Source organism: Anaerocolumna chitinilytica, assembly GCF_014218355.1.
Classification (GTDB): domain Bacteria; phylum Bacillota; class Clostridia; order Lachnospirales; family Lachnospiraceae; genus Anaerocolumna; species Anaerocolumna chitinilytica.
The window spans coordinates 2633848-2749190 of the sequence record NZ_AP023368.1 but is presented as its reverse complement, the minus strand read 5'-3'; the positions used below and the strand labels follow the sequence as shown (position 1 = coordinate 2749190).

Genomic DNA, 115343 nt, shown 5'->3' with positions numbered 1-115343 from the left:
CGCCGATTAACTGCATTTTATACACCGAAAGATACACTTCTATATTCGCAGGCAATTAAAAGCCAAGAGTATTCTTACTGAATACTTTAATGGAACTGAATGGATTTGTCAAGCAGATAGTAGTCCTTATCGTGGCATCCTGCGAATACCTGAAAAGCTCCATAACGCACAATCTGTTCAATGGCACAAAAAGAATTAAGTGTTTCACCTGCTAAATTTTTGCCATCAGGCGGAAACTTTCCAAAATTATCAACACTATTATAAATGCAGATTTCTTCCCCTACTGATTTATATGGTTTTAACTGAAAGCACTGTGCAAATAACTCCTGTACCGGTCCAAGGCGTTTAAGAAGAGTCATTTCCTGCATTGTTAAGGGCAAATGACATACGATATCTAAAAACGCTTCATATCGGTAATTGGTTAATGTCCTATAAGTATCAGCAAACTTCTCATCACCGGCCCTTGGAGCACCAAAAGTATAGAGAGTAATCTTATCCTTGTATTTTCTGTCATGGATTTCTGACAGCATCGCACCCATAATTGTAGCAACTGCGCCGCCTTTACTATGTCCGGTAAGGATTATTTCCGGTGCTTCATATTGATTTGCTAGTTGATTATACAATTCCTCTGCTTTCGGTATCATTTCTCCCTTAAGACTTTCAGCCGCCAGGTAAAAGCCTTCGTGTACATTCCCCTGTCCATAAGAAAAAGGTATTTGCACAGCCAAGAAATTATTCAGCCAATCAAGGATACTTCCTGTTAATGTATCATCACCATCAGTACCCCTTAGAGCAATAATAAGTTTATTCTTAGATATACCCATAAGGCCTGCATGAATATTGTTAATACCGGCAGTAAAGGTATAGACTTCTTTCGTAAAACCTGCCGTGCGATACCAGTTATAAGGTACTCCTCCAATCCATTCATCAATCCTGAACCGACAGGTGGCTGGCAATTTCCCATTCTTAATATGATATGCCAGTTTGGAGGCAGCTAACATAGGCATTACATCTTTGCTATCCTGCATAAAATTAACCATGCCTTTCTATAACCTGCAAGCTTTGAACTGCAGATATTAAATTGATGTGAAAAGATTATACGACCTGATTACTGTTCCTGCATATTCCTGTCAGTGTGATATCAATTCTGGTATCAACTCCATCTAAATTCGAGACTGTGCCTACCAGAACCAGAGACACCTGATTCTTTATCGGTATTAATAAATGCTTCTCTTCCCCGGTGTTCAGATATATGTCATCAATTATGCTCATTTCCTTCATTTCCCCGCCAATTATTAAGGTTAAGGTACACTTAATTATACTTCCTGTATACCTCTTTAGAAGGATTTCACATTCTTCCCAGTAGCAGTCGTTCGTAAGAGAAAGGTTATCAATACTTCCAATGGAGTTAAAATTCCCCATCCAGACTACAGAACTTTTTCTGATTTTCCCTTCTGTCTTTCCTATCATCACATCTTTTATTGGATTACCTTTGACTGCTTGGCTTTTAAAGGGTTCCTCTTTGTTATGTAAAAAATCATGATAATTGGATTCAATCTCCAGTCTGTGTAGTTCGCCTTCCTCTGGTTCTGAAAGGATAAGCCTCATTGTTCCTCCATTCACCCAGCCTAAAGAAATAGTTTCCTTATCATTCAATCCCCTGGCAGATAAATTTTTAAAATATACTTTTATATCTTTATCCAAGCCCGTTTCATATGCCATAAGCATAAAAGAACTCTCAGTTCCTGACAGTTCATAGCATATGGCTGCTGCCAGCCTTTCTTCACAGTAATCTATCGTATCCTCCCATTCTATATAAGCGACAGCTTCAGAGTATTTTCCAATACATTCAGGGAAACAAAATTGTTTCATGCGATACCTGAGGTTACGGGTCATAATCCAGTCATAATCTGTATCATTTATAAGAATAATGTACCCTTCCTGCTTCATACATTCTGCTCACCTTTATTCTTTTCTATAATTTATGAGAGAATGAACCTTTACATAACTTGATTTCAACAATTGTTATTGTTAAGGCACAGATTTCCAAATGCACTTAGACCCTGTTCGAAATTAACACCATATCTGGTGTCTGTTTTATCATTGTAAGTTCTAAGTATTGCATCTGTAGTAAAATCAACTGCCAGTTTCATGGACTGCTCTAATGATTGATTACATAGTAAACCGGAGAGCAATACACTTGAAAATACATCACCGGTGCCATGGTACATACCCGGAATCTTTTCTCTAAAATAATAGTTAACACTTTTGGTAATACAATCATAAGCTGCCGCACCCATTTGACCTTCTTCCAGATAAACTCCGGTCAGCACAATTTTCTTAACTCCTGTGGAAGATAGCCTGCTTAACAAACCTTCTATATATTCTCTAGTATATGGTCCTTCCTTATAATCTTCTCCCAGTAAAAGAGCAGCTTCTGTAATATTAGGTACAATAACATCCGCTTTTGCACATAGCTCAAACATTCCTTTAGGAAAGCTTTCATCAAAAGCCGTATAAAGTTTCCCGTTATCACCCATTACCGGATCGACTAAGATTAAGGTATCTGCTTCACGAAACATATCAAATATTTCTGAAACCATTGTAAGTTGCGCATAGGAACCCAAATAACCGGTATAAATTGCTTCAAACCGCAGGTCAAGAGATTTCCAATGCTTTGCCACCGGTATAATATCTTCGGTTAAATCTCTAAAAGTATAACCTTCAAATCCTCCTGTATGAGTAGATAAAACAGCTGTTGGGATAATACTGGTCGCAATCCCTGCCGCTGAAAGTATTGGCAGTGCAACGGTAAGTGAACACCTTCCAAAACAAGATATATCATGAATTGCTGCTACTCTTTTCTGCATTTTATATTCCTCCGATTGTATATTTTCATTAGGACTATCTTAAAGGAAAACTGGTATGATATCAATCTCCAGTTTTTCTTTTTTTAGCCTATCCAGTTCAAAGAAAAATGTCGATATTTATATTATATTGTAATTTTAAAGAAAAAGAGTTACAATATCTTATCAGTTCTAAAGCTATCTATTTTACTTTACCGGGAGGGTTTACATATGAAACTTAGAAACTTAAAAGTGAAAACACAAATAGCAATACTTTCAGCAGTTTTAGTAATTGCTACCATCTTAATCGGTGCAATATCACTGATTAACCAGCAGCAGACTTTAGAAAACGATCTAAAAGTACAAGAAACAGGTATACGTGCTGACTATGATAACAATATTAAAGAACAGGTACAAAGCGCAATCTCTATGCTAAATCATGTTTATGCTAAATATCAGAAAGGTGAATATACCCTGGATGAAGCAAAAAACATAAGTGCTGATTTGCTTCGAAATATGTCCTATGGAGATAATAATTACTTCTGGGCCGATACCTACGATGGAACGAATGTCGTACTCCTTGGCAGTAAAACAGAAGGTACCAATCGGTTAAACAATGTAGATAAAAAAGGATTTGAATTTATGAAAGCAATTATTCAGACAGGGATAGACGGCGGCGGCTTCACAAATTACTGGTTTCCAAAGCCTAATGAAACAGAACCCCTGCCTAAACGAAGCTATAGCCAGGCATTCGAACCGTTTTCCTGGGTTATCGGTACCGGTAATTACACTGATTATATCGATAAAACTATAAAAGAACTATCTCTTCAACAGGAAAAGAAAGTTAAACAGACGATGTTTAACGATGTTATTATCATAAGTATTACTGTCCTTTTTTCACTTTTTTGCTGCTTCGATATCATTAAGCGAATCAATAAAAACTTTCGTTCAATCAGTATATACTTAGGACAACTTGCAAAAGGTGATTTTCGTGCAAATCTGCCGGATGGTCTTAAGAACAGAAAAGATGATTTTGGCTTATTGGCTATAGATCTGGAATCTATGAAACATTCGGTTAGCGCACTTCTTTTGAATACCAAAAAGGAAGCCGATGATATTATACTTTCCGTGGCTAAAGCAAACGAGAATATGAAAGCTCTGAATAGCAATTTACTTGAAATATCTGCAACCACACAAGAACTGGCCGCCGGTATGGAAGAAACAGCAGCCTCTACCGAAGAACTTAATTCAACCTCTATTGAAATTGAAGCAGCTGCAAGAAATATAGCTGAGAAGTCTCAAGAAGGCAGCATGAAGGTTCTAGAGATTAATAAGCGTGCAGCCAATACAAAAGAAACTGCAAGCAATTCCCAGCAGATGATATCACAGATATCTCATGAAATCAGCAGCAGTTTAGAAGCAGCTGTAGAACGCGCTAAAATTGTTGAGCAGATTGATATCCTATCCCACTCAATCATGAACATTACATCTCAAACCAACCTATTAGCTCTAAACGCTGCCATTGAAGCCGCCAGAGCTGGTGAAGCCGGAAAAGGGTTTTCTGTAGTAGCAGATGAGATCAGGCATTTAGCAGAACAGTCAAAATCTATGGTTGAGCAGATACAGTTGGTAACCTCAAAAGTTACAGAAGCTGTCAATGATCTTTCCGGCAGCGCAAACAGTCTCCTCACCTTTGTATCTGGAGACATCAAGAATAGCATGAACAATTTCCTTTTGATCGCCAATGACTATAATGATGATTCTATCTATATGGACAATATGATAACAGATTTCAGCGCTACCGCAGAGCAGTTATTAGCTTCTATTCATAATGTTTTATTAGCTGTTAACCAGATATCTCTTGCTGCTTCTGAAGGGGCTTCCGGAACGAGTGATATAGCAGCAAAGGTTACTGATGTTAATAATAAATCCTTTGACGTTGTAAATCTTATATCCTCTGCCGACACCAGTGGTTTGACCCTTAAGAAAGAAATCAGTAATTTTAATATCTAGAATCATTACTCCACTTTAGTCATCTTTAATCATTCCGCCTGACAGAATATAATAACAGTCAGGCGGATATTTTATTTAAAATTCATTTTTTAGATCTCTTTCAAACAATTGTTCCAGAATGGTATGAATATCCTTCTTCTGATAAAGGATGTCGTATACCGCTTTGCATATAGGCAGCTCAACCTGATAACGTTCTCCAAGTTCTATCAGTGCTTTTACCGTATAATAACCTTCTGCTAACTCAATATATCTTTCACCCCTGGCTAAACATTCTCCATATTTGCGGTTATGACTAAATTCTGAGAATACGGTTGCCTGGTAATCCCCCAAATGGCATAACCCATATGCGGATAATTCACTTCCCCCCATTGCTTTGATGAGTCTGGCAATCTCTCTCGTTCCTCTTGACATTAAAGCACCCTTTAAGGTGGTCAGCTTCAACCCATCTAACATTCCGGCAGCAATTCCTATTACATTTTTAGCTGCTGCTCCAACCTCATTCCCGGTTAGGTCACAGCCATAATAAAATCGAATCAGCTCACTTGAAAATTCTTTTACAAGCTTTTCTTTTACAGAATCGCTTTCACTGTCAATGACCATACAATTCGGGATATTATTTAAGTATTCCTGTACATGACCCGGACCAAGCCATACAGCCACGTGATTCGAGGCATCCAAGGTTTCCTCTGCAATCTCTGAAAGCCGCTTTCCGCTTCCAATCTCAATACCTTTCATGCATAAAACTATGATCTTATTCTTAAGAGAATATTCTTTTAATTCCTCCATCAAATCCCTTAATCCCTGGGCATTTATTGATATAACAATAACTTGAGCTAGTTTTACTGAATCCAGTTTACTGATCAGACAAACACTGTCCTTCAAGGTCAGAAGGCCATTACTTCTGGTATTATAAAAATCTTGCATATGTTTTGACGAACTCCTGCCATATAATGTTACTGTTTGGCCTATTTTATCTAAATACCAGGCAATAAAAGAGCCCCATCTGCCACAACCTATTACTGTAATATTCATTTTAGTATCCTATACCTTTCTTTTGAATTTTTGAATTTTGGTTAATTTCTATATATAGAACAATAAAAAGAGCCGATTAACCTCTAAACAATTGTTTTGAGAATCGGCTCTGGGGATGCTTTAATAACTATTGTTATAGTAACATAAAACCGTGTAGAAATCAAGTGTTTTTTTGTAAATAATGTTAAATTCTTTTGTTAATATGTCAGTCCATAGCCTAAAGGAAATAATAAACTTGATTTTTTACTTCCAATATCCTTTGTATGCTTATAATAAGGCATTGCAAGCTTCCCGGTAAAAGAAGTTTCTCCTGTTAAGACGGAGGCTACTCCATCCCCCTCTGTACCTGGCAGATAACACATCACAATACTATCCCAATCTTTCATATAATTAGTAATCAATACATTTCTTCCGGCTACAATAAGAGCAACTGTAGGTTTTCCAAGACTCTTAGCATATTCGATGGCATCCTTGTTACCCTCCAACCCTTTCTTTCCGGTTATGGATAAATCGGTAGTATCACCTTCATACTCTGCATAAGGCATTTCACCCACTGCAAGTATAACAGCATCTGCCTGTGATGCTTTATCTTTATCTGTAATAATGGTAAGATCATACTGCTTTGCATATTCTTCTAAACCTTCTAAAATAGTCAAGCCTTCTGCCGCTCTCTTACCATCACTATCCGCAAAGCCTTGCCATGTTGTCATCCAGCCGCCGCATTGTACACCCATATCATCTGCTGCGGGGCCAATGACTAAGATAGTGGAGCCTTTTTTTAAGGGCAGTGTCTTTTTTTCGTTCTTTAAAAGTACAAGGGATTTTTCAACCAATTGTTTTGCAAGACTCTTGTATTCATCACTGCCAAGTTTTTTTACATCATGGTTAAGCTTTTCCATATAAGGATCTTCGAATAATCCCATCTCGAGTTTTACTTTCAGTATTCTCCTTACCGCATCATCAATTCTTGCCATTGCAATCGTGCCTTTATTAACGTTTGCTATGATATCTTTTATAGCTTCATCATAGTTGAAAGGTTCCATAAGCATATCCACTCCGGCGTTAACAGCAAATGCAATATTTGCTTCAAAGGATTCACCTTCCAGATCCTTTACTGCTTCCCAATCAGATACTACAAAGCCTTTAAAGCCTAATTCGTTCTTTAGAACATCTGTCAGAAGGTATTTATTTTCGTGCATTTTAGTCCCTTTATAGGAACTAAAAGATGCCATAACTATTTTTGCCCCGTCTTTTATCAGTTCTTTGTAGGGAGCCAGATGAATCTTACGAAGTTCTTTCTCTGAAACTACCACATCACCACGGTCCAAGATGCCATTTATAATTCCACTTCCGTAACTGGTTCCGCCATCTCCTACATAGTGTTTGGCTGTACCGACTACACCATGGGTTTGCAAACCTTTTAAATAAGCAGAAGATAAAGTTGTTACAATTTTAGGATCAGATGAAAAACTCTCATAGGTCCTTCCCCATCTGGGATCCTGGCCGACTGCAACACATGGTGCAAAATTCCATAAAGTCCCTGTCAGCTTCATTTCCTCTGCAACAGCCGCACCCATCTGATACATAAGATCAGCATCATTTGCCGCTCCTAACCCGACATTATGAGGATAAACGACTGCTCCCTTTAACAGATTCTGTCCATGTACAGCATCAATACCATATAAAAGCGGTATACCAAGTCTTGACTTCATTGCAGCTTCCTGTAGATTATGTATCATATTGTTCCAGTCAGATATAGAGTTGTTTCCAGGATAAGAACCTCCTCCGCTAAGAACAGACCCTAAAGCCAGTTTCGTTACTTCACTTTCCTTTACGGTATTTCTCTCTGCTTGAAGCATCTGACCTGCTTTTTCCTCCAGTGTCATTTGATTCAATAATATTTCTGCTCTCTCATCTATTGATTTTGTTGTGTCCAAATATCCTTTATTTATGGAATCCACTGCCGTAGGCTCTGCTGTCGTACTTGCTGAGGGCCCTTCCTCTGTTATGACATTGGTATCCGGAATTGTCATTTCCTTATTTTGTCCGCTGCTACAGCCTGCTAATAGGCCTATAAGAGCAACACACAAAAATGCTGCCACACTTGTTTTTATCTTCCCCATTCTCTTCTCCTATACTAATAATTTACAACTATTATAGTAAAAAGTGGGTGTCTTTTCAAGTAGGCAGCATAATTAATACAAAAACATTGCTCCTTTTATATAAAATATTCAATTGACTTCTCAGGGGTCTTCCTTAACTTACTGTTATATAAAAGCATTGCTTCTCTGTTTTCAACCTTACCAAAGGCATAAGTTTTCGTACTTTCCTCATTAAAAATATCCATTTTTACTTTACGGTTCATCTTCTTTGGCTGGTCATCGACTTTTATAACATTAATCCCATCTATTGGCTTCTCATAATCATAAGGATCAAATAAACAGATATACTCCTCTTCAATACCTGTTAGCAGAATGTAATGCTGATAGCCGTCCAGCCAGCATCTGATGATTGCTACCCCTTCCTGTTGAAGGCAGCCTGCTATTCCACTATTTTGTTTAATCCATACCTGGTCATCCAGAAGCATCTCTGTATAGATGGGAAAACGCTTCGTTTCTCCAAACTGGTTAAACCATTTTGACAAATACATCATTGCCATGCGGGAAGTACCACTTTTACCGGATTCTCCTTCACTGTTATATTCATCCAAGGTATATAAAGAGATAGCTTTTAAAATATCCGGTACAATTTCTTCCCTTTCAAACAGATACCGCATAGCATTTAAAAGGGTCGTTGGCCCGCAGTCATATTCTGAGGTCTGATAACTTAATCTATTTTTCATATTATTCTCCATGTGATGTGCTTTAGCGTATAATTATTTGCCGGATGGATCAAAGGCATCTCTTAATGCATCTCCTACAAAGTTAATGCTAATAACCAGAAGTATAATTACAATCCCCGGCGGCAGCCACAGCCAAGGCTTTGAGGTAAGTATGGAAAGGGACTGAGCTCCGTTTAACATATTGCCGAGGCTTGCAGTTGGAGGTTGAATTCCCATTCCCAAAAAGCTCAGAGCTGCCTCATCCAGCATGGAGATTGCGATAACTGAGGTTGCATAAACTAATATTGGAGCTATTGTATTGGGAAGTATCTCCGAAAATAGTATATACCGTTTTGGCATTCCTGCTACTATATCTGCCTGGATATAGGGCTTCTCCCTTATCGAGAGTACATTTCCGCGAACAAGCCTTGCTACTCCCGGCCAATCAACAAACCCCAGGATTAAGACAATGGTAGTAAGTCCCGGTTTAAAGATTGCCGCAGCTACAAGTACTAAGAGTATGTAAGGAAAGGACATAACCATATCAGTAAAACGCATTATTATGTTGTCCAGAGCCCCGCCAAAATACCCTGATAAAAGTCCTAACACGACACCGATTACCGTTGAAAGCAAGGTTGCCGTTATACCAACAAAAAGAGAAATTCTCATACCATATAACAATCTGCTAAAAACATCCCTGCCGACCTGGTCTGTTCCAAGAAGAAAGGACTTTGTAGGTGGTGCTCCGAAATCACCTACCACCTTATTAGGATTAAATGGAGCTATAAGGGGTGCAAATACAGCAAAAAGAACGGCAGTAACAATAAATACTAAGCCTATTGCCGCAAGCTTATGCCTGAAAAAACGCTTTAGGACCCTTCCACGAATTGCTTTCTTTCCACTGTTATCAGTTTTCTTTCTCTTCATCCTGTTCCTCTTTCATCCAGAGATTAATATGTGTATATACAAATCTAAAACTATATATGGAATTATGAATGGCTATAAATAAGACTTTCTGCTATTTATACTGAATTGTCGGGTCAGCAAGAGCATAAAGAATATCGGTCAGCAGATTGGCTGCCAGAACAACAAGTGCCGAGATGAGACATACCCCCATAATTACCGGATAATCTCTATTTATTATGGCACTCATAGTCATCAATCCAAGCCCCGGCCAGCTAAATACCTGTTCAATAATAATTGCTCCTCCGAACAATACCGGGATTTCCATACCTAAGACCGTAATAACAGGAAGAAGGGCATTACGCAAACCATGTTTGTTGATTACCTTAAATCTTCCGATTCCCTTAGCCTTTGCTGTTCTTAGATATTCTTTGTCCAAAATTTCTAACATAGAGCTTCTGATATAACGAATATTATTACCTGCCATGGAAGCAGCAAGTACAATTACTGGCATAATCATATGCTTTATTACATCCCAGGCACTGCTCTCACTTCCCAAAGTGGTCATACCGCTGGATGGCAGTACCTTAAGCTTAATGGTAAATACATAAATTAAAATTAATGCCAGAAAAAATCCCGGAACACTGGTTCCAAGAAAGGAAAGGGTTACTACAGTATAATCTCCTGCAGAATATTGCTTTACAGCGCTGTAGATTCCTGCCGGTATTGCAATAATCATACTTACTAATAAAGATGTACCCATCAGTAAAAGAGTTGGTCCTATATAAGTCTTTATCATGCCGGCAACCGGTTGATAATTTTTCATAGATTCTCCCAAATTTCCATGAAGCAATTGCTTCAACCACATAAAGTACTGAATATAAACAGGTTGATTAAGTCCAAGGGCAATCCTTTTAATCTCAACGGCTTCTTGTGATACCCTGGCACCCTGCAACATCTGCAGAGGATTTCCCGCCAGACTCATCAGGAAGAAATCAATTATCGTAATACCCAATAGAACCGGAATAGCAATCAGAAGCCTTTTGATAATATATTTAAGCATCCTTAGCCTCCTCTCCATTCATCAGAACAGGACATGCCACATGATGGCCATTCTGATTCGGAACTGCAAGCAGTGCCGGATCTGTTACTCTGCATTCTTCTCTGGCAAAAGGGCATCTTGGATGAAAATGGCAGCCGGAAGGGACATGATTTAAAGAAGGAATTTCCCCTTTTAAAACCAAACGTTCTCTGTCTCTTACATCCGGATCAGGTACCGGAGCAGCACTCACCAAGGCTTTTGTATAAGGATGAATGGGATTGGTAAACAGTTCTTTTGCATCTGCGATTTCAACAATTCTTCCCAAATACATCACTGCAATCCGATTGCTTACATATTTTACTGCTTCAAGTCCATGACCGATAAAGAGATACGTAAGCTTGAGTTCTTTTTGCAGATCTACTAAGAGATTAAGTACCTGTGCCTGTATGGATACATCCAAAGCACTTACCGGTTCATCACAAATAATCAGTCTGGGATTCAGTGACAATGCCCTAGCAATACCAATTCGCTGCCTCTGTCCTCCCGAGAATTCCAAAGGATATTTGTATCTTGCATTAGCCGGTAATCCGACCATATCTAAAAGCTTGCATATCTTATTCTCAAGTTCTGCCCTTGTGGCCAGTTTATGATATAACATAGGTGCTGATAAAATATCTCCGATGCTTTTTCTTGGATTCAAGGAAGAATACGGGTCCTGAAAGACCATCTGAACCTCTCTGCGAAGTTCTTTCGGCAAGGCAGGTTTATCGGATGTTATATCTATTTCTTTATAAAATACTTTCCCATCTGTAGGCTTCTCGAGAACAGCGAGCTGCTTACCGATAGTGGATTTACCGCAACCGGATTCTCCTACCAGACCGAGAGTTTCTCCTTCATATATTGTAAAATCAACCCCATCCACAGCCTTAAGTGAACCAATCGTATGAGGGATAATTCCTCCTCTGACAGGATAATACTTTTTGAGGCCGGAAACCTTTATTAGGGGTCGTTCCATTAATCCCATCTGCGTCTTCCTTCCGTTTAACTGATATGTTTCTATTGTAGACCATTTATGTTTAGAATTTAATTAAATTATATATTTTCATATCGGCAGCACCGGATATAATGCTCCTCATCAGTTGCTTTTCTAAGTCTTTGGGGTACCTTACATTCCTTGACAGCAAAAGCACAACGGTTTGCAAATCGGCATCCTTCAATCTTATCATAGTCCTCAGGCACCGCACCTTCTATAGGAATAAGTTTCTCTCCTTCACTCCCGGTTCCCGGAATAGAACGAAGAAGAGCTTTGGTATAAGGATGGCCCGGATTATGAAAAAGGAGATTTACAGGTGCTTCTTCAACAACCTCTCCTGCGTACATCACCATAACCCTGTCAGCCATTTCCGCTACAACCCCCATATCATGGGTAATGAGAATTACGGACATAGAGAGTTCTCTGTTAAGCTTTCTTAGGAGCTCCATTATTTGGGCCTGAATAGTAACATCAAGTGCAGTGGTAGGTTCATCGGCTATTAATAGTTTGGGTTCTCCGGCAAGGGCCATAGCAATCATGACCCTTTGCCGCATACCACCGGATAATGTATGAGGATATTTTTTGAGGAGAGCTTTTGCATCCGACAAACCGACTTTATTAAGAAGGTATTCTGATTTTTCTTCCGCTTCCTTTTTAGAAACTATAGAATGACTTCTGATAGCTTCTATCATCTGGTTGCCGATTGTAAATACAGGATTCAAGCTGGTAAGTGCATCCTGAAATATCATAGCGATTTTTTTACCTCTTATTGTATCAAGGTCCTTTTCACTCTTACCAAAAAGTTCCTCCCCTTCAAATAAGATACTGCCTTTATCGGCAGCTCCATTTTTCCCGAGAAGCCCCATAAGAGATAGTGTAGTTATGCTCTTGCCTGATCCTGATTCTCCTACAATACATAGGATTTCACCTTCAGCAACCTGAAAGCTTACATCGGATACTCCTGTAAATATATTCTTCCCCTCGCGAAAGTTTACTTCAAGATTCTTTACTTCAAGTAAAGGTTTCATTTTGTCACATCCCATTCATTTACATTAATAAAGGACCCGTACACATCAGGGGTGGCACCTGTTAATCTCTTATTTACGGCACCCATGGCACTGATCACATAAGCTGAAATCATAGGCACATCCTGCTGCATAAGATTGTCGATGGTTAAATATTGTTTCTTAATCTCATTCACATCACTTGTCTTTTGGGTAGCAGCCAATGCATCCGTTATCTCAGGGTTAGCATAACCGGTCCACCCATCTGCTGAAAGCAGCCAGTTAACATCCGGATAGGGATCAACAGGCGCATAAGTATATTGAACCGCCATAAGATCAAATTCCTTACTTCCGGCCTTTGACATCAAGGTAGCAAGGTCAACCGTGTTAACCTGTAATTTAATACCGATATCTGCAAGACTTGCCGTAATATAGTCTGCTGCCTGGGTAAAGGTAGTATCACCACTGTTCACATAAAATTGAAGAACTTTAGATGAATCCCAGCCATCATTTTCAGCCTCTTTTACTAACTCTTTGGCTTTATCGGGATTGTACTCCGTCGGCACCACGGAAGCATCATAGAAAGGACTGGCACTGGAAAGGAAACCATCTACTACTTCACCCTTGCCATTCATAAAACCACTAACTAATTTATTACGGTCGATACTATAAAGAATAGCCTGACGGATGCGGGAATCAGTAACGGATGTGGTATTAAAGAAAATAGACTGGTTCGTTACCGGAGCACCATAATTCACGGTAACATTTGATAAGCCTTCTACACTCTTATAATCCTCTTGAAGGATACCGCCTGTGGTCTGCTGTACAAAATCAATCTCTCCGGACTGCAATCCTGTAAGGAGCTGGGCAGCTGTAACAATCTTAATATTTAATTTCTGAATCTTCGGTGCACCTTTAAAGTACTTATCATTGGCTTCATAAGATGCGTAATGCTGTAAATCTACTGCTGAGAGCTTATATGGACCGTCTACAACTGTTGGTGCATTAAACCAGCTATATGAAGCTAACTGATCTTCCGGTACATCCTTTAATATGTGTTTTGGTATTGTCAGAATATATCTTCCATAAGTATTTTCAAAGGTGGTAAGTGCCATATCATATTTTGTAGTAAATTGAACCGTCTTATCATCAACTGCTTTTACACCTTTAATCTCTGTAGCACCTTCGGTTACAAAGCCATCATCTCCTACCCCTTCAAAAGCATATAATGCCATACTGGCATTAGCAAGCTTAGGACTGGCAAGCTTTAATACGGTAAATACCACATCGTCAGCTGTAACAGGAGTACCGTCGGACCATACCGCATTCTTATCAATGTTTACAACAAAATTCCTGTTATCCTCTGTAGTAATAGAGGAAGCCAACATTCCCTGGAATTCCAATTTGCTGTTAAGTTCTACCAATGGTAGAAATTCAAAAGCCAGAGAATATTTTAAAATCTCTGTTGCATCCATTAAAAGCGGATTTACACTTGTCAGTGTGTCTGTCATACCGATATTAACAATTTTCTCTTTTCCGGAAGTTTGCTGGGTATCTTTAGCATCTCCGGTCTTTGTATTGTTTCCGTTACTGCCGCAGGCAGTCAGTGTTAGAAGCAGCATGCTTAACAGCAATGCTGTCATTCTTTTTACTGCTTTTCTTGGAATAAAATTTCTTTTCATAAGTCATCCTCCTGATTAGTATAGAATATTGTATTCTCTAATTCATATATGTTTACTATAAATTAATTGTATTTGATTTTACTACCAAGGGAAGTTTTTGTCAATGGATAGACGAAACGGCACAGTTTTATTATAAACAACTGCGCCGTTTTTTCAATTAAATAATTATAATTAGCAAAAATATTAATCAAAAAGATCATTGAGTACTTTTCTGCTTGTTTCGTCCGTTAAAAGCAGAATTTCATCCTCAGCCTGAATTAAGGTATCACCTTTTGGTATAATAGTCTTATCATCCCTTTTAATAGCTATAAGAACAGCTTTTTTGGGTATGGATAGATCTTTCACATGTTTCTCTGCTGCTTTCGCTTCAGCCGATACTTTTATCTGAACAATGGAATAGTCTCCCCTGTTTAATTTAAATAAGGTAAACATACTTTTTAAATCCATTTCATCTACTACGAAATGCGCCATAATATCCGCCTGATTAATTCCTACATCCACACCCATTGTAGCATTATAGAGCCAAGCATTCTTAGGATTATTCACACGGGCTACCACACGAGGTATACCAAATTCCATCTTCGCAAGGGTTGAAACTACCAGATTTACTTCATCTGCTCCGGTAACTGCAGCTACGACCTCAGCATCAAAGATTCCGGCTTTTTCTAAGATTACGGGATCAGAACCGTTCCCGAAAACTAATGCATCACTGGGAAGTTCCTTTTCTAGTTTAGCATATACACCTTCTCTGTGCTCTATCACCTTTACCTCATGACCATTGGACAATAAAAGATTAGCAAGATAAGAACCTACCTGTCCTCCGCCTATTACTACTATCTTCATCTTTCCTCACTCCTTTCAGCCAAGACCAAGCATTGATTTCAGTTTACTGGTTGCATTGCCCATGACAGAAAGATATAATATATCTTCTGCCTCCAGAACAGTCCCTAAAGTCGGCATAAAAGTCTTGCTGCCACGACTGATGGAAACCACCTGAATTTCACCGATTGCACTGATTTCCTTTACCTGATGCCCAACTAAAAGAGCTGGAACTTCAATACGCAGCATATTTACACTGCCGTTACCCATCTCGTATACGCTATCAAGATGATTATGAGTGATGAATTCCGTTGCTCTCTCAATCCCCCAGGTTGTGGTGGAGATAGTCTGTATTCCGATTCTGTGATATATTTCTGCTTTTCTTGCATCGTAAAGTCTTGCTATAACTCTAGGAACGTGATAGATATTTCTTGCAATTCTGGCAATAACAGCATTGGCTTCATCGCTGGCAGTACAGGACACTACAGCATCAACCTTGTCTATTTTTGCCTTACTGAGCACATCTTTGTCAAACCCGATACCTACAACTTTTGCTCCATTGAAATTCTTCCCCAAGCCTTCAAATGCTTCCGGATTCGAATCAATTACGGTAACTGTATGGCCTTTTTTCACCAGGTTTAAGGTCAGTCCCGTACCCATTCGTCCAAGTCCCACTACAATAACTTTCATGTCCTTCACCTCTCTATTTAAAATTTTATTTTCTACGCAGAAATGCTTTTCTTATCTCTTCTACCAACAGAACAATAGGTGGCCATATGCAAAGAATCAGCCAATCTGCAATGCCCAAAGGAGCTGTATGGAATACTTTCTGTAACGGCGGCAGGTATACCAGTAAAACAATCAATATAATTTCTACAACAATACCGAGATTAACACGCTTATTTGAGAAAAGACCGATTTTAAATACCGATTGCTTTTCAGTCCTGCAGTTAAAAACCGCGCCAATCTGACAAAAAACAATGGCAGCAAGACTCATTGTTGTTGCCTTGATATAAATAGGGTCATTGCCCCCTGCCAGAGGAACATTAGGCCATCCATTCTGTATATTTACAAACAGATAGGACAGTACAGAGAAAAGAGAGCCTAATAAGCCATACCATAAAAAGGCTTTTATTACAAGCTTTTTGTTTAATAAAGGCTCCTTTAAGTTTCTTGGCGGTTTATCCATAATTCCCGGTTCCGGGTGTTCTGTTCCAAGTCCCAGAGCTGGAAGCATATCAGTTCCCAGGTCAATCGTAAGTATCTGCATAACCGTTAAGGGCAGTGGTATAGCACCTCTTGAAAACAAGAACAGTGCTGATGGTACAGCTTCCGGCATATTTGAGTTTAAAATATACAGCAGGAACTTTCTGATATTGCTGTATACAGCTCTTCCTTCTTCAATGGCATGAACTATGGATGCAAAGTTATCATCTGTTAGAATCATATCCGCTGCTTCTTTTGCCACGTCAGTTCCGGCAATACCCATGGCAACACCGATATCTGCTTTTTTAAGGGCTGGAGAATCATTTACTCCGTCTCCGGTTACAGCTACAATTTCACCCATTTCTTGAAGATTGGTTACTACTCTTAATTTCTGCTCCGGTGCAACACGTGCAAAAATAACTTCGTCTTTTAAGTATTGTTTTAAGGTGTCATCAGAGAGCTGCTCCAATTCAAGTCCTGAAATTACCCTTGGATTTGTTCCTTTTACTATACCGATTCGCTTGGCTATACTTTCTGCTGTCAGACCATAATCTCCGGTTATCATAATAATACGGATTCCGGCCCTCCGGCACTCTTCAACAGCAGCCGCAACTTCAGGACGCGGCGGGTCAGCCATAACTACAAGTCCGACAAATACCAAATCCTGCTCAATAATATCGGGAGTATAAGCACTCATTGCTTTCGGCAGATTATCTTCTTTGTGAAGCAGTCTGTAGGCAACTGCAAGTACACGTAATCCTTCTCTCGCATATCTGTCATTTGCTTCCATAATGTGGCTGCGCATGTCTTCAGTCATAGGCTTAGCCTCACCGTTTATGCGTATCCACTGGCTTAATTTCATGACTTCTTTTGGTGCCCCTTTTGTATAAGCAATGCGAGAAGTACCATCCATCGGCTTTTCTAATTGATGAATGGTTGTCATCCTCTTACGTCTGGATTCAAAAGGAAGCTCTCTAAGTCTGGGTGATAATGTACTTAAGTTTGCTACATCAATGCCTGCTTTTTTAGCAACTACACCAAGACAAGCCTCTGTCGGGTCACCAAGCACTGTATAACGTGGATTTTCTTCATTGGGAGGAAGCAGTCTTGCATTACTGCAAAGAGCAGATGCAGAAAGAAGTAACTTCACATCTGCATTTTTATCTGCAGTTATCTTCTTACCATCCTCCAGTACATCGCCCTTAGGCTCATATCCAACCCCGGTAACCTGGAATTCCTTCTCAGCCAGCCATAAATGGCTTACAGTCATCTCATTCTGAGTTAATGTACCGGTCTTATCCGTACAGATTACAGAAGTGCTTCCTAAAGTTTCAACGGAAGAAAGCTTCTTAACCAATGCATTTCTTTTGGACATACGCTGTACCGCCATAGCTAGTGCCAAGGTAACAGTGGGAAGAAGTCCTTCCGGAATAAAAGCTACAATCATACCAAGTGCAAATATAAACGATGCTGCCACTTTTTCTTTTACGAAAAAGATTGAAGCAACAAAGAAGAAAATTCCGAAGCTGATAGCGATGACTGATATCTGTTTCGTCAGTCGGTCGAGTTCTTTCTGAAGCGGACTCTCGTCTGCCTCCATGCTCTGCGTAAGGTTTGCTATCTTTCCAAATTCTGTTTTCATTCCTATTTCTGTAACAATTGCCTTACCGTTACCTTCTGATACATTAGTTCCGGCAAAGATAAGGTTTGGTGTTTCTGCTCTTGTCAAATCCTCTCGGAAGATGGGTTCACTTAACTTTCTGACAGGATTAGACTCCCCGGTTAAAGTTGACTGGTTCACCTGTAAATCACTGCATTCAATAAGTCTAGCATCAGCTGAGATCTTATCGCCTTCTTCTAAAAGAATAATATCTCCTATAACCAGGTCTTCTGACAGAATTTTCTGTTCTTCTCCATCTCTTATAACTCTTGCATAGGAAGGAAGCATGTTCTTTAAAGCTTCCGTAGCCTTCCCGGCACGATGTTCCTGCATAAAGCTGAATACACCGTTGATAACATTAACAAGCCAGATTGCTATTGCTAACTCTGCCATACCTGCAAAAAAGGCAACAGCACCGCCTATCCACAGTAATATAGCCATTAAATGTGTAAAATTCCCCAGGAATATCAGAATTACTGATTTCTTCCTTTTTTCTTCAATCAGGTTCTTGCCCTGCTTCTTTTGGTAATCTATCGCTTGTGCGCTTGTAAGTCCGGCAGAGGAGGAACCAAGAAGCTTATACACTTCTTCCGCCGTCAGTTTTGATACATTACCCTTGTTTTCTGGTGAGTTCGTTGTTTCACTCAATGTAAAAATCCCTCTTTTCATAATAGTCATATCATCTCAGTTCTCTGATACTGACAGCTACATTATATGTCTTCTCATTTAAAAATACAATCATAACCTTAATAGGTTTATTTTTCTAAGTATTGCTCTACTTTGTTACATTCATACATAATTTTATGCAATAAAATGACTGTCAGACAAAGTGGGCAGTGCAAGAGCATTATTGGAAGTTCTTTGTACTGTATTCTCTTGTTTTTAAGATAGCTAAGTACTATAATTGTATTAAAATGCTAAAAAGGATGGATTCCCATGGCTGCTCATGTAAAGAAGAAGCAGGCTCTGCTGCCTGCTATTGTGATTTTATTCTGGTTTGCCCAATATGTTTATATTCCCTATCAAACTCCTTATCTTCTGTCTGTACAAGTTTCAGAGGTATTTCTTGGCAGTATTCTGGGTGCCTACGGTATCACTCAAATGCTCTTAAGGATTCCTGTCGGGGTTATGGCTGATTCCGTTGGAAAGCATAAATACTTTATCCTTTCAGGAACTCTCGCCGCAAGTATAGCCTCTCTCATTCGTTTTTTAATTCCGAACGGTTATGGATTCCTAGCTGCTAATCTCTTATCAGGCATGGCATCTTCTATGTGGATTTCCTTTATGGTTATGTATACCGGCTTCTTTCCTGAAGAGGATCAGCAAAAAGCGACCGGAAGAATAATATTGTGTAATAATCTTGGTATCCTGTCAGGTTTTCTACTTAGCTCGCTGCTCTATAAATATTTCGGTATGAGTATTTTATGTTTGTTAAGCATCTCAGCCGGAGCTGTCGGGACGATTCTTACTTTCTTACTGAAAGAAGAAAAAGGAAAAGGGACATTCTCACTTTCTTCCTTTGCATCACTGAAAATATGCTTACATAAACGGCTTATTCTTTTTAGTTTACTTGCTTTGATACAGCAGGGTGTACAAATGTCGACTGCTATGTCCTTTACAGCACAGATTCTAAAAATGAGGGGAGGCTCTTCCTTTATAATTGGACTTTCTTCTATTATATATATGATTTCTGCCGTTGCTACATCTGCTGTTTCATCCTCGAAACGAGCTGTAAGATTAGGAGCAAGGGTTCTAGTCCCGATTGTATTCCTGGCATTGGCTGCCTATTGTATTCTAGTTCCGATTACACCTTTTATACCTTTGTTACTTGCCCTGCAGCTACTTCCCGGTATGGCAACGGGAATTCTCTTCTCAAACCTGACTTCTGAGGCAATGAAGGGGATACCTCTTAAGGTTAAGTCTACCGCCATGGGATTTTATCAGGCCGTATACGCCCTTGGTATGACCCTCTTTCCGATGTTTACAGGAAAGTTTATAGCAGAATTTTCTTATTTGACAGCTTATTTTTTACTGGCACTTTCAGCTCTAATAGGAACAGCTGCCTCCTTTTGCTATTATTACTTTCAAAAGAATATGTCAAAATGATTCTTTTTATTAATCGGAAAGGACTACCTTATGAAATATAAATTTAACACTAAAACCTTCATAAAAACAATACAATTAACACTGAAGAAATTATTCCTCCGGGTAACAGGAGGCATAAAAGAATGGGGTCTTCGTAATTACAAAGGCACAGAAAAACCGCTAGCCCTGCCTACTGATATTATAACGGGTTCTTTGATTGCACTTATTTTCCTGGATGCCGGATTACCTAAACTTCTAGGGTTCTTCCTTAGTTTTATAGTTATTCTGATACTTTTGACGCTTCTGCGTTTGATTGTAATACCCATTGCAAAGGTGGCTTGGAAGATATCTCCCAGAAGTATTTATCTTATTATCGAGCTCTATTGGGTGTTTACTTATCTGTGGAATATGTCCTTAGGCAGCGGTGGGGATTCTACTTATACACCTTCGCAGGTCTTTGCTGTTATCTTAATACTTGCTTTACTGCTGCTATTGCGCAGTTTTTATGCAGTATTTCGTCTGCACCGAAAGACCCCCTCTCTTTTTGTCCTTCTGTTTCTATCTTTTCTGATAACAGGGACTGGAACTTGGTTTATAGTAAGTAACGGATTTTCCTACCAGTATGTAAAAGAGTACATTTCCATTCAAAAAGACAGGCAAGTATTTTCTGCTAACACAGATTTACCCCTGGGTCCTTTAAAAATTGATTCTATTGAGTATAGTCCTAAGGGAGACCGCCTTTCCACCTCGACGGTTGATCTTTCCAACTATGTTACTTATGAAGGATTTACAAAAAAAATTCGTGATTTTTATTGGGGATACAGTATTGACAAGGTTCCTGTAAAGGGAAAGGTATGGTATCCCTCAGAGGGTAATAATTATCCGGTTATGTTTATCGTTCATGGAAATCATATGATGACTGCTGATTCGTATCTTGGTTACTCCTATCTGGGTGAATATCTGGCAAGCTTCGGCTATGTTGTAGTATCGGTAGATGAAAGCTTCTTAAATGGTTATATTGATGAAGGCTTATCCGGAGAAAACGATGCCAGAGCAATCCTTCTCCTAGAGAATATGGAAGATATCGAAAAAGCCAACAAATCTGTGAAAAGCCCTTTATATCAAAAGATGGATTTTGATAATCTGACTTTAGCAGGCCATTCCAGAGGAGGGGAAGCAATAACCATCGCTGCTCTCTATAATACCTTAAGTGTTCTTCCTGACAACGGCAATATCCATCTTTATTATAAGTTCAATATTAAATCTTTAATTGCTATTGCTCCTTGTGCGGACCAGTACCGCCCTTCCGGCAGGGATGTTGAACTGAAGGATATTAATTATCTGTTGGTGCATGGCTCCAACGATCAGGATGTATCCTATATGATGGGTGAAAAGCAATATCATAACATTACTTTTACTGGAGCAAAGGATAATTTTAAAGCTTTCCTCTATATTGCAGATGCCAACCATGGACAGTTCAACACAAAATGGGGTAGATTCGACTTAATGACACCTTTTAACATGATGTTAAATACTAAAAATCTTCTTCCAGTGAAAACTCAGCAAAATACCTTAAAAACTACCATCAAAAAATTCCTGGATGCTACTGCCAGGAAGGATTCAAAAGCAAAAGCATTCTTTACTGATTATAATACAATGCGGCAGGAATTGCCTGAGAATCTATATCTGAATGGTTATGAAGACAGTACTGTGCAAACCATCTGTGATTTTGAAGAAGATACGGATCTGACAACAGCTTCTATTGACAACGTCAAACTCTCTTCAATGGGTTCTTCTTATTGGTATGAAACCAAACTATATTATGAATTAAATGGACCGGATAGAGATGATTTTGCTCTTTCCTATGCCTGGAAGGATTCTTTAAGCTCATATTATGAGATGCAGTTTACTTCGCCTTACCAAAATTCTAAAAACTATTTCGAATTTGATGTTATGGATGACAGAGAGTTTAAGAAAGGTGAGAAAGATATCACCCCTATGGATTTTACTGTTAAGATAGCAGATGAGAAAGGAGAAAGTGCTTATGCAGCGTTATCAGATTATGCAAAGGTCTATCCTTCACTGCCGGTAATGACAACCAAGCTTCAATTTATAACTAATAGCCCAGTTTATAAGCATTATTTTCAAACTGTTCGTATTCCGATAGAAGCTTTTATACATAAGAACAAAAAACTGGACATCAGCTCGATTAAGGAAATCAGCTTTTACTTTAATAAAGTAAACGACGGAAAAATCAAACTGGATAATATAGGATTTTCAGATTAATCTATTTTCTGATTTGGGTACAATAGAAACTTCACATATTCCGCCTGTTAATACATACAATGTATTAGCAAAGTATGATTAAAGCAAAGAAGGTTTTAGGGAATCTGCTTAGATCTTTCATAGGAGGGAACTATGTTAAAGCCACATATTCAAGGTGTTTTCATCAGCATTGGAATAGCATTGCTGACGGGATTGTTATCCAGCCTCCTCTCAGGCGGTCAGAGCGAAGTATACCAAACTCTAAATCAACCTCCTTTTGCTCCCCCGGCCTGGCTGTTTGGAGTTGTATGGACTGTACTCTATATCTTAATGGGTGTTGCAGCCTACCTGATATACATATCTGATACCAAGCCGATCAGCAAAACGATAGCTCTTTGTCTGTATGCTGCACAGCTCTTTCTGAATTTTAGCTGGAGTATCGTATTTTTCCGCTTTCAGGAATATGGTTGGTCAGTATTGGTATTAGCACTGCTGATTTTCTTAGTTGCATTGACCATGATGACATTCTTTAAGATAAGCCGGCTTGCAGCCCTTTTACTCATTCCATATTTTTTATGGCTTTTAATAGCATATTACTTAAATATAGGTGTGTTCTTGTTAAACAAATAAAAATATATTACCTACGAATCCGAATAATTTCATAAGAAAAAAACATATAAAAGAACCATACATAGAGGAAGGTAGATTAATTCTCCTGTCATACATGTATGGTTCTTTCTATATTTAAACCATATTATATATTTTACTTAAAGCAGATGAAAAGTAACTACAACTTTAAATAAATCTCCATCGGTTATTACCTGGAAGGTCCCTCCCTGAAGCTCGGTAAAGCTCTTTGCAATGGCAAGACCAAGGCCGGATCCTTCAGAATTTCTAGCTTTGTCACCTCTTACAAATCTCTCAACAATCTCATCCCCTGTAAAATCCAGTTCCTCTTGAGATATATTACGAACAGTAATATTTACTTCATTCCCCTTAACTTCCATATCAAGATAGGCTCTGGAACCTTGAAGAGCATACTTACACATGTTTATAAGAAGATTTTCAAATATGCGATAAGTTTTATCACTATCCAACCAGGCGATTACCTTATCATCAGGTATTCTTACACGAAAGTCAAGACCTGCTCCTGCAACCCGATCACTTAGCTCAAACTGCAGCTGCTTTAGCAATGCAGCTATATCTAATTCCACCGGATTCATAGAAATGGTATTGCTGGCTGCTTTACTCATCTCAAATAAATCCTCAATTAATATTTTAAGGCGAAGTGCCTTTCTGTCCAGTGTTTCCACATAAGAAGCCCTTTGCTCTTCTGAGAGATTCTCATTCTTTAATAAATCTACGTAAGTAATTATCGCAGTTAGCGGTGTCTTCAGATCATGGGATACATTTGTTATCAACTCTGCTTTCATCTTCTGGCTCTTTGTTTCCTCTAAGACTGCTTTTCGAAACCCTTGCTGTACCCTCATTAACTGTTCTTTCAGCGGATTAAAGATACCTGCATTCCCTATTGTAACCTCCAGGTTTCCTTCGGATAATTTCCCGGCAGCTTCCGTGATGGTATTATAACCTGAGGTAATCTTATTCTTATACTTATTAACGAAGTAAAAAAGAATTCCTGTATAGATGATAGCGCCTATAACCCCGGCTTCCCACATGGAACAAAGGATAATCATAACAATCATATTACCGCCAAGCAGCAGAAGAATCTTTTTATTGTCTTTTTTACTCATATCAAAAGAACTGACATAAAACCATCCCTTCTTTAAACTTCTTCCTATCCAGAACAAAAACCGAATGCTGATGGTATTCTCTTTCAGATACTTCGCCGGCTTTTTTATGAATAATTCACGGATTGAAAGTGCTGCTGCGAACCAACACAAGAATATTAAAAACCATATAAAAACATTAAAAATATTTACGACTACTCTTGACATTCCTTCTGTAAAAATGTGGTTTCCATTTAAAGTAAATAAATCTCCCTTTACCGTTTCTCTAATAAGGTCCAGTAATACTTCATCATAAAATGAAACGGTTAATGCAGCTCCTATAGCCCATATCTCTAAAGGAATTTTTGCTTCGATCCCTTTTCCAACACCTAAAGGTTTTATAGCCGGGAGGATAAATCCAAGTAGAAGAACCAGTATAATACTAATTACATAAAGATAACCGGCACCTGCTCTGCTATAGGCATCATTAATCATTTGACTGCTTAAGTACCCCATCTGCTGCTGATAATCATTTTGCAGAAAAGATTCAGACTTTACCGCGTATACAACCGTCATATCAGAGAGCTTTTTAACCCTGCTGGCATACCAGGCTGCATTATTCCAGCTTCTATTCACCATTTCTTCCGTTAAGTTAAGGCTAAGGAATGTATCTTTACTACTTTTTGATACCCCATGAAAATAAGGTATATTCAAATTACCGTCCTTATCAAACTGTAATACCGCATAAAAGTAATATTGCTTCTTCATATTTTCTGCTTTTTCACCTTCGGAGAGAAAGGCAGATAGATCAGATCCGGTGTTGGTTAAATGTGTATCTGTTGTATTATCTTTTATATAATATTCAAGCTGAAATTTTGACAGAGTACCATAGTAAAATTGATAATACCAGTCATCCATTAAGGATGCAAAATCATTCTTAAAATTATCATAGTCATCATCTGTATTTTCATCATTTTCATCATTTAGATTTGCTATACTATCAATATTATTTAAGTAGACATCACTTGATCCAAACTTTTTATTACTTTTCTGCCGTTCCAAATCCCATTTTAAAATGTAATTTCCTTGGAATAAGCATTCTAAAAAATTACTTTCTTCTGATTCTTTAAGGTTTTCCATATCTTTCTCTCTGTTCGTCTGAGAAATTTCTAAAAAGCCTTTTGCATTCTGTACAATTGGTTTATAAAAGAATAAAACTGCTGTTGCCAAAAGTGCAAGCAGTAACACACTGACAAATAAACCAAGCCCTTTTCTATCGCTGTTGTTTTTCAATCTTGTATCCAACACCCCACACCACCTTTAAATATTTTGGTTCCTTCGGGTTATATTCTATCTTCTCCCGAAGGTTACGGATATGTACCATAATGGTATCTGTATTTACCGCACGTTCATTCCACACTTTTTCATATATCTCATCTGAGGAGAATACCCTTCCGGGATTTTTCATCAGCAGAGCCATTATCTTAAATTCCAGAGGTGTTACCTTCACCCCATTGCCATCAACACTTAAGGTAACTGTATTCTCATTTAGTTCCAGCCCCCCCACTACGTAGACATTCTCATCTTCTTTTTCCATATGGTTTAAAACATCCAGATACTTTTTGTACCTACGCAACTGTGAATTCACTCTGGCTAAAAGCTCCAGAGGAGCAAAGGGTTTCGTTACATAATCATCCGCCCCACATTGAAAACCTGTTAATTTATCAATCTCTTCAGACTTCGCTGTCAGCATGATTATGGGAAAATCATGACTTTCTCTTATTTTCATAGTCATGGTTATCCCATCCATTCCTGGCATCATAATATCAACAATTGCCAGATGTATCGTTTCCTTCTCTGCTATGGAAAGGCCTTCTCTTCCGTTTTCTGCCTTAAAGACCACATATCCCTGGTTCTTTAAATATATACTGATTCCTTCCAAAATCTCTCTGTCATCTTCCACCACTAAAATACGATAAGCCTCCATAGTTCCTCCCAGACAATTTCATTTTTTTCATTAGGCTTATTATACAACATTTCAGAAAGAAAGGAAAAGTCTTACCATGTCTTTTCAGCATTCTCTTCTTGTAACATCTTATCGGCACTCTGTTTTCTTTCATTTCATACCTCCGTCTGTTTCTATCAATTTAACAGATAAAAATAAAAGAACGCGTCATATAAAACGAAAGATTTTCTAAAGATTATGTTTATAAGCACTAAAGCTGCAAATTTTCTAAATCCAACTAAAAAATGCCGCAAATAGCTTAAAACTATCTGCGGCAGCATTCTATGATTAATTCAATCTATTATCCAGCTATTTTGGCTTTTTCTTTTATTGTCAGTACTTTATCAATCTTAACTTTTAATTCCTCTGAGATTTCTGTAAGCGGAAGCCTCAGTTCCGGCGAATCAATAAGTCCTAAAGTGTTCAGACAATACTTAATTGGTGCCGGATTCGGCTCTTCGAATAATAGCGGAATCAACGGATAGAGTTCCTTCCAGGTTTCAAGAGCTTCGTTCACATGATTTTCCTTAATATCTTTATAAATCTTAACAAACTTCTCCGTATTAATATGAGCGGATGCCATAATACCTCCTGCTCCTCCCAGGGTAAGGGTCAGATAAAATAATAGGTCCTCCCCTGTAAGCACAGAAAAATTCTTAGGTGTATTTAACAGCAAATTCATCGTCTGTTTAATGTCTCCACAGGAATCCTTCAGACCGACAATATTCTTAAATTCTGCCAGTTTGTGTATTGTATCATTCGTAATGTTAACACCAGTACGGTATGGAATGTTATAAATAATAATATCAAGTGCTGTTTCCTCAGCAATATTTTTAAAATGACTATAGATTCCATTCTGATTCGGCTTATTGTAATATGGACAGACAGAGAGAATCCCTTCTATCTTATATTTCTCAGCCAGTTTAGCCCTCTTAACTACATTAGCTGTACAGTTTCCTCCTACTCCTGCAAAAATCGGAAGACGACCTCTATTGAATTCTATGGTTTTATCCATCATCTCCTCAAACTCATATTCCGTTAAAGTTGGAATTTCTCCCGTGGTTCCAAATGGGATAAGGCCTGATATTCCGGTATCCGCATAATGATTTATCATTTTTTCATAGGATTTATAATCAATTTCCCCTTCTTTAAAGGGTGTGATAATTGGCAGCCATACACCGTTAAGTGACATAATATTACCTCCTGAATTCCGATGGTGTTAATTTTTATATTATTTTCACATGAATATTCTATCGTTAATGATAGGATATGTTCCTATAAAATATCCTTTGTTAACCTTTTTCTCTATTATATAAAACATTATTTTAGAAAAATATTATTATAATGCTTCCAATATTGCATATTGTGCTGTATACTAATTTTAATTTATGTTGTTTAGTAGAATCGCTGTTGATTTCAAATATCACAGGGTAAACGACATCACAGGTGATAAAGAACATCACAGGTGATAAACGACGTCCTTGGTGATATCAGGTAATTTAAAGGAGAGTAAGAATGGGGAATTTTGAGAAGCTTGGATACCTAAAAGATGACTTTCGGATATTCCATCTGGTTGACAGTGAGAAAAAAGAATTCAATTTCCATTATCATGACTTTAATAAAATAATGATCTTTTTATCCGGCAACCTAAATTATACGGTAGAAGGCAGGAATTACAGTTTAAAGCCTTATGACATTCTTCTCGTAAATGCCGGTGAAGTTCACCGACCGGTATGCCTTGATAATTCAGCATATGAAAGAATCATCGTATATGTGTCAACTGATTTTCTAGCTGCTTATAAAGCTGAGGATTATGATCTAAGTTATTGTTTCGAAAAAGCCCGAACCGAGCATTCCAATGTACTTCGTATTCCTTCTATGGATAAATCCAAGCTCTTTCATGTATGCCGTGAGTTGGAGCTTTCCTTTAAAGATAATGATTTTGCCAGAGAACTCTACCAAAAGATATTATTTCTGGAATTCATGATTCAGCTTAACCGTACGGTTATCGCTAATCACGTAAACTATTTGAACAGTGATATGACAAATGATAAACTTCTGGCTATTATTGATTATATCAATGCTCATCTGACTGAAGATATCACAATTGATACTTTGGCTAATACTTTCTATTTAAACCGCTATTATCTAATGCACTTTTTCAAGGAACATACCGGATATACCGTAGGTAATTATATAACGGAGAAGCGGCTTCTTCTTGCAAGACATTATGTTCAAGCAGGTTATACCTCGACCGAGGCCTGCTACCAGAGTGGTTTTAAGAATTACTCAACCTTTTCACGGGCCTTTAAAAAAGCCTTTAAAACCATGCCAAAGAATGCTCTGTTTATTGATTAGCATTTTTCCCTTTCGGAGGTGCCTTTTGAAATACGATTGCCTAATAGTAGATGATGAAATACCCTTATCACAAAGTACCTGCGAGTACTTTACCATGTTTGACGTAAAAACCACCTGGGTAGCGGATGCTGACTCCTGTCTTGCTTTTTTTTCCGATAATCAGACAGATGTTATACTACTTGATATCAATCTTGGCAATGATTCTGGCTTTGCTTTGTGTAAAAAGCTACGCCAAATTACTGACGTCCCTATTCTCTTTATCAGTGCCAGGACCAGTGATGATGATGTTCTTCTTGCCCTTGGCATAGGCGGTGACGATTATATCAGCAAACCTTACTCCTTAAATATTCTGCTGGCCAAGGTTAAAGCAATTCTTAAGCGCTATCAGAATATATCCTCTGACGAATTGACCTTCGGTGATTTTACTGTTAATCTTCATCTGGAACGGGTATTTTGTAAAAGGGAGGATTTAGGACTTAAGACGATGGAGTACAAGTTACTCTCCTATCTTGTTAAAAACAAAGGTCGCATTATCTCCAAGGAAGAGCTCTTTAGTAATGTATGGGGTGATTCCATCACCGGTGACGGTACCTTAAATGTACATATACGTCGCATTCGTGAAAAGATTGAAACTGCCCCTAATAACCCCCGTTATATACGAACAATCTGGGGAACCGGTTATATCTTTGAAGACTAATTAAAGCAAATTAAACAGAAAATGCATGCTTTGATACACGAAAGGAGTTACAATGAAGCTTAAAACCTATGCAATAACATTGCTGTTATTATTCTTTTCGGGAATTGCCTGCGCCATTTATCTAACCTCTCGGCCTGTGGACAATCGCATGGATAATATCGCTGTTAATGATATTGTATCTGATATCAGAGCTGATTGGAGTTTTTTACAATATCCCAACTACATTTTACCGGGACTCTCCTATGGCATGGATTATACAGTTATTGACAATAACGGAGTCCTTCTTGCAACCACCAGACAAGGTCTTTCTGAAAATGAGAATTCTGCCATACTACATAGGGATACCATTATAACGATTACAGATACAAAAGATGTCGTACTTGGCAAAATCATTTTCTATAATAATTCTCAAAAGCAATTGAAAGAGTTTAAAGAGAACCTTCTCTTTCTGTTTTTGGTTTTAATCTTAATTGTGTTTCTATCTGTCTCCTTAATTCTTTATTCCATACATAGAAGGATTTTAAATCCTTTTCGTTCCTTAAAAAGCTTTGCTGAAAACATTGCTGACGGTAATCTGGATATTCCCCTTACCATGGATAAAGGCAATACTTTTGGTGCCTTTACAGAAAGCTTTGACCTGATGAGAACCCAGCTTGCTACAGCTAGAGAAAATGAAAGGCTGGCAACCATCAGTAAGAAAGAACTGGTGGCTTCTTTAAGCCATGATATCAAGACTCCCATAGCCTCCATAAAAGCAATTGCCGAGCTTATGAGTGTCACTGCCCTTGATAATAAAACCCGCCAGTATCTTGACACAATCAATGCAAAAGCCGACCAGATTAATCTCTTAATCAATAATATGTTCCATGCAACTCTGGAAGAATTAAACGAATTAAAGGTCACAACTGTTGAGATTCCCAGCCACGCAGTCTATGATATGATACAAGATGCAGACTATAGGCATTTGACCGTAACGACACCAATTCCCGACTGTTTGATTATTGCCGATCCGCTTCGCTTGACACAGGTACTTGACAACATTATAAGTAACTCCTATAAATATTCAGGTACCGGTATTCATGTTCAGTTTGAACTTACTGACTCTTTAATTATTAGTATAGCTGATAGCGGACCAGGTGTTCTGCCAGAAGAACTTCCCCTTTTAAAGCAAAAATACTATCGGGGTAAAAATGCCTTAAAACAGCAAGGTTCCGGTATTGGGTTATATATTTCCGATTATTTTATGGACAAGATGCAAGGCACTCTTCAATGTAAAAATAAGAAAGATGGCTTTATTGTAGAACTTAGCCTCTCCCTAGCTTAAAGATTTAAGGATTGGTTAAGAATCAGATAAAGACTGGTTAAAAATATGAATGATATGATAAGACTGTAACCCGATATTGCTTTTAAATGATGTATAGATGGAGGATTTTATGCAAAAAGCAGTCTTAACAACAAATAAACTCAGTAAAACTTTCTCTAATAAGGGTCTTCAGCAGCATGTGCTCAAAAATCTGGATTTAATGATTTATGAAGGGGATTTTACTGTAATCATGGGCTCTTCCGGTGCCGGTAAATCAACACTTTTATATGCCCTGTCCGGTATGGATAAGCCAACCCTTGGAGAAATCCGCTTTCATGACCAGGAGATATCCCGGTTAAGCAATGATAATCTGGCAGTCTTTCGTCGTAAGAATTGCGGCTTTGTGTTTCAGCAGATATACCTTTTAGACAATATGAGCCTTCTTGATAACGTCCTTGCCAGCGGCTTGTTATTGACAAATAATAAAAAAGAGCTTGCAGAAAGAACAAAAAAATTATTTCTCGCTGTAGGTTTGACTGAAAGCTTATGGAATAAGTTTCCTTCTCAATTATCCGGAGGGGAAGCACAACGTGCCGGGATTGTCCGGGCACTTGTTAATAACCCCGCTGTTCTCTTTGCCGATGAACCTACAGGTGCCTTAAACTCCACCTCCGGTATCGCCGTATTGAATGTTCTGACAGACGTGAATAAAAAGGGCCAAAGTATTGTTATGGTAACACATGATCTGAAATCAGCGCTTCGGGGCAACCGAATTATTTATCTCAAAGACGGAGCTATCTGCGGTGAATGTATACTTGGCAGCTATCTGGAAGAAGATACAAAGAGGGCTGAAATACTTCACTCCTTCTTAAACGAAATGGGGTGGTAAGTCTATGAAAAAAATCCTTATGCTTTCCTTTTCCAATATAAGAAAAAACAAAGGTCAGTCAATCAATCTTCTGGCAGTAATCTTAATAACAGGATTTCTTTTAAATCTAGGCCTTTTACTATTGATAAACTTCACTAAATTTTATGATAGCCTCAGCGAGGAAGTCAACTCACCTCATGCTGCCTTCCTAGTAAATCGATCTGCTTATAGCACAGCTCAGAGTGACTATCTAAAGTCCTATCCCGGTGTAACAGAAACAGAAGAACAGGAGGTCTTATCAGATTCCGCCGGTATTAAATACAATGGGGATAAGATTCCGGGTATGTTTATAATGGTAAAGGCAAGTGAGAAGCAGGATATGAATCCGCTTAAATTGATTGGGCCTTCCAACCCCTTAGATGAGAACTCTATCTACCTTCCTTACCTTATGAAATCCGGTGGTAAAATGAATCTTGGAGAAGATTTTTTCATATCCATAGAAGGAAAAGAATATCATTTTACCATCGCCGGTTTTACCGAAGAAGTATATTTTGGCTCGAACACCATACAGTGCTATCGCTTTTACCTATCTGATGAGGGATATGAGAAGTTACATAAGAGTATTCCTACATCCTCCAGTATTCTTCAAACTGTCCGTCTGGAAAAAGCCGCCTTAAGCAACGAACTGATGAAAGATTTCTCTAATAAATTTTATTATCAGGCTTCAGCAGGTAATACTTCTACTTACTTTAGCAGTTCCTACACCGAGGTCAAAACCAGCAGAACCTTTTTGTCAGGTATTACTTCTATGATATTGGTGGCTTTAGCTGCTGTTATTCTCCTTGTAAGTCTTGTTGTTATCCGTTTCAGGATTCACAATACTATAGACGAAAGTATGGTAAATATCGGTGTGTTAAAAGCCATAGGGTATCAAAGCCGGCAAATTATAGCTTCCTTGGTATTGCAATTTACAGGTATAGCCACTGTCGCAACCTTACTAGGAACTGCCCTATCCTATGCTGTTCTGCCAATAATATCAGATATTCTTAAGATTCAGACTGCCCTTATCTGGAAACAGGAATTTGACCCTATGATAAGCAGTATAACATTGCTTATTATTGTCCTCTTTGTATTTGCAGACACGGTCCTTACTGCCTTACGAATTCGAAAAATGCACCCTTTGACAGCCCTAAGAAGCGGAATTTCTACCCATAATTTCAGGCACAATCCCTTTGCCCTGGAAACCACCCCCGGAGGATTAATTTTGCTGCTTGCAGTCAAGAATGTATACCAGAATCTTAAGCAAAATATCATGATTTTTGCAGTTCTTGCTGCAATTACCTTCGCCTCAGCTTCTGTTTTATCCATCTACTCTAATGTTGGTCTACATCCTGACAGTTTTGCAGAGCTGGTTGCAGGAGAAGTTCCGGATTTAGTCATACTGATAAAAGACCCGCTAAATTCAGCAAAAGTTATGAATGATGTCAAAAGTTCATCCAAGGTAAGAAAAGTTATATATTATGTTTCCCGCTCGGTTTTGGTGGATGGTAACGAAGCCCAAAGCTATATAACAGATGACTACTCATTAACAGAGGGAAAGATGCTGTATAAAGGCCGTTATCCAAAACATGATAATGAAATAGCCCTAAGTGGTCCTCTATCACAGCATACCGGTAAGAAGATCGGAGATATCATAAATGTTACTTATAATAATAAATCTTATGATTACCTCATAACAGGATTAATTCAGTCTATGAATAATAATGGAAAAGGGTTGTCTATAACCACAGAAGGTATGAAACGACTCTACCCGGATTTTCTTCCTGAACAGATATATGCTTATATGAATAATACCTCTGATACAGAAAAGCTCATAAATAACCTTACGGCAAAGGATGAGCACCTTTTTATTAATATCTTGAATATGAAAAAATTAGCAGATGTCCAATTAAGTGTTTATGGCTCTGTTTTTGCCATTATCACTGCTACAATTACTATAATTACCTGCTTTGTAGTAATTCTTGTATTGTATCTGGTTCTTAAAACCTCTATATTAAGAAACCGACGTGAAATAGGAATTCAAAAGGCCTTAGGATTTACAACTTATCAATTGATGAATCAGTTATCTATAAGCTACTCTCCTGCTGTCATCACTGGTACAGCAGTCGGATGTTTACTCGGTATTTATTGTTTTAATCCTTTATTTGTAGCCCTTGTTCAAAGCCTTGGAATTATGACCGCTTCAATGCCTGCTTCCCATTCCCTTACTGCTTTACTGGGAATTGGCATAGTAATTCTGTCTTACCTGATATCGCTGGTTATTACCTTACGAATAAGAAAAATCACTCCATACATGCTGGTAAGTGAATAAATAATCGTTAAATAAAGTTAAGTTGAGCAGAACTTGCAGCAGACAGGTTTTGTTCAACTTAAGTTTACCAAGCTTATGTATCAACTCCGTAGGGTACTTGCTCCAACTTTTTGATATATAAGGCTGATATGCTTATTCATTGTGCTCTGATGAATCTTATTATTTCCCCTTAGAATTCCGCTTTCAACATATCACTGTTTATTTCTATTATAGAAGTATTCTTTGCTTGAAATTTTCTCAATTCACTAAAAGGCGTATTAGTTAGATAGCATTGCATCCCCATGATAACCGCACCATGTGTTACCACCGCAACAGCTTCTTTGTTGATAGCAGTTATTTTGCTAAGGGCTACCAGAACACGTTCCACCATTTCCTGATAGGACTCTCCTTCCGGCGCTCTTTCATACCTCCTGTCCAGACACCATTTATCAAATTCATCGGGATATCTTTTCTTTACTTCATCCCATGTCAGTCCTTCCCATAAACCAAGATTGATTTCTTCCAGACCTGCAACTCTTTCTAATGGCTTACCAGTTATGTTACTTATAATTTCAGCAGTCTTATAAGCTCTTTTTTGCTTACTGGAATAGATTCTTGAAAAGTTAACTTGTGATTCCAGCAGTCTTGCCCCAAGCTCCTTTGCCTGTCTTATTCCATTCTCATTTAATTCACTGTCATAACTTCCTTGAATTCTGCCTTCTGTATTCCAGTCTGTCTGTCCATGTCTGATTAGATATATCTTCATGTTACATCCTTTCATATCTGCAATATCACTTGCAGTCTCTTCCTATCTATGCAAAAGAGAATTCACAATCAGGCTGCCCCGCTTCATACTTGCATTCAATAATCTCACCATTCTTTATAGGCCCTGCATATACCAGCGTTCTTATAACCATTCCGTGACAGACCACAATAACACGATCATAGTGAGCATACTTATCCGCTGCCTTTTTCACTCTCTGGCGTAAAGCAGTAAGACTCTCCCATCTCTTTTGTTCTTCTCCACCGGGTATTCCCACTGGATAGATACCTTTAAATGTATTAAAATCCTCATTTAATTTAACCACTTCTTCAAACGTCTTAAATTGAAAGGTAATATCAGGCATCCATTCATGAAAGTCCATTTCAACAGTAAGTTTTATCCCTGTTTGCCTGGAAATAATAGCTGCTGTCTGTAAAGCTCTGGTATATGGAGAAGCTACAATGATATCCGCTCCCATAAGTCGTATATCCTTTGCCGTTTCTTCAGCCTCTCTTACGCCCTGTTCAGATAAAGGGGCAAGGTCTTTTCCGTGTCCGATATACCCTCTCTCCTCACATGGTGTATAATCCGCCTGTCCATGTCTGACTAAATAAAACAGTGCCATATTGTCTCCTCTCCTTTTTCAGGATTAAAAATCTTTTAATTCAACAAAATCTACTCCGTCATCAGTTGCAGTTCCTGCATATATCATTTCTGTATCATTACCATTATTCAGATAATGTTTCAAACACTCCTTCGCTGTAAAAGGCATGTCCTTTTCTAAGATTTGATCTCTATCCACCCATTCCAGAACCCCTTCCTTGCATTCACTAATGTCAATGCTATCATTGATTAATTCAGTGAAGTAGTAGTAATTCTGACGAATTTCATTGTTCTTAAGCCTGAGTGTTATATATCTTAACTCCACTTTTCCAAGATCTTTTTCACATATACCTGTTTCTTCGAATAACTCTCTTAATACACATGCTTTGGGGTTATTTAACTCTCCTTCTTCAAAATGACCTCCGATACCGCACCAGGAAGGTTCAACTACTCTTGATCCTATACGGTAGAGAAGCAGCATTTTATTATTATGGCTAATATATATTGTTGTCATGTTTCTAAGTATGATTGTTGTCATATTACTAAATATATTTCCTTTCGTACTAATTCATAAGTTTATTATAACTCATATCACTTGACTACGGTTTTGTTTTATCCAGAAAATAAATCAGCGTTACTGCCGCCACCACTACTCCAATAATTCCTACCGTGTAATCCAGAATTGCATGTATAAGTACAGGAATCCATATAGTCTTACTTCTCTCCTGTAACACGATAAAATACCATCCGATTAAAACTCCACCGCCTACTTCACTTACCATCGCTAAAAGCAACTGAAAAACATCAGCGTTTGTCATTACAGAAGGCAATACTGCATGCCCGATGCCAAAAAAGAATCCACTGATTATTATTGCAGTTAATAATTATAATGAAAGCTAAAAGAGTTATTGTAAAAAAATCAAAGAGAACTCTATTAACTAACGTATCTTTTGTAATATTGCCAATGCTTACCAAGAAATTGCTTTTCACTGCTATGTAACAGGTGATATAAAACCATAGAATTATACCTATTCCCAAAACACAGGATGATACATAATTATTATTAATTGCTTTCGTGTTAAACCAATGTTTCATAGTATCCTTATATCCTTATCCAAGTATATTTATCATGCTAAAACATATTTCATTATTGATAATCTCTTAAATTATCAATAATTATTATACATTACTCAGCATACATATTCTACCATTAATTGTAGGACGTTATAATCTTTCTTTTTCTATACACTATAGCAAAATTAGAAATTTTATTGTATAATAATACCATTGGTTGATTTTAAATTTAAGAAGGGGGTACTTAGAACATTAAAAGATGGTATAAATATCTAATCTATTTGTTGTTAATCCTTACAGTGGTCTTCCTAAACACAAGTAAATTCTTCTCTTTCTTTCACAAAGCAAGTTTTACAATTAGTCACTTTCATATTATTTTAAATGTAATTACAGGAGTACTTGCTGGTGTTTTACTTGGATGCGAACATTTATATCTTGAAAATAAAAAAGAGGGGCTTTGGAAAATCAATCTGCCAAAAATAATTATACTTGGTTTACCCTCACTTTACTTTACTCTTACCTATATTCTGCTCTATACCAACATACCTATAATATCAAAACTTGTAATTAATACAACATCTTATCTTTTAAACGTTTTTTCGGATAAGTATATATCCTTTTTTCAACTAATACTGGGTTATGTTCTAATCACTAGCTTTTACAAAGCAAAAGATTAAAAGAAAATAAAAATTAGTAAAAAACAGGCACTTGTCATATGATAAGTACCTGCTTTTCATTTTATATTGATTCCATTTTCATTTCTATAATACCGCTTGATTTAAGGAGGCTTTTAAATCATCTTCCGGTGTACTGATTGCCCTGATATTAAAGGTATCTACCAGATATTGAAAGACATTTGGTGACAGAAAAGCAGGTAAACTTGGCCCCAGATACATCCCTTTTATACCAAGTGACAATAATGCTAATAAATCTGCAACTGCCTTTTGTTCATACCAGGATAATACAATGGAAAGTGGCAGAGAATTTACATCCGTGTCAAAGGCGTCAGCCAGTGCTGTAGCAATACGGATTGCAGAATAAGCATCATTACATTGACCCACATCTAACAGTCTTGGAAGACCTGCTACCGTTCCAAAATCCAACTTATTAAAACGATACTTACCACAGGCAAGAGTCAAGATAACACAATCCTTCGGTACTAACTGTGCATAATCCGTGTAATAGCTTCTACCTGGTCTTGCGCCGTCACAGCCACCGATTAAGAAGAAATGCCTGATTGTACCATCTTTAACAGCTTTGACGATTTCACCTGCATGAGACAGCGTTTCATGATGCCCAAATCCCACTAAGATTTCTTCCTTATCCTCATCCTTATCAAAACCGCCAAGTTCCAAAGCTTTTTTTATTATTTCCGAAAAATCCTTTGTGCCATCTTCTTTTACATCAATATGTTTGATGCCATCCCAACCAACTACGCTTGTAGAGTAAATTCTGTCCTTATACGAATCTCTTGGCTTCATAAGGCAGTTAGTTGTCATTAAAATACAGCCAGGTATTTCATCGAATTCTTTCTGCTGATTCTGCCAGGCCGATCCAAAATTCCCAACCAGATGCTTGTATTTTTTAAGTTCAGGATAGCCGTGGGAAGGTAACATCTCCCCATGGGTATAAATATTGATACCTTTTCCTTTTGTCTGTTCCAGCAACATTTCCAGATCATGAAGATCATGGCCTGATACTATAATAAAGGGTCCCTTTTTTACTTTAACATTTACCTTATGAGCAGTGGGATTCTGAAATCTGCTTGTATTTGCATCGTCTAACAGTTTAATTACCTGAACACTGCTTTCACCAACCCGCATAGTCATACGAATCATCTCTTCCAGTGTTAATTTATCATTCGTTGTTGCTTCTAACCCTAGGAAATACATATGATCAATTTGGTCATCTTGAAATCCGATAAATCTCGCCTGATGGCCATAAGCACTGATTCCCTTCAAGCCATATAGAATCGTTGAGCGCAGGGAACGAATATCCTCGTCTAAATCCTTATTATACATAATACCGGCTTTATCGGAATCTTTTAACATATCTTCCTTGGTTTCACTTAACTGATAAGTAGCAGCATCCGGATATATTCCTTCCGGTGCCTGTTCTTTCATAGCCTGCTTTATCTGCGCAGATTCCTTTAATAGTCTTACATGAGCTTCCGCATCAAAGTTCACATTTGTTAAGGTAGTAAATAAACTGTTCTCAACAAACTTTACTACTTCTTTATCTATTTTCTTTCCCTGTTCAATTAATGGTCTTGCATAACAGGATATTCCTTTCAATTGATAAATCAGCAAATCCTGAAGATTTGCTATCTCCGGTGTTTTTCCGCAAACACCGCTTTTAGTACAACCTTTACCTCCAAAAGTCTGCTCGCACTGATAACAAAACATTGCATTCTCCATCGGGATACACTCCTTATAAAATATGTTATTATATTTTACAGTATTGCCCAACGCTGAAGTAAATATGTCTTATTACCAGATTTCGATTGATCTATTCTTATAATCAATCATCCAGCTTTTACCTTTTAGAATATCTGCTCCAAGCAGTCCACATACATCATTATTTTTAGTAGGAAACAATGAACGTTTACAGGCAATAATATTTTTTAGTGTCACATTACAATTTGCTATCTGTAAAACCAGTTTGTCCATAACCCTTACCTTTTCAACGGATGTTCCATCGATTCCTGCAAAGCTATCATTAATCTCAGTTGAATCCTCCAATTTATAATAAAATTTCTCTCCAAGAACGGACTCCGTATTTCCGGTGTCAATGCCAAATAATTTCTCTTTTCCTTCATACATTACACTTATTATTGGCATGTTGTCCCATTCTGCCATATTCTTAATTAAACTATTTGAATATGGAGATTCTAAAGCCAGCTCTCCTTTGGCATTATCATAAATCCATCTGTATTTTTGTATGATATCCCACCCTAAAAATCCATTTAATTGAACTTTTCCGAATTCCTCACCAAAATCAAAATTTAAGACTTCATCTTCAACTACAGCCACTTCTTGATTATGAATTATTACATTTCCCAAAGATATCTCCGGTATTACTGCAATATTGGTATTATTGATTTTACCTGCATTTCCGCCTCCGGTAATGGTCCGTTCTGTTTCTTTTGCCATTAAACTAAGTGCAGTTGTTTTTGTTATGGCTGTAATTGAGGCACCAGTGTCAAAAATTAGCGGTATGGTTATATTATTATAATCAACCGGTATAAGGTATAACGAATCAAGAGTTTCTACCTTCAGAGATACTCCCCTAATTTCTATACTCATCTTTTTCTCCCTACCATCAAAACATATTCTGCTATATCCAGAAAGAATATTTTAATAATTATATCTCCTTGCGAAAAAAGTACTCTGAAAACATATCCTCTTCGCAAGTATAACTACCAACCTCCTCATATCCCATTTCAAGATAAAAATCTCTTCCTTGCCAGTCAAAAGTATCAAGGCAATATTAGGCATCTAAATCCACCTTCCATAAAATACTATTTCACCCTAGGATACATTGGATGTCCTTCTGCAAATTGCACCAAATCCCAAAGATTACCGTACAAATCTTTAAATACAGCAACAGTACCATAGGACTGTGCTTTAGGTTCCCTCACAAACTCAATGCCTTTTGACAGCATTTCCTTGTAATCTCTCCAGAAATCATCGGTACCAAGAAAAAGATAGATTCTTCCTCCCGCCTGATTCCCTATATAAGGAATCTGCTCTGGTTTCGATGCCTTAGCCAGCAATAAAGTACAGCCGGTAGAACCCGGAGGAGATACAACCACCCATCTTTTATCCTGCTCCGGCTGATAGGTGTCTTCCACTAATGTAAAATTTAATTTTTTAGTATAAAAATCAATTGCCTCATCATAATCCCTCACTACCAGTGCGATATGTATAATTGACTGTATCATTCGATTCTTCCTCTCCTATATAATTTTTTTTTACAACACCTTGCTTCCCATTATGAACACCCGTTATTCAAACAAGCTTTTGTTGCCATTATCCAAGTTTTATTATAACACAACAAATGAAATGCTAGTATGACATTAGTCATATTCATCTCATAATTCACAGTTTTTTCACCAGTTTTTAACAGACTTCCCACAAAATAGTCACAGATGCACTTTAATATAAATTAGGAATATAATTCATGGTTCCTGGAGAATCATATAAGAAAGGTAAGGATTTATAGATGAAAACCGTAAAAAAGAAGGCTATTCTCCTGCTGACTATATCTTCGCTGTTTCTCTTGGTAGCAGGATGCTCAAAAGATAATTCACAGGAACAGGCTGCACAAACAGGTAGCGAAAATAACCCGGTAACAGCAGACAGCACTGCTAAGGATGCTTCAACCATCAATGGTCAGGTTACTGCAGTGGATGGAAATACGATAACACTTACAGCATGGCCTAGTGGAGGTAACCGGGGTCCCGGCAACGGTGAAAACAAAGGACAAAGACCAAATAGTGATTCTAAGAACTCAGATAACATAACTCCTCCGGATAAGAGTTCAGATGCTAATAGCAGCGACAGCACAGGTAACGATAAGAACAGCAATCATCCAGCACCTTCCGGTAATACTCAGAAGGGAAGCACTAAAATGCCTCAAGGAGAAGAAAAAACGATTACAGTGACTGATAGCACTACATATTCTGTTGAGAAAGATGGTAAAGCAACTACAGGCTCTCTCGCCGATGTTACTACAGGAAGTATGATAACCGTGGAATTCACCACGGATTCATCCGGTAATGAAGTTCCTTCCGTTATAACAGTAAGATCTTTCTCAAGAGATGGTATGATGGGTAGAAGCAGTAGTAATTCAGATTCACAAACAGGCGCAAATAATACGAAATGAGAACTACCTTTTATTAAAATATGAATTTTAGCTCTAAAGAAAAAAAGCGGCTTGTTTTAGGGATAAACTTTGTATCAATCCTAAAAGCAAACCGCTTCTTCTACTTCTTGTATCTCTTTTAACCTCTTCCAAGACTCCTGATATTCTCCACCGGATACTGTCTTGCTATTCTCATAGCGGGTATCATCTGTAATACTGTTATGATTGCAATAAATATTACATCTACACCTATATGAAGCCCCCATGGATACTTCCATAGCCTAATTGCTGCAACCTCTCGTAATAATTGTCCTAACCCGCTGTTTCCAATAGTCGATGAAAACACTGTAGTTATAAATAACAGTAAGAATAAAGCTGCATTTGCTGCAATTACGGCAGCTATTCCCTGTAATGCTCCTTGCAGCATATACTGAACGGCAAACTGTTTTTTGTTAACTCCAATAGATTGTAAGATACCAATTCGATTTTTTTCCTGTTCCATCCTGGAAATAGATGTATTATAAAAGGCAATAAAAGCTATGGTAGTAGAGATTAATCCCAACAAAGCTATTACTAAAATATTATTCAATGCTTCTCCTAATATTCTTTCACTGCTTTCTTTATAATTATATAATGTAAAACCATACTGATTAGCAAAAGTAAGCAGTCTTGCATCTAATACCTCAGGATTCTCCTTATCCTCTGCTTTAATATTCCAAAGTGTTTCTCCATAGCTGGAGGGGTAGAGTATCTTCACCATTTCTGCCATCTGATTAATACTCACCTGAAACAGACCGAGCTTTGAATTAGGATAAAGTTTCTCCATACCATCGATAGAGCCAATTACTGTATAACAAGAGGTCAGGTTTGAAAAAGGCCATATTCCCTTTTCAGGGAAATAATGTATTATTCCACCCACTTTAACTGATGTTGTGTTAAAGCCCGGAATTTTACCGCTTTCTGTGATTTTCTCCTTATCAGCTGATAGATAGAGCGTATCTCCCGGTTTTAAGGTGTTATAACTGTCATAGATATTCTTATACCTGCTGTCCAAAGAAGTTTCATAGGCTTTATCTTCCCCAAGCAGCCAGTGAAAACGCTTATCAAGCCCAACAGCTGCTTTTATCTTATCATATCCTGCTATTACTTTTTTTTCTGAAACTTGCTGTTTATATAATGGTACCAGAAGAATTACTTCTTCAGCCTTCTTAAATTGTTCTGTATTTATGCTGCCCTCTGTAATAGCTGAAAAGATAGTTTTTGCTTCCTCTGTGTCCGGATTCAAACCATAATAGTAGGAATAAAAAGCATCCGTAATATACTCCGGCTGATTTGCTGTATCAGAAACATATTTTGCAAAATGTTCGCTCTTTAATTTATCCGGCAGTAATTCATCAAAGGTATTCAATAACGTGTCTTTTTTAATTCCATCATACCAAAATAATAGGTTTTTACCATATTTGTAGCATGAAACACTCTTAACCCCGTTAATTTTTTTCAGTTCTGAATTTATCTCCGGTATCCTCTTTTTATTTTCTCCATATATGGCTTTTAGTGTATAATCCGGTCTTCCCATGTCCACAACTGATTCTTGATATCTGCTAAAAGCGTAATAGGAAAGATATAAAGAAGCTGTCAGAATGCTTATAATAAATAGGGAAATTGCAAAGGATAACAGATTTTTTCCTCTGCTATTCTTCAGATAACGTATAGTGATATGATAAAAGTCCTGTGTAACATAATGTACTGCAGCCTTGGGATTAAACTTTCTATTTCTTTTGCTGGAAACATCTTTTGTATGCTTTTGTTTTTGTTCCATAGTCCCTGTTAAAGGAATATTAACCGCATATATTGCTGGTATTAGTATTCCAAGGAATAATGAAATACTTCCGATTACAATACCCAACAGCAGCAGCTTTAGAGGAATAGCTATTACTAAGCTTTCCTTTCCGGTTAATTTTAATAGGTACAAAATAGCTGAGGAAAGTGCACTTCCGCCAAGAGCTCCAAAAAGCAGTCCTGTTCTCCACAGATAAACCGCTTCCCAAAAGAGTATTCCAAATAACTGTCCTCTGGTTGCCCCAATTGATTTTAGTAAAACCAGCTTTCTGCTTCTTCTACGCAATTGGGTTAAAAATATTTGAAATACCGCGCAGATTGTTGTTATAAAAATAATGCCCAGTATAGATGCAGTAAGTAGAAACTCTGTCGAATTCCCTGACTCCGGATAGGAAAAGCTGTTCTTTCTAAAACTTGCCGTTGAATCTCCTCCTTGAATGATACTGCCCTTTATTAATCCGGTGTCCTCCTGGGAAGCTTCTTGTTTGGGATTTCCATAGTATTTTGAAATTTTCTCCTTCTCGGCATCACTTAGGTTCTTTTTTAGATTAAAGAGCAAGTTATTCGTACCATCTTCTGAAGATTCTGTTTCATCCGCCTTATCCGGATATTCTGCTGCCAGCTTATGAAAAGCCTTACTATTTAACGAACGCAGACGGAAGAAAATATCCAGGGGCATCTGATATTTTTCTACATCCGCATAACCGTTATTATAAAATGCATTCTTAATAGCTGCTCCTGCTTCTTCTGTTACAAAAGCATTCGGTACTGTATGCCCGCCTAAATCCCATTTATCCGAATAGGTATTTAAAATTCCGCATATCGTAAATTCCTTTTGAAGCATAATTTCCTGATGAACCAGAAGTCCCTTTTTCTTTATTGTAGCTGCATCTGATGCACTGCCTTTTTTAAATACATATAGATACTCTGTCGAAACTACTGCATGGATATCATCAAAATCCGCACTTGGATTCTCATGATATCCATATTTTTCGAGATTTCCTCCCTTTATATAAGATTGGTAATACTCCTGCTCCAGTGGTGCTATCTTGGCACTGTTTTCTTCTGTTACATTTATCAGAGAAATCTTAACCTTCTGTCCGATTTTAAGCTCTAAGCCTGCATTACTAAGCTGATTCAATTCAACCAGAATCTCATTATCCTTTTTGGGAAATCGTCCTTGATATAAGGTAAAGCCACTCATATCCTGCAGAGCCTTTGGTAGTGTTCCCACAAATCCAACACTATCTGTGTTTCCTAATATGTAAGTACCGGTTAATTCCTTTATCTCTTTTTCACGGTCAAGTTTCTGATAGCTCTCATCGTTTCCATCTAAGTATGCACCCTGCCAGCTACCATAAAGCTTTTCTCGCTGGGCAGTTTTTGTTTCCTGCATACTTGTTTGGAAGATTAATGCTGCTGCAATAAATGCAAAGGATAATGATACGACCATTTTTAACAACAGCGCATCCTTTTTCCTTCCCTTCATCCCGCTCCTTGCAATCTCTCTTAAATTCATATCACTTCTCCATTACTAATAGTTATTACTCGCTCTGCATTGGCTGCGATTTCCATGTCATGGGTTACCAATATAGTAGTTTGTCCGAATTCCTGCGCTGACTGCTTTAACAGTCTGATTACCTCTTTACCGGTATTTTCATCCAGATTCCCCGTAGGTTCATCTGCTAAAAGAATGGCTGGCTTTGTAGCCAAGGCTCTTGCAATTGCAACTCTTTGCCGTTCTCCTCCTGACAATTCATCCGGATAATAAGGAAGCTTATTCGTAATGTCAAGTGTCCGAAGTATTTTATCCAGATAAAGCCTGTCTTCTTTCTGCTTATCCAAATGGACTGGCATCAGTATATTTTCAAGGACAGTATGCTCTGACAGAAGATTAAATGACTGAAAAACAAAACCTATTCTTCTGCGGCGGAGCAATGCAAGATCCCTTTCCTTTAAGTCAAACATGCTCTGCTCCTCCAGATAGACTTTACCATCTGTGGGTTTATCAAGACCTCCCAGTATATGCAGCAGTGTGCTCTTACCCGAACCGCTCTTCCCGATAATGGCGTGGAACACTCCCTTTTCTATCTCAATATCCGTAGGCTTTAAAGCTTTCATCGCAAGCTCACCTTTTCCATAAACTTTTTCCACCTGCACGGTTTTTAATACAATATCCATTGATAAATACTCCTTCCAATTTGCTCTATTCATAATCTTACATGAATGTAGTTTATCTATCAAGTTACATTTGTCATAATTTACTATTTCTTAATACTTTTGCTTTTTATTTACTTTAGCTTCTTCTATTTACTATTGCTTTTTCTATTTACTTTTTCTTTCTCTATTTACTTTTTCTTTCTCTATTTACTTTTATTTCTATTCAACTTTTGAGATTAACTGGAAGAATATAAACCGGCATGCTATAATAAGCCTGGCGGTATCCCAATTCATGTGCAATTGAAACAACAAAATAAGATTATAATTTAACATACATATAAGTATATTCAAAGATGTGTATCGCAGGAGGAGTATTATGATAAAAATTGAAAAAGAAAAAAGGCATACTATTGCAGCTCTCTATAAAGGTTGGGATGAAACACTTATCTGGTCCTGTCTCCAGGGGTTTATGGGACAGGCTTTTGCCGACCGAGAAGAGAATCCATCCTCTGCCCAAATCATTATAGGGGATTTCTGCTTTTTCTCAGGGATACCTAATATAGAATTAGCAGAAAATATACCTTCCGATTTCCATTCTGATACAATGTTAATGATACCTGGTTCTGAGGCCTGGTCAGAGTTAATTGCAAAGGTTTATCCATTAAATCATGAAAAATTACTGCGATACGCAATAAAAAAAGAGCCCGATGTCTTCAGGCGAGAAAAATTACAGAACTTTACTGATAGTATCCCCTCAGATTACCAGTTAAAATTAATAGATGAATCCTTGTTTCACCTGGCAAAAACAGAAAGCTGGTCCAAAGATTTCTGCTCACTATTTTCTACATACCAGGAATATGAAACCCATGGGCTGGGTGTTATGGCATTACATAAAGGAATCCCTGTATCAGGTGCCTCCTCTTATACCTATTACGACAAAGGAATTGAAATTGAAATAGACACAAGAAATGATTATCGAAGAAAAGGATTAGCATTAGCCTGTGGTGCCAAACTAATATTGGAATGTCTGGACCGAGGTCTCTATCCAAGTTGGGATGCTGTAGATTTACGCTCTGTCGCCTTATCAGAAAAGTTAGGTTACCATATGGATAAAGAATATGTAACGTTTGCAATCACCTTAAGATAAACGGAAGAATCCTATGCTTGGAGGATTGACAATAATATTGAACAGTACAGGAACCTAAAAGGGTTCACTGTAAGAAAAGAGGTAAAATGAACCTAATAGACCAGTTTAAAGATTTTATTAAGACTTCCGACAACATTGTTTTCTTTGGCGGTGCCGGTGTATCACTGAAAGCGGTATTCCAGATTTTCGCAGTGTAGACGGGTTGTACCATTTAAAATATGACTATTCTCCGGAGCAGATACTTAGTCATAGCTTCTTCAATAAAAATACCAAGGCATTTTATGAATTCTATTATGATAAGATGCTATACCCCAAAGCACGACCTAATATAACACACCAAATGCTAGCTCATCTGGAGGACTCCGGAAAGCTAAAAGCTGTCATTACTCAAAATATTGACGGTCTTCATCAAATGGCGGGAAGCCATAATGTAATTGAGCTACACGGCAGTGTCCACCGAAACTATTGCACATCATGCGGACATTCCTATACCTTACAGGAAATACTTGATAAGGCTCCCCTCCCCCGCTGCTCTTGCGGAAGTATTATCAAGCCTGATGTCACACTCTATGAAGAAGCCTTAAAAGAAAACATCATAACTCAGGCAATTGAGGCAATTGCTGCCGCTGATATGTTAATAATAGGCGGAACCTCTCTAAGCGTATATCCGGCTGCCGGTTTTATTCGTTATTATTCCGGCAGCAAGCTGGTACTAATTAACAAATCCTCTACTCCACTGGATTCAGAAGCTGATCTTCTTATCACCGATTCCCTTGGTGAAGTTATGGGCTCACTTATATAAATCTGCTGACAGCTCTTGTAAAGTCCTTTCTTCTGTGACAAAATAAGAGCTGCCTTCTTTTATTAAAATTTTTCTATCGCATAGGTCTGAAAGAGTTCTATGAAGATGTCTGTAGCTTGTGCCAAGAAGTTCAGCAATCTCCGTTAGATTCTCATCAAAGCAGATAATTGTTTTTATCCCTTTACTATCCTCTTGCTTCGTGTTAATTCTCTCCCCTGCTGTATAAATGTAGCTTGCTAACCGGTTCTCCAAAGGATAAAGCAGATTAATGGAACTGTTCTTTGAACAGCGATTTAACTTACCTCCCAATGAGGAGCAAATGTAGCGCAGGAACTTGGCATCTTCTAGCAGAAACCTTCTTACGTTACGATAAGATATTCCAATACAACAAGTATCTGCTATTGCCTGTACATTGGTAACTGCTTTTACAGAATCTACTGCTTCCAGATCCCCCAGCACCTTAAATCCCTGATAGAAACACAGAAGAAGAGATTTTCCATTACTCAAAGAGGTGAAAACCTTTGCTTTCCCTTCTGTTAAAAATAACAGATAGGGGATTTCCTCTCCTTCTTTAACCATAAATTCATTCTTTTTATATAGAAGCAATTCCATGTAAGGAGTCATGTCTTCTGTAAATATATTATTCATCTTATATCGTCTGACATAATCCATCATTTTTTCCGTATCATTCTGCTTTAGCATCTTAAGCTCCTCCTTTTGTTTTACCATGCTTTATTTTTATTAGTATGACATATGTCCTACTTCTTATCAATTATTTTATGCTATAGTTAAAAAAGTAATTCGATAATGATGATTAATTTGAAACTTAGGAGGATGTATGAACTATATTATTTCATTGATTGTAGGGGCCATTACTTCTATCATGATTTTCTTTAACGGCAGCTTATCCGACGGCTATGGGAATCCATTATCCACTGTACTTATACACTTATCAGGGTTAATTGCAATTCTGATTATTATGCTCTTAACTCATTCCAGAATGAAGCTGCCTAAAGGTCTCCCTCTTTATTTATACAGTGCCGGTTTTATCGGTATTGGAACCGTTATGCTCACCAATATAGCTTATCTCAAGCTTGGTGTATCCTTATCCCTTGCACTTGGACTTCTTGGACAAACAATTTTTTCTCTACTGACGGACCATTTCGGACTGCTTGGAATGAAAACGATAAAGGTTAATCCCAAGAAATTATTTGGCCTGGGGATTATCGGAATTGGTATCTGTATTATGGCATTTCAATAAGTTTATCTGAAAGGAGATTAGTATGCTGTTTCTTTATTCCATTTTATCAATTATAGCAGGTGCAACCGTAGTACTGGGCAGAATTCTCAACGCAAAGCTTGCAGAAAAAATAGGTACTGTTCAGGCTACTGTTATTAATTATGTTGTTGGGATCTTCTTTTCAATCATATTTCTGGTGCTTTTAAACAGAGGCTTAACATTTACTGCTCCTTCCCATTCTATTCCCTTATGGGCATATTTTGGAGGTATACTTGGAGTTGCCATTATAATGATTTCCAATTATACCACACCTAGGGTTCCAGCTTTTTACCTTACCCTTTTAGTATTCTTAGGCCAGCTGGCTGTCGGCATTCTAATTGATTGGCTCGTATCAAAAGATTTTTCGCCTTATAAACTGGTAGGAAGCCTCTTTGTCGTAGCTGGTTTTACTTATAATCTACTGTTGGATAAAAAGAAAGCAAAAACAAACACAGAACACTAATGGTCTAGATACGCGTTGTTATTTCAAGCCGCAAAAGAGCAGTTCCACTTTTTAATGACTGAATATACATCAGTGCATTTTAAGTAAACTGCTCTTTTTATTATCAGCGGCTGTTGCAAAATAGCATAATAAACTCTAGAACAGGGCTGGGTGTATAATAATACATTTCGCGTCGACTGGCCGAGCTCTTCTTGTGATGCGGAGCGTTTTGAACGAGCGAGGGAAAAGCAGCCAAATGTATTATTATACACCGAACCCTCTCAAAAGAGTAAATTAGCTATTTTACAACAGCCCCTTCATATTTAGAGTTATTATTGTAATTGAAGGAAATCTTCTACCACTTCGCACACCAGTTTTGCCTGGCCTGACTTTGGCATCTCACAGAATATACGAAGCAGCGGTTCTGTCCCGGAGAATCTGATTATTATCCATCCCCCGTTGGTAAAGTAAACCTTACAGCCATCAAGATAGGAAACCTTCTCCACATCAAAAGGCAGGTGAGGTAATTGACGCTCTATCATAAGTGTATGATAGATGTCCTCCTTCTTCTCCTGACTGAACTTATAATCTTTCTCTTCCAGATAAATAGTACCGTATTCATCTTCTATTTCTTTCGCAATTTCAGATAACTTCTTACCGGTAATGCAAATCATTTCTACCAAAAGAGCCGCAGCATAGATACCATCCTTACCATTAATATGTCCCTTTACAGTAAGTCCTCCGGAAGATTCTCCTCCTATAATTGCATCCATTTCATTCATCTTAGCAGAGATGTATTTAAATCCGACAGGTACCTCATAACATTTTTCACCAAAACTTTCTGCTACACGATCAAGCATATGAGTTGTTGCAAGATTTCTGACCGCAGGCCCTCTCCAGCCTTTATACTTTAACAAATAATAGTAAAGCAGTACTAAGATATCATTTGGATGAAGGAATTTACCTGTATCGTCTATGATTCCGATTCGGTCGGCATCTCCGTCAGTTGCAATTCCAATATCCGCATATCTATCCAGAACGTTATTTTGAAGACTTCTTAAAGTCTGTGCAGACGGAGATGGAAGTTTTCCTCCGAAAAGTGTATCATGCCTCTCATGAATTGTACTGACATCACATCTTGCAGTTAAGAGAATCGTCTTTAATGAGGTTTCACTTACACCGTACATAGGGTCCAGCACAACCTTCAACCCCCTGTTTCGTATTGCCTGCATATCCACGGTATTAATAATATTATCCAAATATTCATTTAAAGGATTGATTTCCATGATTAAATCGGCTTTGATAGCAGCTTCATAATCCATGGGACAAATCTTTTCATCTGCAATTCCATCTATATATTTTTCAATATCAGCTGTTTGCAACTCATCGGCATCGCGTCCGCCATAGGTGAATACTTTGATGCCGTTATAAATAGCAGGATTATGGCTGGCAGTAATCATCATACCATAATGAAAGTCATGTACCATACAGTAATACATAATTAAAGGTGTTGGTGATGACCGGTTAATAAGGAATGCTTTTATACCTTCTCCCGCAAAAACTTCCGCTGCCCAACGCATGGCTTCTTTGGAAAGAAATCTTCTGTCATAGCCGATTACAATACCATCTTCACTTACAGCCTCTGCCTTCATTTTTGCAACCATAGCCTTTGCAAGTATCTGTATGTTTGCTTTGGTGAAATCCTCTCCGATTACGGCTCTCCATCCACCTGTACCAAACTTTATCATAGTCTTTCTCCTCTCTGTAAGCCTAACCCATAATTACTGTAATCTGAGTCTCGCTTCCCCTATTCTGCACCGGTATTCTATCAACCCTTTCACCATTTAACAGAATTTCTTTTACACCTTTCATTACACCATTAGGATTCTTCACGATAATATTGTATTTTGCACCTCTCCACTCTCTTTGCACCTCAAATTCCTTCCAATCTGCCGGAATACAAGGGTCAACAATCAGTGAATCAAAGTCCGGTCTGATTCCAAGCATATATCTTGTGGCAGAAAAATATGCCCAGCCGCCGGTTCCTGTCATAAAAGGATGCCTTGCTCTGCCAAATGCAGTATGGTCTCTGCCTACAATAAATTGACAATAGGAATAAGGTTCAGCCTCTCTCGTTTCTATCATATCATTCTGGTTATAAGGTGATAAGGCGTCATAAAACTTCATTGCACGGTCTCCTCTGCCAAGCTTACACTCAGCAGCCCAGGCCCATGGATTGGGATGACTGAAGATAGCCCCATTTTCCTTTAATCCCGGGTATACTCTGGTAACAAAGCCAATGTCTTCATCGGGAATTGTATAGGAAGGTCCGTTTAACATAATTCCGTAAGGCGTATAAAGGTATTTCTCAATTGAATCCATAGCTCTCTTTCCCTTTTCATCATCAGCCGCACCGGAAAGCACTGCCCAAGCGTTGGATTCCAGATGGATCTTACCCTCTTTATCTTCGCTGGTACCAATCTTTTTACCGTTCTTTGTAATACCTCTGATATACCATTCCTTATCCCAAAGCACATCATCACAGGCTTTCTTTACCTGTGCCCTCATATCTGTATATTTCTCAATATCCTCTGACCTCTTAAAGAATGCTGCCGCTTCCAGGAAATTACCCAAAGCCCAGTAATGCAGGAAAGATACCATAGCACTTTCACCGCCGCCAAGATTTAAGCAGTCATTCCAATCAGCTCTAAGACCTTTGCATATACCGGATGCTCCAATCTGCTCATGGGAGAAATCAAGAATCTTTTTCATGTGTTCATAGACACTGCCCTCTCCGCCATCTGCATATGTAATTACTTCGTTTAAGAAATCATATTCACCTGTTTCCTTAACAAACTCAACAATGGAACTTACAAGCCATAATGCATCATCCGAGCAGGCATCCTTCAGTCCATGAATCATGTCATTCTTGTTGGGAGTCGGAACTACTGTCGGTGATTTAAAGGGTTTTGCTGAATTATCCGGATCAAACCATTCCGGCTGAAATAAGTGCAGCCCATACCCGCTGGATACCAGACCTCGCAGCAGTTCCACCAATCGTTGGCGGCACTTTGCCGGGTTAGAGTGAGGTACTGTCATTGCATCCTGTGCGGTATCCCTGTAACCTAGTCCAGTTCTACCACCTACTTCGATAAAGGAAGCAAAACGTGAGAACATGACATTAATTTCTGCCTGATACAATGTCCAAATATTAATAAGAGTGTTCATTCCTTCATTAGGAGTCTTTATCTGAAGCTTCTCTCTCTTTTCTTCCCAATAGCTTCCTAATGCTTCAAACTCTTTATCCACTACAGCGAAATCAGAATATTTTTCTCTCATTGCACGCCCAGCTTCTCTATTGCCTTCCCCTAGAAGGAAGATTAGCCTGGTTTTCTCGCCGGGCTTTAATACTAATTTCTTGTGAAGTGTTCCGCAATGATTGCCGCCTTTTTCAAAGCTTCCTTCACAATATCCTCTCTCAACTGCAATTGGATTGGTCTCCGTACGATACAAGCCAATAAATTTATCTCTTAAGCAATCAAATCCATCGGGTTCAAAATTAGAGGTAAAATACTGATAACCAAATTCCTCATAGAACAAATCATGCTCAATAATACCATCCTCATAGGAAGAACCCGCTGCATAATTGCTCATCTGATAGTTGCGGTTATCCATATCAATATGATGATAGGAGAATTCAAGATAGGAAAAAGCACTGAGCTCCTTCACTTCACCTGTTGTATTCTCAATTGTTACATCCCAAATTTCTACGCTGTCCTCTAAAGGAATGAACAGCTTCTGCTCTGCTTTTATTCCCTGATACTCACACCCATACTTGGTATAAGATAAACCATGGCGGCAAGTATAGGACGCTTCTGTTAAAGGTTTTCCTACCGGCTGCCAGGATATACTAAAATAATCACCTGTTTTATCATCTCTTAAATATACATAATGACCCGGTCTGTCCATAGGAACACTATTAGCTCGGAAACGAGTTATTCTATGGTACTCCGGTGTCTTGTAGAACATGTACCCCCCTGCTGTATGATTTACAACCGCACACAAATCCTTTACCCCTAAGTAATTTGTCCACGATGTGGGCAGGTCAAGCTTTTCTATAACATATTCTTTGTTTTCATTATCAAAATAGCCATACCTCATATGTAATTATACCTCCTGTTTTTCATTACTTATCATTATATTCTATGCTGTCATAAATAGGTATTGTCAGGAGTGCGAATATTTGTTTTTATTTGTCTATCGAATGAGGTGATTATCGGGACATCTTTTATTAATATAAAATTAGGTTAAATTCTTGACTTTTTCGGCATATTTCGTCACATTTGTGACTTATTAGCATAATATATATTGGACTTCATCAATCCATACAATAATTGGAGGTATTCATTATGAGTTATGAAAATTCATGCTATAACCATGAGCAGAGACACAACCACGAAATACAAGGTTCCGTTGAAATAGCAGAGCCTCAGGAAGAGCCTCATAACCATAGATTTGCTACAGTATCCGGCGAAGCTATACCCTATGGTCAAGGGAACCATTATCATGATGTTGCTTTTCATACAGACTTTTACGAAGATCATTTTCATGAATTCTGCGGCAGAACTTCAGGTGCAATACCCGTTGGCGGAAACAGACATGTTCATTTCTTAGAATCCGTAACATCTGTAAATGACGGACACAGACATGAATTTAGAGTTGCCACTCTTATAGAAGACCCTATAGGCGAGAGATGTAGTAAGTAAGTAAAAAAATTCCCCGGCTTAAGCCGGGGTTATAAAAATTCAAAACTTAGTCAAGCTTAAACTCTCCTTAGTTCTTTATACATCGACGCCCAGAAATTTCTTGACCAGGAGTCCAATGAGGAAAGAAGCTGCTGCTACTGAAAGACTAATAAAGCTCATTTCCAAGAATTTTTGTTTAAAAGAAATGGATCTGGCAACCGCAATATAATAATTAAAAGCTGCAATGATCAGAATAACCGCTGCTAACATAATAAGTAGAGCTGTTACATAATCCTTATCAGGTAACAGCAAATAGGGCATGATTAGTATTACTACCGTGACTAGATAAGCTGCACCGGTGTAAAGGGAGGATTTCATAGCATTCTTACCATCCTCATGCTTTACAGACAGGTATTCTGACGAGGCCATAGAAAGTGTAGCTGCTATACCCGTTATCAACCCTGCTAAAGATATCAAGCGGTTGCTTTGCATGGCAAAGGTCCAGCCAGCTAAACTTCCTGAAAATTCCACTAAGGCATCATTAAGACCTAGTACCATAGAGCCTGCATATTTAAGCTTTTCCTCATCAATCATGTCGATTAGTTCACTCTCATGCTCAACTTCATCTTGAAGTAAAATGTTAATATCAGGAATTTTTTCGTTAAGCTCTTTCTCAATCTTACCGCCGAATATACTCTTGAATTCTATCAGTGAATTCTCCATTTTCTTGATAATAAAGGTGTAACCTAATATCCTAGCTAAAAATACATACCAATAAACAGTAAACATATTAGGTTTCACATCACACTTTGTATATTGCTTCCATATCTCATAGTGTTTCCTCTCTTCACTTGCGATTTTATGCAATACTTCCCGGTCTTTTTTTTGCTTCACAAATCTTGCAATCTTTATATAAACATAGTATTCAAGTATTTCATCCGCTTGAAACTTCTTTACTGTTTTCATAAAATCAAAGCTTTTCATATTCTACCCCTTTCTTCGTTTATTCCCATATCTTTTTTATAATCAAACGGTCAATTAATTATTTCAGATATCTAAAGTCTTATACACTAATCTTACTTTATACATTTAATTGTACTCAATTTTATTGGGTTGTCAATAACATTTATGGGCAGAAAAAAGGTATCCAAAGTTTTACATTCTTTGGATACCTGTAAAATATGATTCGTTAACTCATAATAATTTATTTCGCTCTGGCAACCTTTTTCGTTGCTGCAAAGATACCGCCTGAGCTTATCAATGCTGCAATGCAGATATAAAGTATTGTAGTAGATTCACCTGTCTTAGGAGTTGCTGCTGCATCAGTTGCTTTATCAGTTGTTGCTGTGGTAGCCGTATCAGCTGCTTTTGTATCTGTAACAGTTGCTGTGTCAGCTGCTGCCAGTGTTGAAGCTGCATCATCGGATAAGAATACCTCTTTTACGGTGTATACGCTGGAACCACCATCAAGACCCATTAAGTTAACCCAGCCAATGGTAGTAATACCCTGATCTTTAACGGGTAAAACAACATCCTGATATTCTTCTGTAAGAGTTACCCCTAAGTCGGAAAGATTGAAAGTATATGTATCAGAAACTGCTATCTGAGCTTTTGCTGTATCACCTGTTGCTTTTACAATTACATGCAAATATGGAGCACTTACCTCAGCATCACCCATATTTAACTGAGTCCAGTTACCAGGTCCCTGAATAGTTCCGTCAACAGCCTCTCCTGCATTAACAAAACCTCCGGTAGGGAATTCCCCATCCTTCATAAGTTCTGTTGTGGCAGCAGATACCTTAAATGACATTGCCATAAATAACCCCAGTACTACCATCATAGCTGCTGTACCTTTTTTCAAAAGCTTTTTCATGAAATACATCCTCCTGTTTAATAATATTATAGTTTTACGTTAAACCTACTATAGTTTCGTGTGTTACATGTTTATTGTATATATCGCATAGATTTAACGTTCAACCTTATGCTATCATTTGTGGTTAATTATGTCAATAGATTTTTCCTTAATTTTGAATTTATTTAAATCGTATTATATCAAATTAATTTTTGATATATATTAAACATATTGTACAATCTCATCTCTTATATTTCCGTATTCTACTCTTTTGCGGGCTGTCCTTCAGCAGGCTGTCCATCAGCAGGCTGTCCTTCTCTTAATTTTGATTGAATCTGATCTATCATAGCAAGCACCACTCCTCTAGGGGCTAATTTCGTGCTGATTACCAGCATTTTATTGAATAGTCCCTCTACCGCAACAGGTTTTCCTTTCATTAGAGCCTTATACCCATATAGTGCAACCTTCTTTGCATCTGTCACCTTTAAGGAATGAAACAGTCTTGAGTTAATAAGCCCTGCTGTACGTTCAAAGTTAGTACTTGTGGGACCGGGGCAAAGAGCTGTTACTGTTACATTACATCCTTTTAATTCTTTTGATATAGCCTGTGAAAAAGACAGTACAGCTGCTTTTGAAGCATAGTATACCGACATATTAGGTCCTGGTAAAAAGGCAGCTGTAGAAGCGAGGTTTAATACTTTGCCATATCCTTGCTTTATCATATTCGGTAAAAAGAGTTTCGTCATATGCATAAGTGCAGTAACATTTAGTTGAATCATAAGATACTGTTTTTCCCATTCAGAGTGTGCAAACTCCTTATAATCACCAAACCCAGCATTATTTACTAATATGTCTATCCGCCTTCCCTCTAGTTCCTGAAATATCTCTTCCGGTGCCTCTTTACAGGTTAAGTCCTTTTCTATCGTTGTTACTTCTATTTTGTATTTCTTACAAAGTTTTTTCCCCAACTCTTCTAGTAATGCTTTACTTCTTGCTACCAATACAAGGTCATATCCCTGCCTTGCAAAAATAATTGCCAACTCTCGTCCGATTCCTTTAGACGCTCCTGTGATTAAAGCTGTTCTCCTCATATCCCGTTCCTTTCAATATGGATAAAGTATTTATGAATTCCTATTTTTTATTGTTTTGTATATCTCATAAAACATGACTTTGCACCGCTTTATTACTTGCTTACTTTAAGTGTTTCACCCTTTTTTAGAATAATATGTCCTGATTCATAAGGTTTCTGATTAACAGTAAGATACACTTCCTTCGCTCCATAATAACCGCCTAACGTATCTGTGATTCCTTGCAGAAGCATTTGTTCAAACCCTGCACCTGCATTCATATCACTGATAAGATCTTTTGAGAAGTCAGCATAAACAATACCATCTGAACCTTCGTATAAGGAATTGAGACTGGTCCCTACACTGATTAATCCCTGCTTTCCCTCATGTTTTTCTCTTAGCAATTCCTGCACTTTAAGGCGAGTTATATCATTCGTATTAAATTTTATAGTTTTGGCCTCTTTTAACATTTTTTCATCTTCGTTTGGATAATATAATGTAAGATTTTGAATCAGAGGAGTATCTTTTATTTCCTTCAAAGTTGAAGTAACTGTCATTCCATTTGTTGTATACTCCCTCTTAACAAGTCCAAGTTCCTTAGCATAATACTCCTTGGTTTTACCTTCTTTTTCGTCAGTGGTAACTTCAATTGTTTTATATTTTCCAATGGGAATGGAGATTTCCTTTTCCGTGTCTGATATATATCGCTTTCTTCCGTCTGACAGAGTCCACTCAGTACCTTTTTTGATAGGTTCTTTTAATAAAACTTCAGGTTCTTCAACACTGTTATATTTCAACAGGTTATCCCTATAATAACATTCTTCCTTGCTTACAATAATAGAAATTCCGTTGTTATTTCCTTCCAATACCTGAACAGTCTGTGTTCCGCCGTTGTCTAATCTGAGCTGGATTCTACCGCTGTCCTTGTCCTGATAATCTGCATAACTCCAAAAACTTGCATACTCATTTCCTTTTCCTTCATAAAGATACTGCTTGTTCTCCCTGTACGGGAAGTAATCCAGGACATGCTCCGTATTTTCGTTATCTGAACTTACAGTCGGAGTTGCAGTTTCTGTAGGAGTTACAGTTTCTGCAGTAGTTACGGATGGTGTCACCGTTTCAGAGATTTCTCCTCCCGGTTTTGAATTATTTTTGTCATCCTTATCAGTACAAGATATTAGAGTCAACATTGCAAGTCCAAGCAGTAAAACCAATACAATCTTTTTCATATCAATCCCTTACCCTGTTTCATGTCCTTTCTACAATATTTATCGATATAATAATAGAGCGGAGAACTTATGCCTCCACTCTAATATTATACCATATTCTTTAATTTTAAACACATTTAGGAAAAATACTCTATTTCGATTCGTAATTTAAGTCTTTTAGAACAAAATCCGGAATATTTCCCTTTGAAAAATAATACAAATCCGACCTTTCATTGCCGTAATTGTCAGTATCATATATGACGCTGACTGCTATATCATAATTAGGCTTTAGAACTGTACTGAAATCATTGCAATACTCCGCAGGCAATGCTGTTTTCAGGATTTGATCAATTTTCTCTTTATCGGTATAATCAACTGCTTTATTTTCATTTGCAATGCTATCACTTTTTATAACTTGCATTCCTCTCTTTTCATAGACGGTATCATTATATTGTAATGATACATTAATCTTTTTTATATCTGCTGCCATTAATGGATTATCGGTGTTAAGCCCATGAGCAGAAAGAAATTCTCTGGTTTTCGTAAATTTCGGAAATACATCATAATTAAACTCATTACTGTTAATTAATATAAATCGAATCGTTGCAACAGGCTTACTCATTTTAACATCATCAATAGTCAGCCCTTTTAATTCTTCTTTATAAATGGTTAACAGCTCCTCTTTCTCAGCTTCCGTTAAAGTAAGCACTTTCTCAGTTTTGTCACTAGACACAGAAACAGAGGTAACATACTTTGTCGCCCACTTATAGATTGGGTAATAGCCTTCCTTATAATCACTGCTGCTATAAACCTGGTCTAATAAGGTTAAGTCCTTATCCTCCACTGCCATATAATTTCGCAATACTGTCCTACCATTTTTAAGATGGAATGCAACTGTACAGCCATAATCCCCTGCTGTATTATTCTTTTTCGCTTCCATAATTCCCAGCTTTGCTATATCATAAGCGGTATTAATATCTTTCAGTCTCATATATTTTTGTTGATATTCAAAGGTGGAATTATAGATAAAATCCGTTCCGGTTTTACTGACTTCCATGTAATTCTTGTTATCATCCAGCCCCGGTACATAAATGCTCATAGAAACAACTTTATCTTTAGCCGGTATATAAGAATCATAAGAAATAAGGTCAAAGCGGAACAAACACACGATGATTACCATAGCAAAAGCAGTTACTGCAAGACCTTTACGGTGTGCAAAAGCCTTCTTTAGATCAAATTGATGAATGATTTCAATAATAGCGCTTGCTATCACAAAGATTAAAATTAATCCGAATATCATCCAAACATCCTTATGAAGATGAGCAGTTTCCCTGAACAATAGCCCTCCTCCAAGTGATAATGGAAGGACAAGCAAGAACTTTATGAAAGGCTTTGCTATATTAAAGGCAATAGCCTTTCCTGCTGCTTCCGACGGCCGTTTTTTATAAAGCAGTACCGATAATACCATTATCAAAATAATAACAATTGCTGTCAAAGCGATGCTTTTACCCATTCCATTGAATTCACCATTTTTTATAAGGGTTGAATTCTTCACATATTTTCCGATGGGTGATAAAAACAAAAACAATTTATCATCACTTGAAGTATTAAAATAAGTCTGAAAAAATGCTCTGCAATACAAATCTTTTATGATCATTACCAATGGACCATAGGAATAGAAGACACCAGTTAATAAAAGGCTTATAACCCCATTACCCGTAAGTACAACTGCAAGCACAGACAAGGTATATAATAAAATAAAATATAACAGGTTAATTCCCAAGGCCTCAAACCCTATCACCGCCACATTTGCTTTTAAGTATCCAGCTGAAACAAGTACCACAAAATTTAAAAGCATGCTTATAAGATAAGGAATCAAATAAAGTAAGATACCATCTACATAATTTACGGCAAAAAGAACTTCTCTTCTAACTGGCACTCCATGATAAAAGTCTACTTTTTTTCTGGAATGCAGATAGAAAAATCCGCTGCTGGCACAAATTAGTGCTCCTGTAATAGAAATAATAAAATGAAAAGCAAAACCTGGTCCAATTGTTGATGTAATCTGTGATATGGTATACTGCATCTGTGCATCACTAACCAATCCCTCCAGCACCAGAGCAAGCAGAACAGGTCCAAAGAGGAAGAAGATCAGCATGGAAAGAGCTGCTACCCACAGCCGCCTTTTCAAATCTTCTTTTTGAAGCTTAAAAAATAAGTTTCTTGATATCATAACCTGCCACCTCCGTTTCGCTGATAAAAATCTCCTCTAAGGATAAAGGTAGAACTTCTGAGAATACAGGATTAAGTCGGTCTATTTTAGCTATTATTTCTTCCCTGTTGCCTCTTAAGGTTATTGTAAAGAGAGAACCTCTTTTTTCAACCTTAAGAATCTCCTTTTCACCAAATATCTCATTTAGATTAGCTTCTTCCTTGAATACACATTGAATCTTGTGAATACTTAGTTTCATATCAAATAGGTCTTTTGAAAGCAGAATTCCACCTCTATGCAATAATCCTACATGGTCACAGATATCCTCAAGTTCCCTAAGATTATGAGATGCGATAATCGGTGTTAACCCTCTTTCTGCAATTTCTTTCGCAAATAAGCTTTTTACGGCCTGACGCATTACCGGGTCAAGTCCGTCAAAAGTTTCATCGCATAGAAGATACTTTGTATTTGCACAGATTCCTAAGATTACTGTAAGCTGTTTTTTCATGCCCTTTGAGTAAGTATTTATTTTTCTTTTGCTGTCAAGCCCAAATTGCCTCATCATTTCATCAAATCGGATCGCATCAAAACCATTATAAATAACTTTGTAGTAATTTTTTAAATCGATTGGAGTACTATTACTGAAAAAATAACTCTCATCTGAAATATAAAATATTAGTTTTTTTACTTCTGTATTCTCATAAACCGGATAGCCATCAATTTTTATGAAACCTTCGTCCGGCTTAATAACACCTGAAACCATACGTAAGAAAGTACTTTTACCTGCCCCATTGGTTCCAACAAGGCCAAAAACTTCTCCTTCTTTGATAACAGCAGTAATATCATCAACCGCCTTAATGCTATCAAAATACTTTGTCAAGTTCTGTACTTCTATCATATATACCAATCCTTTCTAATACCTGCTGCCCTCCGTTTGCAGATATATCTTTATCGTTTATTCTATTTCATTATTTACCTTCACACTTTATAAGCTTCTTCTACTTTCATTAGAACCTGTTGCTTCTCCACCCCAATTTCTTTTGCTTCTTTTAAGAGTGAGGCAACCGATTCCAAAAGATCCATTTTCTTTATATCCAGTAAATGTTCGGTATCCGCTATAAAACTGCCTCTTCCTTTCACTGTATAGATAAAACCTTTTCTTTCAAGTTCCATATAAGCTCTTTGGATAGTATTTGGATTTATCGATAATTCTATTGCTAGATTTCTCACGGAAGGAAGCTGTTCCTGCGGCATTAACCCGCCCTTTAGTATCAGCTCTTCAAACCGTTCTTCCACTTGTTCATAGATAGGTCTTCGGTCCTTGTAATCAATAACTATCATTCGGCACTCCTTTCTTTGTGGTAGCCACATCTGCATACGAAGTGTACTATTACTATTAATACACTTAGTATAGTGTAAAATAATTTATTTGTCAATAAAAAACATACTACTATAAAAAAAAGCCTCTACTCGGTGAAAGCAGAAAAAATACCAGTTACTGCTATCACCGAATAGAGGCCTGCTTTATTTTACTTCGTACACACTTTTTAAGGTTGCTTTCATGAAATATCTATATTTCCTGCCTGCATCCCTTACCGCTGTACATATTAAATAATCCTTCTATTCCCCAGGTTACCATACTGTCAATGTTCCCTCTGGTATAAAATGCCATATGCTGTGTCATTACTACATTGGGAAACTGCCTTAAATATACCATATCACGGTTTTTTAGGATATCTGTTTTTCTATCGGCATGGTAGATACCTTCTTCCTTTTCAAAAACGTCCAGGCCAAGAGCACCGATTTTCTCGGACTCAATCCCTTCTGTTAAGGCTTCTATATCCATTAATTCTCCCCTGGCAGTATTGATCAATATTACCCCGGGTTTCATGTTAGCAATAGCTGCCTTATCAATAAAATGCCTGTTTTCATCCGTCAAAGGAACGTGCAGGGTAATAATATCCGAGACACGGTATAGTTCTTCCAGTGATACATATTCTGCATATTTCTTGCCTGCTTCAGTTTCTGTAATGTTATAAGCTACCAATTTACATCCGAACCCGAAAAGTATCTTTAAAACTTCCGTGCCGATATTACCGGTTCCAATCACACCCACTGTTTGATTACCCAATTCCTGCCCTGTTAAGCCGAATAGAGAATAATCATTAACGTTCTGTCTCCACATAGCCGGCTTGTAATGGCGAAGAGTAAGTAACATCAACATTACCGCAAATTCCGCTACTCCCTTTGGAGGATACCCGGCATTGCATATTCGCAGCCCCAATTCCTTGGCGCTACAGGTATCTATATGATTATAACCTACTGTCCTGGTTGAGATATATCCTATTCCTTGCTTTTTAAGAGCAGTTAACATATCTTTGTCAAGACTGCTTCTTCCAAGTACACTAATTCCATCACAACCGGCAGAAAGCTTAATAGTCTGCTTGTTTAGAGTTTTTCCGGTAGTTACAAGGTCCAAACCAAACTTTACCTTTAACTCCTCCAGCTTCTTTTTTTCATCCTGCCTTAATTCATATACCGCTATTTTCATAATATTCCTCATTTCTATTTCTATTATTATATATAATGCTTAGAATGCTATACCATAATCCTTTTATTACTTCTGATTTCTATCCTTTGTTTTTTGCTTCTCTTACTTTATCAAGTTAAAGCCAAAAAGAAAGACGGGCTAATAAGCCCGTCTTATGTTAATCTTCCTTATGAAGTTCACCTTTCTATGTTCCAAAGGAATCACCCTTTACATTTCTTTTATTGTAATTATACATAGTTTAAGAGGAAATGCAAGTACACATTTCTGATAAGATGATTTTTGTATTTCGAATACAACACTTCTAATCTTTTAAAAACATAATAGTACCGATAAGAAACAAAACCATACCACCCATCTTTTTTAAACTAATCTGGGCATCATTTAAAAATGCATCTATAACCAAACTGCTGGTAAGCTGCCCTGCCAAAATTAATATCAAAGCATTGGATATACCAAGGGAAGGAATCGATCTTGCAGATAAGTATATAATGGAGGCTCCGAAAAAGCCGCCAATAAGCCATATAGGCCGAACTGTAGTTACTTTCGTATATCTTGGCAGATTGCCGATTATCAGATTTATCAGCAATACAAATGTCAATCCGGTCATAAGACTATGAAGTGTGGCTATACTTGGTGTAACATATTTTCCAAGCTGGGAATTAATCGTTGCTTCAATGGTGGTTAATACTCCTGCTAAAATAGCCAAAAGCATGGAGATAATATTCATCCTGCTGCCCTCTGTTACGATTTCTTTATGTATACAAGATATGTACGAGTATCCCATAATATACGAGCTGTATTATGTATGACGAATAAAAAACTTCTGTCTAAGGAGTGACAGAAGTTTTTATTCGTCTTAAAATCTATTCCTTGTTAGTGGGTAAGGCATGTTCTTGCTCCGCTTTCGTTACCGATTCTGGTGTTCCCTCTTCGTTACTGCAACAGCTGTGTTTTCCGCTTCGCAGCATCATGATTATCATCCCTCCCATCATAACAGGACAGATAAAAGGTGCTATAATTCCCAGTAAACCTGCTGCAGCCGGGCTATAACGGGCTATAAAAGGAAGAGTCATTATGATAAGTGCCGGTATCCCGCAACAAAGTATCATATGAAGCATATGTTTCATAGGACTGTGTTCCCTGGTGCTATTACCTCTTTTATTTCTATTAAAATTCATATAACCTCCTGGAATTTCATTTTGCACATTTTATACTATCAGTCATGCTGCTTGAAGTATTCCGCAAATATGATTTCAGCCAACTTGATGGATAACTAATGCATTACAATAACTTATACCATGGCCATATGGAGATTACATGAAGAAATATAATTATAAGGGTTAAATATTAATATTTTTCACTATTGTATAGCTTTCCTTCTTCTCTGTACTGCCAGAAAGAAGTTTCGAAGATTCCTCTGCCCTCTGTTAGGGTAAAGAGAACCACCGAAAAATCTTTACTGGCTTCCAGTGTTACTTTTCCCGTTATTATCATTTCTGTTTGGGTATATTTTGTTTCTTCCATCAAAGCATTCATTCTCACTAACTCAGTCATAATTTTCTTTTCACAACCCTGTGGTGCGGTGAGGATAAAGTTCATAACAGGCTCCATGGTTTTTACACCGATACTGTTTAATGCCTGGTAAACAACTTTTTCAGCCAGTTTTCTAAAATCTGCAGGGGTACTGGTTACACTGCAATAATCAGAATAAAGAAAAGTCACCTTCGTATCCACTACTTCACCACGAAGTCCTTTGCGGATTCCCTTCTCTACACCTTCTTTCACACCATTTTGAAAGGATTTCGTAAGGTCTCCGTATGAAACCTGTGTTTCATAAAAAAAGCCGCTTCCTTCTTCAAGAGGTTCAAGTGTTAGGCCTACTCCGGCCCGCAGCAGATTACTTGGACTGTTGATGGGAACAATGCAGGTTATCTGGTCTATCGGTTTATCCTTCTTAACCGTTATCGCACTGTCAAACTCAGTTTCCAGATGAAATCTCTCTAAAAGCAAGGCTTGCAATATCTCCTTTTGCAAATTGCCAAAAAGCTTAAGCTTTATTTCTTCTGTTTCCTCATCAATATTCAAATCCAGATAGGGATCTTCTATGGTCAATATTTGCAATGCTTCTAACAATTCTCTTCTGGCAGCTGCCGGTATTGGTCTTATACCTACTTGCAGCAGAGGTTCTGTCTGCTTATTTAAGGCAAGCTTGGTCCTTCCACCAATCCAATCACCGCACACAAGTTCTCTGGCATCCGTAATTACCGCTACGTCTCCATCCTGAACTTTATTTTTTGGAACCAATTTTCCATTTTCTAAACCGAATAAATTACGAACAACCATCTCCTGCTGGTCTCTTTCGACCAGAATGTGTTCTCTTAGTACTAGTTCACCTGAAAATACACGGAGAAAGATAAGCTTATGTTTATGTTCATCAAACAATACCTTATAAACATAGGCAGACAAATCCTTATTATTACAAATTCTTGGTACAAACCACTTGCCGATAGCTTCCATTAATTTCGTTATTCCAATATCCCAAAGTGCAGTTCCATGATAAACCGGATAAAGTTTTCCATAACGGTTGCGGGAACGGATTACTTTCTCATAATCATCTGCAGTAATCATTTCCTCTTTCATATACTTATCAAGAAGTTTCTCAGAATGGAGAATTATCTGTTCTGCCATATCCGGCTCATCATAACTCTTCTCAATAATTTCAAAGCTTTGTTCTGCCGCACCATATTGGTAAATTACTTTTTGCATTAATAAGAAATTCTCAGTGAGCTGCTGTCGCATCTGTTGATAAATCTCCTCCAGATTAACACCTATACGGTCTATCTTATTCACAAAGAAGATTACCGGTATTTTCATTTGCTTTAATTTATTAAAAATGGCACGAGTCTGAGGTTGAACTCCTTCTCTTGCAGAAATAACAAGAATTACTCCGTCAAGGACTGATAGAGACCTCTCAACTTCTGCAATAAAGTCCATATGCCCTGGTGTGTCAATCAGATTGATTTTGATTTCTCCAATCATAAAAGATACGGTAGCAGAACGAATTGTCATTCCCCGTTTCTTCTCCAGTTCCATTGAGTCTGTTGTGGTCGTTCCATTATCCACATTTCCCATGGAATTCTTAATTCCGCTATGATAGAGAAATCCTTCTGTCACTGTTGTTTTTCCTGCATCTACATGTGCCATTATACCGATATTTAAAATATTCATCACGATCACCCATTCTTTCTAATCTTCATTTGGTAATCAGCAGCTCCCCTTCTGAGAACGAGCGGGTTGCCTGACATGGGTAATCTTGTTTTTAGGCGCAAAAAACCACAGTCATCGACTGTGGTTATAATTTACATAAAATCCTTGTTCCAACTTTTTATGGAACACTGGATTATATACAAGTACCTAGGCCGGCTGATTGCATCTTTCCTATTCTGTTCTCTGTTTTTATAGACTTGCGCATATTTCAGCCTCCTTCAATTTGTTTTCTTCTTATAAAATACAATACATAAGTTTCAAAGTCAATTCTCAAAATCAGTTATAATTGTTTTATCCTATTCGTGTCTTTACAACTTATCACAAGCATATACCGAAGATTTCATACATAAGCTGTATATATCTTATTGTTTCTTATTTTTTCTTATTTTTTCATACTGCTAAAGCTTAATTTTAGCAAAAGCATCTGCAAAAGCAGTATTAACAGGCGTCTGTTCTTCCTTTTTCATTTGATTCATATACTTAGCTACATCCTTTTTACTGACACCTGCGCCTTCTTTTTTTCGTCTTTCCTGAAAAGCAGAAAGCTTTTCCTTGTGGCCGCAGGAACAAGTGAATGTCTGATTATCACCCTGACCAGTTAATTCCATCTTCTTGTGGCAGACCGGACATCTGGCATTACTGGTTCTGCTGGTAGTCTCCCTGTGACCGCATTCACGGTCTTGGCACACTAACATTTTACTGTTTTTACCGTTTACCGCCAACATATTCTTACCACAGACAGGACATTTCTTATTTGTAAGATTGTCATGCTTAAAATTACCTTCACCTGTTTTAATCTCTTCTACGATTTCTTTCGTATAGTCGGTCATTTCCTTCATTAAGTCCTGTTTTTTCAGGCTTCCCTTTGCAACCCTAGCTAGCTTCATTTCCAGGGATGCCGTAAGTTCCGGTTTTTTTAAGTCCTCCGGAACCAGATTTAGAAGTTGTTTCCCCTTAGAGGTTATGAAGATATCCTTGCCCTTCTTTTCCATCAGGAAGGAATTAAAAAGCTTTTCAATAATATCCGCACGAGTGGCAACAGTTCCAAGACCACCGGTTTCCCCAAGAGTTTTGACTAATTCCTTATCCTTCTGTTCCAGAAAATGAATGGGGTTCTCCATGGCGGAAAGAAGTGTTGCCTCGGTAAAATATGCCGGTGGCTTTGTCTTACCTTCTGTTATTGTAAATACGATAGGTTTTAAGATATCATTTTTTGCTATCTTAGGCAATTTTTGATTCTCTTGAATATTACCGTTCTCTTCTTTTAAAGAAGCCTCTTCCGATATATTTTCATAGATTTCTTTGTATCCGGCAGACTTAATAATCTTACCCTTAGCTATAAACTCTTCTCCACCTGCTTCAACCTTTATTGTGGCTTCTTCATACTCACAAGGGGGATATAGAACAGCCAGGAAGCGTCTTACTACCATATCATAAATCTTTCTCTCATCTGAACTCATATTCTCAAGATTGACATACTGCTCCGTGGGTATAATCGCATGATGGTCACTTACTTTCTGATTATCTACAAAGGAGGCATTTGCTGCAATAGGCTTTCTTGTAAGAACAGCCGCCAATTTCTTATAAGGTCCGGTACTTATAGCTTCCAGCCTTTCTTTCAATGTTCCAACAATGTCAGTTGTAAGATACCTAGAATCCGTTCTGGGATAGGTTAAGACTTTATGGTTTTCATAAAGGCGCTGCATAATATTTAAGGTCTCTTTTGCTGAAAAGTCATAACGTACATTTGCTTCTCTTTGAAGCTCTGTTAGATCATACAATCCCGGGGAATAGGATTTTTTCAACACTGTACTAACTTCCGTAACGGTACCTTCTCTTCCGGTAAGCTTTTCTTTAAGCTCTTCAATCTGTTTCTTATCATTGGTCGTGGTATTCTTAGTTTTAACATCCCGCCAGGTCAGCGTCAAACCATTTACCCTGCCGATTAGTCCAAAATAAGGTACCGGAACAAATTTTTTGATATCTTCTTCTCTTTTTGCTATCATAGCCAATGTTGGTGTCTGAACTCGTCCGCAGGAAAGACTTGCATTGTATTTACAGGTTAAGGCTCTGGTAGCATTCATCCCCACAATCCAGTCCGCCTCCGCTCTGGCCACTGCCGCCTGATAGAGATTCTCATAGTCCTTTCCGTCTTTCAGTTTTAAGAACCCTTCCCTTATTGCTTTATCCGTTACAGATGATATCCATAATCTTTTCACAGGTTTTTTATTGTTGGCTTTCTCCAGAATCCACCTTGCGACTAATTCACCTTCTCGGCCCGCATCGGTAGCAATTATGATTTCAGATACATCATTTCGATGAATTTGCGTCTTTACAGTCTGATATTGCTTACCTGTCTGCTTAATAACCACCAGTTCAAATTTATGCGGCAGCATCGGCAGATGCTCCATCTTCCATTCCTTATATTTGTCATCGTATTCTTCCGGATCAGCGAGTGTTACCAGGTGTCCCAAACCCCAGGTAACAATATATTTATCCCCTTCCAAAGCACCGTTAATATTCTTATTACATCTTAATACTCTTGCAATATCTCTTCCTACAGAGGGTTTCTCTGCAATAACCAGTGATTTCATTTAGACCTCCATGCTGCCCGATTTACTCTATTTCTTAAGTTCTCATTTATTTTAACATAATACGGGAAGAAATAAAATTAAAAACTGCCGGATTTCTATACCGCGATGAAGCTTATATGCTTTCATCCAATATATAAATCCGGCAGCCTATGTTTATTCCTCAGCGCAGCTGCTGATGATTATGTTTCTTAACTTCCTGGTGATTTCCATGGTACCTGCATCTGTTTTCTGCGTCATGAAAAGAAAGTTCAAATTGTCCGTAGGGCAATTAGAAAAATAACAGCCAAGCCAGCCATCCCAACCATATTCATGAAGGCTGCCGATAGTTCCAGCTTTTGTCGTATCAACTAATACTCTCATAAGGTTTCCATAACTATGTCCCTCTAACTCCAGCCATGACTCCATACCCTTTTGCTGTCTTTTATTTAATACTTTAGTGGTCATATATGCAACTGTTTTGGGATGAAGTATGGTAACTCCTTCATAGCTTCCGCCGTTCATAAGCATAAGTGAGAATTTGGAATAGTCATCAATGGTGGAAACTAATCCGGCTCCTCCAGCCTCATATGCCGGTTCTCTGTCCATGCTTTGAATGATTCCAAGGTTATTAGCAGTATATAGAGTTAAACCACCTTTATCATCAGCACGATAGGTATTTGCTAAGCGGTCTCTCTTTTCTTTCGGAACATAAAAGGCTGTGTCCTTCATTCCCAGCGGTTCAAATATTTCTTTCTTCAGGAACTCACTGTATTTTATGCCGCTAACCACTTCAATCACAGCAGCCAGTACGTCTGCACTGGTGCCATAGGCCCAAGACGAGCCCGGATGAAACGCCAGCGGACAGCCTCCCAGTTTGTTGGCAAACTCAACAGTGGTTAAGGCATTTTCCGTGAGAAGTTTCTCAGTGACTTCCTTATAGACCTCTGTAGTTGCCTTACCGGCTTTGTCCTCACCGCCATATAATAGTCCTGATGTCATATTCAGTAAATCTTTTATTCTCATCTCTCTGTTTACGGGAACCAGTGTTCCATTCTCATCCACTAATTGGTCACGAAAACTCTCCAGATATTTACCAACAGGTTCATACAGATCTAACATTCCTCTTTCTACTAGAATCATGGCAGCAGCTGCTGTAACCGGCTTTGACATAGAGAACAATCTAAATATTGTGTCTCTCCTGATCGGAAGCTCTTCTTCCCTTGAGGCTAAACCATCCTCATGATAAAATACTTCTTTCCCGTTTTTAAAAACAAGCAAGTTGGCACCGGGTATCTCGTTCTTTTCAATAGCTGTGCGAATAGCATTTTTAATATTTAGAATATCAGCGTTATTAAGCATACTTTCTCCTTTTACCTTTGTTCTTTTATCAGCAATAAGCTCTAAAACCAATTATAATCCTTTGATGAACGAATACAATGTATTATTTCATAATTTCAAAGTTTAAAAATCCGTTGCACAGAAAGTAACAGCCGTTTATAATGATATAATCAGACCTACTTACGAAAGAAAGGAAATATAGAATGCCAAATTTAAAAAAGAAACCATGCTCTGAAATGGGCGAAATTCTTGAATATGTTGAAAATATGATGACCGGAGTACAGACAGCTTCCCCTAAAAGTAATCATCCTTTCCATCAACAGGCAATAGATCATTTTAACAAACTTTTTACCAATGAGGAGAAAATGTCTGTAGCAGTTAAAAATATTATGGATTTTGCATCCTCAATCAGTACCTTTGATGTGGGAATGACTTACATATCAGATCAGCTTAACAATTTTTCAATTGAACTAGGAAATTTAAGCGAATCAAATCTTGCAATTGTTGAAGAAACAACTGCTACGATGAACAATGTCTCTGACACCATTGATAATACAGCTGATTCCTTACAGCAACTATCCTCTGACTCAAAAGCATTAGCCTCCCGCAACGCACAGAGCAAAGAATTGCTGGGTCAGGTAAGCAATTTAAAGGAGAATGTTGTGAGCGACACACATGACATGGCCGGAAAAATCGACCAACTACTGCAGCTCACCAGTGAAATCGGTAAAATTGTAGATAGTGTACAGACAATAGCAAACCAGACGAACCTGCTTGCTCTGAACGCTGCAATTGAGGCTGCCAGAGCAGGTGAACATGGCAAAGGTTTCTCTGTGGTAGCAGAAGAAGTACGAAAGCTGGCGGATGACACGAAGCATAACCTTGATGATATGCGCGTGTTTGTTGAAAATATACATTCTGCAGCCACTGAGGGTAAGAGCAGTCTAACAAGAGCTCTGACTTCAACCGGTCAGATGAGCGACAAGATCGACCTCGTATCGGATACAATGGCTGATAATATCAATATGCTGGAAGGTGTCGTGGATACCGTAGAATCCATCAACGATTCCATGCAGGGTATAAAAGTCGCTTCCATAGAGATTAACCGCGCCATGGAAGCCTCCAGTGAGGATGCCGAGAAACTTAATACCATGACTTTAAATATAAAAAAGGATGCCTCTGAAAGTGTATTCTATGCCAAAAGCATCTCCAATATCGACGATAAATTATCAACTCTCGCAGCTAATCTCTATAGCGGTTTAAAAGGAAGCAGACATTCCATTACCAATGACGAGATATGCGATATTCTTGAGAAAGCGGTGAACGCACATAAAGAATGGATTGGAAAACTCCAGTACATGGCAGATACAATGACTTTACAACCCCTTCAGACCAATCCCAGCAAATGTACCTTCGGCCATTACTATAAAACACTGAATCTGAATCATCCATCCATTCAGAAAGAATGGGAAGCTATTGGAAAGCTCCATCACGAATTCCACTTAAAGGGTGACATTATGATTCAAGCCATTAAGGATAAAGATACTGAAAAATCCAAAAGGGTTCTAGAAGAAGCTCATAATCTCTCCTCGGAACTAATTGAATTAATAGAGAATTTAATTGAAACTACAAAGGTTTCAACGAAGAATAATATAATGCTATCCTTTTAGGAACTTATCTATAACAAAAGAAAGCTCTATGCACCCTGTTTATCAGGCTGCATAGAGCTTTCTTATTACCTTTTATTATACAATCAGCCTAAATAACTTGCGAACAGCATAATATTCAAAATAGTCAGTACAATTGCGATTGACCAAAGAACAATATTACTTAACAGGCTGTTCTTATATTTACCCATAACCTTTTTAGAAGACGTTAAGTAGATCTGCAAAAATACGGTTATCGGAAGCTGCACACTAAGAAGCATCTGGCTGTACACCAATCCCTGAAAAGGGTCTTTTATAAAGAATATGATCAAAGTTGCAATAGCCAGTATTCCAACTACACCGATCTTTGTATGCCTGTCTTTAATATCATAAGGCTCACCAAACATCCCTGCAAAGATAGTTCCCGCTGCCATCCCAGCTGTCATAGTAGAGGAAATTCCTGCAAAGAGCAATGCCACACCAAAGATAACAGCTGCAAAGCTGCCAACCAATGGAACCAGCATCTGTTGTGCCTGCCCTAACTCGTTAACCTTTACATGCTGTGTAAAGAAAGTAGTAGCAGCCAATATAATCATTGCGCTATTTATAGCCCAACCTATAATCATGGAAAACAGCGTATCCAGAAATTCATATTTTAACTGTCTTGCAATAACTGCATCATCTTCCAGATTCCACTGACGACTCTGTATTACTTCTGAATGCAGGAATAGATTATGAGGCATTACAACTGCACCTAAAACTGACATAATAATGGGCAGGGATCCCATGGGGAACTGAATTGTTGTCCAGCCAGATACCGCTTCGTGCCAGCTAACGTGAACAACACTAAGCTCATAGAGAAAAGAAATACCTATTATGGACACAAAACCCATTATAACTTTTTCCAGCTTCTTATATGTATTGGTAAATAGAAATACTACAATTACTACAAATATTATGACTGAGCCTAATTTTATTGGCACCTTAAACAGCAGATTCAGCGCAATTGCACCACCTAGAATCTCTGCCATAGCCGTAGATATCGCTGCCAAAAGGCCTGTAGTAAGAATTATTTTAGATAACCAAGGTTTTAAATGCTTGTTTGCTGCTTCCGAAAGACAATCTCCTGTTACTATTCCAAGGTGGGCAACATTATGCTGCAGCAGTATCAGCATGATGGTTGCAAGTGTAACCATCCATAAGAGCTTATATCCGTATTCAGATCCTGCCGCTATGTTTGATGCCCAATTGCCGGGATCAATAAACCCAACCGTTACTAAAAGTCCAGGGCCGATATACCCTAATAATTCTCTTAAGCCAAAGGAAGGTTGATGACCTTTGGTATTTAATATATTCTTAAGCTTCATGCTTTAAACCTCCCGATAAATTTACAGATTGTACCCCTGAACAGATTGATTTGCTCAAAACTAATTACAAAACTGTCTCCACTCTATACTTTAATACCTCCACGTTTTACTTGTCAATCATTTTAGGTAATTATTCCACTTTAATAACGTGATTCGTGCTGTTGTAAAAGTATGCTCCTGTTGTGTTAGTTATTGTTTCTTCCTCCTATCTTCTGCTTTCAGATGCAAGGTTATAATAATCCTTGACTTCCCCTATAGTTATCCTATAATACATCTTATATACAATATTATATCTGATAATTCAAAATTCAGGAAAAGAGGTAATCATGCAATACAGAATAAACCCTAAAAACGGTGATAAGATTTCAGTACTGGCTTTTGGCTGTATGCGTTTTAAAAGAGATGAAAAAGAAACAGAAAGGCAGATTGTAAAGGCCATCGAGCTTGGAATCAACTATTTTGATACTGCTTATATATATCCCGGCAGCGAAGCTACTCTTGGCCGTATACTCTCAAAAGGGCACCGTGAGAAAGTTAAGCTTGCAACAAAGCTGCCTCCTTATTTGGTTAAGAAAAAGGAAGATTTTGATAAGATATTCAATACACAGTTAGAACGGCTTAAAACCGATTATATTGATTATTATCTTATACATATGCTTACCAATTTGGATGTATGGCAGAGAATGGTCAGCCTTGGAATATTAGATTGGATTAAAGAAAAGAAGGAAAAAGGACAGATTAAGAATATTGGGTTCTCCTATCACGGCGGCAGTCAGGAATTCATTAAAATTATTGATGCCTACGACTGGGAATTCTGTATGCTTCAGTATAATTATTATGACGAATACAATCAAGCCGGAAAAAGCGGTTTAGAGTATGCGGCGGAGAAAGGACTTCCTATCATGATTATGGAACCTTTACGCGGCGGAAAACTTGTTAATCTGCCGAAGGAAGCACTCTCTGTTTTTGAAGAAAGTCCGGTAAAGCATACTCCCGCAGAGTGGTCCTTCCGATGGCTGTGGAACCACCCGCAAGTTCTTACCGTACTCTCAGGTATGAATTCACAGGAAATGCTCGCCGCAAATGTCGCTTCTGCTGATGAAGCACAGATAGATGTTCTTACCTCTGAAGAGTTTGATTTGTATAAGCGTGTAAAAGATGTACTAAATAAATCTTTCCTGGTTCCCTGTACAGGTTGTGGATACTGTATTCCATGTCCTCAAGGAGTGGATATCCCTCTTTGTTTCAGCAGTTATAATGAAACAGCTACCAACGGTAAAATATCTGCCCGCTTTAATTATATTGTCCGTACTACCGGTCACAATGCAGGCAAATGTGTTAACTGCGGATTATGTGAGAAACACTGTCCTCAAAGTATAGCTATCCGTAAAGAACTTAAAAATACGGCATCTGCTTTAGAAAGCTTTCCCTATAAACCTTTATCAGGTTTTATAAAACGTTTTATGAAACTTTAAATTAGAAATAAAATTACAAGACACATTTAATAACAATTATAAACAAATTATCAGAAGAAGCATTTCTGTTTTAAACCAACTGCTTCTTCTGATAAATCAAAATACTGCCGCTTCGCTGGATTGCTGTAACTGCAGCTCCATCAATGCAATATCACTTCTCATCTTCCTGGCAGTTTCCCAGGATATCCGCCCTTGTTCAAACATACCCTGAATTCCATCCCTTTCCAATTGAAAGCTTAAATGCACCAAGTCCTCCATGTCATTTATACTTGTAGTTGGTACAGTTTCCGTATTCTCTATGCTCTGATGGTAATCATCCGTCCTTTTTCTTGCCGCTACCAGTGCTTCCAGTCTCTCATATTCTGAAATCAGCTTATTGAGTGCTATGGTGTCATCCTTCTCTTTTCTTTCATACAGCCTTTCAAGAACATATTCATTATTCATCCGTCTGAGAGTTTCCATCTGTCCGCGGTTGATATCATAATTCACAGCTACTATTCCTTGCTTTCTTCTGCTTCCCAGACCCTTGATTATCCTGCTCATTTTAATATAGGAAAACTTCAATTTCTTCTCATTTTTTCTACAGATTTTGTTTAACAGCTCCAGATATTGAAGTGCGGTCGTTTCATCAATGGTTTTATTATGGAGCAACGATTTCGTATAAGCTTCTTCCCAGCTGAAAACTTCTTTTCTTAATTCACGTTCTTCTTTTTGGTTGGATTTCTTGTAATTCTTACTTCTTAGCTCCTCTGCTCTCATTAACAGATTTCTTGTAACTCTTGCAGCCTGGAATCTATTTTCATCATTTGTAAGTTCGTTTATCTGTTTGATCACATTCTGTATAATCTCAAGACAAGCCGCTCTCTCTTCGGTTCCTTTATCCTCCTTACTATCCTGCTTTAATAAAAGAGGCATGACAAAATTAGCAACCACCAGGGAGCAGAGAATAACTCCAGCCGCTATAAATATTATAAGGTCCCTTTCAGGAAATACTTTTCCAGAGCTTAACACCAGCGGCAGAGAAAGTATAGACGCCAGTGTTACACTTCCCCTCACTCCTGACATACTAATAATGAGACTTGTTTTAATACGGCTAAGCTCACCACCTAAGGGTTTTTCAGAAACAGCCAGCTGTCTCAATTGGGGTCTTCGTTTATTGAACTCTATCCTTTTAAATCTCTTTTGCTTTGGTGCGGCAACTGTGAAATACGACCATAGAAAGCGTATTGCCATCATTGCAGCTGTAATGACAAGAATAAAACCAATAGTTTTTAGATTACTGACAGATACATTATACCAAATGGTATTAATAATATGTGGAAGCTGCATACCTAGAATAAGAAATACTATCCCGTTTAAGGCGAAGGTTAAGGTTGACCACACACTTTTTGATGCAATATTTAATGTGGCTGTCTCTGGATTTAGTCTCCTGCCTTCAAAGGAATGGATAACGCCGGAAATAACAACTGCCAGGATACCGCTTACTCTGCATTCCTCCGCTGCCATATATATTATAAAAGGTGTTAATATTCCAATAAGTAAATGAAAGGTAACGTTCTCCATTCCTAGTGTACGTACCCATTTAACAAACAAATATTTCAGTGCTGTCATTGCAATTCCGACAGCCACACCGCCTAAAGCAATAATCAGGAACCGGCTTCCTGCCTCTATCAAAGAAAAGGTACCGGTAACCATAGCCGCTACAGCAAACTGAAAGCTGACTACACCGGAAGCATCATTAATTAAAGCTTCCCCTTCCATTAGATGCTTGATGCCTTCCGGTATCCTTATTCTCTTTCCCAGAGAGCTGACTGCGACAGCATCGGTAGGTGCAAGGGCCGCTGCCAGTGCAAATGCTGCTGCCAACGGAATAGCCGGAATCATAGCATTTATCAATACACCAAGGACAGCTACTGTAAAAAATACAAGGCCTAAAGCCAGCATCACAATAGGCTTTTTCAAATCCCAAAGTGATTTCTTATCCGACTGCATGCCATCAAAGAATAACAAGGGAGCAAGAAACAATATCATAAATAACTCAGTATCAAATTCAAAATGATAGACAGAAGGTATAAGGGACAGCACCACACCTAATAAAATCTGTATAATTGGAATTGAAAAGGAAGGAATAAAACGATTAATTAAATTTGAAACTAATATCGCTCCTAACATCAAAAGAACACAGTAAAATATCTCCATAGCATCATCCTTTCTTTTATAAAGGTACCTTTGTATTTATTGTATATTTTATCTATTCAAGCCACGGATGTCAAGAACTTTTCCCAGTGTGGAGTAAAAGACAGAACTATCACCTTCCAGGAATCCATTTTTACCTTTACAGATAATAAAAAAGGAATGCTGCATGATCCTCTGACTGATGATTTCATGCCTCATCCTTTATTCGTTTGCTTGTATTATATTCAATAATCCTTACTAATTATCGTTTTTCTATTCATTTAATTTTAATTTTCTTCGAACCTTCTCCCAGATATTACCTTGAAAATATCGATAGCCTTTATCATACAAAAATAAAACAATCTGTCCTCCTGCAATTATGAACAATTGTACTTTGAAATTAATCTCTCCGGGAAAGATAAGTTTAGGAGCCAATAATAATATTGATATAAATATCAAATTAAATAAAATATATTTTACCAGCCAGAGAACCTTATTTCTAACAGTTATACTCTTTACAATATACAGCTTATCATATGCAAATTCCGAAACAATTAAGTACAATGTCATTGCACCATAGGTAATAAGGTAGAATTTATTTGGTGCCAGTAAAGCACCAAGTATCAAACTTCCTGCAAAAAAACCAAAGCCTATCCCTAAGCCGCCTTCTCTGTAAGCTATTCCGGCACCAAAGGAGGCAAGAGCCAGTAGAAACAATGTATTGAACTCCAATACACCGCTAAGAATAATCAATACTACTGTTAATGCCATTAAAAGGCTTAAAAAGGCCAGCTTTCTTGTTCCTAGAAGCATTGACACAAATCTCCTCCCATACATTCACATAAGGTATCAGCAACACATAAATCACAGCAGAAGTTACCGCTTCCACAGCCACTTCCGTAACCGCCGTAATTCTGTCTTCTGGTATCATCATAACGCCTGCCCTGCCAATCCATCTGATTCAGCAAGTTCCTGTATTCCATGTTATTTGGCTCCAAGTTAACCGCTTCTCTAGCATGATTCAGAGCCACATAGTTATTTCCTGTTCTATTGTTAGCTATCGCACTGTAGTAAAACCATCTGGCAGTTCTGGGCATAATCCTGTCAAGTTCATTTAAAGCTTCTCGGTATCGTCCTGAGTTTAAGTATTCATACACGGTATTTAAACGTGGAGAATCACCATAAGCACCTTCCGGTCTGCCATAAGAGGTATTTGCTCCAGAGGCGTATCCTCCTTCGGAAGAATTACTGTAACCGCCTTCTCTTTCCTTCATAATCTGGTCATAGGCCTGCTGAACTTCCTTAAACTTTTCAGCTGCAAGGTCAGCAAGAGGATTATCAACATTAGAATCTGGGTGATATTTTCTGCTCAGTTCACGATATGCTCTTTTTATTTCATCATTGGAAGCGCTGGGAGTCACACCAAGTGCTTTATAAGGATCTGTCATCATTCGGGTATTCCTTCCGTATATTCTGTAAGACTTTCGTTAATATTCTTCATTTTATCATTGGACAGGGCATTTTACAACTTATTATTCACCTGACTTTATAAAATCTTTCTTAACAAGTTTATTTTATTTTTATAGGGCGGATATCTCAAGGGAATATCCAATATATTACTCTTTTTTAATACACTTTTGCTATGACTAAAGGTGGAAAAGCTTAAATTACCGTGATAACTTCCCATACCACTTTCTCCGACACCACCAAACCCCATGGAAGTTGTTGCCAGATGAACAATCGTATCGTTTACACAGCCTCCGCCAAAAGAAGTATTTTTCATAATGTATCCTTCATTCACTTTTGAAGTCGTGAAAAGATATAGAGCAAGCGGCTTAGGCCTGTTGTTTACAAAGTTCTTAACCTCCTTCATACTTCGAAAGGTCATAACAGGAAGCAGAGGTCCAAATATTTCATCTTTCATTATGATTGACTCTGCATTATCTAGTTCTAGTACCGTGGGTTCGATTTTTAGGAGCTCACGATTATATTTCCCACCAAATAAGACCTTTTCTTTCTCTATCAATGACAGTAATCGGTTAAAATGTCTTTCATTAATAATCTTAGGAAATTCCTCATTTTGAATAGGAGAATTACCATAAAGTTTGCTGATCTGTTTTTTTAATTCCAATATCAGAACTTCTTTTACTTTCTCATGTACGAGAATATAATCCGGTGCTACACAGGTCTGACCCGCATTTAAAAACTTGCCCCAGGCAATTCTTTTTGCTGCCAGAGCGATATCTGCTGTTTCATCTACAATACAAGGACTTTTTCCGCCAAGTTCCAATGTTACCGGAGTCAGATTTTTAGCAGCTTCTGCCATAATAATCTTACCTACAGCAACACTGCCGGTAAAAAAGATATAATCGAATTTACACTGTAAAAGCTGCTTGTTCACTTCCATATCACCTTCTATTACTGCCGCAAACTTCTCCGGAAATACTTCTTCCACTACTTTTTTTAAAACTGACATAGAATGAGGCGCATATTCTGAAGGTTTAAGGATAACGCAATTTCCTGCGGCTATAGCGCCTGCAAGAGGTGATAGTGACAATTGAATGGGGTAATTCCAAGGGGCCATAATAAGAACGCTGCCATAGGGCTCTTTATATATTCTGCTGACAGAAGGGAATTGAGTAATGGGCGTTCTCACTTTCTCAGTCTTTGCAAGCCTTCTGATATTCTTAAGCAGATAATTTATCTCTTCCAGCACCATGCCGACTTCTGTTGCATAAGATTCAAAAGGAGATTTATTCAAGTCTTTCTTAAGTGCCTCCAATATCTGAGGCTCATTGTTTTTAATGCTTTTCTTAAGATTAAGTAATTGCCTGATACGAAAATCAATATTTCTCGTATTGCCCTTTTCAAAAAAGCTTCTCTGCCTTTCTAATAGCATTTCAATATTTTTCATTACGACCTCCTTCTAAATAATACATTCTATTAATTCTGTTAGCTTAAATTATACCCATTTAAAACCATAAATCAATCCCTGCTGCATTAAGTATTTCTTATACTTTTTTTATGTTTCGTTGACTTATGGTTTTTAATACTATATAATGTATTATATAGTACCATATTATCTCATTTTAACTCTTATAGGAGAATAAACAATGTTTACATTGGATGAAATTCGTGCTTACCGCTGCCCAAGGTGGAAAGATTGGCCGGCCATCGATTTATATATGGATCAGGTAATCAGTCTGATAGAGGATAGTATATCCTTATTTTATGAAGATTTACCTGCAAAGTCGGTAACTTCTACTATGATAAATAACTATGTGAAGCAAAAAATAATAGTTCCCTCTAATAATAAAAAATATCAAAGGGAACATCTTGCTTATCTTTATGTGCTGTTTTTATTAAAGCCGGTACTTAGTCTGACAGATATCAGCAATGGTATCTCTTTCATGCAAAACAACCAGACAAATGAGGAAACTTATAATCTATTCTGCGACGAGCTGGAAGCGGCCCTTGCTATGGCTTTTGATGTGAATGAACATCCTATTGAGAGAAGGCCCAATGATATTATACAAACCATTGCATTGGCTTTTGCCTACACCCTGCTAGCAAGATATTACATTGCTTCCAATAAGGAAAAATAATACTCATACTACACATACATTCTGGGAAGCCGATTCCCTAACCTGCACAGCAACTCGTTGGTTATGGTTTCGGCTTCATCTGCAACTTCCCCTGCAGAAATTGTTTCTTCAGCCTCTGTTCCGATAAGAGTTGCTATATCGCCGATATGGATACCCTCCACACCTGTGATATCAACAATCAGCTGGTCCATACAGATTCGTCCTGCTATTGGAACTTTTACCCCTTTTATGATAACCTGTCCCCTTCCTTCTGACAAGTTTCTGGGATACCCATCCCCGTAACCTATTGTTATAACTGCAACTGTCCTTTCACCCTCGGTGATATAGGTTCTGCCATATCCAATACTTTCATCGTTTTCTACTTTTCTGACTAATGCCACTCGAGAATGGAGAGATAATACCGGGCTTATTGCCGGCTGTAAGATTGTTTTATCTCTCGCTGAACTTAAGGTGCCATACATTCCTATGCCTATTCTTGCATAATCACAGGAAAGCTTGTTGTAATTTAAGAGCCCATAGGTACTTTGTATATGAACTGGAACCTGTATTTTTCGTAATGTAAGTTCCTTAACCAAGCGATAGAATCTGTCAATTTGCCTTTTTGAAAATGCTATATCCTCTTTTTCTAAACTATCAGCCACACAAAGATGTGTAAATACACCCATTACTCTGAGGTTGGAGGCCTTGAATATACTCATAATATTATCTATATCTTCCGGTGCATAGCCAAGCCGGTGCATTCCTGTGTCGATTTTTATCTGCACTTTTAATGGCAAGGCAGTTTCTATCAGTGCTCTTCCATGTGCGGAATCTATGACAGTCTGTGTTAGCTGAAATTCATAAAGTTCATTTGCAAGGGACGGACTTGTATATCCCAATATCAGAATTTCCCCCTTTATTCCCTGCAGCCTTAATTCAATTCCTTCCTGTAAGGTAGCCACAGCAAAACAAAAGATTCCTGCTTTATTCAGTAAGGATGCTGTCATAGCACTTCCATGGCCATAAGCATTTGCCTTGACAACTGCCATCAGTTTACAGGATAGTGGCATTATCTTCTGAAGTTCTCTCACATTGTTAAGAAGATTTTCGCTGTTTATGCTTATCCACGCTCTGTCCTTACTTTCTTTTCTGTCAATTATATGATAATTATTTTCCTCACTTATTATTTTCGTAGACAACATGAGTCCTCCCCCTTTCTTTTGTCAACTTATTGGCTGCCAGATAATAGACTATTCCTGCAAGGAAAGACCCTGCTGCCACTACCAGGAAATGAATTAAACTGTTATTTACGGTGTATTCCGTAAGTTTTAACGGTTTAGAAATACCTCTGACAGCAATGATTACAAGAGGATGAATAATATAGACCGCCATTGAGATGGTTCGAAAGCTCTTAAATTCACGGCCTTCCTTTTTTAGCAGCAGCAAGAATAGAAAGAACATAACCAGTGGCAGGCTAATATACATACTGTCGTGGCGCATAACTCCTATGTCTCTTAGAATTGTAGCTTCTAAAGTCATTAGAAGAATACCGCACAGTAACATCCATATGCTAATCTTCTCAGCTGTCTTTCGATATTTCCTAATAACTGCACCTAATAGAAAGAACAGCGGTGCCATAAAAAATCCATTTCTTGTGTAATCCATGATGTGAAACAATCCCATGTAAAAGCTGCCTAATCCCGGTATATTTTCTATTAATCCATAATAACTGTCCCCAAGCAGTCCAAGCAAATATAGCAACCCGGTAACTATCAATGCTTTTCTAAGTCCAAGTAACCGTAAGCACCAAAAACTAATTGCTGCTCCTGTAATAGCTGCCGGAAGATACCACAAATGATACATGGTCCCGTCAATTACAATATCCCGCAGCAGACGAAATGCCAGCATTTTCCCTTTGAAATATCCCATATACCAATTAACCGGAAGGTAAAGCAATATGGAAATAACATATAGAAAAGTAGTTTTTTTAATAAAGTTCAAGATTTTTGATGTACCTATCTCCTTACTGTTGTATAAAAAGAAACCTGAAACCATAAAGAAAAATGGTACTGCAACTCTTCCAAGTACCCTTGTTACTATGAAATCCCCATAGGGACTATAAGACCTCAAAGGTGAGGTGTGTATAGCGATAACGAACAATGCTGCAATCAAGCGAAAGGCATCAATTCGGGGGTATTTTCTGCTCTCTCCCATCCCTTCACCTTCCCTGCCATTTTGTTATAATTATTCCTTCTTTGTTATTGCCGGATATTTGACATATCGTATCTTCCTCCAGCTTTATCTTCTGTATGTCCCCATCGGTAACCTTAAGATAGCTGATTTCAACCCTTTGCCCATTCTTCTGATAGATTAAGGGATTTTCTTCATAACCATGACTTTCTAATTTTTCTTCATATTCTTCTAGGGAGAGGCTGCTTTCACGGATAATCATGGAATGAGGATATCCCACATAACGAAAATGCCAGGGTTCATGACCGATTCCCGTGATGTTCTCTTTTTGCTTTTCATATCTTTGAATAAATCCAAAATCAGCTGCCCTTTGGCGAAATTCCTGACATATTCCTTCCTCCGGAAATTCAGGACATATAAAATCAATATTTTCCTGCTTTTTGCCAAGGTCTATTGCTAATCCGGTCTGATGCTCACTTGCTCCTGGCAAAGCAACATATTTTTCTGTGAACTCCTGTCCGTTTTCTTTTAAGGAATCTCTATAGATTTCCTCTTGCTCTTTTATACTGCGATATCCGCTGACCGCTGTAATTTTTTTCTCTGCTTTAAGTTCATTTAGAAGCTGCCTTAACATTGAAGCGGCCCTATTCTCCAAATATACATCTGATTGTATTCTTGAAAGGTTTTCTTCCTTTATATCAAACAGTTTCAATGGATAATCTTTATTTACTAGTAGCAGATATCCGCAATAGACATCCTTTCTATTAACTGTTATTTCTTTCATATTAACCCCTTTCGTGAGTATCAATTCTTCGGCTTGATACTCCTGAATGCGTCATTGAAAAAACTGCTTTTTGTTTTTTCAACCTAACCTTCCACATGATGTGTTTTAGCCCATAAGTTCTTCTGTGATAAGTCTGCTTAAGATATCCGCATAGGATAAACCGATTCCTTTCATCATTCCTGGGTACCTACTGTGAGAGGTAAAACCCGGAATGGTATTAACCTCATTAAAGACAATTTCTTTTTTCTCCGTAAAAAACATGTCAACTCGTGCAAATCCTTTGCAGCCCAGGGTTCGGTAGATAAGAGCCGCACTCTCCTTAATTCTTTTAACTGATTCCTCATCAATTCGGGCAGGCATATGAATTGCCGAACTCTTTAAGGTGTATTTCTCTGTGTAATCAAAGAAGCCTTCCGTTAGCTCAATTTCATCCACTTCTCCAATAATCAGCTTATCCTTGCCCATAACTGCACATCCTACTTCAAAACCGCTAATATTTTCTTCTATCAGCACCTCTCTGTCATGATGAAAAGCTTCTTTGATAGCCGGAATCAGCTCTTCCTCCTTATATACCTTCGTAATACCAAAGGAAGAACCGGCTTTTACAGGCTTTACAAATACAGGGTATGACATATCCCTTACCTTCTTAAGAATAAGTTCTTCCTCTTCTGTTCCATTTAATAGAACTGCTTTTGGTACAAGAACTCCGGCTTCTTTCACCAGCCTGTGAGCCTTATCTTTATCCATACACAGAGCCGAGCTCTCAGTATCACAGCCAATCAATGGAATACCTGCCAGTTCAATTAATCCCTGCACAGTTCCGTCCTCACCGTTCTTCCCGTGAAGTACCGGAAAAGCTCCATGAAGCTTCGTTGTTTTAATGCCGCCCTTCGTAAACTCAATTATCCCCTTTAAACTTCGGTCCGGAGAGATTAGTGCTGCGTTTAGATACTGTTCTTTATCCTTCCAGGTATCCGCCTCAATCTCTGACAAAGGTCCCAAATAGCGGTACCAAACTCCTTCTCTGGTTATGCCAATTCGAATAATATTGTATTCTCCCATCTCTTCCAGGACTCTTAATATGGATGATGCCGATTGAAGGGATACCTCGTACTCCGATGAACATCCGCCAAATATCACTGCAATATTTTTTTTCAACATTTTCATTCCTCCTAAATATTCATAAGGTACAGCCCTTCAAACTGGATTATAGTAATCTATTATCGATTACACTTTAGTTAAAGAAGTAAAAAGAAAAGGCTGTCCGCTGCTTTGATATCATCATACCAAAGAAGCGGACAGCCTTTTTTCGTTTTCTAACATGAAATTCCTTCTTTTTTATACGGAATTTCTTACGATTTTCTAACATTGATTTTTTAAATACTTAAATATTCTATCAGCAAGTGAAAAAGACTTAACTTCTGATGTACATGTTATTATGCCATTATAAATCAGCCGGTATCATTATCTCAAAAGTAATAAGTTCATCCTTACTGGCAGCGGTTATTTTGCCCTTATGAAGCTCTACTATTTCCTTTGCTATAGCAAGTCCAAGACCTGCTCCGCCGGTTCTTGTCTGTCTAGCCGAATCCAATCTATAAAACTGCTCAAAGATACGGTTTAACTTTTCTTCCGGGATGGTGTTACCATGATTTATAAAGATAAAGTGAATGTTGTTGCCTTCCTTTTTTAAAGCCACAACAATTGTATCCTCTTCAAAGCTGTAATTAATGGCATTACGGAGAAGATTATCAAATACTCTCTGCATCTTACCGGTATCACAGCGCATATAGATATCTCCGTCAGCTTTTAATTCACAGGAGAGCTCCTTCTCTTTCAGAGAAGGTCCTGCCTCAAATATTATCTGCTCCAGCATTCTGGTAATGTTAATGCGGCTTAATTCGAGGGTCAGATTGGTAAGGTTGAATCTGGTTATATCAAAGAACTCATTTATTAATTCCTCCAGACGCTCTGATTTACTAAGAGCAATAGAAAGATACTTCTCCTGTAATTCCTTTGAGATTTCCTTTTCATCCTCTAACAATGACAGATATCCGATAACCGAAGTTAATGGGGTCTTTAAATCATGCGCCAGATATACTACCAGATCATTCTTCCTCTGCTCAGCTTCTCTTGCCACCATCTCTCCCCGCCGAACATGCAGTTTTGTCTGATTCATCTGGTTTTCTACCTCTTTTAACTCGGCTGGCAGATTTATAAGCTCTTCCCCCGGTTTATATATCTCCTCCGCTGCTTTTACGACTTGATCCAAATAGCCTAGTGTCTTAAACCAATAATAGAAAAAGATTATAGCTACTCCAATACCCCACACACCACTTATAAACAGCTTAATATTCCTATTTATCATTGAAAGTAACTGATAAAGGGGATTTTCAGAGTACCAGATAAAACTTCCAACAAAAGCTCTTGCAAACAGATATCCTCCCAGTAAAAGCAATGTGTAGCCTACTACCCATAAAATAAAACGAGTAAAGATAAACCCAGTAAGACTTTTCCTGATATTTGTTCCTTTAGTCAATTTTATACCCCACTCCCCAAACTGTCTTTATAAACTTCGGTTTCTTGGAGTTATCCTTCATCTTTTCTCTCAATCTGCCGATATGCGCCATTACGGTATTATTATTATCCAGGAATTTTTCCTGCCAAACTGTCTCAAAAAGCTCCTCAGAGGATACCACCTTCCCCCGATGGTCACACAAATACCAAAGGATAGAGAATTCAATGGGAGTTAGAGGTAATTCTTCCTCATATAACAGGCACTGGTGGGTTTCTTTATTGATAACTAATCCCCTGATGTCATATTCCATACCTTCTGCCTCTTCTGCTGTATTGTACCGCATATAACGGCGAAGCTGTGTCTTAACCCTGGCGACTAACTCCAGGGGATTAAAAGGTTTTGTAATATAATCATCCGCACCAAGAGTAAGCCCCATAATCTTGTCCATATCCTCAACTTTCGCAGTCAGCATTATTACTGGAAAGAAATATTTTTCCCGAATCTTCTGGCAGATACGAAAGCCATCGATATCCGGAAGCATCACATCCAGAATGGCTAGATTGATTTTATGAAATTCAATACAGGCAAGTGCTTCCTTCCCTGTATAGTATTTATATACATTAAAGCCTTCATTTTTCAAATATAATTCCAGTAAATCAGCAATTTCCTTTTCATCGTCTACTATTAATATTGTCTCGCCCATGTTTGTCCTCATATTTTCATATACTTTATTTAGAATAATATACCAAATATTAAAACTATACAAGAGTTGAATATTACAAAAGGAACAAGCTGGTCTTATAAAGGTAATACCAGTTTGCTCCTTTTATTAATAACTGCTAAAAATGTTTCCTTTGTAATATTAAGAAATTTGTCTGAACTCCACGCTCTCTACTTCCATACCTTGTTTTAAATCCTTCAGTTCAAGAGAATACAGTCCTTCTTGAAACTCAGCTTTTATAAGCTTTTGTTTTACCCATTGCCCATCCGTTCCACCGGTTTGAATGGTAGCCACCTGGGTATTGTTTAATAACAAAGTACAGGAGGTCTGTGCTAGATCGCTGCCAAAGGATCTAATTTTTACAATCAGTCGATAGCTTCCGGCATTCTTTACTTCAATAAAGGTTTTACCCTCACTCTTTAGCGTTACAACAGAATCTTCTTGATGGAGGCAAAACGAAGCTTCCTCGTAAACTGCAGCACTTGCATCAGCCCTCACCTGTACAGCCTCTTCCGTAAAGCTTTCATCTCTCTTAAATACCGGTGCCTTTATAATAAAATCACAGATATTCTTTGCACAACGCTGTAATTCTCCTCTGGTTAAGGTGCCTTCTCTCAGAGCTTCCTCTGTTAAATCTCTATACGCATTTACTTCTGCTCCAAAGTTAGATACCACCATATAAAGATCGTTCTGTGCTCTTACCATGAAATGGGTATTCTTACGGTCTGCTTCACCACCGGTTACCACATCATTCATAATAGCCCACCAGTCTGTCATAACGATTCCCTCAAACCCCCACTCACCTCTTAAGATAGTTGTGTTCAAGTCATAATTGGAGGCAGACCAATGTCCGTTAATTGGGTTATAGGAGGTCATGACACCATTAGCTCCACCTTCTTTTACCGCAATCTCAAAGCCTTTCAGATAGATTTCACGTAAGGCACGCTCAGATACGACAGCATCAACTTTCGAACGGAATTTCTCCTGATTGTTGCAGGCAAAATGCTTTAGGGTAGCATTGGAACCGCCTTTCATAATTCCCTTTACAATAGCACTTGCAAATTTACCGGTAATTAACGGATCTTCGGAGAAGTATTCAAAATTACGTCCATTTAAAGGACTTCTTCTGATATTTAATCCAGGTCCAAGAAGCATGTCAATGCAATTACGTAAGAGCTCTTTCCCTTCCATTACATATAATTCTTCCACCAGGTCCGTGTTCCAGGTAGCCGCAAGAAGAGTTCCGATAGGAACCTGGGTTGCCTTCGGTCCTCCATCCATTCGTATACCGGATGGGCCGTCAGAAGTGCAGGCTAAGGGGATTCCAAAGTGTAAAAGCCTGTCTGTAACTCCTCCGAAAGCAGATGCAGTTCCTGGGGTTACAAGGGGATGGCACATTCCTTCTCCTCTGACCAATGCCCCAAGATCCTCATTTGTCAGCTGTGCTAAGAATTCATCCATTGTTACTTTTTGCTCTGCAACATCTTTTAGCAGATAACCCTTGTCCTGTGTATAGGGTATATCCTCCGGAAGATTGTTCTTTATTCTTTCCTCCATAGATATTTCAAGCTTCGGAACTTTCTCATAAGTCAGTTCATAGGAGCCGTTTTCCATTTTCTTACCAGGTTTCATACTGGTGAAATCTTTTGTAGGCGCAGAAGCTTGTTGTAACTGTTCTGTTACTATAAGTTTTTCAACTGCATACCCATCCTTACCATCTACCTGGACCAGGGAGGCGGTTCTTATACTATTACCGATATAGAAATGATACTCTCCCGCTTCTAATACGTAACAGTAAGGATGTCCGGTTACGCCGCTGTCATCATAAGCAGCCATTGCTGCCACAGGGATCATAATCGTAAGAATCTCTTCTTCACCGGGCTTTAAAGCAGCTGTTTTAGCAAAGGCACCAAGAATTTTAACAGGTCTTCCAAGCATGCCCTGAGGTGCTTCATAATAAACCTCTACAACCTCTTTACCGGAATAGCTTTCTCCGATATTTTTTACAGCTACCTGAAATTCAAGATTTTCTCCCTTTTCATTAATGGTTACATTAGACTTTAGCGTTGTAATTGCAAAATTCGTATAAGATAAACCATAACCGAATTCAAAATGCACTTTTTCAGGTGCAAAGGTTTCAAAGTAACGATATCCTACATAAATATCTTCCTGGTACAAGTTCTCACTCTCACCGCCATAATTTACAGTGGAAGGATAATCCTTAATAGAGTATGCAATGGTATCTGTTAACTTTCCGCTGGGGGTTACTTCACCGGTCAAGACATCTGCAATAGCATTACCGCCTTCCATACCACCCTGCCAAGCATAGATAACTGATTTTATAGGATATTTATGCTCCTTTGACTCCATCCAGCTCATATCAATAATATTGGATACATTCAATACAACAGCTACCTGTTCAAAATAACGGGTAACTACTTTAAGCATATCTTCTTCCTCTTCTGTCAATCGATAGCTTCCTGGAGCATCCGCATTATCTTTATCTTCCCCGGCCGTACGCCCAATGACAACAATTGCTTTGAGGGATTGTTTTTTCGCATTTGCTACCACTTCATCACTTAAAGGCATTTCTTTCTGGTTCCAGGGTTCGCCTGCCCATACTCCACCACCATTATCAAAAGGATTCGTCAGAAGCCATTCTTCATATATGCCTGCCAGCTCTTCATTAACCGAAATATCTTTTTTGCTTCTTAAACCATCAAGAAGATTTGTAGTGTAAGCAACATTAACACTACCGCCTGAACCGGTTCCGCTTCTATAATAATTCTTTTGAATTCTTCCAAATACGGATACCTTTTCTCCTGATTTAATGGGAAGTACCATTCCTTCATTTTTAAGAAGAACTGCCCCCTCTGCTGCCGCTTTTCTGCTAAATTCTGCAAATCCTTCTAAAGGAATTCCTATCATTTTATGGTTCATCCTTTATCTCCTTCGTAGTAATATATATTAAATTGCTTCCAACTTTTGAAAACAAATATAATCTTAGTATATCCTTATACTAATAATTCTTGCTTCTTCATAGAAAGAAATCCCGCAAGGATGCTGCTCTTACAGCAGCAACTGCAAAGATTTCTGCAAAATATACATGAATTTATTAATACCAATGCTATTATATCACATGATTTTATTACATGATTCTATCACCGGAAATGAATTGGTGACTAATTTCTAACTCTCACATCAATTACAGAAGTTCTAAAACAGCACTTACCGGATAATGATCGGATAAATAGACTTCTCCTTCACGATCAATCCATTTCTCTACCTTCTTACAGGTAAAATGTTTGTCTGCTATGATATAATCTATCTTTTCTGTCTCATTTAATCTGCCAAAATCATGAAAAGTACCGTCAATACTCTTTGTACAGTCAGAAAACTGCGGATATTTGTTTAACACAGACAGCTCTTTCGAATCGGGAAATGCATTAAAATCTCCGGTAAGAATAACCGGTACATCTCCAAGAAAATCTGCTTTCGTTATCACTTTTAGTATCTGTTCTAACCCCTGTTCTCTGGCTTCGCTTCCGATATGATCCAAATGAGTATTATAAACACGGAATACCTTACCTGTCTTTATTTCCTGAAAATAGATACAGGTACAAGTTCTTGGGCATTCACTCTGATTTTCATAGCGGCTTCCCGGGATCTCCGGCGTCTCTGATAGCCAGAAAATCTCCAGCTTAACGATATTATACTTCTCTTTACGATAGGCAATGGAGGTTTCTTCCCCTGTAAGGTTCTTCTCCCTGCCGCAGCCAACTAAATAATAATCTTCCAAATTTTCTTTCAGCCAAAGAGAAACATGGGGTAAAACTTCCTGAAAGCAAAGTATATCCGGTTGTTCAGCCTTTATTTTTTTTAATATCAGATCCTGTCTGTATTTGAAATTATTGGCTCCATCCTGACCATAATCACATCTTATATTAAAGGTTACTATCTGCATTTTAACTCCCATCTGTGCACTTAGCACTCTTTCGTTATACTGTAATTTTTTTTCATCTTTTCAACAGTACTTATAAATCAAGATGTTGAAAAAACTGCTTTTTTCAACATCCCTATTTTATGACTTTTTATTCAATTACACAAGTCCTTCTTCTTGATTATTTGTGAATTGCTGCACAAGAACCTCTTTTTAAAAGAGAGGATTCAAATACCATATGTCTGGTTTCCCCTCCCTGCAGCATGTCAAATAGCAGTTCCACACTGGATAAAGCCATCTGTTCTGCCGGCTGAGAGATGGTATCTATTGAAGGATGATAAAATTCTGCCTCTTCGATACCGTCAAAACCTATAATTGATATATTTTCCGGAATTTTTAAACCACTGGAAAGAATAGCTTTTGCCGCTCCAATAGCCACAATGTCAGCGAATGCAAACACTGCTGTCACATCCTTATTCTGGGCTAAGAGCTGCTTCATCATTTTAAAACCGAAATCATATCCTGACAGTGAAGAGAATTCAGAAGCTACCAAGGAAGAATCAAAGGGAACATTATATTGCTCCAATGCTCTTATATACCCTCTGTATCGTAAGGAGTTGGGTGTCATTTCATCAACTGGAGCATTCATAATAAAGCCTATTCTTCGATGCCCCATTGAGATAAGATATTCAACAGCTTTAAAAGCCTCAAGTTCATCATTGATACGGACACTGGAATAGCTTTCAAGAGAAACCTCATCACCTGCGGATACAGTAAGTAATACGCAGGGTATCTTTAAACCGCTGAACTTTGCAGCAGTGTAATTAAAGGAACCTCCCATGATAATGACACCTTGAAGATTTCTGTCTTTCGCCTCTGAAATTGCGATATCCAATTCATTCTGAAGGTTTGTAACATTTTGTATAATCAGCTGATAACCTCTAAGTGCAACTTTTTGTTCAATTACTTTTATCATTTTTTGAAAAAATGGGTTAGTAATAGATTTTACCAGCAATGCCACGCTTTTAGACTGATTGGATTTTAAGTTTCTGGCACTATTGTTCGGAATATAATTATACTCTCTGACAACAGCCATAACTTTTTCTCGTGTTTTAGGGCTTACTGGCCCCGAATTGTTAATAACCCTTGAAACTGTTGTTATTCCAACTCCTGAAAGTTTTGCTATTTCTTTAATTGTTACTTCCATATACCTCATCCTATGCTTCATTTTTGTCCGAATATTTGGAAACAATTCCCCTGTTTGTACATAATTAACAATTATAACACAATCTTAACAGATTTGCATTATCAAACAGATAGAATTCTTTCTACATTCTTAGCTGACAAAGTAGTATCAACATTATTTAACAGGAAATTGGCAGGAATTATTACCTTTCCGTTCTATCGGTAAAGTCATGCATCCCTGCCATTAGTCCCTAATACATCATTGGTTCATTATTTATTTATCTTATTATTTGGAAGCGTTGTATGCAGTCCACTGGTCATTAACTTCTTTTAATACATTGTCAATTCCAGCAGTCTTTAACTGTTTCCTGTATTCAGCTACTGCATCCTTAGGATCCTGAGTAGTCTTGCCTAAAAGTATCTGAATACCAAGCTGTGAGTTAACATTGGAAATAGCTGAAAGCTCAGTATTAACTTTGCTGCTGTCAAAGCTGAAACCTACAAAAGGATTATCAATAGCTACTTTGGACCACGCATCATTTAAAGTATAACGACGAGGATCTTCTGTAAGCTGAGGAAGGTTAAGAGCATCTGTACGGAATGCCCATGATGCAAATCCGCCGCCATCTTTCTTCTCATCAAAGGTAGCAGGTCTTGTAACTTTGCCGTCCTTCAGTTCATATTCTCTTCCTTCAATACCATACTGGAATAAATCATAGCACTCTTTATCTGTCATAAGCTTTTCAATTACCTGTAAGCATCTGTCAGGATATTTGGAGTTAACACTGATACCTGTAGCATTATTAACACCACTTGCTCTAACAATCTTACCATTAGCTTCAGGGAAGCAATAGAATTCAGATTCTACGCCAGGTAATTTCTGAACCTGTGTACCATAACTTCCTGTCCAGTCAGGCTGGTGGGAAATGTAACCTGCGGATAAACCATTGTAGAAGTTGTCCTTGTCATCCTGTGAAGATGAAAGAATATCTTTTGACCAGTAACCCTTCTGTTCCCAGTCATGCATTTTTACAGCAAATGCTTCGAATTCATCTGTAAATGCAGGTGCAAAAATCTTGCTATTATTATCTTTATCAGCTGCAAGATATAATTCACTTTCAGAGATACCAGGTGCATTAATCCAGCCATCAGTTGTATCAATAAACATTCTGTAAAGATCATTTGACAGATTTGCTTTACCATTTAAAGGTACCTGTCCGTCAGCAACAGCTGCATCCATGTATTTTTCCATATCAGCGATAGAACTGATGGTGGATACACCGTATTTATCCATTAAATCTTTACGGGATACAAATCCATAAGAAGTGTACTCGGAATAGTCAGTAGGTACTGCATAGATTTTTCCGTCAACCTTAACGCTGTCCCACTGTTTTGCTAATGCTGTCTTAAGAGTAGGAGCATCTTTATCAAGTAAATCTGTGATGTCAGCCAAAGCGCCTTGTTTTACAAGTGTAGCATAAGGAACATTGCCATTACCTGAAACGTATGCCATATCAAACTTCTCACCTGATGAAAACATCAGAGGATATTTTGTTGCAATATCACCCCAATCAATATATTTAATTTCAAGGGTAGTATTAATGCTTGCTTTTAATTTTTCATTTAATGCGGCAAGTATATCTTTGTTAGCAACACCTTCGCTGCCGTATAAATAAAGTACCAGATTTACCTCTTTGGAATTGTCAGTCTTACCATCTGTTGTTTCCGCCCCATTGTTTGTTGTGCCGGAATTGTTTTTTGTTGTTTTACTGCATCCGGTAACCATACCGATTGCAAGAACTGCTACTAACAACAATGCAATAATTCTCTTCATCTTTACCTCCATTCTGCCGCTCATGGCGACATAAAATACATTATTTATAATAAGCTTATGAGCCGTATATTAAGCAATAATATTAAGTCAACGAGTTTACGGCTCTTAAGCATATTACCAGGATAGTTATCAGCCTTTTACAGCACCGATAGTCAGACCGCTTACAAAATACTTTTGTACAAAAGGATATACTAAAATAATTGGCCCGATAGCAGCTACCGCAGTAGCCATTTTGATAGATTCACTTGGCAGATCACCTGTGTTGATTGTCAGACCCTGCTGGATTAACAGGGATATGTTAGCCTGGCTTACGATTTTTTGCAGGAAATACTGCAATGGTATCTTATTTTGTGACTGAATATAGAGCATGGCATTGTACCATTCATTCCAGTAACCAAGTGTTAGGAATAGTCCTATGGTTGCTAGAGACGGCTTTGACAGTGGCATGAATATCTTCCAGTAAATTCTAAAATCACCGGCTCCGTCAATTGCTGCGGATTCATATAAGGATTCCGGTATAGATTTCATAAAGTTTCTCATTAGGAAGATAGACCAGGGGCTCATTAATCCCGGAAGTATCAAGGACCAGAGATTATCCTTTAATCCCAAGCCATTGACCATTAAGATATAAGTGGGAATCAAACCGCCGCTGAACAATGTTGTAAAATAGATAAAAAATGAAATCTGGTTTCTATATTTAAAATCTTTTCTGCAAAGGACATAACCACCCATTGACATAAGAAACAATCCTAAAAGTGTTCCTGCTACCGCAATGGTGATGGTAACTTTGTATGCATTGAACAGATTCGTTACATGGCTTCCAAGGAACTCATACGCACTGAAACTAATATGAGATGGAATCAGCTTGTAACCCTCCTTCAGTATTTCCTTTTCACTCATAAAAGAGGAGGATATCAGGAGAAGAAAAGGAAATAAGCATATCAATGTAAATATGGTAACAAGGGTATAAAAAACGCCTTTCATGATTTTTTCATCCTTGCCCATCAATTTCCTGCTTTTTATATTGTCTTCTTTCATATTAACTTAACTCCTTTTCCTAAAATAATGCACTCTCAGGTTCTATCTTCTTCACAACTGCATTTACCACCAGAACAAGAATCAACCCGAATATTGACTGGTAAAAGCCAACGGCGGCACCTTGTGAAAAGTTAAACTGACTGACAAGGCTTCGGAATACAAAGGTATCAATAATATCTGTCTGGGGATAAAGGATGGAATTACTTCCTATCAGGTTAAAGAATAGGTCGAAGGAACCCTTTAAAATACCGCCAAGACCAAAAAGGAAAAGCAATATAACAGTAGTCTTTAACAAAGGTAATGTCAGATACTTTATTTTCTGTACAGGATTAGCTCCATCAAGAGATGCGGCCTCATAAATTTCTGCATCGATTCCGGTAATTGTAGCCAGATAAACTATCATACCATAACCAGTTTGACTCCATATCTTGAAGAATACGATAATGTATTTCCAGATTCCCTGATCAGAATAAAAATCATGTTTGGGAAATCCTAAACCTGTTAATAATGTATTAACAAAGCCATGGTCGTAATTGAAGAAGTTGTATGCAAAAAATCCGACAATAACCATTGAGATGAAATACGGTAATAAGATAATGGACTGGGATAATTTCTTAAACCATTTGCTTCCCAGCTCAGCAAGCATGATTGCAAAAGCAACTTGAAACACATTACACAATACCAGGAAGGCAACATTATAAAGAAGCGTATTCTTAGTTATCCTCCACAGGTCACCTGTTTTTGCAAGGAATTCAAAATTCTTAAGTCCAACAAATGGGCTTCCAAATATTCCTTTTCCAATGCTGTAGTCTACGAAAGCGATATATGCTCCTGGCATCGGGATGTAGGCAAAAACAAAAAAATAGATCAGAATTGGTAAAATCATTAAGAACAGGACACGCTTACGTTTCACTTCGTGAAAAAAGTTCTTAAAATGGATTGTTAATTTTCCCATATAAAATCCACCCTTCACTTCATTTTTTAGATATACTTACTATTCTATCCAATTTGAATTTTGAAATATCAAAACCTTTGTAAATATGTTTCATGGAATCGTTTCCATTTCTCAATCAAATTGTAATTTATGTGTAGATTATATTATCTTACATTCATTTTGTCAAATGGTTTTTTATATTTTTTTAATAATTTATGGCTATTTTTTATCTTATAAATTCCGCCAAAATTTAAAATTGTTGTATTCTTTCATTATAATGGTTTTAAATTTAGACAAATTATTTACAAAATGAATCAGTTTGCATTGACATTTTTACAATGCAAGGATATAATATTTTCAACAATCTCAAAAAGTGGTATCGTTTTCATATCCATTGCATACTACTTTCAGAAAGGACCCCCGTGTTATGAACCTAACAAATAATTTAATTGAATTGAAAGCAGGCAAAACAAGTTATTGTTTTCTGCCTACCGGTGATATTTTCGAATTCAACCACAATGGTATCATGTTAAATGGATTTCATGGAAATTCTAAAGATGGCTCTCCGAATAACATATATCTTAGAATATATAAAGAGAATTCCGTCACCGCATATCCCCTTTTGGGAATTCGTTCACGTTCGAAATTAGAAAAGGGAAATACATCTCTTAAGTATACCGGAATTGTAGAAGGTATCTCTTATGAGGTAATCTTCTACGCAAAAGAAAGCGTATGGTTCTGGGAAATTGCTTTAAATGGTAACGGTGAAACTGTTGACCTCCTCTATGGTCAAGATATTGGTGTAGCCTCTTCCGGAGCTGTACTTACAAATGAATTGTATGCAGCACAATACCTTGGACATAGTATCTTCTCTTCTGATAATGGTTATACCATATGTTCCAGACAAAACCAGGACCAGGGAGGTTCCTATCCATATCTCCGACAGGGTAGTTTAGGTGCTTCCGTCATACATTATTCCACTGACGGGATGCAATTCTTTAAAACCTCCTACAAAGATACCGATATACCTGCTGCTCTTACAGAAGATTTGCCGGATATTAATTATCAGTTTGAATTTTCCTATACTGCTTTCCAGACAGAGAAGTTTAATCTGAATTCCAGCAAGAAACTTGCTTTTTATGGATTTGCGGCAGAAAACCACCCAGATGCAATTACTTCTCTGGAATATGACGCTGAAATAAAGTCCGCATATCAAGCATTAGAAGAAGATATTTATACTCCCTACCCATTTGTAACTCTGAAAAGGGAGTTCGGGACTACTTATTCCTCCCCAGCCCTCTCCCCAGAAGCTATTGATGCTTTATTTCCATCTCGTATTCTGGAGGAACGCAACGGCGAGAAACTGCTGTCTTTCTTTACAAAGGACCACAGTCATATAGTTACAAAAGAAAAAGAACTCCATATGGAACGCCCTCACGGAACAATTTTCATAAGCTGCCCGGGTGAATTAGAGGAAGAAAGCATTAACGGTAAATGGACTGATGCCAAAGGTGCAATCTCCAGTACTGCTTATATGTATGGATTATTCAATGGTCAAACAGTCCTTGGAAATACCTCTTTTCATAAATTTTTATCAACCCCAAGAGGGCTTTTGAATATCCAGAAAAATTGCGGTCAGCACTTGTATATTAAATTGGACGGAACCTACCGCCTGTTAACTCTTCCTGCTCTCTTTGAAATGGGTATGAATTATGCCAGCTGGTATTATGTTTTAGAAGATGACCTGCTAAAAATAACTTCCTATACTGCCGCCCATAAGCCTTACGTAGTTCTGGATGTTACCAGTCAGAAGGAAAAGTCCTATGACTTTATTCTTACAAATCAAATGGTTCTTGGTGAAAATGAACATACGAAAGAAGTTTCCTTTGCTGAAATCCCCCATGGATTACATTTTACCGGAATCTCTACGGAATATGAAGCACTTAGCTATAGCATGTTCTTATCCGGTGCTAAATGGCAGACAAGTGATGACAGAATATTCTTTGAAGATGGTATTTCCAGAGATGATACCTTCATAACCATAACTATGAATGAAACCAGTAACTTTCAGTGCATTATAGCCGGCTCTCTAAACGGTGAGGATTCCCTTAGTGTTCCAACCATTGACTTTGAAACTGAAAAGGCTGCCGCTCTAGACTATTACCGCAATTTAAACGGAGGTTTTAAGCTTTCTTTAGATTGCAAAGGAGAAAATACAAGAATTGACATCTTGAATGAAACTGCCTGGTGGTACACTCACAATGCAATGATTCACTTCGCTTCACCTCACGGCCTGGAACAACCTGGCGGAGCGGCTTGGGGAACCAGAGATGTATGCCAGGGACCTATGGAATACTTCCTTATGACTCAGAATTATAACCTGGCCGGAAAAGTGCTGCTAAATATCTTCTCCCACCAGTCCCATTCAAACGGAGAATGGCCTCAATGGTTTATGTTTGATCGTTATACTATGGATGCCGGAGAATGCCATGGCGATGTAATCTTCTGGCCTCTTAAATGTATTGGTGATTATCTGGAAGCTTCCGGTGATTACGCTTTACTCCAAAGAGAAATTCCATATAAAGACTTAGCAAACGAACAATTTACATTACTGCACCATATTAAACGTGCCTTCGAAGCAGTTAAATTACGTTTTATCGGCAACACCGGATTAATCACTTATGCAGGTGGTGATTGGGATGATACTTTGCAGCCGGTTGACCCTAAGATGCGTGAACATTTAGTTAGCTCCTGGACTGTCGCACTGGCCTTCCAGACATTAAGACGTTTAGGAACCATGTTAAAGGAAACTGACAGCAATTTTGCAGAAAAATTATCCGAAAGCTCCCAAAAGATAGCAGATGATTTTAAATCCCTCTTAATCAAAGATGGCATTATTCCAGGATTTGTTCAATATGACAATAATGAAATTACCTATATGCTTCATCCGGTGGATAAAGAAACCGGTATTAATTACAGACTCCTGCCAATGACCCGAAGCATTATTGCTGAACTGGTCTCTCCCGAACAAGCCAAGGTTAATATGCAGACCATAGACAAGGAACTTAAATTCCCTGACGGTGTTCATCTAATGAACCGCCCTGCTCGGTACAACGGAGGAGTTAGTAAACTCTTTAAGAGAGCAGAACAAGCCGCCAATGTAGGAAGAGAAATAAGTCTTGAATATACACATGCACATATTCGTTATCTTGAGGCTTGTGCTAAAATCGGTGACAGCTCAACGGCTTGGGACAGCTTGTTTACAATCAACCCTATTCTCATTCAGGAAAGTGTACCATCTGCCTGCTTAAGGCAAAGCAATTTGTATTTCAGCAGTTCTGATGGAAGTTTTACAGACCGCTATGATTTTGCTGAGAATTTTGATAAATTAAAAACCGGAAGTATCTCTGTAAAAGGTGGCTGGAGGCTTTATTCCAGCGGTCCTGGAATCTATCTGAACCAGTTGATCTCTAATATACTTGGTGTCCGTTTCCTGGCAGATTCCTTAATTATAGATCCTGTACTTCCCGACTATCTTGACGGATTAAAGCTGCATTTTAATTGTTTTAATAGAGATTTGGATTTCTGTTATCATATCTCAGTAAAAAGCGATAACAAGGATAATTTGACGAATAACAGAATCTCCGTAAGCATCGACGGTATCCCAGTTTCCGGGGAAACTATCTTAAATCCCTATCGTGAAGGTGGATTAAGAGTTAAGAAGGAACTTCTTGAGAAGGCAAATGGACAAATTGATATCTTTGTAACGCTTCCTTAATTGAAGTTAAGGATAAACAAAAATACCAGATTAAGAAAATAAAAGTGTTTTCAAGATTTGATATTCATGAAAGGAGTTACGAATGCTTACCTATGAATCAAAGGAAGCCCGACTTTCGTTAGCCAAGAAATTGGCCTCTGAAGGAATCGTTCTATTAAAAAACGACAATGCTCTCCTACCCTTAAAATCCGGTGCACCTATTGCAATCTTTGGACGTGCGCAACTTGATACGCTGATAGGCGGCAGCGGTTCCGGCGCTACTGCTTCCGATGAAACTACACTTATTACTGAGGAGTTTATAAAAGCAGGGTTGACCTTAGACCCTGCTCTGGAAGCCTTTTATAAAAATGCTTTGGATACCGAAAGAGAAAATGCTCCTGATCCGGAGGAAGAACGTAATAAGTTCAAGGAACTTCTTAACAGCGGACTAATTTATGAGATTTTCGGAAAATATAAGGCTCCCATAGAGGAATTTTCTATTAACGAGGAAATCCTTACATCAATTCCTTCCACTCATACTGCATTTTTTATACTGGGACGAGCTTCCGGTGGTGAAGAATGTGACCGACGTGTTCAGGATGACTATTATCTGACTGCCTCTGAAAAGGACTTACTTCATAGAATAACAGCCCATTTTGAAAATGTTGTAGTAGTGCTTAATATAAATGGCTTTGTAGATTTAAGTTTAATACAGTCTTATCCTTCTGTCCGCTCCATATTATTTTTAGGTACGGCAGGAGAACAAGGAGCTGCTGCTCTTGCTGATATCATTACCGGTAAGGCTGTTCCCAGTGGTAAGTTACCTTCAACCATAGCTTATTCCTATGAAGCTTACCCCTCTTCGGAACTCTTCTTTACGGATAAGGACAGACCCGATACCATATTAACATACGAAGATTTCGGTTTATCTGCCAAAGATAACCGAAACCCGAAAGTCAAAAGCCAGGAAGACTTTTCCAAAAGGCCTGTCGCAGTATACAAAGAAGGCATTTACATGGGTTATCGGTATTTTGATACCTTTAATGTTCCTGTCATGTACCCTTTTGGTTACGGATTATCTTACGCTGACTTTCACATAGCATATTCCTATGCCTGCAGGGAAGGCGAAAATCTGCAGATAATTGCCAATGTCACTAATGTAAGCACACTCTATTCCGGAAAAGAAGTGGTACAGCTCTATGTAAGTGCTCCTTCCGGCTGTTTAGAAAAGCCCTATCAAGAATTGCTTACTTATGCTAAAACGAAAGAATTGGCTCCCGGCGAAACAGAAGAGATGACTCTTAGTTTCCCATTAAAAGAACTGGCAAGTTACGACGAAGCATCTGCTTCCTATATTATAGAAAATGGACAATACTTCTTACGACTTGGTAACTCTTCCAGAAATACAAAAATTATCGGAAAGGTACAAGCTGAAGAAACCATTGTTACTGCCAGCTACAGTAACAGACTCTCACTTAATTCTTCCAATAAAGGCAAGCTTGCATTTTTAAGCAACAAAGGTGCGGCTTCCTACTCCTACTCTACGGAAGAAGTTGAGAAACATAATGCTCCATGCTTATTAACACTGCTGCAAAAGGATTTTAATGAAAGTAAAAAATCAATAGCTGCCGCATCCTGCTCCTCTTCTCTATCTGATAAAGAAGCACGAAAGCCTGTCTCAATGCAAGCTTTTACTTTAAAGGATGTAAAAGATGGTCATTGCACCTTGGAAGAATTGGTTGAGAAAATGACTCCGGAAGAACTGGCAGTATTGTTAAATGGTTATGGTCCAGGACTTCCCTTTGGCGGTATGGGTGGTAAATATGCATCCACTATTCAATACAGTGACGGCACAGATATTGCTGTTTCCACTCATCCCACAGGGTTTGCAGGATATATCTCCCCTGCCCTTACAAAATACGGAATCCCCTCTGTTTTTTACAAAGATGGTCCTGCAGGCGTTCAGCTAACAGCTTGGCCTACGGGAATCTCTATGGCCTGTACTTTTAATATGGACTTATTAAAAGAATTTGGTACAGCCTGTGCAGCAGAAGCTTCCGGTCTAGATGTGGACAGCTGGCTTGCACCCGGAATAAATCTACAGAGAAATCCTATTGGCGGCCGTAATTTTGAATATTATTCCGAAGATCCGAGACATACCGGTTATTGTGGTCTTGCCATCACACTTGGTGCCGAAGAAATCGGAATAACTACCTGCCCGAAACACTTTGCGCTCAATGAACAGGAAACATATCGAAGAGGCAGTACAAAAAATTCCTTTGATGCGTTGGATTCCATTGTTGAGGAACGAACTGCCAGAGAATTGTATTTAAAACCTTTTGAAATGGTTGTAAAAAACAGCAAGGTATCTACTCTTATGACCTCCTTTAATAAGATAAACGGTATATTTGCAGCCGGCAATCTTGACCTCTGCGAAGGTATCCTAAGAGAAGAATGGGGTTATGAAGGAATTGTTGTAACCGATTGGGGAGACATGGATATTGTAGTAGACGGTGCAGATGCCATAGCAGCAGGAAATGATGTTATCATGCCGGGCGGACCTCCGGTCATAGAGCAAGTACTTACCGGTTTTCAGGAAGGACGGGTAACATTATCTGAGCTTAGAAAATCAGCTCTTCGATTCCTGACCTATGTAATGACTTCCAATAGCTGTAAAAAGTATTGGGAAGAGCAATAAATTAAATTATATACCCTTATTTGGAACTGCCGCATAACTTTTACTGCCATTTAAGTTATGCGGCAGATTTTTACATATTTCCTTACATTCAGAGTAGGATATTTACAGTATAACAATTTACAATTATAAATTTTAACTTTAAAAAGATTCGATAATATTTCCACATATTTGACCAATAGCTATGTTTAAATTGTAGTATCCTTCGAATCCTCACAGAAGAAAGGCTGCACTTGCAGAGCAAAACGGCGATAATGATACTGTTAATACCGTATTTCCCCACCAGACTTGAAGAAGGAAATAATGAAACGTGCAGCCGTTCTAAAAACTGTTTCCGAAGAAACAGTTTTTATTGGCAAATTCATTTACAAATGAACTTACCTATGCTTACATGAAACTGTAGGAGGTTTATATAAGCACTTTTAAGTATTTTCTTATAATATGTAAACCCATCGAAAAGCTCAGTTACTTCCACTCTCCGCTTGGCTCTGCTGATTATAAATCTATATAAACTCACATTTCAGCCTGACCCATTAAATCTTTAACATGTAAAAATCTTTCCTTCCAAATAAATACTATAAATGCTATAATACTGTTTAATTAGACATCTGTATGGAAAATAATAGCATAAAATATCATATAAATACATTATAGTTTTCCTTAAATGGATTAAATATATAAAAATTTATCTGGAAAGAAGGTAAAATATCATATGAGCCATATCGATGTAAGAAAACAACTGCTTTCTGCGATTTACAAAACTATCTTCAAGGAAATTTATCCTATTAGCGTCGGTTATGCAGCCCATGCCGCAAATATTAATAATTACAGTAAAAAAAGAAAAACATATGGATATAACTATAATGATTATGCTTATTTGAATTTTTACATAGATGATGCCGCAGATTCACCGGAATTTGATTTTGAGGTTAATGAAGGAAATTTTCACAATTGGATAAATGGTATTTCAAGTCCAAAATATTTGATTATCATAAACTCCATCTTGGAATACATCATTGAATGCTGTAAGGATAAGGGTAAATATAGTCTTTTAAAGGACAGAATACTCTGTATATTAAAATCAGATGAATTCACCTCATATGCCGGTAATCTAATTAGAGATAATGTTGACATATGGGTTTTAAGAATTGCAGAGGATGATTCCAATGCTTTATTCAAGGCAACAAAGGAGCTTCTCTATCTTTTAAAAAATAAAGATAAATTTTTACCTTATTTATTGAAAGAAAATACCTTTCTGCTTCATGCTAAAGTAACTGAAGCAGAAACCACCCATAAGAACTCACCTCGTGATATAAAAGATGAACCGAATTCTAAAAAAAGAGAGTTTCCTAAATTTTTGCAGATGAAATATGTTCATGCTGTGTTAAGCCTACTATTAATATTGATATCATACGTTTTCATATTCACCCATCATCATCCCGAGTCCCCTGATAACCTAAACTCGGTCCTGCCAACAGGTGTTGCCGCAGAAACCTCTAAAATATTAAACGGAAATGACATATCAGAGAATGCATTGACCAAAACCCCAAGTATAAATAATGAAACTCACTCACCGGCCTCCAGTAACCATACCACATCGGACTTGTCAAACCAGAGTAAGATTTCTATAAGTAATTTACCCTCAGTAAAGAAAACAAAAGCTAAAAAAAATAATATCTCCTCTTCCTCCGGTACAAAAGAAGCTAAACCTTTAAAACCTAAAATAACCAGTCCTAAAACCGGGGGGGTTCTTCCTCTCACAGACATTAAGGTACAATGGAAACCAGTTAATTCTGCCACCAGCTATTCCTTAGTTCTTACGGATACTAACAACTGGAAGAAAATATTTAAAAAAACTAATATCCAAGGGAATTCATATCTTTTGAAAGACTCTTTTTTTAAACCTGGGGGAAGTTATCGTATTTATATACATTCTGCAGTTAATGATCTATATTCTGTACCTGCTTATATTGATATTAATATAGAAGAGTTACCCTCTCCTAAAATTACAACATCTTCAGCAACCTCTTTATCGTTGTCCGATTTGGACATCCAATGGGAGCCCGTAGCAATAGCAACCGGTTATTGTGTTGTTGTAACAGATACCAACAGCTGGACGAAAATATTTACAGAAGAAAATATTACCGACAACTCACTCTTGTTAAATAAAACAATATTCAAAGCAGGCGGGTGTTACCGTATATACGTACATTCTGAGAAGGGAGACGTTCAATCCGCTCCAAGTTATATTGATATTCTTTTTAAACAATTGCTGCCGCCTGAAATTATAGCTCCGAAAACCGGAACTGCTATGTCACTATCAGACATAAATGTACAATGGGAACTTAACGATTCAGCTGATAGCTATACCGCTGTAGTTACAGATACTAACAGCTGGACTCAAATTTTTTCACAATCAGATATAAAGGATAGCAATATCATACTGGATAAGTCTTTGTTTCAACCAGGCGGAAGCTACCGAATATACTTGCATTCTGTAAAGGATGGCGCAGAATCTGTGCCTAATTATATTGATATAACTATATCCAAGTGAAATCACTGTTACATATGGCACCTATATCTTAAAACAATTAAGGGCACCTATGTTTTAATAACTTCATAGGTACCCTTATCTTTATTCACAAAGCTTTACAAAACGATCCGGTAAACGGTCCAAATGATAGGATATTTCTCTTATATAGCTTTCCTTCCTATCAATATGTAAACTAATACTGCCATATTGCTTCTTATTTTGTACAAGCAATTCACCTTTTGGTGAAAAAGCAAATGCCAGAGGGATTTCACCGGCATAATGAGAACAGCCAAGAACATAGACCTCATTTTCAATTGCTCTTGCTTTTGCCAACGTCGTCCATTGATCATACTGCTGTTCATGATACATCCCTGTACCGATCAGATTTACTAACATAAAGGGAGCTTCTAAAGCCATTACTCTTGGTACTTCCGGGAAGTGTATCTCATAACAGATTGGAATACCGATTTTTCCATATTTTGTATCCAGACAATAGATGCTCTCTCCAGGTACTCTTCCCTTTGCCTTCTCTCCTTGTGTCAGGATGTTCTTTCTGTAATCCCCTACTATAATCCCTTTATCAATAATCAGTGCCGTCTGGTAGGAATTCTCTGTTCTGGTGTCTTTTAAACCGGTTATTACATATCTGCCGGTTTCTTTTATCAATTGAAGTGCCTCTGTTAATTGCTCTGTCTCCAAAAAGCCTTCAGGAAATATATAAATATCCGCTTCTTCTTGTTTTAAGAACTTTTCCATTTCCTTCAAATCTTCCCCTTTTTTGGGTATGACAAGGGTTATCTTAATTTTTGACTTAACTATACTTCTCTTATAATATATACAAACATTGTCTTTATGATCTTCTCTAAATCCCAGCGCCTGATGTGCAAGCTGGCTAATCAAGTTTCCCAGTTCTACATCACTAGCCATTTCAGTACATCCGTTTTCAGCAGCCCAATTTATTGCGGTTTCAACTAATGCTTTTCCAACTCCGCACCTGCGCAGGTCATCATCAACAAACCAGCCTTCGATATACGCTACCGGGGATGTGCTGCAAAAGGATAGAGAAGGATAAAGGGTAATTTCTATAAATCCTCCCAACCTTCCGTCTTCTCTTTCAGCAACAAATACGGTCCAGGACAATTCATTTTTATAAAAAGGTGTTCCTCCTGCTATTTTCAGCATTTCTTCGTACAAATCCGCTTCATCATGCTTTGGCCATAAGGTATGCCGCATTCTGTGATATTCCTTTTTTTCTTCGTCATTCTGCTTCAGCATTCTATATCTTATCATAATAATCTCTCTCCCCAATACAGGTTTTAAAAACTCCTGATTTCAAACATGTAATAGCTCCTTCGTACTGATACCTGTTACCTAAGTTCGTTTGTATCCTTCGAGTAGATAGCCTACGGGTGTCACTACATTTTTCTCAGCAATTTCCATTTATCATATCATAAATTGAAAAAATATGATACTATGATATTAGTTAAATATTTTTCCACTTAAGAAATAATTCATTTAATTGAGGTGATATGGTATGCAAATAAAAGAATCCGCAGAAAACTATCTAGAGATGATACTAATTTTAAAAGAAAGAGTCGGCAAGGTCCGTTCGGTTGATATTGCTACAGAGATGGGATTTACAAAGCCAAGTGTCAGCGTTGCTATGAAAAAGTTAAGGGAAAATGGTTTTATCCAGGTGGATGAGAACGGATATATTACTCTGGAAGAAGAAGGATATAAAGTAGCTGCTCAAATCTATGACCGCCATAAAACACTAACGGAATTGCTAATCTCTATCGGTGTCAATAGTGAGACAGCCGCTGAAGATGCCTGTAAGATAGAACATGTAATCAGCACTGAGAGTTACGAATGTATCAAAAAATGTTTCAAGAAATAAATTTCTAGCCAGGAGGAGCTTATGAAAAGCTTCATAACAACCATAAAAGAACTTATTAAAAACCTAATATCCGATAAAACAAAAATTCTCAGACTTTCACTGTTATTAGCAGTTATCTTTATTTTCTGTGTAAACTTGCTTATATCTTCTTATCAAAAGCAAATTTCTCTAAAGCAGACAGCAATAACTAACCCCAGTGAAACCTCAATATCAGATTACTATATTAATACCAACGGACTTGTTGATAAAAAGGAAGCATTAAACTCAGACTTTATCATACAGCCTGGCATGAATGCTCCAGAAGGTTCCTCCTACAAGTTAACCGGCCCTTTAACAGGTATGAATCTTACGATAACTATTACCTCAAAAGATTTTATGACATTGGCTGATCAAATTATTAATCGTTGCTATTATTACACATCCGATTCTATCATTCCTGGCATCGATATTAGTACTTTGGATAAATGTTATAAGCTTCACATTAATTACAACCAATATACCCCTTCTTCAGACTATTATTTATATCAGCAGAATGGTATACCCTATATCCAGTCCGTTAAGGTAAACCAACGCATGATGGTTCCTCTTAAAGATTATGGAACCTTGTTCAGTCTTTTAATCGACGATGGAACTGTTTCAACCGATGTTGATAAAGATCTCAGTATTATTCTTACTTCTCTATCCAAAAATGGTAAGGATTCAGATTGTAAACAAAATTACGAAGATATCCTTCACCATGGTGACAACGCCCTTTATTATATGCTCTCCCTCTTTTATAAAGGTGAAGGAAATACTGCCAAGGGAACAATAATGATGAATTTATGTGATGACATTTTAGGTAATCGTTGCGATAAGAAAGCTGATGATATTAGCCCAATAGAGTGGTATCAAAATCTGTATATTAAGCCTGAGACGGTTCTGCCTGACTTTACCTATCAAGGAAATGATAAATTGTTGAAGCTTGTCTATGAAACAGAAACCCAGATAAGACATGATGATGATATGGGTTTTGTCATTGTTACACCGCATGTTTTCGGCTATTATGAAGAAGGAAATCAGTTAAAAATACTATTAACAACTCTTTATGACTATTATAAATTATATGAGAATACATTAATTTATACCGGAGGCGGAGTAGCCTCTTCTGCTATGAACTTTCACAAGGAGAAGGATAACTCTTATACTTTGGAGAAATATGAGCAGGCAAGCGATGGCAGTTATTTTAATGCTACAATTGAAGATTTCTGTGTCATGCCGCACTCTGGTAAGAAAATACCCGGACTTGCTAATAAGATACTAGATTTTAATAGTAATTATTCTGATTTATTAACATTAAGAGATGAAAATCTTAAGACATATCTGAAATCACAGGGTTTGGAGAATGTATTACAAAAAACCTATTCCTATCTTCTGGATTAACTTATCTGTCTAAAACAACAGCTTCGGGATTAATCTCCCGAAGCTGTATTTATCTAGTCATGTCTTTCATTCATATTATCATAGGTTTCACAGAATCTTGCTGCAAAGGCTGGTTCCTCACCGTCCGCATACAGATGTGAAATATCACCAAAAGCACTCATTCGAAAACTTGCCTTTCCTTCTCTGCGCTCTTCTGTAATCAGTGTAGTTACTGAGGTGGGTGCGGCACAAAAGGAATGCCATAAAATCATAGGAGAGATTCCCAATAAGTGTGCCAGCATTACACATTCAACTCCAAAATGACAGAATAAAACAACTGTATCCGTATTTGCCTTAACAGCATGATAAATTCTTCCATCCCGTTCATAGCCATGTTCTTTTAATAAATCATCAAGCCCTGTATAGACTCTGCAAGCTTCCTCATATATATGCCCTTCCTGCATTACCTCTTGTTTATGCCATAAGTTCCTGTCATAATACTCCTCGACCTTTGTCCATTCCTCCGGCAGCCAATCCCAGGGTATCCGCTTCTCACCGGTATGTTCGTCTATTATCGGTGCTTCAAATTCCCTTAACCAGGGAAGTATCTTTGCTTCACGCTGCATTTTATTCAAAGTAACTGATGCTGTATCCTTTGCTCTTCCTAAAGGTGATACATAAAAATCTTTGACTTTCAGAGCTGCTATACGCTTGGACAGAAGGTCTGCTTCTCTCCAACCTTTTTCCGTAAGGGAATCAATGGAATAGTCCGGATCACCATGCCGTATAATTATCAGTTTCATTTAAGCTCCTCCCAGATACTTCCTTAAATTTGCCCGATATCATTCGATATCTTCTTTTGCAATGGCTTCAATTCGGTGTACCAGCATATCAATTGCAATATCGTTAAGACCGCCTCGTGGGATGATGATATCAGCAAACTTTTTATAGGGTTCTACAAATAACTCATGCATAGGCTTTACTGTTTCTGTATATTGATTTATAACAGAATCAAGAGTTCTTCCTCTTTCGTTTACATCCCTCTTAATCCTTCTTATCAGCCTTTCGTCGGCATCCGTATCTACAAAAACCTTGATATCCATTAAATCCCTGAGCTTCTCATTCTCGAATATCATAAACCCATCTATAATTATTACTTTGGAGGGATTAACCCGGATTGTCTCTTCCAACCTTGTGTTTTCAATATAGGAGTACACCGGCCTGTCAATAGGTATTCCTTGTTTCAGTTTCTTGATATCTTCAATTAAAAGCTCTGTATCAAAAGCATCGGGATGGTCATAATTAATCTTTGTTCTTTCCTCCGGAGACAGCTCTGAAAATGGCTTATAATAATAATCATGGCTAAGTAATACAACACGGTCATCACAGATACTCTGCAACCGGTTAACAACGGTTGTTTTACCGGAAGCTGAACCTCCTGCAACACCGATAACTACAATATTCTTCATTTGTTCCTCCACGTGGGCTTTAGTTGATTTAACCCTCACACTATACTACTACAGACCGATATAAAAAATCAATCCCTTAATTTTTGTAATATAATATCTTCAAAAGTAATGTAGGGATTATGATACCTCCCAATTTTATTTGTTTTAGTGTCTTTAAGCTGAATAGCCTGTGCAGGGCAGTAATGTATACATGAAAGACAGTGATAGCAGTTTATCTGCTGATTCCACACAGGAATGCCTTCTTCCATATGTATCTTCCCTGAAAGACATAATTTACTGCATAAGGAACATCCTGTACACTTACTGTCCGTACAAAATTTTTTCTCCATTCCAAAATAATTGGTTTTCTTATATACTCTGGACAATATCGGAAACAGTATATTCTTTTCAAAATAAGATTCATGCGGATCTTTTTCTTTACTGTCTTCGCGACGACTGATAAACTTTGAAATATCCCTTAATCTTGTCTCAGCAACATCTAATATTTTATTTGCCTCTACTTCAGCAGGCGGCGTAAACATAGTTAGATAGTTATTCGGCATATCCAGAAAAAACCTGGCATTTAACTTGATTCCTTTCTTCTCTAAAATCCTGTCTATCTCCTCAAATACCTGACATGAAGAACCCCCTCTTGTAGCTACAGCAAAGAGAAAGACATCTTTTGGTAAATATACTTCTTTTAGAAACGCTTCCACAGGTTTGGGGAGAGAAAAAGCATATACCGGAAAGACAAATCCAATAACTTGGACTTCTGTCTCCATGCTATCTGCCCGCTTGTAGGTGAGCATCGGAAAAACACTGCAATCACTTACCTCCTCAGCCAATTTTCTGGCTGCAAAAAGCGAATTCCCCGTCCCTGAATAATAATAAATATGAGTACTCATCTTTTTCCATCTGACCTTTCAATCTTTTTTAGGATTTTAATAAAAACAATCCATTAAATGGTTTCTATTTATAGATTTTTGCGTAATAATTTATAAGTATCTTTTCATAATTTTTTAAAGTTTGTTCCATTAAATTATAAAGCTTAAGTAATGGATAATCTTCTGGCAGATATGCAAAGGGGATTGCCGGGTGTTTTTCTTGAAAATGTACAAAAAAAGCACTATAGCCTATACTGTAGCGGATATAGATTTCTTCTTCATCAGCATTGCTAAAATTCCAGTATTGAAGCAGTGTGTTATAGAAATCATCTAGTTTCTTTCTCCATATCTTTAGTTTCCACATATCAGTAATCTGTTCCATAATTTCACCATAGATCTCATCGCAATCAAATAAAAATACATTATGATATAGGCCCCAATTTTTTAGCTCCCGCAATATCCCTGCCGTATCTATTCTGATACTCATATAGACATTCTGAGCAAGCATCTGAAAGCCAAAAGAATATAATATCTCCCTGACTCTATACCTCTCTTTTTCAGAGTCTTTCTGAAAACGGAATACTGCTATGGTGAAGCCTTCTTTTTTTCCAAAGGTCTCTGCCTGATCACTGATAAGTGACATCATGCCTGCCATCTGATATCTGTTAACACCATTATTATCTGTAATCATTTTTATACTTCCAGACTTGCATAATCTGGATAGATTTACTCTGACAGAAGATTTTGGAATTCCCATAGCTTCAGAAAGAACATACATCCCGTTAAGATTCGGTAAAGGTAAGGTGTTTTCTCTTGAGAACACATGGAATTGTCCGAGTGGAGCTATTATAGCAGAACTTACTTTTAATGGATATTGCTGCAAAAATTCTTCATTTTTCATATCGTGTTTCATTTCTCCTATATGTATTGATATAAATGTATCACGCATTATCTTCAATGTCAATCTCAAAGTTCTAGAACAATTTAAAATGGTATGATGGGAATTTTCACATCATACCATTTCTATGCTTCCTCTATTTTTTCCTCCATCTTAAAAGAAAAGAGGAATTAGTTATTACTGCTACTGAGCCAATATTATGTACCAGTGCTCCTACCACCGGTGACAATACCCCGGTTATAGCAAGCACAATAGCTATGAAATTTAATATCATAGAAGCTGCCAGGTTAAAATTGATTGTTTTCATCATCTGCTTGGACAAAGTCAATAAATGAGGCATTTCTTTAATATCATCACTGATAAGTACCATGTCTGCTGCTTCAATTGCAATATCACTGCCTATACCGCCCATAGCAATTCCTACATATGCTGATTTTAGAGCAGGTGCGTCATTGATGCCATCCCCAATCATACAGACATTTTCATTAGCTGCCTCGGATTTCTGTATGAATGCAAGTTTATTCTCCGGAAGGCATTCCGTGTGTATTTCTCGGATTCCGGCTTTTCTGCCCATATAAAGCCCTGCTGTTTCCCCATCACCAGTCAATAATGTGGTGGATATACCGGTATTGTGAATTTTATCGACAACAGCTTCAATCTCCGGACGCATGGTGTCAGTTAGTATAATGAAGCCTATGGCCATTTTCTCTTTTGCCAGATAGATTACCGTGCTGCCGCCTTCTTTTACTTCTTTTACCTTGCTTATTAAGCTTTTAGAAAGACGAATTCCCTTCTCTGCCATGAACACTTCGTTCCCGGCATAGCATAGAGTCCCGTCATATAATCCCTCTACCCCTCTTCCGGTGGACATTTTAAATTCTGTAACCTCATAAATATCTTTTTTTCCATACTTATTATAATGCTCTATGACAGCCTTACCTAAAGGATGTTCCGAACGGTACTCCAATGAAGCAGCCATACGAAGCAATTCCTCTTCCGTTATCCTCTCCAATCCTATTATACCGGCCACTTTCAGTTTACCATATGTTATAGTACCTGTTTTATCAAATGCAACACGTTTGATCTTAGAAAGCCTCTCTAACGCATCCCCTTCCCTTACTAAAATACCATGCTTTGATGCATTCCCAATTGCGGCCATAATAGCTGTAGGAGTGGCCAGAACTAATGCACAAGGACAGAATACAACAAGAATTGTAACGGAACGGATTATCTCTCGGGAATATATCCAGGTAATAACAGCAGAAAGAAGCGCAATTACAACCACCCAGGTAGCAAAACGATCAGCAAGTCCAACAATCTTGGCTTTACCGGCATCTGCCGATTCAACCAGCTTTATCATACGTTGTATGGAACTATCCTCACCGATTTTATCCGCTCTCATGTCAAAAGACCCAAATTGATTAATTGTACCGGATGCAACTGTATCACCTTCCCTTTTCTCAATCGGAAGAAATTCTCCTGTCATAGGGGACTGATCTATTGATGTCTCACCTTTTATAATCGTTCCATCCACTGTAATGGTTTCTCCCGGAAGGACTCTTAATATATCCCCTTTGACTACTTCCTCTACAGGTACAATGTATTCTTTACCAGATCTTAGTACTCTGGCAATGGTAGGTGTCATATGTACAAGGCTCTCAATTCCCGCTCTAGCTTTTGACACTGTCCGTTCTTCCAGATAAGAACCTATTGTCATAATAAAGGCTATTTCACCTGCTGCAAATATTTCTCCGGTTATAACAGATGCAATAAGTGCCATAGAAACTAATACATCTGCTTTTATATCAAATTCAGTGATTAATCCTATGATAGCTTCTTTGAGTATAGGTATTCCACACAATAATATTGCTATCCAAGCAGTATTTACCGGTAATCCTCCTAAGTCAAAAAAACCAATAATTAATGCAGGCAGGGAAATTACCAGGGAGATAAACTTTCGTTTTTCTGAGTCTTTTAATAATGTTGACACTTTGTCGCTCCTTTTCTGTCTTCATTCAATATACCCATAGGGGGTATATGTATATTGATATTATACCCATAGGGGTATATCCTGTCAACAAAAATAAAGCACAAAAAAAGTGGCCTTTTTACGACCACTCTTCTGCCATTATGACATTCTGGAAAAATGTTCCACCGCTTTCGAAAAATTAGCAATGGTTTTTTCTGCATCACCATGTTCAATGCCTTCCTTCACGCAATGATTTAAATGTCCTTCCAAAACAATTTGTCCAACTTTATGAAGAGCACTTTTTGCGGCATTTATCTGTATTAATACGTCTTCACAGGGAACATCCTCATCAACCATTTTATCAATTGCTTTTATCTGACCCATTATCTTATTTATGCGCCTATGCAGATTATCTGAATCCATACATTGCTTCATTTTTTACACCTCCAATACCCATAGGGGTATACTAAAGTATAGCATCCAGCTAGACTTACGTCAATCTTTAGCTTCTTAGTATTTTGCTAATCCAGAAAGAATCATGGTATAAAAGTTTTGAGATTTCCCTCACAGTTTTATAAACTTTTACATAAAACTAATTTGTCACATGTCCTTCCATCTATCTGATATTCACCTTTCACTCTCTCTTCCAATAAAAAACTATTTTTTATCAGTATTCTGGCAGAAGAAATATTTTCATCTACAACACTAGCAGTAAGCCTTTTTAACTTAAGCTTATGCTCAGCAAATTCACATATCAGCGCCACACTTCTGGTGCCATAGCCTTTACCCCAATAATCTTTATGAAAGACGTAACCTATCTCTGCAATTGACGTATCAAAATGAAAATCAAATAACATCACTGTACCGATAACAGCACCTGTTTCCTTTAACACAACGGATGCATAGAGATGAGTACCTGCTGCCTCTCGCTTTAACATAGTTTCGATATGTTCATAAGTTTCTTCCCTATGCAACATCAACCTCCAGCCGATATACCTTGAAACATCTACATCGGATGTATAACTGTGTATCTCATCCGTATTTTTTATATCAAGTTCCTGAAAGGATATTATATCATCGGAAAGATTATGAAATATATCAGCAAATTTTATGACCGGATTTATTATCTCCATATATTTTCCTCATTTTCTGGCAGTTTATTAATATACAAAGAATAATTTACCTTATATTCGTAAATAAATCAATCATTTGCGCATAGGTAGTCTGATTTCTCATCTTGACTTTTTGTTCCTTCTTATACTATGATAAAAGAAATATATCCGTTGTTTTTACAACACAAAGGAGATGACTCATGCTTAACAGAGATAATATCTTATCCGAATGTCCGCTTTTCACGGGAATCAAACAGGAAGAATTTGATACCATGCTTTCCTGTCTGGCAGCAAGAGTAGTTGAGTATAAAAAAGACAATTATATTTATATGTCCGGCAGTATTATGTCTGAGATTGGTATTGTACTATCCGGAAGCGTAATAATTATCAAAGAAGACTACTGGGGTAATCGTACTATTATTTCCAGAATGTCTGCTTCCGATATGTTTGCAGAGTCCTTTGCCTTTACAGTCGGTGAAAAACTTTCCATAAGTGTGGTAGCCGCAGAGAATGCAGAGATTCTCTTTATTGATTGTAAGAATATCATTAATATTGAGACCTCTCCCTTCGTATTTCACACAATCTTAATCAATAATATGGTTCGGATATTAGCCGGGAAGAATGTTATGTTAATGCAAAAGATTGACCACCTCTCCTGCCGCAGTACAAGGGATAAGCTCCTATCTTATCTATCCGCACAGGCTTTAGAACAGAAGAGTAAAGCCTTCACTATCCCTTATAATCGCCAGGAGCTTGCAGATTACCTCTGTATTGACCGAAGTGCTATGTCCAGCGAACTAGGCAAATTAAGAGATGAAGGAATCCTTACCTTTCATAAGAATTCCTTTGAACTGCTATAGACCTATTCTGCAATTATTCGCCTGATTCCAAGGCCTGATTAATTACATTCCTCATGATATCTTCTGTCATCATACCAGGCACATATCCTAATAATTTACCGTTTTTATCAAATACAAAAGTGGTAGGAAATGCCGATATACCATACTTTTGGAGAATATCACCGGTAGTATCGAAAAGGGTTGGAAAGCTATATTGGTTATCCGCTAAAAATGTTTTAATATAATCCTCATCTTCATCGGAATTATTGGGATAATCCTTGCTCTTAGGATTTGTTATCCCCAAGAATACAACCTCTTTTTCATTAGAACCAAATTCTTTGTAAAGTTTTTCTATATCCGGGAGTTCCTTCTTACAAGGCGGACACCAAGTTGCATAAAAGTTCAGAAAGACAACCTGCCCTTTATAATCAGAGAGAGTATGCTCTTTCCCATTTTGATCAGTCAATGTGAAGTTCGTCTTTTCATACTCCTCTGTTCCGTTATTGTCTTCTTCAGTACTCTCTTCAATACTCTCTCCTTTATTGTCGCTGCCTGCAATATTATCATTATTTCCCTTATCCGAAGCACTATCTTCTGTATTTTCACCGGATATATTATTCTCCTTCACTGCCTGGGCTTTGTTCAGATAGCTGGATATCCCATTCATATAACCTGTAAAAGTCATAAAGCCAATGATTATAAGTAATATACCGCCTGCTTTAATTGTGTATTTAACTAAATTTCTCTTTCTCTTTAAGAAATTAAGTAACTGTGATGTAAATAACCCCAACAGTAAAAAGGGAATTAAAAAGCCTAAGGCATAAAGGAGTATCAATAGAAAACCAAGAACTGTATTCTTAGCTCCTGATACCAAAATAAGCACAGAGGATAAAGCAGGACCGATGCAAGGTGTCCAGGCAAAACTGAAAGTAAAGCCAAGAACTAAGGCAACTAGAGGGTTTACGCTTTTATCGGTTACTTCATAGTTTAGTTTTCTTTCTCTTTGCAAAAA

91 protein-coding genes and 1 pseudogene (1 of these 92 running past the window's edge) are annotated in these 115343 nt (G+C 37.8%); 24 read left to right on the top strand and 68 right to left on the bottom strand.

Translation table 11 applies throughout. The features are described from left to right. Positions 1-86: 86 nt before the first annotated feature. The 3 genes from bsdcttw_RS11935 to bsdcttw_RS11925 all read right to left on the bottom strand — a co-directional run bounded on the left by bsdcttw_RS11935 (position 87) and on the right by bsdcttw_RS11925 (position 2870). A complete protein-coding gene (locus bsdcttw_RS11935) occupies positions 87-1040 on the bottom strand; it encodes a lipase family protein (protein ID WP_207726533.1) in 954 nt (317 codons plus the stop codon). 55 nt (positions 1041-1095) lie between these two features. Beyond that, on the bottom strand, positions 1096-1950 hold the full coding sequence (locus bsdcttw_RS11930; RefSeq protein ID WP_185259580.1) for a hypothetical protein: 855 nt from the start codon (positions 1948-1950) through the stop codon (positions 1096-1098). Positions 1951-2015: 65 nt separating this feature from the next. Beyond that, the gene (locus bsdcttw_RS11925; protein WP_185259579.1) at positions 2016-2870 is read right to left on the bottom strand and encodes a pyridoxamine kinase; all 855 of its coding nucleotides are present in this window, start codon (positions 2868-2870) and stop codon (positions 2016-2018) included. A gap of 207 nt (positions 2871-3077) precedes the next feature. On the opposite strand from bsdcttw_RS11925, the gene bsdcttw_RS11920 reads away from it, so the two are divergent. Further along, positions 3078-4859, top strand: coding sequence for a methyl-accepting chemotaxis protein (locus bsdcttw_RS11920; RefSeq protein WP_185259578.1), 1782 nt, complete (start codon positions 3078-3080; stop codon positions 4857-4859). A gap of 75 nt (positions 4860-4934) precedes the next feature. Here the strand turns inward: bsdcttw_RS11920 and bsdcttw_RS11915 are convergent, their stop codons facing one another. From bsdcttw_RS11915 to bsdcttw_RS11865, 11 genes are all read right to left on the bottom strand, one after another. Then, the gene (locus tag bsdcttw_RS11915) at positions 4935-5891 is read right to left on the bottom strand and encodes an NAD(P)H-dependent glycerol-3-phosphate dehydrogenase (RefSeq protein ID WP_185259577.1); all 957 of its coding nucleotides are present in this window, start codon (positions 5889-5891) and stop codon (positions 4935-4937) included. A gap of 197 nt (positions 5892-6088) precedes the next feature. Continuing rightward, a complete protein-coding gene (locus bsdcttw_RS11910; protein ID WP_185259576.1) occupies positions 6089-8014 on the bottom strand; it encodes a glycoside hydrolase family 3 protein in 1926 nt (641 codons plus the stop codon). Positions 8015-8109: 95 nt separating this feature from the next. After that, positions 8110-8733: a peptidase C39 gene (locus tag bsdcttw_RS11905; protein ID WP_185259575.1), complete on the bottom strand. Its 624-nt coding sequence runs from the start codon at positions 8731-8733 to the stop codon at positions 8110-8112. Between the two features lie 33 nt (positions 8734-8766). Further along, positions 8767-9639: an ABC transporter permease gene (locus bsdcttw_RS11900; protein WP_185259574.1), complete on the bottom strand. Its 873-nt coding sequence runs from the start codon at positions 9637-9639 to the stop codon at positions 8767-8769. Positions 9640-9730: 91 nt separating this feature from the next. After that, complete coding sequence (locus tag bsdcttw_RS11895; protein WP_185259573.1) at positions 9731-10678, bottom strand: ABC transporter permease; 948 nt, start codon at positions 10676-10678, stop codon at positions 9731-9733. Beyond that, the gene (locus tag bsdcttw_RS11890) at positions 10671-11672 is read right to left on the bottom strand and encodes an ABC transporter ATP-binding protein (protein ID WP_185259572.1); all 1002 of its coding nucleotides are present in this window, start codon (positions 11670-11672) and stop codon (positions 10671-10673) included. Before bsdcttw_RS11890 ends, bsdcttw_RS11895 begins: the two co-directional genes overlap by 8 nt. A 77-nt stretch (positions 11673-11749) precedes the next feature. Then, entirely contained in the window at positions 11750-12718 is a 969-nt protein-coding gene (locus bsdcttw_RS11885; RefSeq protein ID WP_185259571.1) for an ABC transporter ATP-binding protein, read from the bottom strand. Continuing rightward, the gene (locus bsdcttw_RS11880) at positions 12715-14376 is read right to left on the bottom strand and encodes an ABC transporter substrate-binding protein (protein WP_185259570.1); all 1662 of its coding nucleotides are present in this window, start codon (positions 14374-14376) and stop codon (positions 12715-12717) included. The genes bsdcttw_RS11885 and bsdcttw_RS11880 overlap by 4 nt, the downstream gene beginning before the upstream one ends. 183 nt (positions 14377-14559) lie before the next feature. Continuing rightward, on the bottom strand, positions 14560-15219 hold the full coding sequence (locus bsdcttw_RS11875; protein WP_185259569.1) for a potassium channel family protein: 660 nt from the start codon (positions 15217-15219) through the stop codon (positions 14560-14562). A gap of 15 nt (positions 15220-15234) precedes the next feature. After that, positions 15235-15885: a potassium channel family protein gene (locus tag bsdcttw_RS11870; RefSeq protein ID WP_185259568.1), complete on the bottom strand. Its 651-nt coding sequence runs from the start codon at positions 15883-15885 to the stop codon at positions 15235-15237. Between the two features lie 25 nt (positions 15886-15910). Then, positions 15911-18709 (bottom strand): cation-translocating P-type ATPase, encoded by a 2799-nt coding sequence (locus tag bsdcttw_RS11865; protein ID WP_225903842.1) that lies wholly within the window; start codon positions 18707-18709, stop codon positions 15911-15913. 288 nt (positions 18710-18997) lie between these two features. On the opposite strand from bsdcttw_RS11865, the gene bsdcttw_RS11860 reads away from it, so the two are divergent. From bsdcttw_RS11860 to bsdcttw_RS11850, 3 genes are all read left to right on the top strand, one after another. Further along, positions 18998-20167 carry an MFS transporter gene (locus bsdcttw_RS11860; protein WP_185259566.1) on the top strand — a complete coding sequence of 390 codons (1170 nt, stop codon included), beginning with the start codon at positions 18998-19000 and terminating at the stop codon, positions 20165-20167. Between the two features lie 30 nt (positions 20168-20197). Then, entirely contained in the window at positions 20198-22432 is a 2235-nt protein-coding gene (locus bsdcttw_RS11855) for an alpha/beta hydrolase (RefSeq protein ID WP_185259565.1), read from the top strand. A 132-nt stretch (positions 22433-22564) separates the two neighbouring features. Beyond that, positions 22565-23041 carry a TspO/MBR family protein gene (locus tag bsdcttw_RS11850; RefSeq protein ID WP_185259564.1) on the top strand — a complete coding sequence of 159 codons (477 nt, stop codon included), beginning with the start codon at positions 22565-22567 and terminating at the stop codon, positions 23039-23041. Positions 23042-23178: 137 nt separating this feature from the next. Here the strand turns inward: bsdcttw_RS11850 and bsdcttw_RS11845 are convergent, their stop codons facing one another. From bsdcttw_RS11845 to dapA, 3 genes are all read right to left on the bottom strand, one after another. Next, complete coding sequence (locus bsdcttw_RS11845; protein WP_185259563.1) at positions 23179-25446, bottom strand: sensor histidine kinase; 2268 nt, start codon at positions 25444-25446, stop codon at positions 23179-23181. Then, positions 25415-26128: a response regulator transcription factor gene (locus bsdcttw_RS11840; RefSeq protein ID WP_185259562.1), complete on the bottom strand. Its 714-nt coding sequence runs from the start codon at positions 26126-26128 to the stop codon at positions 25415-25417. The genes bsdcttw_RS11845 and bsdcttw_RS11840 overlap by 32 nt, the downstream gene beginning before the upstream one ends. A 319-nt stretch (positions 26129-26447) precedes the next feature. Next, positions 26448-27338: a 4-hydroxy-tetrahydrodipicolinate synthase gene (gene dapA / locus bsdcttw_RS11835; RefSeq protein WP_185259561.1), complete on the bottom strand. Its 891-nt coding sequence runs from the start codon at positions 27336-27338 to the stop codon at positions 26448-26450. Between the two features lie 323 nt (positions 27339-27661). Between dapA and bsdcttw_RS11830 the strand changes: the two genes are divergently transcribed. From bsdcttw_RS11830 to bsdcttw_RS11810, 5 genes are all read left to right on the top strand, one after another. Beyond that, entirely contained in the window at positions 27662-28504 is an 843-nt protein-coding gene (locus tag bsdcttw_RS11830) for an AraC family transcriptional regulator (RefSeq protein ID WP_185259560.1), read from the top strand. Positions 28505-28529: 25 nt separating this feature from the next. Then, positions 28530-29201, top strand: coding sequence for a response regulator transcription factor (locus bsdcttw_RS11825; RefSeq protein WP_185259559.1), 672 nt, complete (start codon positions 28530-28532; stop codon positions 29199-29201). Positions 29202-29253: 52 nt separating this feature from the next. Beyond that, entirely contained in the window at positions 29254-30525 is a 1272-nt protein-coding gene (locus bsdcttw_RS11820) for a HAMP domain-containing sensor histidine kinase (RefSeq protein ID WP_185259558.1), read from the top strand. A gap of 109 nt (positions 30526-30634) precedes the next feature. Further along, the gene (locus tag bsdcttw_RS11815) at positions 30635-31393 is read left to right on the top strand and encodes an ABC transporter ATP-binding protein (protein WP_185259557.1); all 759 of its coding nucleotides are present in this window, start codon (positions 30635-30637) and stop codon (positions 31391-31393) included. Between the two features lie 4 nt (positions 31394-31397). Further along, on the top strand, positions 31398-33743 hold the full coding sequence (locus bsdcttw_RS11810; protein ID WP_185259556.1) for an ABC transporter permease: 2346 nt from the start codon (positions 31398-31400) through the stop codon (positions 33741-33743). Between the two features lie 169 nt (positions 33744-33912). Here the strand turns inward: bsdcttw_RS11810 and bsdcttw_RS11805 are convergent, their stop codons facing one another. The 7 genes from bsdcttw_RS11805 to bsdcttw_RS11775 form a co-directional block, all read right to left on the bottom strand. Further along, a complete protein-coding gene (locus bsdcttw_RS11805) occupies positions 33913-34488 on the bottom strand; it encodes a histidine phosphatase family protein (protein ID WP_185259555.1) in 576 nt (191 codons plus the stop codon). Positions 34489-34534: 46 nt separating this feature from the next. Beyond that, entirely contained in the window at positions 34535-35110 is a 576-nt protein-coding gene (locus bsdcttw_RS11800) for a histidine phosphatase family protein (protein ID WP_185259554.1), read from the bottom strand. Between the two features lie 24 nt (positions 35111-35134). Continuing rightward, complete coding sequence (locus bsdcttw_RS11795) at positions 35135-35626, bottom strand: NUDIX domain-containing protein (protein ID WP_185259553.1); 492 nt, start codon at positions 35624-35626, stop codon at positions 35135-35137. A gap of 61 nt (positions 35627-35687) precedes the next feature. Continuing rightward, positions 35688-35954: a CPBP family glutamic-type intramembrane protease gene (locus bsdcttw_RS11790; protein WP_225903867.1), complete on the bottom strand. Its 267-nt coding sequence runs from the start codon at positions 35952-35954 to the stop codon at positions 35688-35690. A gap of 969 nt (positions 35955-36923) precedes the next feature. Continuing rightward, positions 36924-38579 carry a hydroxylamine reductase gene (hcp, locus tag bsdcttw_RS11785; RefSeq protein WP_185259552.1) on the bottom strand — a complete coding sequence of 552 codons (1656 nt, stop codon included), beginning with the start codon at positions 38577-38579 and terminating at the stop codon, positions 36924-36926. Positions 38580-38651: 72 nt separating this feature from the next. Next, the gene (locus bsdcttw_RS11780) at positions 38652-39467 is read right to left on the bottom strand and encodes a retropepsin-like aspartic protease (RefSeq protein ID WP_185259551.1); all 816 of its coding nucleotides are present in this window, start codon (positions 39465-39467) and stop codon (positions 38652-38654) included. A 215-nt stretch (positions 39468-39682) separates the two neighbouring features. Continuing rightward, the gene (locus bsdcttw_RS11775) at positions 39683-40105 is read right to left on the bottom strand and encodes a VOC family protein (protein WP_185259550.1); all 423 of its coding nucleotides are present in this window, start codon (positions 40103-40105) and stop codon (positions 39683-39685) included. Between the two features lie 281 nt (positions 40106-40386). On the opposite strand from bsdcttw_RS11775, the gene bsdcttw_RS11770 reads away from it, so the two are divergent. Further along, entirely contained in the window at positions 40387-41049 is a 663-nt protein-coding gene (locus bsdcttw_RS11770) for a hypothetical protein (protein ID WP_185259549.1), read from the top strand. 118 nt (positions 41050-41167) lie between these two features. Here the strand turns inward: bsdcttw_RS11770 and bsdcttw_RS11765 are convergent, their stop codons facing one another. Further along, positions 41168-44386 carry an ABC transporter permease gene (locus bsdcttw_RS11765; RefSeq protein ID WP_185259548.1) on the bottom strand — a complete coding sequence of 1073 codons (3219 nt, stop codon included), beginning with the start codon at positions 44384-44386 and terminating at the stop codon, positions 41168-41170. Beyond that, the gene (locus bsdcttw_RS11760; protein ID WP_185259547.1) at positions 44383-45048 is read right to left on the bottom strand and encodes an ABC transporter ATP-binding protein; all 666 of its coding nucleotides are present in this window, start codon (positions 45046-45048) and stop codon (positions 44383-44385) included. The genes bsdcttw_RS11765 and bsdcttw_RS11760 overlap by 4 nt, the downstream gene beginning before the upstream one ends. Before the next feature lie 355 nt (positions 45049-45403). Between bsdcttw_RS11760 and bsdcttw_RS11755 the strand changes: the two genes are divergently transcribed. After that, entirely contained in the window at positions 45404-46174 is a 771-nt protein-coding gene (locus bsdcttw_RS11755; RefSeq protein WP_185259546.1) for a GNAT family N-acetyltransferase, read from the top strand. A gap of 86 nt (positions 46175-46260) precedes the next feature. After that, a pseudogene (locus bsdcttw_RS11750) lies at positions 46261-46976 on the top strand (NAD-dependent protein deacylase). Here bsdcttw_RS11750 and bsdcttw_RS11745 read toward each other — a convergent pair. Further along, positions 46965-47678, bottom strand: a complete 714-nt coding sequence (locus tag bsdcttw_RS11745) for a cyclic nucleotide-binding domain-containing protein (RefSeq protein ID WP_185259787.1) — start codon at positions 47676-47678, stop codon at positions 46965-46967. The pseudogene bsdcttw_RS11750 and the gene bsdcttw_RS11745 overlap by 12 nt on opposite strands. A gap of 136 nt (positions 47679-47814) precedes the next feature. Here bsdcttw_RS11745 and bsdcttw_RS11740 point away from each other — a divergent pair, with 136 nt between their 5' ends. Together bsdcttw_RS11740 and bsdcttw_RS11735 are read left to right on the top strand one after the other, a co-directional pair. Continuing rightward, entirely contained in the window at positions 47815-48237 is a 423-nt protein-coding gene (locus tag bsdcttw_RS11740; RefSeq protein ID WP_185259545.1) for a DMT family transporter, read from the top strand. Positions 48238-48259: 22 nt separating this feature from the next. Further along, positions 48260-48718 (top strand): DMT family transporter, encoded by a 459-nt coding sequence (locus bsdcttw_RS11735; protein ID WP_185259544.1) that lies wholly within the window; start codon positions 48260-48262, stop codon positions 48716-48718. A gap of 311 nt (positions 48719-49029) precedes the next feature. Here bsdcttw_RS11735 and bsdcttw_RS11730 read toward each other — a convergent pair whose 3' ends face one another. Next, positions 49030-50445, bottom strand: a complete 1416-nt coding sequence (locus tag bsdcttw_RS11730; protein WP_185259543.1) for a phosphoglucomutase/phosphomannomutase family protein — start codon at positions 50443-50445, stop codon at positions 49030-49032. Positions 50446-50467: 22 nt separating this feature from the next. Beyond that, positions 50468-52858 (bottom strand): GH36-type glycosyl hydrolase domain-containing protein, encoded by a 2391-nt coding sequence (locus bsdcttw_RS11725; protein ID WP_185259542.1) that lies wholly within the window; start codon positions 52856-52858, stop codon positions 50468-50470. A gap of 248 nt (positions 52859-53106) precedes the next feature. On the opposite strand from bsdcttw_RS11725, the gene bsdcttw_RS11720 reads away from it, so the two are divergent. Next, positions 53107-53463 (top strand): YmaF family protein, encoded by a 357-nt coding sequence (locus bsdcttw_RS11720; protein WP_185259541.1) that lies wholly within the window; start codon positions 53107-53109, stop codon positions 53461-53463. 75 nt (positions 53464-53538) lie between these two features. Here bsdcttw_RS11720 and bsdcttw_RS11715 read toward each other — a convergent pair whose 3' ends face one another. From bsdcttw_RS11715 to bsdcttw_RS11655, 13 genes are all read right to left on the bottom strand, one after another. Beyond that, positions 53539-54426, bottom strand: a complete 888-nt coding sequence (locus bsdcttw_RS11715) for a VIT1/CCC1 transporter family protein (protein WP_185259540.1) — start codon at positions 54424-54426, stop codon at positions 53539-53541. A gap of 220 nt (positions 54427-54646) precedes the next feature. Beyond that, positions 54647-55315, bottom strand: a complete 669-nt coding sequence (locus bsdcttw_RS11710; protein ID WP_185259539.1) for a hypothetical protein — start codon at positions 55313-55315, stop codon at positions 54647-54649. 242 nt (positions 55316-55557) lie between these two features. Further along, positions 55558-56385 (bottom strand): SDR family NAD(P)-dependent oxidoreductase, encoded by an 828-nt coding sequence (locus bsdcttw_RS11705; RefSeq protein ID WP_185259538.1) that lies wholly within the window; start codon positions 56383-56385, stop codon positions 55558-55560. 92 nt (positions 56386-56477) lie between these two features. Continuing rightward, the gene (locus bsdcttw_RS11700; RefSeq protein WP_185259537.1) at positions 56478-57590 is read right to left on the bottom strand and encodes a GerMN domain-containing protein; all 1113 of its coding nucleotides are present in this window, start codon (positions 57588-57590) and stop codon (positions 56478-56480) included. Between the two features lie 130 nt (positions 57591-57720). After that, a complete protein-coding gene (locus tag bsdcttw_RS11695) occupies positions 57721-59802 on the bottom strand; it encodes a DUF6449 domain-containing protein (RefSeq protein WP_185259536.1) in 2082 nt (693 codons plus the stop codon). Beyond that, the gene (locus bsdcttw_RS11690) at positions 59777-60679 is read right to left on the bottom strand and encodes an ABC transporter ATP-binding protein (protein ID WP_185259535.1); all 903 of its coding nucleotides are present in this window, start codon (positions 60677-60679) and stop codon (positions 59777-59779) included. Before bsdcttw_RS11690 ends, bsdcttw_RS11695 begins: the two co-directional genes overlap by 26 nt. A gap of 80 nt (positions 60680-60759) precedes the next feature. Next, complete coding sequence (locus tag bsdcttw_RS11685; protein ID WP_185259534.1) at positions 60760-61122, bottom strand: GntR family transcriptional regulator; 363 nt, start codon at positions 61120-61122, stop codon at positions 60760-60762. Positions 61123-61351: 229 nt separating this feature from the next. Continuing rightward, positions 61352-62332 (bottom strand): D-isomer specific 2-hydroxyacid dehydrogenase family protein, encoded by a 981-nt coding sequence (locus tag bsdcttw_RS11680; protein WP_185259533.1) that lies wholly within the window; start codon positions 62330-62332, stop codon positions 61352-61354. 301 nt (positions 62333-62633) lie between these two features. Then, positions 62634-63059: a DMT family transporter gene (locus bsdcttw_RS11675; RefSeq protein WP_207726532.1), complete on the bottom strand. Its 426-nt coding sequence runs from the start codon at positions 63057-63059 to the stop codon at positions 62634-62636. A gap of 136 nt (positions 63060-63195) precedes the next feature. Continuing rightward, on the bottom strand, positions 63196-63510 hold the full coding sequence (locus tag bsdcttw_RS11670; RefSeq protein ID WP_185259531.1) for a hypothetical protein: 315 nt from the start codon (positions 63508-63510) through the stop codon (positions 63196-63198). 169 nt (positions 63511-63679) lie between these two features. Further along, entirely contained in the window at positions 63680-65560 is a 1881-nt protein-coding gene (locus bsdcttw_RS11665; protein WP_185259530.1) for an elongation factor G, read from the bottom strand. A 437-nt stretch (positions 65561-65997) separates the two neighbouring features. Further along, positions 65998-68193, bottom strand: coding sequence for a DNA topoisomerase III (locus bsdcttw_RS11660; protein WP_185259529.1), 2196 nt, complete (start codon positions 68191-68193; stop codon positions 65998-66000). Positions 68194-68346: 153 nt separating this feature from the next. Further along, on the bottom strand, positions 68347-69531 hold the full coding sequence (locus bsdcttw_RS11655; protein WP_185259528.1) for a serine hydrolase domain-containing protein: 1185 nt from the start codon (positions 69529-69531) through the stop codon (positions 68347-68349). 182 nt (positions 69532-69713) lie between these two features. Here bsdcttw_RS11655 and bsdcttw_RS11650 point away from each other — a divergent pair, with 182 nt between their 5' ends. Then, positions 69714-71180 carry a methyl-accepting chemotaxis protein gene (locus tag bsdcttw_RS11650; protein WP_185259527.1) on the top strand — a complete coding sequence of 489 codons (1467 nt, stop codon included), beginning with the start codon at positions 69714-69716 and terminating at the stop codon, positions 71178-71180. 83 nt (positions 71181-71263) lie between these two features. On the opposite strand, the gene bsdcttw_RS11645 is transcribed toward bsdcttw_RS11650, so the two are convergent. Continuing rightward, positions 71264-72523, bottom strand: coding sequence for an Nramp family divalent metal transporter (locus bsdcttw_RS11645; protein ID WP_185259526.1), 1260 nt, complete (start codon positions 72521-72523; stop codon positions 71264-71266). 326 nt (positions 72524-72849) lie between these two features. Between bsdcttw_RS11645 and bsdcttw_RS11640 the strand changes: the two genes are divergently transcribed. Next, entirely contained in the window at positions 72850-73998 is a 1149-nt protein-coding gene (locus bsdcttw_RS11640; protein ID WP_185259525.1) for an aldo/keto reductase, read from the top strand. A 96-nt stretch (positions 73999-74094) separates the two neighbouring features. On the opposite strand, the gene bsdcttw_RS11635 is transcribed toward bsdcttw_RS11640, so the two are convergent. From bsdcttw_RS11635 to bsdcttw_RS11620, 4 genes are all read right to left on the bottom strand, one after another. Then, positions 74095-76197 (bottom strand): Na+/H+ antiporter, encoded by a 2103-nt coding sequence (locus bsdcttw_RS11635; protein WP_185259524.1) that lies wholly within the window; start codon positions 76195-76197, stop codon positions 74095-74097. A 249-nt stretch (positions 76198-76446) separates the two neighbouring features. Then, complete coding sequence (locus bsdcttw_RS11630) at positions 76447-76992, bottom strand: hypothetical protein (RefSeq protein ID WP_185259523.1); 546 nt, start codon at positions 76990-76992, stop codon at positions 76447-76449. After that, positions 76977-77624: a DnaJ domain-containing protein gene (locus bsdcttw_RS11625; RefSeq protein ID WP_185259522.1), complete on the bottom strand. Its 648-nt coding sequence runs from the start codon at positions 77622-77624 to the stop codon at positions 76977-76979. Before bsdcttw_RS11625 ends, bsdcttw_RS11630 begins: the two co-directional genes overlap by 16 nt. A gap of 95 nt (positions 77625-77719) precedes the next feature. Continuing rightward, positions 77720-79087: an aldehyde dehydrogenase gene (locus tag bsdcttw_RS11620; protein ID WP_185259521.1), complete on the bottom strand. Its 1368-nt coding sequence runs from the start codon at positions 79085-79087 to the stop codon at positions 77720-77722. A 199-nt stretch (positions 79088-79286) separates the two neighbouring features. Between bsdcttw_RS11620 and bsdcttw_RS11615 the strand changes: the two genes are divergently transcribed. Then, positions 79287-79778, top strand: coding sequence for a DUF1836 domain-containing protein (locus bsdcttw_RS11615; protein WP_185259520.1), 492 nt, complete (start codon positions 79287-79289; stop codon positions 79776-79778). An 8-nt stretch (positions 79779-79786) separates the two neighbouring features. Here bsdcttw_RS11615 and vanT read toward each other — a convergent pair whose 3' ends face one another. From vanT to bsdcttw_RS11555, 12 genes are all read right to left on the bottom strand, one after another. After that, positions 79787-80959 carry a serine racemase VanT catalytic subunit gene (gene vanT / locus bsdcttw_RS11610; protein ID WP_185259519.1) on the bottom strand — a complete coding sequence of 391 codons (1173 nt, stop codon included), beginning with the start codon at positions 80957-80959 and terminating at the stop codon, positions 79787-79789. Continuing rightward, entirely contained in the window at positions 80934-81971 is a 1038-nt protein-coding gene (locus bsdcttw_RS11605; protein WP_185259518.1) for an acyltransferase family protein, read from the bottom strand. The genes vanT and bsdcttw_RS11605 overlap by 26 nt, the downstream gene beginning before the upstream one ends. A gap of 4 nt (positions 81972-81975) precedes the next feature. Next, positions 81976-82731 (bottom strand): M15 family metallopeptidase, encoded by a 756-nt coding sequence (locus bsdcttw_RS11600; RefSeq protein ID WP_185259517.1) that lies wholly within the window; start codon positions 82729-82731, stop codon positions 81976-81978. A gap of 105 nt (positions 82732-82836) precedes the next feature. Beyond that, on the bottom strand, positions 82837-83892 hold the full coding sequence (gene vanG / locus bsdcttw_RS11595; protein ID WP_185259516.1) for a D-alanine--D-serine ligase VanG: 1056 nt from the start codon (positions 83890-83892) through the stop codon (positions 82837-82839). Positions 83893-84175: 283 nt separating this feature from the next. Beyond that, complete coding sequence (locus tag bsdcttw_RS11590; RefSeq protein WP_225903841.1) at positions 84176-85270, bottom strand: sensor histidine kinase; 1095 nt, start codon at positions 85268-85270, stop codon at positions 84176-84178. Then, positions 85263-85952 (bottom strand): VanR-ABDEGLN family response regulator transcription factor, encoded by a 690-nt coding sequence (gene vanR, locus bsdcttw_RS11585; RefSeq protein ID WP_185259515.1) that lies wholly within the window; start codon positions 85950-85952, stop codon positions 85263-85265. Before vanR ends, bsdcttw_RS11590 begins: the two co-directional genes overlap by 8 nt. Positions 85953-86111: 159 nt before the next feature. After that, the gene (locus bsdcttw_RS11580; RefSeq protein ID WP_185259514.1) at positions 86112-88910 is read right to left on the bottom strand and encodes a glycoside hydrolase family 3 protein; all 2799 of its coding nucleotides are present in this window, start codon (positions 88908-88910) and stop codon (positions 86112-86114) included. 265 nt (positions 88911-89175) lie between these two features. After that, positions 89176-89934 carry an endonuclease/exonuclease/phosphatase family protein gene (locus bsdcttw_RS11575; protein ID WP_185259513.1) on the bottom strand — a complete coding sequence of 253 codons (759 nt, stop codon included), beginning with the start codon at positions 89932-89934 and terminating at the stop codon, positions 89176-89178. A gap of 157 nt (positions 89935-90091) precedes the next feature. After that, positions 90092-91117 carry a LacI family DNA-binding transcriptional regulator gene (locus bsdcttw_RS11570; protein ID WP_185259512.1) on the bottom strand — a complete coding sequence of 342 codons (1026 nt, stop codon included), beginning with the start codon at positions 91115-91117 and terminating at the stop codon, positions 90092-90094. A 264-nt stretch (positions 91118-91381) separates the two neighbouring features. Beyond that, positions 91382-92929 (bottom strand): DUF3502 domain-containing protein, encoded by a 1548-nt coding sequence (locus tag bsdcttw_RS11565; RefSeq protein WP_185259511.1) that lies wholly within the window; start codon positions 92927-92929, stop codon positions 91382-91384. 129 nt (positions 92930-93058) lie between these two features. Further along, positions 93059-93967 carry a carbohydrate ABC transporter permease gene (locus tag bsdcttw_RS11560; RefSeq protein WP_185259510.1) on the bottom strand — a complete coding sequence of 303 codons (909 nt, stop codon included), beginning with the start codon at positions 93965-93967 and terminating at the stop codon, positions 93059-93061. Between the two features lie 19 nt (positions 93968-93986). Beyond that, positions 93987-94922, bottom strand: coding sequence for an ABC transporter permease (locus tag bsdcttw_RS11555; RefSeq protein WP_225903840.1), 936 nt, complete (start codon positions 94920-94922; stop codon positions 93987-93989). 406 nt (positions 94923-95328) lie between these two features. Between bsdcttw_RS11555 and bsdcttw_RS11550 the strand changes: the two genes are divergently transcribed. From bsdcttw_RS11550 to bsdcttw_RS11540, 3 genes are all read left to right on the top strand, one after another. Next, complete coding sequence (locus tag bsdcttw_RS11550) at positions 95329-98679, top strand: GH36-type glycosyl hydrolase domain-containing protein (protein WP_185259509.1); 3351 nt, start codon at positions 95329-95331, stop codon at positions 98677-98679. 82 nt (positions 98680-98761) lie between these two features. Next, a complete protein-coding gene (locus bsdcttw_RS11545; protein WP_185259508.1) occupies positions 98762-101356 on the top strand; it encodes a glycoside hydrolase family 3 protein in 2595 nt (864 codons plus the stop codon). A 709-nt stretch (positions 101357-102065) separates the two neighbouring features. After that, positions 102066-103907: a hypothetical protein gene (locus tag bsdcttw_RS11540; protein ID WP_185259507.1), complete on the top strand. Its 1842-nt coding sequence runs from the start codon at positions 102066-102068 to the stop codon at positions 103905-103907. Between the two features lie 81 nt (positions 103908-103988). On the opposite strand, the gene bsdcttw_RS24895 is transcribed toward bsdcttw_RS11540, so the two are convergent. After that, positions 103989-105176, bottom strand: a complete 1188-nt coding sequence (locus bsdcttw_RS24895; RefSeq protein ID WP_197979844.1) for a GNAT family N-acetyltransferase — start codon at positions 105174-105176, stop codon at positions 103989-103991. 244 nt (positions 105177-105420) lie between these two features. Here bsdcttw_RS24895 and bsdcttw_RS11525 point away from each other — a divergent pair, with 244 nt between their 5' ends. Together bsdcttw_RS11525 and bsdcttw_RS11520 are read left to right on the top strand one after the other, a co-directional pair. After that, positions 105421-105783 (top strand): metal-dependent transcriptional regulator, encoded by a 363-nt coding sequence (locus bsdcttw_RS11525; RefSeq protein ID WP_185259506.1) that lies wholly within the window; start codon positions 105421-105423, stop codon positions 105781-105783. A 21-nt stretch (positions 105784-105804) separates the two neighbouring features. Next, positions 105805-107202 (top strand): hypothetical protein, encoded by a 1398-nt coding sequence (locus bsdcttw_RS11520; RefSeq protein WP_185259505.1) that lies wholly within the window; start codon positions 105805-105807, stop codon positions 107200-107202. Positions 107203-107255: 53 nt separating this feature from the next. On the opposite strand, the gene bsdcttw_RS11515 is transcribed toward bsdcttw_RS11520, so the two are convergent. From bsdcttw_RS11515 to bsdcttw_RS11485, 7 genes are all read right to left on the bottom strand, one after another. Next, the gene (locus tag bsdcttw_RS11515) at positions 107256-107984 is read right to left on the bottom strand and encodes a histidine phosphatase family protein (RefSeq protein WP_185259504.1); all 729 of its coding nucleotides are present in this window, start codon (positions 107982-107984) and stop codon (positions 107256-107258) included. A gap of 39 nt (positions 107985-108023) precedes the next feature. After that, positions 108024-108650, bottom strand: a complete 627-nt coding sequence (udk, locus tag bsdcttw_RS11510; RefSeq protein WP_185259503.1) for a uridine kinase — start codon at positions 108648-108650, stop codon at positions 108024-108026. Between the two features lie 68 nt (positions 108651-108718). Beyond that, positions 108719-109534: an EFR1 family ferrodoxin gene (locus tag bsdcttw_RS11505; RefSeq protein WP_185259502.1), complete on the bottom strand. Its 816-nt coding sequence runs from the start codon at positions 109532-109534 to the stop codon at positions 108719-108721. 64 nt (positions 109535-109598) lie between these two features. Then, positions 109599-110414: a hypothetical protein gene (locus tag bsdcttw_RS11500; protein WP_185259501.1), complete on the bottom strand. Its 816-nt coding sequence runs from the start codon at positions 110412-110414 to the stop codon at positions 109599-109601. Between the two features lie 133 nt (positions 110415-110547). Continuing rightward, positions 110548-112401, bottom strand: coding sequence for a heavy metal translocating P-type ATPase (locus bsdcttw_RS11495; RefSeq protein ID WP_185259500.1), 1854 nt, complete (start codon positions 112399-112401; stop codon positions 110548-110550). Between the two features lie 138 nt (positions 112402-112539). Further along, positions 112540-112815 (bottom strand): metal-sensing transcriptional repressor, encoded by a 276-nt coding sequence (locus tag bsdcttw_RS11490; protein WP_185259499.1) that lies wholly within the window; start codon positions 112813-112815, stop codon positions 112540-112542. A gap of 137 nt (positions 112816-112952) precedes the next feature. Next, positions 112953-113513: a GNAT family N-acetyltransferase gene (locus bsdcttw_RS11485; RefSeq protein ID WP_185259498.1), complete on the bottom strand. Its 561-nt coding sequence runs from the start codon at positions 113511-113513 to the stop codon at positions 112953-112955. 179 nt (positions 113514-113692) lie between these two features. Here bsdcttw_RS11485 and bsdcttw_RS11480 point away from each other — a divergent pair, with 179 nt between their 5' ends. Then, positions 113693-114352: a Crp/Fnr family transcriptional regulator gene (locus bsdcttw_RS11480; protein ID WP_185259497.1), complete on the top strand. Its 660-nt coding sequence runs from the start codon at positions 113693-113695 to the stop codon at positions 114350-114352. Positions 114353-114365: 13 nt separating this feature from the next. Here the strand turns inward: bsdcttw_RS11480 and bsdcttw_RS11475 are convergent, their stop codons facing one another. After that, positions 114366-115343, bottom strand: partial view of a cytochrome c biogenesis protein/redoxin gene (locus bsdcttw_RS11475; protein ID WP_185259496.1) — the 3' portion only. The gene runs 348 nt beyond the window's last position; only the last 978 of its 1326 coding nucleotides appear in the window; the start codon falls outside the window, past its right edge; its stop codon occupies positions 114366-114368.

Bases quoted from the DNA above. Each gene is read 5' to 3' on its own strand.
- bsdcttw_RS11490 (WP_185259499.1), bottom strand. From the start codon at position 112,815: ATGAAGCAATGTATGGATTCAGATAATCTGCATAGGCGCATAAATAAG.
- bsdcttw_RS11570 (WP_185259512.1), bottom strand. From the start codon at position 91,117: ATGGAAGTAACAATTAAAGAAATAGCAAAACTTTCAGGAGTTGGAATA.
- bsdcttw_RS11890 (WP_185259572.1), bottom strand. From the start codon at position 11,672: ATGGAACGACCCCTAATAAAGGTTTCCGGCCTCAAAAAGTATTATCCT.
- bsdcttw_RS11930 (WP_185259580.1), bottom strand. From the start codon at position 1,950: ATGAAGCAGGAAGGGTACATTATTCTTATAAATGATACAGATTATGAC.
- bsdcttw_RS11705 (WP_185259538.1), bottom strand. From the start codon at position 56,385: ATGAGGAGAACAGCTTTAATCACAGGAGCGTCTAAAGGAATCGGACGA.
- bsdcttw_RS11840 (WP_185259562.1), bottom strand. From the start codon at position 26,128: ATGGAGGCTTATCGTATTTTAGTGGTGGAAGATGACAGAGAGATTTTG.
- bsdcttw_RS11860 (WP_185259566.1), top strand. From the start codon at position 18,998: ATGGCTGCTCATGTAAAGAAGAAGCAGGCTCTGCTGCCTGCTATTGTG.
- bsdcttw_RS11710 (WP_185259539.1), bottom strand. From the start codon at position 55,315: ATGAAAAAGCTTTTGAAAAAAGGTACAGCAGCTATGATGGTAGTACTG.
- bsdcttw_RS11615 (WP_185259520.1), top strand. From the start codon at position 79,287: ATGTTTACATTGGATGAAATTCGTGCTTACCGCTGCCCAAGGTGGAAA.
- bsdcttw_RS11500 (WP_185259501.1), bottom strand. From the start codon at position 110,414: ATGAAAAATGAAGAATTTTTGCAGCAATATCCATTAAAAGTAAGTTCT.
- bsdcttw_RS11550 (WP_185259509.1), top strand. From the start codon at position 95,329: ATGAACCTAACAAATAATTTAATTGAATTGAAAGCAGGCAAAACAAGT.
- vanR (WP_185259515.1), bottom strand. From the start codon at position 85,952: ATGGGCGAGACAATATTAATAGTAGACGATGAAAAGGAAATTGCTGAT.
- bsdcttw_RS11635 (WP_185259524.1), bottom strand. From the start codon at position 76,197: ATGGAGATATTTTACTGTGTTCTTTTGATGTTAGGAGCGATATTAGTT.
- bsdcttw_RS11675 (WP_207726532.1), bottom strand. From the start codon at position 63,059: ATGAATATTATCTCCATGCTTTTGGCTATTTTAGCAGGAGTATTAACC.
- bsdcttw_RS11850 (WP_185259564.1), top strand. From the start codon at position 22,565: ATGTTAAAGCCACATATTCAAGGTGTTTTCATCAGCATTGGAATAGCA.
- bsdcttw_RS11800 (WP_185259554.1), bottom strand. From the start codon at position 35,110: ATGGCACTGTTTTATTTAGTCAGACATGGACAGGCGGATTATACACCA.
- bsdcttw_RS11895 (WP_185259573.1), bottom strand. From the start codon at position 10,678: ATGCTTAAATATATTATCAAAAGGCTTCTGATTGCTATTCCGGTTCTA.
- bsdcttw_RS11720 (WP_185259541.1), top strand. From the start codon at position 53,107: ATGAGTTATGAAAATTCATGCTATAACCATGAGCAGAGACACAACCAC.
- bsdcttw_RS24895 (WP_197979844.1), bottom strand. From the start codon at position 105,176: ATGATAAGATATAGAATGCTGAAGCAGAATGACGAAGAAAAAAAGGAA.
- bsdcttw_RS11670 (WP_185259531.1), bottom strand. From the start codon at position 63,510: ATGAATTTTAATAGAAATAAAAGAGGTAATAGCACCAGGGAACACAGT.
- bsdcttw_RS11540 (WP_185259507.1), top strand. From the start codon at position 102,066: ATGAGCCATATCGATGTAAGAAAACAACTGCTTTCTGCGATTTACAAA.
- bsdcttw_RS11730 (WP_185259543.1), bottom strand. From the start codon at position 50,445: ATGATAAAGTTTGGTACAGGTGGATGGAGAGCCGTAATCGGAGAGGAT.
- bsdcttw_RS11805 (WP_185259555.1), bottom strand. From the start codon at position 34,488: ATGAAGATATATCTAATCAGACATGGACAGACAGACTGGAATACAGAA.
- bsdcttw_RS11915 (WP_185259577.1), bottom strand. From the start codon at position 5,891: ATGAATATTACAGTAATAGGTTGTGGCAGATGGGGCTCTTTTATTGCC.
- bsdcttw_RS11905 (WP_185259575.1), bottom strand. From the start codon at position 8,733: ATGAAAAATAGATTAAGTTATCAGACCTCAGAATATGACTGCGGGCCA.
- bsdcttw_RS11515 (WP_185259504.1), bottom strand. From the start codon at position 107,984: ATGAAACTGATAATTATACGGCATGGTGATCCGGACTATTCCATTGAT.
- bsdcttw_RS11770 (WP_185259549.1), top strand. From the start codon at position 40,387: ATGAAAACCGTAAAAAAGAAGGCTATTCTCCTGCTGACTATATCTTCG.
- bsdcttw_RS11755 (WP_185259546.1), top strand. From the start codon at position 45,404: ATGATAAAAATTGAAAAAGAAAAAAGGCATACTATTGCAGCTCTCTAT.
- bsdcttw_RS11565 (WP_185259511.1), bottom strand. From the start codon at position 92,929: ATGAAGAGAATTATTGCATTGTTGTTAGTAGCAGTTCTTGCAATCGGT.
- bsdcttw_RS11605 (WP_185259518.1), bottom strand. From the start codon at position 81,971: ATGGGAGAGAGCAGAAAATACCCCCGAATTGATGCCTTTCGCTTGATT.
- bsdcttw_RS11735 (WP_185259544.1), top strand. From the start codon at position 48,260: ATGCTGTTTCTTTATTCCATTTTATCAATTATAGCAGGTGCAACCGTA.
- bsdcttw_RS11815 (WP_185259557.1), top strand. From the start codon at position 30,635: ATGCAAAAAGCAGTCTTAACAACAAATAAACTCAGTAAAACTTTCTCT.
- bsdcttw_RS11925 (WP_185259579.1), bottom strand. From the start codon at position 2,870: ATGCAGAAAAGAGTAGCAGCAATTCATGATATATCTTGTTTTGGAAGG.
- bsdcttw_RS11480 (WP_185259497.1), top strand. From the start codon at position 113,693: ATGCTTAACAGAGATAATATCTTATCCGAATGTCCGCTTTTCACGGGA.
- bsdcttw_RS11725 (WP_185259542.1), bottom strand. From the start codon at position 52,858: ATGAGGTATGGCTATTTTGATAATGAAAACAAAGAATATGTTATAGAA.
- bsdcttw_RS11920 (WP_185259578.1), top strand. From the start codon at position 3,078: ATGAAACTTAGAAACTTAAAAGTGAAAACACAAATAGCAATACTTTCA.
- bsdcttw_RS11780 (WP_185259551.1), bottom strand. From the start codon at position 39,467: ATGAGTATAGAAATTAGGGGAGTATCTCTGAAGGTAGAAACTCTTGAT.
- bsdcttw_RS11640 (WP_185259525.1), top strand. From the start codon at position 72,850: ATGCAATACAGAATAAACCCTAAAAACGGTGATAAGATTTCAGTACTG.
- vanG (WP_185259516.1), bottom strand. From the start codon at position 83,892: ATGTTGAAAAAAAATATTGCAGTGATATTTGGCGGATGTTCATCGGAG.
- bsdcttw_RS11775 (WP_185259550.1), bottom strand. From the start codon at position 40,105: ATGATACAGTCAATTATACATATCGCACTGGTAGTGAGGGATTATGAT.
- bsdcttw_RS11625 (WP_185259522.1), bottom strand. From the start codon at position 77,624: ATGATGACAGATCCTTATAAAGCACTTGGTGTGACTCCCAGCGCTTCC.
- bsdcttw_RS11690 (WP_185259535.1), bottom strand. From the start codon at position 60,679: ATGATAGAAGTACAGAACTTGACAAAGTATTTTGATAGCATTAAGGCG.
- bsdcttw_RS11870 (WP_185259568.1), bottom strand. From the start codon at position 15,885: ATGAAAGTTATTGTAGTGGGACTTGGACGAATGGGTACGGGACTGACC.
- hcp (WP_185259552.1), bottom strand. From the start codon at position 38,579: ATGGAGAATGCAATGTTTTGTTATCAGTGCGAGCAGACTTTTGGAGGT.
- bsdcttw_RS11485 (WP_185259498.1), bottom strand. From the start codon at position 113,513: ATGGAGATAATAAATCCGGTCATAAAATTTGCTGATATATTTCATAAT.
- bsdcttw_RS11830 (WP_185259560.1), top strand. From the start codon at position 27,662: ATGGGGAATTTTGAGAAGCTTGGATACCTAAAAGATGACTTTCGGATA.
- bsdcttw_RS11765 (WP_185259548.1), bottom strand. From the start codon at position 44,386: ATGAATTTAAGAGAGATTGCAAGGAGCGGGATGAAGGGAAGGAAAAAG.
- bsdcttw_RS11820 (WP_185259558.1), top strand. From the start codon at position 29,254: ATGAAGCTTAAAACCTATGCAATAACATTGCTGTTATTATTCTTTTCG.
- bsdcttw_RS11545 (WP_185259508.1), top strand. From the start codon at position 98,762: ATGCTTACCTATGAATCAAAGGAAGCCCGACTTTCGTTAGCCAAGAAA.
- udk (WP_185259503.1), bottom strand. From the start codon at position 108,650: ATGAAGAATATTGTAGTTATCGGTGTTGCAGGAGGTTCAGCTTCCGGT.
- bsdcttw_RS11655 (WP_185259528.1), bottom strand. From the start codon at position 69,531: ATGCTTAATAACGCTGATATTCTAAATATTAAAAATGCTATTCGCACA.
- bsdcttw_RS11505 (WP_185259502.1), bottom strand. From the start codon at position 109,534: ATGAGTACTCATATTTATTATTATTCAGGGACGGGGAATTCGCTTTTT.
- bsdcttw_RS11875 (WP_185259569.1), bottom strand. From the start codon at position 15,219: ATGAAGATAGTAGTAATAGGCGGAGGACAGGTAGGTTCTTATCTTGCT.
- bsdcttw_RS11685 (WP_185259534.1), bottom strand. From the start codon at position 61,122: ATGATAGTTATTGATTACAAGGACCGAAGACCTATCTATGAACAAGTG.
- bsdcttw_RS11520 (WP_185259505.1), top strand. From the start codon at position 105,805: ATGAAAAGCTTCATAACAACCATAAAAGAACTTATTAAAAACCTAATA.
- bsdcttw_RS11620 (WP_185259521.1), bottom strand. From the start codon at position 79,087: ATGAAAAATATTGAAATGCTATTAGAAAGGCAGAGAAGCTTTTTTGAA.
- bsdcttw_RS11855 (WP_185259565.1), top strand. From the start codon at position 20,198: ATGAAATATAAATTTAACACTAAAACCTTCATAAAAACAATACAATTA.
- bsdcttw_RS11880 (WP_185259570.1), bottom strand. From the start codon at position 14,376: ATGAAAAGAAATTTTATTCCAAGAAAAGCAGTAAAAAGAATGACAGCA.
- bsdcttw_RS11760 (WP_185259547.1), bottom strand. From the start codon at position 45,048: ATGGATATTGTATTAAAAACCGTGCAGGTGGAAAAAGTTTATGGAAAA.
- bsdcttw_RS11745 (WP_185259787.1), bottom strand. From the start codon at position 47,678: ATGCTAAAGCAGAATGATACGGAAAAAATGATGGATTATGTCAGACGA.
- bsdcttw_RS11695 (WP_185259536.1), bottom strand. From the start codon at position 59,802: ATGATATCAAGAAACTTATTTTTTAAGCTTCAAAAAGAAGATTTGAAA.
- bsdcttw_RS11580 (WP_185259514.1), bottom strand. From the start codon at position 88,910: ATGAACCATAAAATGATAGGAATTCCTTTAGAAGGATTTGCAGAATTT.
- dapA (WP_185259561.1), bottom strand. From the start codon at position 27,338: ATGTCACTTAACGGTGTATGGCTGCCAATTATCACACCCTTTAAAGAA.
- bsdcttw_RS11555 (WP_225903840.1), bottom strand. From the start codon at position 94,922: ATGGGAAAATTAACAATCCATTTTAAGAACTTTTTTCACGAAGTGAAA.
- bsdcttw_RS11645 (WP_185259526.1), bottom strand. From the start codon at position 72,523: ATGAAGCTTAAGAATATATTAAATACCAAAGGTCATCAACCTTCCTTT.
- bsdcttw_RS11810 (WP_185259556.1), top strand. From the start codon at position 31,398: ATGAAAAAAATCCTTATGCTTTCCTTTTCCAATATAAGAAAAAACAAA.
- vanT (WP_185259519.1), bottom strand. From the start codon at position 80,959: ATGTTGTCTACGAAAATAATAAGTGAGGAAAATAATTATCATATAATT.
- bsdcttw_RS11935 (WP_207726533.1), bottom strand. From the start codon at position 1,040: ATGGTTAATTTTATGCAGGATAGCAAAGATGTAATGCCTATGTTAGCT.
- bsdcttw_RS11575 (WP_185259513.1), bottom strand. From the start codon at position 89,934: ATGCAGATAGTAACCTTTAATATAAGATGTGATTATGGTCAGGATGGA.
- bsdcttw_RS11885 (WP_185259571.1), bottom strand. From the start codon at position 12,718: ATGAAACCTTTACTTGAAGTAAAGAATCTTGAAGTAAACTTTCGCGAG.
- bsdcttw_RS11665 (WP_185259530.1), bottom strand. From the start codon at position 65,560: ATGAATATTTTAAATATCGGTATAATGGCACATGTAGATGCAGGAAAA.
- bsdcttw_RS11560 (WP_185259510.1), bottom strand. From the start codon at position 93,967: ATGAAAGAAGACAATATAAAAAGCAGGAAATTGATGGGCAAGGATGAA.
- bsdcttw_RS11700 (WP_185259537.1), bottom strand. From the start codon at position 57,590: ATGAAAAAGATTGTATTGGTTTTACTGCTTGGACTTGCAATGTTGACT.
- bsdcttw_RS11650 (WP_185259527.1), top strand. From the start codon at position 69,714: ATGCCAAATTTAAAAAAGAAACCATGCTCTGAAATGGGCGAAATTCTT.
- bsdcttw_RS11795 (WP_185259553.1), bottom strand. From the start codon at position 35,626: ATGACAACAATCATACTTAGAAACATGACAACAATATATATTAGCCAT.
- bsdcttw_RS11680 (WP_185259533.1), bottom strand. From the start codon at position 62,332: ATGAAAATAGCGGTATATGAATTAAGGCAGGATGAAAAAAAGAAGCTG.
- bsdcttw_RS11715 (WP_185259540.1), bottom strand. From the start codon at position 54,426: ATGAAAAGCTTTGATTTTATGAAAACAGTAAAGAAGTTTCAAGCGGAT.
- bsdcttw_RS11900 (WP_185259574.1), bottom strand. From the start codon at position 9,639: ATGAAGAGAAAGAAAACTGATAACAGTGGAAAGAAAGCAATTCGTGGA.
- bsdcttw_RS11600 (WP_185259517.1), bottom strand. From the start codon at position 82,731: ATGAAAGAAATAACAGTTAATAGAAAGGATGTCTATTGCGGATATCTG.
- bsdcttw_RS11740 (WP_185259545.1), top strand. From the start codon at position 47,815: ATGAACTATATTATTTCATTGATTGTAGGGGCCATTACTTCTATCATG.
- bsdcttw_RS11525 (WP_185259506.1), top strand. From the start codon at position 105,421: ATGCAAATAAAAGAATCCGCAGAAAACTATCTAGAGATGATACTAATT.
- bsdcttw_RS11910 (WP_185259576.1), bottom strand. From the start codon at position 8,014: ATGGGGAAGATAAAAACAAGTGTGGCAGCATTTTTGTGTGTTGCTCTT.
- bsdcttw_RS11660 (WP_185259529.1), bottom strand. From the start codon at position 68,193: ATGAAATCACTGGTTATTGCAGAGAAACCCTCTGTAGGAAGAGATATT.